Origin of the sequence: Halomonas sp. AOP27-A1-41 (assembly GCF_052378605.1) — a bacterium.
In the GTDB taxonomy this organism is placed as follows: domain Bacteria; phylum Pseudomonadota; class Gammaproteobacteria; order Pseudomonadales; family Halomonadaceae; genus Vreelandella; species Vreelandella citrativorans.
Window position 1 is genome coordinate 114571 of sequence record NZ_JBQSXT010000003.1, and the last position, 96804, is coordinate 211374.

Genomic DNA, 96804 nt, shown 5'->3' on the forward strand with positions numbered 1-96804 from the left:
GCGCGTTTTGTGCCTACAGAAGAAAAAATCCGCTGGATTGACGCCCTCTCCACCACGGGCCTCAAGCGCATCGAGGCGACATCATTTACCTCCCCTAAAGCGATTCCCAACCTGCGCGATGCCGCCGACGTTGTTACCAGCCTTCAGCGCCGGGCAGGCGTAGATATCACCGTGCTGGTGCCCAACGTAAAAGGTGCCGAACGCGCGCTTGCCTGCAACGTCGATGAGATCAATCTGGTAATGTCGGCAAGCGACAGCCACGGCCTGGCCAACCTGCGCATGACGCCCGAGCAATCCCTTGAACAATTTTCGGCTATCCTGGACGTGACACAGGGCAGCGGCGTGTTTATCAACGCCTCACTCTCCACCACCTTTGGTTGCCCCTTTGAAGGCGAAGTGCCCGAAGCGCGGGTGCTGGAACTGGTTGAAAAGCTGATAGCGCTGGGCATCCAAGGGGTAACGCTGTGCGACACCACCGGCATGGCCAACCCGGCCCAGGTCAAACGCCTGTGTGAAGCGGTACTTGAGCGCTGGCCTGAAACGCCGTTTACCCTGCATTTTCACAACACTCGCGGCATGGGCCTGGCCAATGCCCTAGCAGCCTGGCAGGCAGGGATTACCCGCTTCGACTCAGCACTCGGCGGCCTGGGCGGCTGCCCCTTTGCCCCCGGCGCCACCGGCAACGTATGCACCGAAGATTTAGTGCATATGTTCGAAGCCATGGGCGTGAACACCGGTGTTGACCTGGACGCCCTGCTTAACGTCGCCGCTACTCTCCCCGAGCTTATCGGCCATGAGGTACCGGGGCAGGTGGTGAAAGCGGGTAAATCGACGCGGCGTTATGCGATGCCAGCATCAGCTCTTCAACAATGAACGGCACTAGTCTCAGGCTACATTGAGATCTTTAGCTAAAAGAGCTATATAACTATTACCCGACACAACTTTGCCATATAAACGTCACACAACAGCAACACCTTCAACGCAAGCTGACCAACAATAACCAACAGCTGGTGATGTGTGTTATGAATCAATCGCGAATCCGCTTGGATCGCGTCACCAAGCGGTGGGGTGCGACCGCTGCGGTCGATGAGATTTCCTTCGACGTAACGCCCGGCCAGTTTGTCATTCTGCTGGGCCCTTCAGGTTGTGGGAAATCCACCACACTGCGCATGATTGCAGGCCTGGAAGAGGCAAGCGACGGGCAGATCCATATTGGTGAGCGTGACGTTACGCGCCTGCCGCCGGGCGACCGTGGCTTAAGCATGGTGTTTCAATCCTATGCGCTGTTCCCGCATCTAAGCGTTGCCGACAATATCGTGTTTGGCCTGCGCAGCCGCAAAGTGCCTAAAGCTGAACAGCGCGAGCGGCTGGCCAAGGTGGCTGAGCTTGTCGACCTTACCGATTACCTGAACCGGAAACCTGCCCAACTCTCTGGCGGCCAGCGCCAGCGGGTGGCGCTGGCCCGTTCGGTTATCTCGGAACACCCGATCTGCTTGATGGATGAGCCACTCTCCAATCTGGATGCGCGGCTGCGCAGCGATATGCGCCGGGAAATCAAGGCGCTACAAAGCCGCCTGAATATGACGGTGATTTACGTGACCCACGATCAGGTCGAGGCCATGAGCATGGGGGACCGCGTGATTCTGATGCAGCACGGCCGCATCGTTCAGGACGGGTCGCCTGACGCGCTTTATAACCAGCCTGCCAGCGCCTTTGCCGCTAGCTTTATAGGGAGTCCTGCCATGAACTTGCTGCCACTTGTTAAAGGCGACCAAGGCGCTGTTATCGACGGCGAGCCAACCACCACGGTAGCACCGCTGGAAGCCGTTGGCGGTCAGCTAGGTATTCGCCCGGAAGATATTGAGCTGCGTCCGGCGTCGGAGCCAGGCGTGCTGGCCACCGTACTTAGCGAGGAGTATTTAGGCGCCGACACGATTGTCCATGTGGCGGTGGGCGGGCACAGCCTACGCGTACGCATCAATGGCAAACCCGCTCTGACTGACGGCGCTTGTCGGCTCTATTGGGCGCCAGAAAACGCCCACTTGTTTGCGAATAACGGTTTACGTCTGGATAGCGTTTTGCCAAGTGCATTACCAGGCTCGCCTCGCGTCGTTTCTCGTCCACCGGCGGTGGGCTCTTTCCAACACTGATATTCGTGGAGTCTTTTTATGCGTTTGCGTATCCCCTTCGCTACCACCGCGCTTGTGGCTGGCATGTTAAGCGCCACCCAAGTCAACGCGAACACCGTTGACCTGACCATGTACTACCCGGTTTCAGTGGGCGGCGCGCTGACTAACGTCATTGACGACTTAGTGGCCGAGTTTGAGAGCGAGCATCCCGACATTTCAGTAGAAGCCATCTACGCCGGCAACTACGACGACACCCGCGTGCGCACCATGTCGGCAATTGAGTCAGGCGATACACCGCAGCTATCGGTGATGTTCTCGATTGATCTTTACGAACTGGTTGAGCAGGACGCCATCGTGGCGTTCGATGATCTGGTCGAAACCGATGAAGAGCGCAACTGGCTTGACGGTTTCTACCCCGGTTTGATGGAAAACGGCCAGTTGGATGGCAACACCTACGGCATACCTTTCCAGCGCTCCACCATTGTGCTGTTCTGGAACAAGGACGCCTTTGAAGCGGCCGGTTTAGACCCTGAAACCCCGCCAGAAAACTGGCAGGAAATGGCCGAGATGGCGGCAACGATTCGCGAAGCCTCCAACGGGGAGCAGTGGGGCGTGATGGTGCCGTCTACCGGCTACCCGTACTGGATGTTCCAGGCGTTCGCATTTCAGAACGGCCACCGCTTGATGAGCGAAGACGGCACCGAGGTCTATTTTAATGATCCCGCCGCCGTTGAAGCGCTTGAGTACTGGGTGTCACTAGCAACCGAACATGACGCCATGCCGGATGGCACCATCGAATGGGGCACGCTGCGCCAGAACTTCCTTGAGCAATCGACCGCCATGATGTGGCATACCACCGGCAATCTAACCGCCGTGCGCAATGAAGCCGATTTTGATTTTGGCGTCGCCATGCTGCCCATGAACACCCAGCGCGGCAGCCCCACCGGCGGCGGCAACTTCTACGTCTTTAAAGATGCCTCTGAAGAGGAGCAGCGCGCTGCGATGACGTTTATCCGCTGGATGACCGCACCCGAGCGCGCCGCCGACTGGTCAATTGAAACAGGCTACATGGGCGTTAGCCCCGCCGCTTACGAGACTGACGCGCTGCGCGAATACGTGGAGAGTTTCCCGCCCGCTGCCGTTGCCCGCGACCAGCTGGAATATGGTACTGCCGAGCTTTCCACCTATCAGGGTGGCCGCATTCGTCGCACGCTGGATAACGCCGTTCAGGCAGCATTAACCGGCCAGATGGAACCGGAAGCCGCGCTTAACCAGGCCCAGCAGGAAGCGGACGCCATACTGCGGCGTTACGCACGTTAAGCCCTTTCTTACCCATTCGCCGGGGTTCGCCCCGGCGTTTCCTATAAGTGGCCGTTACCCATGGCATTAACCGCCCACCACAAAATGCAGATGTATGGCGCACTGCTGTTACTGCCCGCCGCCGTGCTGTTAGCCACTTTTGCGTACCTGCCCACGATTACGACTGTGATTCAAAGCCTGTTTCTGCCCGGCTTTCGCGGTGCCCCGCCGGAATTTGTCGGGCTTGAGAATTATCGTTTTTTGTTCGATGACGCCAAGTTCTGGAAGGTGGCGCGCAATAACTTGATCTACGCGTTGGGCACAATCCCCGCCTCCATCGCCTTGGCGTTGGGTATGGCGTTGTTCGTCAACGGCAAACTACCGGGGCGCGGCCTTGTGCGTATGGCCTACTTCACACCAACTATTTTGCCCATGATTGCCGCAGCCAATATCTGGATGTTTTTCTACGCCCCGCAAATTGGCCTGTTTAACAAGCTGCTCGGGGCGTTGGGGTTTTCCGGAGTGAATTGGCTGGGCGACCCAAGCGTCGCGCTGGGCTCGGTGATGGTGATGTCGGTCTGGAAAGAAGCCGGCTTTTTTATGATTTTTTATCTCGCGGCGCTTCAAGGCATTCCGCCCGAGCTAAAAGAAGCCTCCGATCTTGAAGGCACCAGCCGCTGGAGCTTCTTCTGGCGAGTGACGTTTCCGCTATTAATGCCCACCACGCTGTTTGTGCTGATCAACGCATTAATCAATGCGGTACGCGTGGTTGATCACCTGTTTATTCTGACCAAGGGCGGCCCCAATAACGCGACCAACCTGTTGCTGTATTACGTCTACGAAAATGCCTTCTCGTTTTTTGATCGCACCACAGCGGCCACCATCACAGTGGTGATTCTGCTGGTACTTGCGGTGGTCGCCACGCTGAAGTTCACGATTCTGGACCGCAGGACGCACTACCAATGAGTTCAACGACAATACACTCAAGCGCCAAAAAGCCTGCGCCTCGATCTCGCCAACTATCACTGCCATCGCTTGAAACTCTGGCGGCGTGGCTATTGGCGGTGATTTGGATTTTTCCGCTGTTGTACGCTTTTTGGGCGGCCTTCCACCCCAGCGAATTTATGGTGCGTTTTGATCTATTCGCCCCCCTGACGCTGGATAATTTCGTTAACGCCTGGGCGCAGGCGCCCTTCGCCCGCTATTACTTCAACACCTTTGCCCTGGTTACCGGCGTGGTATTGGGCCAATTTGTGGTGTGCACGCTGGCAGCCTTTGCCTTTGCACGGTTTCCCATTCCGGGTAAAAACCTGCTGTTTATGCTGGTGCTGATTCAGCTGTTTGTCTTTCCCGAAGTGCTGATCGTGGAGAACTACCGTATCGCCAGCGAGCTGGGGTTAATCAATACCATCACCGGTATTGGCCTGCCTTATGTGGCCAGCGCCTTTGGCATTTTTCTATTACGCCAGACGTTTAAGACCATTCCCCGCGAGCTTGAAGATGCCGCGCGCATTGAGGGCTGCAACTGGCTGGAAATTCTCTGGAAGGTCTACGTACCGTTGGCCAAGCCTACCTACCTGGCCTATGGACTGGTTTCCATTAGCCACCACTGGAACAACTTTTTATGGCCACTGGTGGTCACCAACTCGGTGGAAAGCCGCACGTTAACCGTTGGCTTGGGCGTATTCTCTGCCCCGGAAACGGGCGTTAACTGGGCAACGGTCAGCGCGGCCACGTTAATCAGCATCGCGCCGCTGTTAGTCGCGTTTCTGCTTTTTCAGCGCCAGTTTGTGCAGTCTTTCCTACGGGCTGGCATCCGTTAGGCTTAGTACGAGAACCCTAACCAACGGGCAAGAGGCTTTTCGTGCGACAATCCCCGCTCGGCAAAAAGGAGAGCGAGGATGCACGGCGAACCCAACCCGGCGGCCCTCAAGGTGTTGCAGGAAGTCTTTGGCTACGACAGCTTTCGCGGCCCGCAGCAGGCGATTATTGATCATGTGGTTGCCGGTGGCGATGCACTGGTATTGATGCCCACCGGCGGTGGCAAATCACTGTGCTACCAGATTCCTGCGCTGTTGCGCGACGGCACCGCCATTGTGATTTCTCCACTCATCGCGTTAATGCAGGATCAGGTGGCGGCACTGGTTCAGAACGGCGTACGCGCTGCGTATCTCAACTCCAGCCTTGATTACCATGAGGCGGTCGAGGTGGAGAATCACCTGCGCTCAGGCGAGCTGGATCTTCTGTATGTTGCGCCCGAGCGGCTCGCCATGCCGCGTATGCAGGCGCTTCTTGAGCAGGCCCGGATTGCCCTGTTTGCGATTGACGAGGCCCACTGCGTTTCCCAATGGGGCCATGACTTCCGCCCTGAGTATCGCCAGCTCTCTCAGCTTCATCAGCGCTTTCCCCAGGTGCCGCGCATTGCACTGACGGCCACCGCCGATGTACCCACGCGAGGCGATATCGTTGAGCATCTGCAGCTTCAAGATGCGGCGCTTTATAACAGCGGCTTTGACCGCCCCAACATCCGCTACCATATCGCTGAAAATCAGGGCAACGCCCGTGAGCAGTTGCTGCGCTTTATCCGCGAAAATCATAATGGCGAAGCCGGGATTGTGTACTGCCTATCTCGGCGCAAGGTAGATGACACCGCCGCCTGGCTTGAGCGCCAGGGGCTAACCGCGCTGCCCTATCACGCTGGACTTCCCGCCGAGCAGCGCCAGCATCACCAGACGCGTTTTCTGCGCGAAGATGGTGTGGTGGTAGTGGCCACCATCGCCTTTGGTATGGGCATCGACAAGCCGGACGTGCGCTTTGTCGCCCACCTCAACCTGCCCAAGAGCATTGAAGCTTACTATCAGGAAACCGGCCGCGCCGGGCGTGATGGCCTCCACGCCGATGCGTGGATGGCTTACGGCTTGCAGGATGTGATTACGCTGCGTCAGATGCAGCAGGACTCCAGCGCAGATGATCACCAAAAGCGCATCGAGCAGCAAAAGCTCGATGCCATGCTGGGGCTTTGCGAGATCATCAGTTGCCGCCGCCAGGCGCTTTTGCACTACTTCGGCGATCATTTGGATGCGCCCTGCGGTAACTGCGACAACTGCCTGACGCCGCCTGAGACCTGGGACGCCACGGTGGCCGCGCAAAAAGCGTTGTCGTGTGTCTACCGCACCGAGCAGCGCTTCGGCGTCACCTACTTGGTGGACGTGTTGCTGGGTAAAAGCAACGAACGCATCACCCGCTTTGGTCACGACAAGATCAGCACCTTTGGCATCGGCAAGGATCTCTCGGCCAACGAATGGAAGGCGCTGTTTCGCCAATTGATCGCCAGCGGCTTTCTAAGCGTGGACATGGAAGGTCATGGAGGGATTCGCTTAACGGCAGACGCCAAGCCGGTGCTACGCGGCGAGCAACCGCTAACCCTGCGCAAGCCCAGTAAAACCAGGACCGCCCGGCGCGGCAGCAAGAGCAATTCGGCAGCACCCGGCCACGGCCCTTTGTGGGAAGCCCTGCGCCAGCACCGCAAAGCGCTTGCCGAAGCCCAGGGGGTGCCTGCCTACGTTATCTTCCACGACGCCACGCTTGCCGAAATGACCGAACAGAAGCCGCATAGTTTGCAGGCACTCGGCGCTATCTCTGGCATTGGCGCCCGCAAGCTTGAGGATTACGGCGAAGGCTTTCTAGCGGTGATTCAAACCCACGCGGATGCCACGCTTTAAGTACAGAGGCCGTTACCGGCAGTGTTCTCCACGGGCGATAGCGGCTTGGTCAAACACGCCGGTATCCAGCACCCAGCCGGTGACTAGCGCGGCGGGCGTAACATCAAAAGAAGGATTCCACACCGGCGCATTCTCCGGCGCCCAGACGACCTCCCCGAATGCCCCGGTGGCTCCACGTATTTCTGCGGCGTCGCGCTGCTCGATCGGAATGTCATCGCCAGTGGCGCAAGCTTTGTCTACCGTGGTGTAGGGCGCCACTACGTAGAACGGCACCTTATGGTAGTTGGCGACCACTGCCAGCATGTAAGTGCCCACTTTATTGGCGAAGTCGCCGTTGGCGCAGATGCGGTCGGCACCGACCATCACTTTATCCACTTTGCCGGCGGCCATCAGGCTTGCCGCCATGCTGTCGGCAATCAGTTGATACGCAATATCCAGGTCGGCCATTTCCCAGGCGGTTAATCGGCCGCCCTGAAGCAGCGGGCGGGTTTCGTTAACGTACACATGCAGCGCTACGCCGCGCTTTTTGGCGACCGCCAGCGCGCCAATCGCCGTGCCGACACCGGCCGTCGCCAGGGCGCCGGTATTGCAGTGAGTAAGCACTCGCTCGCCGTCATTCAGTAAGTCCGCGCCGCGCTCGGCCATCTGCAAACACAGCTCGCGGTCCTCTTCAAACAGCATGGCGGCGCGCTCAGCAAGCGCAGCCGGCCCTTGAGCAAAGCAGGCCTCCATGGCATCCAGGCAGTACATCAAATTAACTGCCGTGGGGCGCGTAGCCCGTAAGTGATCACTTACCAGCTGCCATTCGCTCTCCTGCCCTGGATGTTGCGCGGCATACTGCGCCAGCACAAAGGCCGCACTCAGGCCGATTAATGGCGCGCCGCGAATCGCCAGGCTTTTTACCGCCACCTGCCAATCTTCTGGGCTTGCACAGCGTACCCACGTTTCGGCCTGCGGCAGGCGAGTCTGATCCAAGTACTCAAGCGAGTCGGCGTACACCCGTAAACTGCGTGACTGAAGATGAGGCATCAGGGGCTCCTTGAGTACTGCGATAAAGAACGTATGGAAAGAACGAATACGGCGCATGGCTTATCAGCCGCGGAGCATATCATATAGAATGAAAGCCTTTGAAAGCGACGCGATACTGACCCTACGATGACATTACAAGACGAACTGCTAGCAGCGATCTCTTGGGCGGCCCAACAAGGCTGGACGCCCGCCACGGGCGGTAATTTTTCTGCCCGAGTGCCGCAAGGTTATCTGGTCACCGCCTCGGGCCGTGATAAAACGCACATTCAAGCCGATGACTTATTGCTTTGCGACCTTGAAGGGCGCGTACTTGAAGGCAGTGGCAAACCTAGCGCCGAAAGCGACCTTCACGCGGCACTTTATCGGATGGATGAACAGATTGGCTGCGTACTGCACACCCACACCGTGGCAAGCACCGTTCTTTCGCGTCGTTTTCCTGAAGGCATTGCGCTAAGCGGCTTTGAAATGCAAAAGGCGCTACAGGGTAATAGCACGCATGACGCCACCATTCACTTGCCGGTGGTCCCCAACTCCCAGGATATGAGCGAGCTGGCCGACCATGTACGGGCAGGTTGGCCGATGCCCTGGGGCTTTCTGGTGGCGGGCCACGGTATTTATGCCGTGGGCAGCAGCATTGCCGAGTGTCGCCGCCATTTGGAAGCCATTGAGTTTTTACTTGCCTGTGTCCTTGAAGAGAGCCGGTGGTCCAAATGATCAATCATCCAGATGTTAATAAGCCAAGTCTTGATAACACCAGCATTCGCGCCGTGGTCACCGATATCGAAGGCACCACCACCGATATCAGCTTTGTGCATAAGGTGCTGTTCCCCTACGCTCATGATCAGTTGCCCGAGTATGTGTACACCCACTCGGCCCAACCTGATGTGGAAGAGCAGATAGACGCGGTACGCAATGAGCTCAATGAACCGGACGCCTCGCTGGATAAAGTCGTTGAAACCCTGCTCTACTGGATCGAAACTGATCAAAAAGTTACGCCGCTCAAAGCGCTTCAGGGCATGATGTGGGCTGATGGCTACCAGCGTGGCGCCTTTAAAGGGCATCTGTATAGCGATGTCGCCCCACGCCTTCGCCAATGGGCAGAGGCCGGAAAGCAGCTTTATGTTTACTCATCAGGCTCCGTGCAGGCGCAAAAGCTGCTGTTTGGCTACAGCACAGAGGGCGATTTAACCCCGCTGTTTAGCGGCTATTTCGACACCCATATTGGCCACAAACGCGAAGCCTTGGCGTATCAGCGTATCGTCAGCAAGCTACAGCTTCCCGCCGACGAAATCCTGTTTCTATCCGATGTGGTAGGAGAATTGGATGCCGCCAAGCAGGCGGGCATGCAGACGCTGCAACTGGTGCGTGAAGGCACCCAGGCAGGCACACAGCACGCTTGCGTGACAAGCTTCGATGAGATCGATCTGTAACGGTTCAAGCTTTTAACTAGCGGAGAGCGCCTTAATGTCACAACTTAAAGTATTTGCCGATCAAGACCCGAACAACGCGCTGGTCGATATTACCGACGGCGAGCAGATCAAGACTGAGCTCAACCGTGTAGGCGTGCTGTTTGAACGCTGGGCAACGCCGGGCGAAATTGCCGACGACGCCACTCAGGACGATATTCTGGCGCTCTACCAGGATGATATCGAGCGGCTAAAAGCCCAGGGCGGCTACCAGACGGTGGATGTGCTGCACATGGTGCCTACGCATCCTGAAAAGGATGCCATGCGCCAGAAGTTTTTAAATGAACATCGCCACTTTGAGGACGAAGTGCGCTTTTTCGTCAAAGGCCAAGGGCTTTTCTGCCTGCATATCGACGACAAGGTGTATCAGGTGCTGTGCACCCGCAACGACCTGATCAGCGTACCCGCCAACACGCCCCACTGGTTCGATATGGGCCCCGCGCCTGAATTTACCGCGCTGCGTTTCTTCGACAACGTAGAAGGCTGGGTGCCCCACTGGACCGAGAGCGATATCGCTGGCAAGTTTGACCGGATTGATCAGCTGTAAATATCGGCAGTAACTAAAAGGACGCGGGTTCAATTCCCGCGTCCTTTTTTGCGCTGGCCTCAGGCTTTTCGTGCTTGCCATATACCCTGCCTCAGCGATTGACTTTCCAACCTCCGTTACCGATGATCTTGCGCCCTTCACAGCGTATGCCTACCAAGGAGAAACGTCTTGCAAGCGAGCGTGCTTGATATCCAGGGGATTCATAAATCCTTTGGGAACAATCAGGTCTTGCGTGGCATTGATATGCGTATCAATGCTGGCGAAGTCGTCGTATTGATGGGCGCCAATGGGGCGGGCAAGTCAACTCTGGTCAAGGTGCTTAGCGGCTACCACGCGGCCGACCACGGCCAGATGCAGCTTGCCGGTATGCCCTACTGCCCGCGCGATGCGCGTGAGGCGATCCACCACGGCGTGGTGACCGTACATCAATCCATCGATGACGGCGTTATCCCCGACCTGGACGTCGCCAACAACCTGATGCTGGATAGATTAGCCTCCGGCGCGCACGGCTTATGGATCAGCGCCAAGAAGCTTCGTCAGCAGGCAAGCGAAGTTGCCGATGCCATGGGGCTGGATATCGATCTGAACGCCCGCGTTGCCGATCTTTCGGTGGCCGACCGGCAGATGATCAGCATTGCCAGGGCCATGGCCCACGCCCCCAGGCTTTTGATTCTGGATGAACCGACCTCATCGCTCTCTGCCTCTGAGGCCGAGCGCTTGTTTACGGTGATCGACCGTTTGCGCGCCCAGGGCGTGGCGATTGTATATATTTCGCACCGCATGTCGGATATCAGGCGCTTGGCAAATCGCATCATCTGCTTGCGCGATGGCCAGATCTCCGGCGTATTTGATCAAGCGCCGCTGGATCTCACCGCCGCCGTGCATGCCATGTTGGGCCAGGCGATCAATAATGCTGATATCGAACCGGCCACACCGGGCGCGCCTATCCTGACGCTGCAAAATGTCGAACTGACTCAAGGCGCAGCGCCGGTCAGTTTGAGCGTGGGTGATGGCGAAGTCGTCGCGTTTACCGGCCTGCTGGGCAGTGGAATGTCGGCGCTTGTCGAAACCCTGTTTGGGCTGCGTCCTTTAACGAGCGGCACCATGCAGGTCGATGGGCAACCCTATGCGCCCGCCAATGTACGTGAAGCGCTTGCCCGGGGTGTGTTCATGTCGGTAAAAGACAGAGCGACCAACGGCGTGATTGGGGATTTTAATATCGCCGACAATATGACGCTGCCGTTTTTAAAAGCCTTTACCCGTGGGGCGTTTCTGAGCGCCCGTCAGCAGCGTGCCAGTACCGAGCAGATGATTGCCCAGTTGGGGATTGTCTGCCAATCCCACGCGGATTCGATTGGCACGCTTTCCGGAGGCAACCAGCAAAAGGTCATGATCGGGCGCTGGCTTCAATCGCCCAGTCGCGTGTTACTGCTGGATGAGCCCTTTCAAGGCGTGGATATCGGGGCACGGCAGGATATAGGCCGCCATATCCGGGCAACCGCCAAAGGGCGCGCCACCCTGGTGTTTGTCTCTGAACTAGACGAGGCGATTGAAATCGCTGACCGAATTATTGTGTTACATGAAGGAGCCATTGCTGGTGAGCAATCCAACCGAGATATCGACCTCAACGTCCTCGTCGCCCAGGCCTCCGGAAAAGCCTAACGCCAGCGCCACGAAAGCTCGCTGCCTGGAACTAGCCATTCGCTACGGTTTCTTGCTGTTGCTGGTGGCGCTGGTGGTTTACTTCAGCTTGGCAGCCTCTGGCTTTGCGAACCCGCGCTCGGCGGTATTTGTGCTTCAGTCTGTGGCAATTACCGGCATTCTGGCGTTGGGCGTGACCACTACGCTGGTGGTAGGCGGGTTTGACCTATCCATTGGTGCCGTGGCCACCACCTCGTTGATGCTGGCGGCATACTGCATGGTGGTGCTTGAACAGCCCGCCTATGTGGCCGTGGCAGTCTGCCTGTTGATGGGTGCGTTCATCGGGCTTATTAACGGCCTGCTGATCGTCAAGTTCCGCATTCCTGACCTGTTGGCCACCCTGGGCATGATGTTTTTGCTGATTGGCCTTCAGCGCATTCCTACCCAGGGCAACTCTATCGCCACCGGTATGTCGCTGGCCGATGGCTCCACTGCGGAAGGCACGTTCTCGGCGGCGTTTCTGTGGCTGGGCAGGCACCGCTTTGACCTGATTCTGGAGCGTTTGATTCCGGTGCCGGTAGTGGTGTTCGTATTGATCGCGGTCGCTATCTGGCTGTTTTTAGGCTTCACCCGTCACGGCAGGCTGATGTATGCCATTGGCTCCAACGAGCGTGCGACCGCCTTGGTGGGGGCGCCGGTAGAGCGCTACAAGATCGCGGCGTATATGATTTCTGGTGTTACTGCCTCGATTGGCGGTATTTTGCTGGCCGCCCGTTTAGGTCGGGGCGATATTGCCAGCGGCAATAACCTGTTGCTGGATAGCGTGGCCGCGGCGCTAATTGGCTTTGCCGTACTAGGTGCTACACGCCCCAACGCATTTGGCACTGCCATGGGCGCACTTTTTGTGGGGATACTGCTTCAAGGCATGACGATGATGAATGCACCCTACTACACCCAGGATTTTGTTAAAGGCGCGGTACTGGTGGTGGCGCTCATGTTCACCTTTTACCTCTCCTCACGGCGTGCCCAATCAGGCCGTCATTAATTAATAAATGCATCAACGCTAAAAACGTTAACAATCGGGACACCGCTATGCTTAAACACCTTGCACTTAAACACCGTATACTCAAACGTTTTGCGGTCAGTGTTACCGCCGCCATGGCGCTACTGGGAACGAGCCTGGCAACAGCTGAGGAGCGCCCGGCACCCTTTGATGCGCCGGAAGATGTCACCATCGCGCTTATCCGCTATATCTCCACGGGCGATTTTTTCCAGGCCTATCTGTCGGGTGTAGAGGCGCAAGCCGCTGCGCTGGGCGTGGACCTGCGCGTGCTGGATAGCCGCCAGGATGCGGCCCTGCAGGCAGATATGGTGGACCAGGCCATCGCGCTCGGCGTCGACGGCATCATCATTCAACACGGGCTGCCGGAGTCCATGAAAGACGCTGCCCAGCGCGCTGTAGAGGCGGGTATTGATGTTGTGGCATTCGATGTGGAAGTGGACAACCCCGCCATCCCGCAAGTCGAGCAGTCCGATTATCTGCTGGGCGAGTTGGTGCTTAACCAGGCGCTACAGGATAACGGTGACCGCTTTACCGCAGGCTATGTTTACGTGCCAGGTATCGCGCCGCTTGATCGCCGCAACGCCGCTTGGGAAGATTTTAAAGAAGCTCACCCAGGTGTGACCGAAGCCGCCGTATTCGGCACCCTGGATAACCCGATCGCCAACTCGGTTGCCAATCAGGCCCGCGCGGTGATTCAGGCCAATCCGATGATTGATGTGTTCTTCGCGCCCTATAATGAGTTTGCAGCGGGCGTGAAAATAGCCGTGGATGAAATGGGTCTGGGTGAGGATATCGCTATTTATTCAGCCGATATCTCCACCTCCGACATTGCCGCCATGCGTGAACCCGGCTCGCCCTGGGCCGCAACGGTTGCCACCAACCCAACCGTGGTGGGTGAAGTCTCGGTACGTACGCTGGCACTTTTGATGGCCGGTGAAGCGCCCGGCCAGCAGGTTATCGTGCCGCCCACACTGATCACCCAGGACTTCCTGAACGATAACGCTATCACCAACATGGAAACGCTGGGCGAGAATATGCCGCAGTTCTCCCATGCCGAAGTAGCGCTTGCCGACTGGCTGCCCCTGCCCGAGCGTTAATCCTACCCAGTGCTAAACCAGCCATTCAAAAGCTGTGCAACGCTGGAACTGATAGCGGGCTTTTTTATGGTTACACGGAGGCGGGTTCAATCAGAACCCGCCTACCTTCCAAGCGTATATGTTCAGCTTGAAACAATCTTGCCAGCCAATCCTTCCAGCTGCATCGTCTCCTTGGGCTGGAAATGGATGACCGAACGGATCGATTTCCCTGCGTGCAACAAGTCGAAGGCGGTGTTGATCTGATCGTGCGCCATATTGTGGGTAATGTAGGGGTCGACATCGAAGTCGCCGCGTAACCATTCATCGACCATCCCCGGCAGCTGGCTGCGCCCTAGCACACCGCCAAAGGCCGAACCTCGCCATACACGCCCGGTCACCAGTTGAAAGGGCCGCGTAGAAATTTCTTCGCCCGCACCCGCCACTCCGATCACCGTACACTCGCCCCATCCTTTGTGGCAGCACTCCAAGGCTGCGCGCATCACGTTGACATTGCCAATGCATTCAAAGGAGTAATCTGCGCCGCCATTGGTCATTTCGACGATGACTTCCTGGATGGGCTGCCTGAAGTCGGCGGGATTAACGCACTCCGTGACACCCATGTCCCGTGCCAGCGGGAACTTGTTGGGATTGGTATCGATACCGATAATACGCCCAGCGCCGACCATTTTGGCGCCTTGAATTACCGCCATGCCCACCGCGCCTAAGCCAAAAACCACGACGGTCGCGCCAGGTGTAACCTTGGCAGTATTACGCACCGCCCCCATCCCGGTCGGCACCGCGCAGCCCATAACACTTGCCTTGGCAAGGGGCGCCTCTTTAGCAATTTTTGCGACCGCAATTTCAGGCAGTACCGTGTATTCGCTGAAAGTGCTGGTCCCCATATAGTGATGGATCATCTTCCCTTTGTAAGAGAACCGCGAGGTGCCGTCGGGCATCACGCCGCGCCCTTGTGTCTCGCGAATCGTCTGGCAAAGATTGGTTTTACCCGACTTGATATAGGGGCAGTTGGGGTCTTCGGGCGTGTAGAGAGGAATCACATGATCCCCGGGCTTAACCGATGTAACACCACGGCCCACTTCCTCGACGACCCCTACGCCTTCGTGACCGAGCACGGCGGGGAATAGCCCTTCGGGGTCGCGCCCTGAAAGCGTGAACATATCCGTATGGCAGAGGCTGGTGGTAACAATGCGGACCAGCACTTCACCGTCTTTGGGACCTTCCAGGTCGATTTCTTCAATTTCCAGTGGGCGGTTCGGCTCCCATGCAATCGCGGCGCGCGTTTTCATTTTCTCTCCTTTTACTTGAGCTAAAATGATACGTTATAACGTTTTGTTAAATTACCCCAGCGAGTACTCCGGTCAAATCAAGACAGAGTTCACGGCAATCAGGCCTCGAAAGAGTAATATCTATGAAAAATGACGAAGCCAATAACATCCCAGGGATCACAGCAGCCGAAAACAGCGACCGTGTACATCTCATCATTTATCCGGGGTTTAAAATCATGGAGGCCATCGGACCGCTCAGCGTATTCACCTACGCCAACAAACGCTTGGCCGAGCGAGGCGATCCGCGACGTTACAAGGTGACGCTGGCCGCCCCACAGCCCGGAGTGATTGCGTCGGAGACGATGGTGCCACTTCAAGCACAGAGCGGGCTGCCTGAAAATGGCCCGCTTTCAACCGTAATGGTGGCAGGCGCTGCCGATATCGAAAAAGCACTCACCAGCCAACCCGCACTTATCGATTGGTGTCGCCGTCGGGCAGATGATGTTCAGCGCTTCGCCGCGCTATGTACCGGGTCATTTTTTCTCGCTGAAGCGGGGCTTCTTAACCGCCGTCGTGCGGCAACGCACTGGCACTACGCGGCCCTGCTACAGCAGCGTTTTCCCGCGTTGCAGGTAGATGCCGATGCGATTTTTGTGCAGGACGGTCGTTTCTGGACTTCCGCCGGGGTGACGGCCGCGATTGATCTGACACTGGCATTTGTCGAGCAGGATTTTGGACGCGATCTGGCGCTGGGCGTAGCGCGCGATCTGGTGGTTTATCTCAAACGCCCGGGTGGCCAGTCGCAATTTAGCGCCGCCCTCACCAGCCAAATGACGGGTTCGCCCAGTATGCGCGAGTTACAGAGTTGGCTGATCACTCATCTTGATAAACCTTTAAAGCTTGCAGATATGGCCGCCAAGGCGGGTATGAGCCCCCGCCATTTCAGCCGCACGTTTCTTGACGAGTTTGGAATGACGCCATCGGCCTGGCTTGAAAACGCCCGTTGTGAACGCGCCAAGTCGCTGCTGCTCGACACAGCGCTGCCCATGAAAAGCATTGCCTGGCGCGCGGGATTTAGCTCCGACGAACAGATGCGCAAGGTGTTTTCTCGTCGTTACGCACTGACGCCTACCGCCTATCGGGCACGCTTTCAAACCGCCCGCACGCCCCTATCGCTTCATTGATTACGATCATCACATCACCACTGCCCTCCATCCCTACCCATGATAAAGCGCCTGATAGCGTCGGCCTTTGGCGTGCAATATCGGGTAACGTCACAGCGGTCATTAGGCACTCTCTTTAGAGGTTTGAAAAAAGCGGTACATCTCAGCCACGCTCTCCGGCGACACGTTCTGCGTGATGAAAACAAATCGGGAAACTCGATCACTCACGCTGCCTGCGGGCAGCTCTGCAGGCGGGTGAAAAATATGTTGTACACCGTGTAACGCCAGCGGTGTATCCCTGTCGGTAAGATGCACTACCGCTTTGATACGCAACATTTTATCGCCCATCAGCGACATCAAGATATCCAGCCAGCTCTCTAACGTGTCGGGGTGGATTGGCTCTTCAACGCTAAAGCAAAAGGCATTGATACTGTCGCCGTGCGATGTGCTGTCGGGCTGGGCCGCGTTCAACAATGAATGCTTACTTAGCGAAAAAGCAGCGCCGGCGTGTTGATCGGCGGGCTGGATTGTATAACTGCCCGCCTTTAGCCACTGGTCAACCTGGTAGCCCGCCTGTTCACTGCGATAAAGCCCTGCGCCGACCAAGAGACTAGCGGAAAGCTCGCCGTTAATTACCTGCCACTGCTCGGCCGTGGGGTTAATTCTCGCGAGCTGGTTGGCCAGGGCAGATACCACGTTTTGCTCGGCCAAGTCGGTCTTGGTGAGTAACAGCTTATCGGCGATGGCTACTTGCTGCTGCGACTCGCTATGGGCGGTAAGCGTTGCGGCGCCATTGATTGCATCAACGCAGCACACCACGCTATCAAGCTTAAAACGATGCGCTAGCCAGTGGTCGGTCATCAGCAGTTGCAGTATGGAAGTGGGCACTGCCAGGCCCGTGGTTTCGATCACCACGCGCGAGGGCAAAGGCTTATCTTGTGCCTGAATATCTTCTAACGCTTGCTGAAGCGTACGACTAAGATCGCCGCGCAGCGTACAGCATAGGCAGCCGCTGCTCATTTCGATAACGGCTTGCTCATCGCTATGGGTGATGAGCAGGTGGTCCAGCCCAATATCACCAAACTCATTGATAACCACCAATGTATTACGCATTGACGATTGGTGTACCCAACGATTGAGCAGCGTGGTTTTGCCGCTTCCCAAAAAACCGGTCAGCACGTTAATGGGAATGAGCGAGGGTGTCGTCATAACGGGTTACTCCCACCTTGCTTTGCGGTAATGATTTTCCTGGCTTTCCTGACGCTCTTTCGCCTCAATACATAGCCGCGCAGTGGGTCGGAACAGCAAGCGGGCAATACCAATAGGCTCGCCAGTCTCGTCACAATAGCCATAGTCGCCGTTATCGATCCGTCGTAAAGCCGCATCGATATTGTTCACCAGGCGGCTTTCCCGGTCGGCCTGGCGTAGTGACAGGCGCAGCTCCTCTTCAAACGAGGCCTGATCGGCTTCATCGCTGTCACGTTCGTGAGAAGCGATTACCTCTTTCATTTCCGTTAAATGCGCTTGAATTTCATAGCGCTCATCCAGCAAGCGCTGACGAAAAAAAGCCAGCTGCTCGTCGTTCATATAGTCGCAGGCAGACATGGCCAATATCTTGGCCTTCTGCGCTTTATCCGGCGACTCACGCTGTGTTAATGCCGTGGTAATTGGCTTATTCATACATATACCTTGCACTATAAATTACGTTATAACATACGAAATAAAGACGAAAAATTTAACGTTAATAGCGGCCTGACTCACTAGCTAAACGCAACACTGTGTCAGTAATCGTTTTAAACGAGTGGAAAACCGCTACTGCCTAAAACTCATTATGGATAGCCTTATAACCCTGCACCAAATCATTGTTGGTGCGAGCGACATCCTCGGAAAACGCACTCGCTTCGCTGGGCACTTGGCTTAAGCGCGTCAAATTGGTATCGGGGCCAATTCGCTCAGTAGAAGGAACATAAAAGTTCGCTGGCAGTTGGCAACCATCCACCACCGCGTTGTAGCGCACGACGCAGCCATCGCCAATCTGGCAATTGAAAAGTACGCTGTTAAAGCCGATGAACACGCCGCTACCCACCGTGCAAGGCCCATGCACAATAGCGCGATGGGCAATCGAGGTACGCTTACCTATCGTTACGCTGGCCCCCGATTTGGAGTGGATCACAACGCCATCTTGAATATTGGAGTGCGCACCGATCACCATCGGATCAATATTTCCATGCGCATCCCTTTCATCGGCTCTGATCACGGCGTAGGGCCCGATGAATACGTTCTCTTCCACGATGACCAACCCACATATGATGGCCGTGGGATCGATAAAGGCACTGGGGTGAATCGTTGGCAGGTCACCACGTGGATTTTTCCTAATCATTGGTCGCTTATCCTTATTTATCATAAAGCAGGGGAAGTGTTGAGGCAGACCAGATGGGGCTTACGGACTACAGCAAGGGAACTCAAATATACTGAAACCAATCTCAGCCAAAACGCTTTATTGCTATAGTATAACATAACAAATAAATATAACGAATGCTCTCAATCGTAACGTTACCGGGGCAGGGATATTTACTGGGCAGGCTGAGCAATCAGCAATTTGAACGTCTCGTCGTACGCCTTCCTTATACCCCCCTAGCGTTAGAGGGTTGTCCAACGCTAGGGGGCAGCTCATCGGGCGATTGCGGCTTTTTTATAGCACGTCTTTTATAGAAGGCTGTTTATAGAACATCCTGACGGTTATACGCTTGGGCCAGTTCAATAAGCGCAGGTATCTCACAAACCGCGTCAGGGTTCATTATAAGCGCCTGGCCCATCAACACATTGCGGGCTTCTAGCCGGGCGCGCAGGGCAGTGTCTTCGATCTCTTCGAAATCCGCATTATGGGCCAGTGACAGCACCCGGCGGTGCATTTCGATACCGCAGTAGGCCAACGCATCCAGGCGAATTTCCTCCAACAGCGCATCGCAGGCGTCGTCCGCGCTGTTGCCTTGGTCTTCAAACAGCGCCCTGGGGAACAGAATGCCGGTGCGCTCGGTTTGCCATAAGTGGCGGAACTCGGCATCAAAGCTTGTGAAGCACGCCTCGATGACGTCGAGAATCCACGTCTGGTACGCCTCCAGTTCGTCATCCTGGCGGTGGGCAGGCTGACTAAAGTACGCCATCAGGAAGTTGGCTACGGCCATTCCCAAATCAAACGCCATCGGCCCGTACTGGGAAAACTCAGGGTCGATCACGCGCACATCGGTGTCGGTCGCCATGATCGAGCCCGAGTGCAAGTCACCGTGGAGCATGGTTTCGGTGTTAGCGGTGAACTTCATCAATAGCCGCTGAACCCTGGCTTTTAAGCGCGCGTTGCGGCGCAGCTCGTCCACCACTGGCGAAAGTTCCGGCGTGTGGTGGTTCATCTCGGCGCCGTAATAGGGGTCGGTGAACACCAATGATTCGGTAATCGCAGGAATCGCCACGTTACCCGAAAACAGCCCCACATCCTGCTTCTTCTCTGGGCTTGGCAGAGAAAGCTCCGAGCCGCGAAACGCCGTGCGCGCGCAGAACTGGCCGATGATTTCCCCCAAGCGAGCCACGCGCTCACCTTTAATCAGTTTGCGACGCAAAATCGTGTGCGGGTAAAGATACTCCATCACAAACAGGGCCTGGGGCTTATCGAAATAAAACACTTCAGGCGCAATGTTGGGGGCACGCTTGGCCTGGCGCACCAGGGCGTAATACTCAAAATGGGCGCGGTAAAGCGGCAGCGGCCAGCTTTCGCCCACCATACGAACATAGGGCAGCGCCTGCTTAACCACCACACTGCCCGTGGTACCCGTCACGATAAACACCAGGTTCAGGTTGCCATCGCCCACCTCACGAATTTCCCAGCTCGCGGGGTCACCACCAACACGGCTGGCGACTTCGTGTACATCACCCAGCCGCGTTGCCAGCGTATCGACGGATAGCGCTTCATAACGTAAGGCCGCTTCTGATTGACCGTTTTCCACAGCGTGCTCCTCAAGCCAATTTTTGGGGTATTTGCCATTACCTGAGGGCCAATGTCAAATAGATACCCGCGGCTGCGGCTACCTCGCCGACCACTTACTACCTGCTCATATCAAACTGTTCATATCAAACTGCTCATATCAAAAACCTAACGCCCTGCGCAGCAAGAGGGCTGCGTAATCGGTCAGGGAGCGCCACGTCGGTAATCACCGCGTCATAATCGGCTAGTTGTCCCGCCGCACAGCGCAGCGGTAAATCAAACTTGGTGCTATCCAACACCAGAACGCGCAAAGCCGCATTGGCCAACAGCGCTTCACGCGCCATGACCTCATCGTCGTTGTAGTCGAAAAGATTGCCGTGGGCATCCATGCCACCTACCGAGACAATGCCTACATCCGCTCGGTAGCGTTGAAAAAAGCGCCACGCGTCGCCGCCAATCACGTCCTGGTCTCGGCGGCGCACCCGGCCGCCCGCCACCACCAGCTCACACTCCAGGGCGGATAGCCTGATAAGCGCGTGAAGATTATTGGTCATGATATGCAGGCCCTGTTTGTCGTGCAGCGCGTCGGCCAGCTGTTCAACGGTGGTGCCGGTGCCTAGAAACAGCGACTGATGAGGCTGAATCAATGAAGCGGCCTGGCGGGCAATAAGGCGTTTTCCAGCTTCATTGACGATCTGGCGCTGGTCGTAACCGATATTTTCGCGGTCGGGAAACGGCAGTACCTCTCCGTGGCGCCGCAGCACCATGCCCTTTTCGGCAAGAAAGCGAATATCGCCGCGCAGCGTTTGTACGGACACCCCAAACTGATCAGCCAGCGCCTCTAGCGAATGGCGCCCCTCCTGGCGCACCCGCTCAAGCAGCGCTCGGCGACGCTCGTTTAAGCCTTTCATTCTGCTCTCATCTCCCCTCTTTTTTATTAACGAAAGACTTTCCGATGCTTACGAAAGCTCTCCTCCTTCAAACGAAAGGGTAGTGTCACGATGTTGTAAGGTGATGACAGTAGTGTGAGCAGAGTCAACTCACTGGAGACTTTCTGATGCTTAAGCGCTCACTCTGCACCGCCATTGCTCTTACCACCACGATGGCAAGTTTGGCTCTTTCGGCAAACGCCGTTGCCGACGACAAGCTCGTGCTCTACACCAGCCAGCCCAACAGCGACGCCCAGCAAACGGTCGATGCCTTCCAGGCAGCCTATCCGGATATCGAGGTGGAGTGGGTACGCGACGGCACCACGCGATTGATGACCCGCCTGCGCTCCGAGCTTTCCGCCGGGGTCAGTAACCCGGATGTGCTGCTGATCGCCGACAGCATGACCATGGAGTCGTTAAAGCAGGAAGACCAGCTTCAGGCGTATTTGAGCCCTAATCGTGAAGCCTTTGATGCCGAGCTTTTTGACCCCGAAGGCTTCTACTACGGCACCAAACTGATCACCACCGGTATCGTGTATAACACCGGCGCTGACGAGCAGCCGCAAAGCTGGCAGGACCTGCTCAAGCCTGAATATGAAGGCTTAGTGACCATGCCAAGCCCGCTTTACTCAGGTGCTGCACTGATTCATATGGCGGCGATTAGTGAAAATCCTGACCTGGGTGAAAGCTATTACGATGCCTTGCATGACAACCGCACTGAGGCCCAAGGCGGTAACGGCGGGGTATTCAACGCAGTGGCAGCGGGCACCAAGCCTTACGGCATCGTGGTGGATTTCCTGCCCATCCGCGAAGCGGCCAAAGGCTCGCCGGTCGAGTTTGTCTTCCCTGAAGAGGGTGTGAGCGCGGTCACTGAACCCGTCGCCATTATGGCCGGTGCCAAGAACGTCGACGCGGCGCAGAAGTTTGTCGACTTCGTACTCTCGGAAGAGGGCCAGCAGTTGGTCAGCGAGCAGGGGTATCTGCCTGCCCACCCGGGTGTTACGCCGCCGGAAGGCTTCCCCGCCCGCGACACCATCGAGCTGATGCCTGTTGATATCGCCCAAGCGCTTGAGCAGGAAGAAGCCCTGAAGCAGCGTTTTAGCGACCTGTTCGGCGGCTGATCATGTCACCGAGTCTTACTCAAGGCAGCCAGCACCGCTGGCTGCTTACCCTTTTGACGCTTACCGTGGTCCTGCTGAGCCTGGCGCCTAGCCTGCGCCTGTTGGTTGAAGCGTTAAGCGACCTGACCCAAGGGGGCAACGCGCCGCTATGGCGTGTGCTCCAATCAGCGAGTACCTGGCGAGCGCTGTGGCACAGCCTGTATACCTCGGGGCTGGGCATGCTGATTGCCCTTGCGCTGGGCAGCCTGTTTGCGTTCGTGATTACCCTCACCGACATTCGCGGCAAGGCGTGGCTGGTGTTCTGTTTTATGTTGCCGATGATGATTCCGCCCCAGGTCACGGCACTTAGCTGGTTACAGCTATTTGGCCCGGCAAGCCCGCTATTAAAAAGCATCGGCATGGCGCCGCCGTTGGGCAGCCCGCAGCCGCTCTACTCGGCGGAAGGCATCGCCCTGCTGTTAGGTATTCAAAGCGCCCCGCTGGTGTTTCTGGCGCTGCGCACCTCGCTACTTTCTCTACCCCGCGAACTAGTCGAAGCCGCCCGCATTAGCGGCGCCCGGCAGAATCAGGTATGGCGGCATATTGTTCTGCCCGTGACGAGAAGCGGCCTGGTGGCCGGTGCCGCCATGGCGTTTATCTCAAGCCTGGGTAACTTTGGCATCCCGGCCATGCTGGGCATTCCAGCAAGCTACTACGTACTGCCGACGCTGATTTATCAGCGCATGGCCAGTTTTGGCACCGGCGTACTGGCTGAGATGGCCGCCCTTTCGCTGCTGATCGGCGTGCTGGCGCTGGCGGGTGTGGCGCTTCAGCAACACTGGATGGGCCGCAGCCGTTTCGGGCTGGTGGGGCATAGCGGGCGCGCCCATGATTTCTCACTCGGCCGCTTTCGCTCGCTGGTCACGACGCTACTGGTCAGCGTGTTGCTGGTCATTCTTGTCGCGCCTCTGGTGGCGCTGGTAGTCAGCTCGCTGGTGCCGGCCATGGGCGTACCGCTCAACGCCGATACCGCCACGTTGAACGCCTACCATGAAGTGATTGGCCGCCAGGGCGCCACGTGGCGTGCCATGCGCAATAGCTTCTGGCTTGCCGGTGGCGCAGCCGTGGTGCTCATGCTGTGCAGCCTGCCGCTGGCCTATCACCTTCAGCGGCTTCCAGCGCGCCTGCAAAATCTGACGCTGAGTATTATCGAGCTGCCTTACGCCCTGCCCGGCGTGGTACTCGCAATTGCCTGCATTCTGCTGTTCGTGCGCCCACTGCCCATTATCAACGTCGCACTTTACGGCACGTTGGGGCTGATCTTCGTGGCCTATCTGGCACGTTTTCTGGTGGTGTGCCTCAAACCGGTCAGCGCAAGCCTGGCACAGCTTGACCCTTCCCTTGAAGAAGCCGCCCAGCTCGCCGGTGCCGGCCCGTGGCGCCGCCTTTCCACTATCGTGATGCCGCTGATTGCACCTGCGCTGTTTGCCGGTGGGCTTTTGGTGTTTCTGCTGGCTGTCAACGAGCTGACCGTCTCGGCACTGCTATGGAGCGCCGGTAACGAAACCCTGGGCGTGCTGATTTTCAACCTTGATGAAGGCGGCGAAAGCGTTCTGGCCTCAGCGGTGTCCGTACTGGTCGTGCTGATGGTCGCTTCACTCATGCTGTCGCTTAGCCTTCTGGCCCCGCGTTTACCCAAAGGAGTCGTGCCATGGCAGGGCTAACCCTTAAGCAAGTCACCAAGCAGTTTGGCGAACACAAAGCCGTGGATGGGCTTTCATTAACGGTTGAGCCGGGTGAATTCGTCGCCCTGCTCGGCCCCAGCGGCTGTGGCAAAACCACCATGCTGCGTATGCTGGCCGGGTTCGAGCAGGTAAGCGGCGGTGAAATCCATCTGGGCGATACGCTTCTGGCGAGCGAGCAGCACCACGTGTTCCCCGAGCAGCGCAACATGGCCATGGTGTTTCAATCCTACGCGTTGTGGCCGCATATGAGCGTCGCCGATAACGTCGGCTACCCACTCAAACTACGCGGCGTGCGCGGGGCGGATTATCAGCACCGCGTTGAGCAAGCGCTTGCCCTGGTGGCGCTTGAGCCCTACGCCCAGCGCACGCCGCAGGATTTAAGCGGCGGCCAGCGCCAGCGCGTGGCACTCGCCCGCTGCCTGGTCACTAACCCGTCAGTAGTGCTTCTGGATGAGCCATTAGCGAACCTCGACCGCCACCTGCGCGCCTCCATGGAGCACAGCTTTGCAGATTTTCACCGCCGCACCGAAGCCACTATGGTCTACGTCACCCATGACCAAAGCGAAGCCATGGCGCTGGCCGACCGTATCGCGGTGATGCAAGCGGGCAAGCTGGTGCAGTGGGCCACGCCCGAAACGCTCTACCGCGAGCCGCGCACGTCCTGGGTGGCAAGCTTTATCGGCCAGGGCAGCCAGTTAATGATAAGCACCGGCGCACCAGGCAGGCGTCTTAGTGGCCATGAGCTGATGAAGGGGCTGGCGTCTCCCGCTTCCCAGCGTCATCAGGCAGTGCTGGTGCGCCCGGAGCATATTCAGGTGCATCCCGAGGCGCCCAGCCAGCAGGACTTAACCGCTCGCGTTGAACGCCAGACCTTTCGTGGCGAGCGCTATGAGCTTCATCTGCGCATGGCCGGTGGCGAAACGCTGCTCGCCTATCATTCCCACGCCCTGAAATTGGGCCAGCAGGTAGCGCTAATGCTCCTAGAAGGCTGGTGCCTGGAGCCCGACCAATGAACGCCAGCATCAATATATTGAGCGGCCTGGGCGATAAAGGCCCAGCGGCTATTGTGATGGAAGCCAACGGCAAGCGGCTTCTGTTGGATGCCGGCGGCGCGCTGCACCCAGGCGAGCCAATTACCTGGGCGCGCGGGCTTGATGTCGATGCGGTGATTATCAGTCACGACCATATCGATCATATTGGCGGCGTCAGTGAGCTGCCCGCTACGCTGCCGCTTTACTGCACGCCGCTGGTGGCTCAGGCGCTTCCCGATGGGCGCGCCTGGCAGCCGCTGCCTGAACGCGGCTCCTGCCAAATTGCCGGTATTACGGTGACTACCGGGCAGGCGGGCCATTCGTTGGGCGGGGTTTGGATTCACCTGGATGTCGAAGGCGGCATTTTCTACAGCGGCGACGCCTGCTTTGAGTCCCGGCTGTTTCCGTTTGATACGCCGCCACCGGCGCGCATTGCGCTACTGGACGCTTCTTATGGCACCTACGATCAACCCCAGCAGGCATGTGTGGACGCTATCAGCGAACACTTGAGCCGCCCGCTGGTTTTCCCGGTGCCTGAATCAGGCCGAGCGCTTGAGATGGCACTTTGGCTAGCCGAAGAAGCGGACGCTCGCGGGCTTTCGCTTGCTATTGATCCGATTATTCGCGCCAATCTACAAACCCTGCTGGCGCTCCCCGCAACACTTCGCCGCTCCCATGCGGATAAAAGAATAGAAGCGCTTCTGGCGCGCTCCGATGCCTCCCTGCCAAGCCTCAAGCTGATCAGTGACCGCGATGATACGGCGGCCATGTGGCCAGGTTTTCACCTGCTGCACACCGGTTACCTGACACCTTCGCGCTGCGCCGAGCTGGCCGCTGGCGACATCCTCTGGCGGCGCTGGAATGTGCATCTGCGCGCCTCACACCTGGTTGTGCTTGCCGATCAGCTAAACGCCGAACGTGTGGTGCCACTGTTTACCCCTTTATCCGAACCCGCTCTTAGCGCCTGGCGCACGTTACTCGGTGCGCGCCTCACCACACAAAAAACCCTGTTCTTGAATACTTACGCCTTGAATACTCACACCTTAAATAACCGGAGCCCTGCATGACCCAAGCAGTGATTGTCGATGTTGACGGTACGTTAGCTGAATTTCACCCCACGAAAGTACACGAATGGGTGTTAGGCCCCGCCAAGCAGTGGGACCCCTTCTTTGCATTTATGGCCGAAGCGCCAGTGATCGAACCGGTCGCCCGGCTGGTGAAATTATTAAAAGCCCAAGGCCAGCAGATCATCATTTGCAGCGGCCGCCCGGACACTCATCGCGAGCATACCCACGAATGGCTGACCCGCAACGCCATACCGTTTGACGCCATGTACCTGCGCCCGGATGGCCATGACCACGTGGATGACGAAGCGGTCAAGGAAGCCCTGCTCAGCACCATGCGCGAAGACGGTTTCGAGCCCTGGCTGGTGCTGGACGACCGCGATGCAGTCGTCGCCCAGTGGCGCGCCCTGGGCCTTACCTGCCTGCAATGCGCCCCGGGTGATTTTTAACCAAACGCCGCCCGAACGATATTTTCCTAACGCCCGTTACTTGTTGAGCTTCTTGTAACGCTGTTCAGCCCTCTTGATGGTGGCGATTTTTTCGGGTCGCTTCATGGATTTCCAATGGCGAATCTCCTCAACACTCCGCCCGCAGCCGGTGCACATGCCGCCCTTCAACTGACAGGCGGATATGCAGGGGCTATCGATTTTCTTGGCCATCAGTGCCTCACACTTCGCGCGCGCAGACGACGCTGCCAGTCACCGCCATGGGTGCGCTGGCACGCCTGTTCACTATCGAAGTCAATGTGCGGTGTGATGCTATCCAGCGCCACACCCGCCTCAGCCAAAGCGCTGGCCGTGAAATCATGCAGGCGCTGTTTGGCTTCGCCCTTTAGCGCTGAGGCTAAATGGGCATCGGTATCAAATACCCAGATAACCACCAGGCTTTCGGGGAAGTGTTGGTAGTCCACGCAGTGAGTTAACCAGACGAACCCAACCACCTCGGCCTTGGCCTGCTCACAGACTTCAGTCAGCGAAGCAACAAGCTGGCGCTCCAGCTTGCCGCGTTCCCGTTTAGCAATCATTCAACCACCTGACGTAACAAATAAAAGAATATAACTATGTTATAATATCTTAAGAAAGCAGAGGCGCGTTTGGCCGCCGCTGCCATGCCAGCAGCACCATAGGCAGTAACGAGACAGGAATCAGCAGCGCATTGAGCATCGCCCAGCCCAGGGTGTTAACCAACGGCCCCGCCAGCAGCGCCGTTAACGCAGCCATACCGAACACCAGAAACTCATTGGCCGCTTGAGTGCGCGCCTTATCTGCCGGTTGATAGCTTTGCGTCAATAACCCGGTAGCGGGCAGGAAGGTGAAATTCCAACCAAGCCCCAGCAGGATCAACGCAACATTAAAGCCCGCTAGCCCGGCATCAAACTGTGCAGCAATTGCGCTTGCCACCAGCAGTAAGCAGCCAGCGCTAATCATGCGTGGGGCACCAAAGCGCGCCGTCAAATGGCCGGTAAAAAATGAGGGCAAGAACATGGCAACCACATGCCACTGAATAGTGGTGGCGACATGGTTAAAGTTGTGCCCGGCCCCTTCCATCGCCAGCGGTGTGGCGGTCATGGCCAGATTCATCACTCCGTAGCCAATGGCCGCCGCACTAACGGCCAGTAGAAAACCGGGCTGGCGCAGGATAGCGAGCAAGGGCTTTTTCTCCCCCTCTACTGCCTGCACAAAAGCGACCGGCAACCGCGTGCAAAGCAATATGCCCAGTGCCAATACATAGAGCACGCCCAGCCCAACGAAGCTACCTAAAAACGGCGTCTCGCTCAGCTCACGACTAAAGCGGGCAAGCCACGGGCCTGCAAATGCCGCTACCACTCCACCGCCCATCACTAAACCAAGCGCTTTATCGCGCAGTGCCGTGGGGGATGCTTCAAGGGCTGCAAAGCGGTAGAGCTGCCCAAAGCCAATGCCGATACCAATTAGCCAGGTCGCCAGCAGGAACAGTCCAAAGCTTTGCTGGCGTAGCGCTGCAATGGCCACGGCTGTACCTATCAAGCCGATAAGATTGCCCAGCACAAACCCGCGTTTACGCCCCAGCCGCCCCATGATCAGCGAGGCGGGAATGGTGGCGCACATCAGCCCCAGCCATTGGCTGGCCACCGGCACAGTGGCCCAGTTAGCCGTCGGTGCCAGCGAGGCGCCAATGAGAGGCGATACGGCAATCAGCAGGATATTGCCACTGACCAACAGCGCTTGGCACAGCGATAACAGCGTAACGGTTATTGGCATGGCGATGGCTCCAAAAGAGTAGGCACACGAGAAGGCGTGAGGGTAGACGTAAGGGCAGACTTAGCCGCCGCGCCAAAGCGCTGACGATACACAGAAGGGGAAACACCGTAGTAACGTTGAAACTGGCGGCGCAGCTGCTCGGCGCCGCCCAAACGCCAACGCTTAGCTAACCGCTCAAGCGATACCGTTTGATGCCCATCCAGCAGCGCCAAACGCGCCTGCTCCAGGCGTAGCTGGGTCAAGTAAGTAACCGGCGTCGTGGTTAAGTGGCGCTTGAATAGGCGGGTAAGATGACGTGGTGATACGGCCATTAAGGCCGCCATACTTTCCAGCGAATGTGCCCCGCCAGGGTCGGCATGCAGATGATCCAGCAAGCGACGCAACGGGCCAGCATCTTGCTGGCAGCGTAGAAGTTCGCTGAACTGCGACTGCCCACCGGGGCGATGCAGAAACATCACCAGTTCTCGTGCTACCTGCCCGGCAAGGGCAGCGCCGTGGTCGGCTTCTACCAGCGAAAGCGCCAGATCGATACCGGCCGTTATCCCGGCGCTGGTGTAGCGATCACCGCTTTGGATATACAGCGCATCAGGCTCAACATTAAGCGCGGGGTACTCCTCGGCAAGCTGGTCGGCGTGGCGCCAATGGGTAGTGGCGCGCTGGCCATCTAAAAGCCCGGCAGCAGCAAGCAAGAAAGCCCCTGAGCAGATAGAGCCTAACCGGCGCACGTGAGGCGCCAGCTCACGTAAAAGAGCCAGCACGTGCGGGTCTTGGCGTAACGCCATCACACCGCTGCCGCCTGCAATGAGTAACGTATCCAAAGGCAGTAGCTGGGGAAGTTCGGCATAGGTGTGGCTGGCGTACACCGCCAGGCCGCCATTGGTCATTACCGGCCCAGGCGCATCGGCGACTAGGGTTAAGCGGTACAAGGGCTCCGGGCTTAGCGCATTGGCACTGGCAAACACCTGCCAGGGGCCACTGACATCCAACAGCTGACAATCGGGGTAAGCCAATAAGGCAATATGGCGCGTCACGTTCTCTCTCCAGATCGTTAATAGGGAGAGTTTCCGCCGAGCGCGACGTGTCGGCAAGGACCATCACCCCACCAATACGGACATTACCTACCCCGGCTGGCTGATCGGCGCTTCCATACGGCGCACGCTGGCCACAAAGTCGCTGAATCGCTCGCCTTGAATCAGCACATGGTCGCATAGCGCCTGCTCAGCCAGTGCGGCATCGCCTTGGGTAATGGCATCGACAATGGCTTGGTGCTCGCTCAAGGAATTATGCATGCGCTGGCGAACCTGCAATTGCAGGCGACGATAGGGCTTTAAGCGCTGTTTTAGCTGACGAGCTTCGCTGGCTAGAAACGTATTGTGGCTCGCTGCATAGATGCAGTCATGAAACGCTTCATTTTCGTAGTAGTACTCGTCCGTATCGCCCGCGTGTGCCGCTGCTTCACAGCGCTGATGGGCCGCCTGAAGCTCTGCCAGCTCCGGGTCACTAATGCGTCGGGCCGCTAGGCGCCCGCACATGCCCTCAAGCTCGGCCATGACTTCAAACATCTCGATTAACTGGTCGATGCCGACCTTGGCCACAAACGTGCCTTTTTTCGGTGATACGGTGACCAAACCGCTAGCCACCAGCTGCTGGAAGGCTTCACGCACGGGCGTGCGAGAAACATTAAACGTTCGCCCTAGCTCGTCCGGGTCGAGCCGTTCTCCTGGCACCCGCCGCCCATTAATAATGTCATCTTCCAACGAGTCCTTAAGCCGTTGAGCGTTGGAACGTTTGCTCTCAGCCATCTGTTTCCCACCCCTTTTATTTATAAGAGCGACCGACCGCCTTACTGTCTTCAGGGCCGGAACGTGACGCTTAACTCTTCCACCACTAGCGAAATATATATCATACGTCTTGATATACATTCGATCAGCTTTCCAACACTCCTACATTAAAACAAGCTCACGGAGATAACGTAAGCAGTAGCACCTCAGCCTGCTGCTGAAGCGTAACTGGGCGGTTGGCTATCCTTATCCATGTTATCGGCTCCTTTTATCGTACGCTTAACGAAGAACTCCTCTCCTGCCTGTGGGTCTTAAATGGGCTCGCTCAAGAAGCGCTGCTGATAGTGAAACATCCAGGCGCGCAGCGTGTTAGCGTAGCCTTTTACTCAAACGCGATAGTGCGTTATTAGAAGATGATGAATTGTCAGTGCTAACATAACCTTCATTTTGCATAAGGAGCTTGCTGCTTTGATTACTCACAATGAAACGGGTGCTTTCTCGGCAGCCGAACTCTATCGCGTTATTAACGATGCCTCCGCTCAGGAAGAAGCCGCTGAACTGGAGTGGCCAGCGGCCAATGTTAGTTTAGATGAAGCCAACCAAACGTTGATTTGGGAGCTTCACGATTACGGTAATTTAACCTTAACGCTTTCGCGCAGTGACAATGAGTGGATTGCCATGACCGCCATTGCCCCGCTGGACAGCGTATCGAATCCGGCTGAGCTTAACGACGTGTTACTGCGCCAGGGCCTTGCGCTTCCGCTTGCCTCTATCGGTATCGTATCCATCGATAATCGAGATTTTTACGTGGCTTACGGGCAGCTGTTTGGCGATTCAAAGCTGGTGTCTATTTGTGCTGAATTACATGCCACGGCCAGCGCTGCCATGGAAGTCGCCGACTTAATTCACGATCACTTTTCTTAATACGCGTTTAGGAGCAACTTTATGTTAAGCAAAATCATGACGGCGTTACGTGGTAAAGCGAATGAGACCGGCCAGGCCGTCGTTGACTCTCAAGCGCTGCGTATTTTGGACCAGGAAATCCGTGATTCTGAAAATCACCTGAAACAGTCCAAAACCGAACTTGCGCGCTTAATGGGTCAACGCCAGCTGAACAGTAACAAGGCAGATACCCTGGAAAGCAAAATTGCCGAGCTTGAGCAGAGCGCTGAAGCCGCGCTGGATAAAGGCGAAGAAGCGTTAGCGGTCGAAGTTGCCGAGCGTATGGTCAGCATGCAGGATGAGCTGGACGCCGAGCGCAGCATCGTCAGCGAGTACGACGCCAGCATTGAAAGCCTGCGCGGAGCCATTCGCAATACGGATAACCAGCTGCGCCAGCTAAAACAGCAGGTGAGCGTGGTAAAAGCGACAGAGTCTGCACAGAAGGCTCAGTCTGCCGTAGCAGCGCGCCACTCCGGGCAAAATAGCGCTATGGGTAGTGCGATGGAGTCTCTTGACCGGATCCGTGAGCGCCAGCAGCTTAACTCAGCCCAGATGCAGGCGGCCGACCAAATGGCTGCCGAAGAGAGCGGTTCATCACTGGATGCACGCCTGAAAGCGGCGGGTATTGGCGCCAATGAGCGCAAAGCCGAAGACGTGCTGGCACGTCTGAAAGCCAAGAAAAATACTCCACAAGCGTAAACGTGGCACAGCGCCCGCCCACCGGCGGGCCTGCACGTCACTGGGCCATATTGATTCTGCACCAACGATTCGCGCTATCGGCTTGCCCTTTGGAGGCTTCTCGAATGTTCAAGACACTTAAGGCCCTGTTCGGCACTTCCAATGAGGCGGCGAACCCTGCGGCAGAAAACGCATCCACCTTCACTGCTGGCCTGCCGACCGGGATGTCACAAGAAGATTTTGCGGGGCTGCGTCTGGATGGGCGCGTCAACATTCAGTTGGCTGAGTTAAGCGCCTATTCCGATGCACTCTTTGGGTGGGACAGCGCGCCCTATCATCATGTTGCGGCCGTAGGGCATATCGACCTTGGCCAGGGCGCCCACTTGGTACGCTTTTATCTGGATAACGATACGTGGCTGCAAGCCAACGTCGAAAACCAGCGCGTGATTGAGTACAAGCTGTTTGATTTTTATCGTGTGACGCATTTGTCGGATATCGAGTTCGATGCGCTGATCAACGCAAGCGATAAAAAGGCAGGCCAGCTGGGTGCACAAACGATTGCTGTCGAGGCGACCGATGCTTCCGAGCGCACCTGCCAGTTTCAGCGTGTGTGGGGCGATGAAGCGAGCCTTTGGTCGCCGCCCGTCGTGCTTGAAGAGCAGGTAATGACCACCGAAAGCGTCATGACGCGCAGCGTTACCCACCATGCCATGCTGTACGAGCGCCCTATTGAAGACTCCGAGCGCATGGAGTACGTATTGCTGAATGCGGAAGATGACGGTGAGGGTGGGTTTATGCTGGTACAAAATCTCGGTGTTGATGTTACATCGGTCGATATTGATGCTATTTAAACGCGGCAAGCCCTAACACACGCCACCATCACAACGTTGACTCTCAACCAAGGAAGATTCTATACATGCAGTATTTACAAGGCTTACCCCACTTTTTGGGCTATCTGATCGGCGCACTCGTGCTTCTCGTTGCGTTTATGTACTGTTATAGCCGTATCACGCCCCACCACGAGTGGACGTTAATTCGCGAAGGTAATGCAGCGGCGGCCACGGCCTATGCAGGTTCTATCGTCGGTTTTACACTGCCGCTCTATAGCGCTATGGCCAACTCCATCAGTTTCATCGATTTCATCTTGTGGGGCATCATCGCGTTTGGTGTTCAACTGGCGGCTTTCTTTGGTCTGAAGATGGTGTTGAAGAATCAGGGAGAAAGCCTGTCACTGCATATCACTGAAGGTCATATGGCTTACGGTATTCTGGCGGGTAGTGTCTCCATTGCAGTTGGCCTGATTAATGCCGCCTCGATGACGTGGTAAGGAGTTTAACGATGGCACATAACGATCAGACCCCACACCTGCCGCGACGCAAACGCAGCGCCCGCCTCTCGCTTGCGATGATGGGCGCCAGCGCATTCGGGCTAACGGCGTGTGGCCAGCCAGAGCAAACGACCGATGTAAGCTTTGACAGCCCACGCAGCTACCAGAGTGTTGATGAGTGCGTGGCCGCCGATGTATATACCCGCAGCGCCTGTGAAGATGCCTACGAGGCGTCCATTAAAGAAGTCCCCCGCTTCAATACGCTTGAAGAGTGTGAGGCTGAACACGGTGAAGGAGCCTGCACGGCCCCCACCGAACAGCAGTCGCAGGCGGCCACCGGCAGCAGTGGCGGTGGCTGGTTTATGCCGGCCATGATGGGTTACATGGTGGGTAACATGATGTCGCGCACCAGCCACGGTGCGACCAACCGGGGAGTGTACCAAGAACCGGTTTACCGCAATCGTCAGAACCAGGGCAACTGGAATACCGCCACTAACCAGGCCAGCCAGCGTGTCAATCAGCGCCACCAGGCCCTGCGTACCACGGCGACTCAGAACCGCCAGGCCACACAGCGTCGCGGCTTCGGTTCTCGCTCATCCGCTCGAGGCGGCTGGGGCTCGTGATGTACCTCGGGAATCTCCATGCTTAGAGTTGATGTTGCAGAACGCGCCAACTGGAAAACCCTGGCCCACGAGCTGGGGTTTCATTTTCATACCATCGGCGGCGAACCCTACTGGAAAGAGAGCGCCTACTACCAGTTCTCGCTGGATCAAATAGAGCGGGATATTGAGGCGCCTACCGAAGAGCTGCATGAAATGTGCATGGAGCTTGTTGACCGTGTCTGTCACTCCAATGCGCTGATGCAACGCCTGGCGCTGCCGGAGTTCATGTGGGACACCATTCACGACTCCTGGGTGTCTGGCCAGCCACACCTTTATGGGCGGATGGATTTTGCCTATTCAGGCCAGGGCCACGCCAAGCTGCTTGAGCTTAACTACGATACGCCCACCTCGCTTTATGAAGCGGGCTTTTTCCAGTGGGTATGGCTTGAGCAGGCAATTCAACAGGGCATCATCCCGCGCCACGCTGACCAATATAATTCCATTCAGGAGCGGCTGATTAATGCAATGGCGCATATTGGCGACCGGCTGAGCAGCGCCGAGATGTACTTTTCATGTATCAAGGATAACGACGAAGAGCGCGCAACCGTACACTACCTGCAGGATGTAGCCGTTCAGGCCGGTTTAAAAGCGCCCTTCATTTATACCGAAGATATTGGCTACCAGCGCGACGGCGACTACTTTATTGACCTGGATAATCAGCCCATTCAGGCACTGTTTAAACTCTACCCTTGGGAAGAGTTGGCCGACGATGCGTTTGGCGAAAAGATTCCCCAGCTGCACACCCACTGGTTTGAACCACCGTGGAAGGCGATCCTCTCTAACAAGGGCATTCTGCCCCTGCTGTGGGAGCACTTTAAGGGCCACCCTAATTTGCTACCTGCCTATTTTGAAGAGCGCTCGCCTTCACCGCTGCCGCCCGGCTGGGTACGCAAGCCGTTCTTTTCACGCGAAGGCAGCAATATTGAACTGTTAACGCCAGAGGGGCAGCGTGAGGCAGTGGATGGCCCCTATACGGACAGCCCCTGGATTCGCCAGGCCTACCACCCCATGCCGCGCTTTGGCGAACATCACGCGTTAATCGGCAGTTGGGTGGTGGGTGATCGTGCTTGCGGGATCGGCGTGCGGGAAGACGTAGGGCGAATTACCAAGGATTCATCCTGCTTTGTGCCCCACGCCATTGTTTAACGGTCAGGAGAACGCGTCTGCTTACTCCGCCAACCATAAGCAGCTAACGGTATCGCCGGGCGTTACCTGATGATGGGGAGGAATAACCGCCAAGGCATCGGCCTCAATACACGACGACAATACGCCGGAATTCTGGTCAGCAAAGGCCTGGGCCGTTATACCGGAAGGTGAAAAATTAAGCGTTACGCGCATATAGTGCTGGCGCGGTCCGGTCGAGGTCTCAAAATTCGCCGTTGCGGTTAACGTTGGCAATGCCTTCAGTGCTGGACAAGCCAACAACGCCCCCATGAGCGGGCGCAAAAATAGCCAGGCCCCCACAAATCCCGAAACTGGATTGCCCGGCAAACCCACAAACCTTGCCTCACTGCCGTCAGCGCGAGGCAAGCGGCCTAGCGCCAAGGGCTTGCCTGGGCGTATGGCCAAGCGCCATAAATCCAGCTCGCCCAAGGCATCAAGCGCGGCCTTAACGTGGTCTTCTTCCCCAACACTGACACCGCCAGTGCTTACCACGACATCGGCGTCAGCGGCGGCCTGGGTTAATAGCGCCACCGTTTGAGCGTAGTTATCTGGCACGCTAACGATCTGCACCACGTCAGCACCAAAGCGCTCAAGCAGGCGCTTTAACATGGGCCGGTTGGAGTTATAAATTTGCCCCGGCGCCAGCGGCGTGCCGGGGTCGACGATCTCATCGCCGGTCGAGAGCAGGGCAACTTTAGGGCGGCGGCGTACGCTCACCTGGGTGATGCCCTGCCCCGCTAAATGCCCCAACGCGGCCGCTTCCAGACGCAGTCCTTTGTTGAGCAAACAGTCTCCCAAACGCACATCCCGCCCTTGGCGGCGCACATTATCGTCAGGCGGAATATTGTCCGGTATCAAGGCCTTGCCTGCCTCAACGCTAACGCGCTCCTGCATGACGACGCAGTCCGCGCCTGCTGGCAATTCGCCACCGGTAAAGATGCGTGCACAGCTACCGGGTGCCAGCGGCGCTACCTGTGTTCCCGCCGCAATGCGCTGGCTGATGGGCAGCCACCGACCCGCATCGCTTGCGCGCAACGCATAGCCATCCATCGCACTGTTATCAAAGGGCGGGACGTTAAGCGCTGCCATCACGTCGTCAGCCAGCACCCGCCCGCCAGCGGCGCCCAAGGCGGCTTCTTCCGCACTGACGGGACTCACGCCAGCCAGCAGCGCTTCAAGCGCGGCACTTACTGGCTGCAAATCAGCCATGCTGGCCTCGCTCGGGAATCACCAGGTTGGCAAAATTGCACGGTTTGTGGCGGCTATCGAGCTGCTCTTTCAAAATGCCTTCCCAGCCCGTACGGCATGCACCGGTTGAGCCGGGCAGACAGAAGATGACCGTGGCATTCGCCAAGCCACCCAGGCAGCGGCTTTGAATGGTGGAGCTGCCAATTTCCTCACCGCTTAACTGGCGAAAACGCTCGCCAAATCCTTCGATATGCTTATCCAGCAGTACCGAAATAGCTTCCGGTGTGGAATCACGCCCGGTAAAGCCGGTGCCGCCGGTGGTAATAACCACCTGCACCCCGGCGTCGGCAATCCACTGGGCCACGATAGCGCGAATCTGGTAGATATCGTCAGCCACGATACGCTTATCGGCGAGCCGATGGCCGGCGGCGGTCAAACTCTCGACCAACTGCTGACCAGAGCGATCATTCTCTTCGGTGCGCGTATCTGAAATCGTCAGTATGGCTATGTTGAGGGCAACCATCGGCTCCATAACGCTACTCCTGACCGCTTTTCTTGGCTTGACGAGCGTCCAACGCCGCCAACTGTTCAGGCGTTGCAGTGCCCTGATAGTGCGTTTTCCACTCGCTGTAGGGCATTTTGTAGACATACTCGCGCGCGGCTTCGTAATCAAGCCGCTCGCCTCGCTCTTCGGCTGCGCTCACCAGCCATTTGGAAAGGCAGTTACGGCAAAAGTCCGCCAGGATCATCAGGTCGATATTCTGTACGTCCTTGTTATCGTCCAGGTGGCTCAGCAAACGCCGAAAGGCAGCAGCCTCAAGCTCAGTGCGAGTAGCCTGATCAAACTCGTTAAAATCTGACATTAGCGTTTCCCTCATAAAAAGTGACTGTCGTGCAGCATACCAAAAGGCACCGCTTATAGGCGCTGTTCCACCCGATAACGTAGCCAGGCGAACCCACTGTTTGATATGGGTCATAGTGCTTACCATCAAGCATCTAACGCATAGACAAGCGCATAGACAAGCAAGGCCCTTGGCCGCCATCATAGCGACAAGGGATCTACACTTGGAAATGGCAAGGCTGATCGGCCAGAGGAGACATGCCAATGATCACGACCCACGCATTAACCGGCATGGTGCTCGCTGGTGGCGAAGGCCGCCGCATGGGCGGGCGCGATAAGGGGCTGGAACCCTTTGCTGGGCTACCTCTGTTTGCCCACACAGCGGCCAGGCTTGAAGGGCAGGTTGCTGAACTGCTGATTAGCGCTAACCGTAACCTTGACGCCTACCGCCTGTTTGGGCGTGTGATCAGTGATACGGAATCAGGCTTCCAAGGCCCTTTAATGGGCATTTATAGCGGGCTGCGCGCAGCAAACACGCCGTGGCTATTGATAGTTCCTTGCGATACGCCGCTTCTCCCGGACAACCTGGTCGCACGCATGCTGGCAGGCATACAAAGCGCCGATATCGCCGTGGCGTTTGATGGTCAGTATCTGCATTCTACGGTGGCCTTGATACGCACCGCACTGGCGGATGATCTTCAGGCGGCCCTGAAAAGCGGCGAGCGTAAAATTCAGCGCTGGTACGCACGTCATAATATGCGCCGTGTGGATATGTCCGACTGTCCCGACGCCTTCGCCAATCTCAATACCGCCGAAGAGAAAAGCCGCTTGGAAGCGCAATGCCTATCCGCCAGGAACGTACCATGACGCTCTCCTGCTTTGAACTTGGCGACCAGATGCTGAGCGTGGAAGAAGCCCGCCAGGCGCTGACAACGCTTATTGAAAGACCGCTTGCCCATGAAGTCATTGACCTGCATCGTGCCCATGGCCGCCGCTTGGCGCACGATATTATGGCACCGATCAACGTACCGCCCAGTACCAACGCCGCGATGGATGGTATTGCCCTTGCCTGGCCAGATACACAGCCATCCCAATGGTCGCTTATCGGTCACTCTTTGGCAGGGCATGGTTTTCAGGGCGCCGTGCCGCCAGGCGCTTGCGTGCGGATTACCACGGGTGCCCCGCTACCGGAGGGCACCGATACGGTCATTATGCAGGAGCAGTTAACAACGCACGGCGAGCACCTTCATATCGCAAACCCTGAGCGCGTTAAGCGTGGCCAGAACGTACGCCTGGCCGGGGAAGATATTCTCAAGGGCAGCCTGGCGCTTCCAAAAGGAACGCGTTTGGATGCCGCTAGTATGGGGCTACTGGCATCGCTCGGCGTGGCACAGGTTTGTGTGGTCCGGCCACCGAGGGTGGCGCTGTTTTCCACCGGCGATGAAGTGACAGCGCCTGGCGCGCCGCTGGAGAATGCCCGCATTTATGATGCCAATCGGTTTACCTTGATGGGTTTATTAACCGAACAGGGCGCTGAGGTGATTGATCTGGGGATTCTTCCCGATGATCAGCAGGCGATACGTAAGGCGTTATCCCACGCCGCCCAAGTGAGCGACCTGGTGCTCACCAGCGGCGGTGTATCAGCAGGGCAAGCTGACTTTACACGGCCTGCCCTTGAACAACTGGGCCAACTAACGTTTTGGCGCGTTGCGTTACGCCCAGGGCGGCCGCTGGCCTGCGGCTGGCTGGGAGAGTCGCGTACGCCCTTTGTGGGCTTGCCCGGCAACCCTGTCGCTGTCATGGTAACCTTTTCACAGTTTGTCGTGCCGTTGCTCCATCACTTGCAGGCATTCGCCATGACTCCGCCACCCAGGCTTTACGCTGTCGCAGATGAAGTGCTTAACAGCCGCTACCAGCGTACTGATTTTTTGCGCGGCATTTACCATAGCGATACGCAAGGTGTGCTCCACGTACGCACGACCGGTGCTCAAGGGTCCGGCATGTTAAGTTCGATGGTCGCGGCTAACTGTCTGATCGAACTACCCGAAGACCAGGACGGTGCACAAGCTGGCGAGGTAGTCTGCATTCAACCACTTGTGAGATGGCCATGACTAAGCAACTAATTGATGACTTTGGTCGCCGAGTTAGCTACGTCCGCATCTCGGTGACCGACCGCTGCGACTTTCGCTGTGTGTACTGCATGAGCGAGGAAATGACGTTTCTTCCGCGTGCCCAAGTGCTCACCCTTGAAGAGATCAGCATGGTCGCCCAGGCCTTTAGCGAACTGGGTGTTGAAAAAATTCGCCTGACCGGTGGTGAGCCCCTGGTACGCCGGGACATAGAACAGCTGGTCGATGACATTGGCCAGTTGCCCGGGCTTAGCGACTTCACCATGACCACCAATGGCGCCAGCCTGCGTAAACATGCCCAACGGCTTTACGCAGGTGGCCTGCGCCGTCTCAATATCAGCCTGGATTCACTGGACCCGGAGCGCTTTAAAAAGCTCACCCGCACCGGCGATTTAACACGCGTTATTGACGGCATCCATGCGGCAAAAGAGGCCGGATTTACCCGCATCAAGTTAAATGCGGTTATTTTAAAAGGTCGTAATGATGATGAGGTGCTGGACCTTGTCGACTTTGCGCGTGACGAAGGGCTGGATATCAGCTTTATTGAAGAGATGCCGCTGGGCGATGTGTCCGACCACTCACGCGCAGAAACCTTCTACTCAAGCGATGATGTACAGGCCCTGATTGAAAAGCGCTATACGCTAACCCCAACCACCGAAACCACGCCAGGCCCGTCGCGCTACTTTAAGATGGCCGACAGTGACAGCCGGGTTGGCTTTATATCGCCACACAGCCACAACTTCTGCGACACCTGTAATCGCGTGCGGGTCACGGTAGAAGGCCGTTTATTGCTCTGTTTGGGTAACGAACACTCGGTCGACTTGCGCGCCGTGCTGCGCCGCTATCCCGGTGATATGCCGCGCCTAAAAGAGGCGATTGTGAATGCGCTACCGCTCAAACCCGAGCGGCACCATTTCACCACCGACGGCGATATTCAGGTTGTTCGCTTTATGAATATGACAGGGGGTTAACTCGTGGCAGCGTTGGCAAAAGTGCCGGTTCATATCATCACCGGCTTTTTGGGAAGTGGTAAAACCACCCTCATTCACCGTCTGATTGAACAAAAGCCTGCGCATGAAACGTGGGCCATTTTAGTGAATGAGTTCGGTCAAATTGGTATCGACCAGGCGATGTTTGAGCAACGCGACGATATCGTTATTAAAGGTTTGCCTGGCGGCTGTTTGTGCTGCCAGCTCGCCTTTGTGATGCAGGCAGCGCTTGTTAACCTGCTGGCACGCAGTAAGCCAGACCGCGTGATTATTGAACCCTCTGGACTTGGCCACCCCGCCGGTTTGCTGGACCTGCTGCGCGGCGAGGCCTTTAACGCTGTCGTTGATGTGCGCGATATTATTGCCACGCTGGACCCACGCCGTCTGGATGACCCGCGTGCGCTCAATCATGAAACGTTTCAGGACCAGTTGGCGATTGCCGATGCGGTAGCCATCACTTTATGGGACCAGGCCACCGATCAACAGCAGCAGGCAGCGCAGCAGTTTGCCAATGCCTTATGGCCGCCGCGTAAATGGATCGAGCCGGTTACCAATGGCGAACTACCACTTGAACGATTAACACACAGTGGCCAAAGCCCTGCCCACGACCAGGCCGTTCCGGAAGCGCACCGCACGTTAACCGCGCCCCCTGGTTTGGAGGGTGGATTTTTTGATTTTCCGCCAGCCAAAGGCGCACCACAGCAGGAAACCGGTGTGGCGCTGGGCTATGTAAGCTTGGGGTTGCGCTGGCACCCTGACGAGCACTTTGACCTGGACAGCCTGGCGCAATGTTTAGGTGAATTACCCCGTGATGCCCGTATTAAAGGCGTGTTTCATACGACCAGCGGCTGGCAGCAGCTTAACCGCGCTGATGGTGCGCTAAACGTAGAAAGTAGCGCCTGGCGGCAAGACTCGCGGCTGGAAATCATTATCCCTGAAGCGCTGGCGAGTACGGTGCCAGATATCACGGCACTTGCGTCAATGCTCTCCCCCGCGCCATTTCATCAAAACGGCTGATATCAAGAAACATCAAGCTCCGCTTCCAACGCGTCGATGGTGACCGGACGCCCAAACAGATAACCTTGATAGGCGTGGCAGCCATGGGCGAATAACCACGCCTGCTGCGCCTGCGTTTCGACTCCTTCGGCGATCACCTCCAGGCTCAGGCTTTTTGCCAGCGCAATGGTACTCTCGACAATCGCCGCATTCGCGCTACTGGTCAGCACCTGGCGCACAAAACTCTGGTCTATTTTCAGTTGGTCCAAGGGTAGCTGAGCCAGGTAGGCAAGGGATGAATAACCGGTCCCAAAATCATCCAGTGAGAGACGAACGCCCAGCGCCTTTAGGAACAACATTTTATCGCGGGAGCTGTCGCGGGAATCCACAAACAGCGACTCTGTCACTTCAAGCTTTAAGCAGTCAAGCGGTGCCTGGGTACGTTCAAAGATAGCCGTGATACGCGGTATAAACTCAGCATCGTGAAACTGCAGAGGGCTGATATTTACCGACATCGTCAAGTGGCAGAACCGGTCATGCTGTGCCCAGCTCGCCAACTGGTAGCAGGCCTTCTCCAGCACCCATGCACCCACTTCAATAATCAGCCCGGTACTCTCTAACAGCGGTATAAAGTCCCCGGGTGATATAAGACCCCGCTCGGGATGCTGCCAGCGCAAAAGTGCCTCGACCCCGGTCGTCTTTCCATTTACTTCCACCTGGGGCTGGTAATAAAGCTGCCACTGGTCAAGCGCCTGTGCCTGCCGTAAGTCTCGTTCCAGATGCGTTGAGGCTAACAGCGCTGCCTGCATATCGGGGTCAAAAAAAGCACAGCGTGTCACGGCCTCTCGCCTTGGCTTGAAATAGCGCCATATCCGCCTGCTGAAGATACTCATTTTGCTCGTTGGTCGAATAGTCCAGGAGGGTGATACCGATACTGGCCGTCACGCTGACCGAGTGCTCAATGAGTGAACTGGTACGGCGTATGGCAACCATCAACTTATGGGCGATGAGCTCAGCCAACTGAGCCGCTTTAGCCGCATCGGTATCCAGCGACTGAATGAGTATCGCGAACTCATCACCGCCTAAACGTGCCAAGGTATCGCTTTCCCGCAGCTGTTGATGAAGCAGACGCGCAACGCCCTGAAGCAAACGGTCACCGATAGGGTGCCCAAACACATCGTTAACCTGTTTGAAATGATCGATACCGATCAGCAGAAGCGCACCATAAGAGCGATGTCGGTGCACCTCTTTAAGCGCTGCGCCCAAGCGGTCCATAAAGAGACGGCGATTCGCCAGCCCCGTCACCGAATCATAAAACGCCAGTTGGTGGATCTCCTGTTCAGCGGCTTTGCGCTCGCTAATATCGGCAACGGTGGCCACGTAATGGGTTAGCTGCTGGTCAGCATTGCGAATTGAGCTAATAACGACCCACTCGGGAAAGATATCGCCGTTCTTGCGCTGGTTCCAAACTTCGCCTTCCCAACGGCCATGCTGTTTGACACTGCGCCATAAACGACGATAGAAACCAGAGTCGTGACGGTTCGAATTAAACATCTTTGCGTCACGGCCAATCACTTCGGCTTCGCTATAGCCGGTAATCTGAGTAAACATCGGATTGGCTTTCAGTATTTTCCCTTCGGCATCCGCGATGATGATGCCCAGGTGCGCCTGAAAAGCGGCGGCCGCGATATTAAGCTCCGCTTCACTCCGTTTGGCTTCGGTAATATCACGCGCGACTAGCAACGTGCCTGAAAAGTGGCCATCAGGATGTACTAAGGGGCTTACTACGGCCTGAAAAAAGTATTCCCCCCTAGGCACCCTCAACTGATATTCAAGCGTCACTGCTTGGCGATGCTGCCTTACCTGCTCAAAGACAGTATCAAGGCGCTTGGATAAACCAGCGGGTATTACCTCGTTATAATGTTTACCTAACAGACTATCTTTGCCTTTCAGCAACATTCCTTCATCCAGGGCATGCGTATAGGTGATTTGATTGTTTTGGTCGAAAACGATGATCAAGTCCTGGATAGAGTTAATAAGCGTCCTGAGCCGAGCTTCTCCTGTCTGGGCTTGGGTACGCGCCTGATCAAGCTCTTTAAGGCGATGTTGTAATAACTGAGCTAACCTTATCCGCTTAAGGTAATGACGAACTCCCCATGCACCCAACAACGTAATAACGATAAAGATACCAATGGTAATCCCGGCGCGCTGACGCCACCCCGCTAACACCTCGTCCAAATTCATACCGACGACCACCCATATCGGATAGTTTCCAACGCGCTGTATCCAAAAAATTCGCTCACGTTGATCCAGAGAAGACCACAGCACGTCCGACCACGGGGTCTGGCCGTTGTCCAGGACGCGTTGTATGGTCGCGCCCTCCACTTGCCCCCCGGTTTGCGTGCGCTCGTCACCAGGATTGCGGGCGATTAATGTAAGCGTGGCATCTACCAGGGCGATGCTTTCACCCTGACGAATCTGCATTTGGTTAACCATGTCGGCAAATGCTTGTGATGCCACACGTGCTGATGCCATGCCCGCAAAGGCACCTGATGAATCTGTCAGACGTAACGCGTGTATCAGAGAGTAGGTTTGTTCCTCGCTGGACCAGTAAAGCGGCGTAACGATATCCTCCATGGGATAGTCAGGGTCGTTCAAGACTTTATAAAAATCCTGGTGACTAAAATCCGCTCCCTGATAGTGGTTATCTCCACTACTGGCGATCATGATTCCCTGGCTATCCAACAGACCCACTCGTTGGACCGGGGGGGCATAGCGATGACGATCGCTTAACATTCGGGACATTTGCGTGGCGCTGACCACATCAGGCATGTTCTGAAGGTCAGCGACACTGACCAGCACGTGGTACGTTTGAGAGAAGATGCTTTCTACCCACTCACCAATCAGGCTGGCACGCGCATCGCTCTGCGCCTCAGCAGAGGCTATCTCCTGCTCACGCTGCTCCTTTAAAAACCAGCCGAATAGGCTAAATAGCAGTAGCAAAGCAATAACGTATAGAGCGTAGACATTGCGACGCTGGTGGCGAAAGGCATCATCGGCAGGCTTTTCGCCCTCTGTGTTCTGGTCCTTTCTCATCAATATATCTACAACGGGCATAGCGCATCGACCTTGGCCAGAAAACAAAAGAGCACGTATACATTGATAGGATGATGTACCGCGTAAACGTCGTCAGCACTACCCTTTATCCTGCCAACCGTTAGATAGAATAACGGCAAACGATTTATTCATTCCATCAATTTAGAATGCTTTAGTAGCGCGATTTATCATATTACAGACATAAAATGCTTTTCATTGGCGCATAGAGGCAGCAGATAAAAATATTATGCTTAACTCTCACTGCTATTCTCACGATGACCTGGCTTTATTATCGCTGTGCGCCCAGGGAAAACGGCATTTCCAGGCTTTGTACGAAAATTGCTTCAATCAACCAACGGCAAGTTAATGTTGGCAGCGGTGGTGTAATGAATATGCGTAGCATCAGCCAATCTGCAATAATGTGCCATCGGTTACTTAACCTTTCGCTGTTTAGATCAAGGAGAGAATGACATGCGTCTGCTACTCGCCCTGCTACTGCCGTGGCTTCAGTTCTTTACCATCGGCCGTCCGTTTGCCGGGCTTATCTGCCTGGTACTCCAGCTTACTATCATTGGCTGGGTGCCCGCGGCGATCTGGTCTGTCTATGCGCTGAGCCAATATCAAACCGATAAAAAGATTCGTAATGCTTCCGGCAGCTAGTCCTCCTGCCCAGCACCTTAACTATCCCGCCCAGTAAGGCGGGATAGTGCTTTATAACGCCCATATAAGTGCTCCCCTTCTGACAACGCCAACCCTCGATAGTCCCACCAAAACGAAAAAATGAAACGTCCTGTTCCATAACACGGTAACGACAGCGCCTCATTTTTTTGCCAATATGAGAAAGAGTCTCATATAAAACTTTTTCTCATAAAAGGAATACCCATGAAGCCCAAGGTTCTCGTCACAACACTGCTTGTCACAGCGGTTAGCTCTGTTGCTCATGCCCAGGAACGTATTGCCACCTTTGATTTAGGCAGCCTGGATACACTGGATGCACTGGGTGTTAGTGACCAAATCGTGGGGATTCCCAAACAGATTCTTCCCGACTACCTGTCAACCTATAACGACGACGCGTATACCGACCTTGGCGGCTTACGCTCTCCTGACCTTGAAGCCGTTGCCGCAAGCGAGCCCATCCTTATCCTTTACACTGGCCGTCAAGGCGAGTGGGAAGCGGAGTTCGAAGAGATCGCCCCGGTGCTCAATACCAGCCTACAGGGCGATGATTACCTGGTAGCCTTTGACGACAACGTGCGCCAGCTTGCCAGCCATGCCGGTGTTGAAGAGCGCGCTGAAGAAGCACTAAAAGAGCTGCATGCCGATATTGAAAACCACCGCCAAGCGCTGGATGAAGCGTTGCGCGTACTGGTGGTTACCTCTAATGACGGCAACCTGGGGTTGAACACCCATCCGGTCGTCCATGACGTACTGGGTATCAACACATTAGAAATGCCGGATAGCGTTACCAGCATAACGCGCGGTAGCCGCACCTTTACACCGCTGACGATGGATGCCATTGGTGAGATCCAACCCGACGTATTGCTGGTGGTTGACCGCAGCGCCGCCATTGGTAACGAGGCCGCTGATTCCGATGCGTTAACGCAAGCGCTAGCAGATGCGGGCACACCGGATACACGCCTGGTCGTACTGACCCCGGCCCTTTGGTACTTATCCGGCGGCGGCCTGCAGAGCCTGAAACTGCAAGTTGATGAGGTCGTTGAAGCGCTATAAGCGTCTACCACGATGCATGACCAAGCCCCCGTGTCGCTAGACCGGGGGCTTTTCATTAGGTATCAATGCTTAACGTATAAAATGGAGCTCACCAGTCACCCGGGCGGCGTATGTCCATTTAGTTTGGCGACCAACGTGCCCATTTATTGTGATGAGTCGTTTTGACGTATAACGAAGCACTGCCCGCCGCAGGCGCCTCCAATAGTGCCTGTCCCAAACGGCTTACCGAACTGGTAAATGCCGATTGGGTCGATTAAGCAGCACGCTCGACAAGGTTTTACTTGGCCTCTAGCTGCGCATTCACAATCGGCGTAAGATAGGTGGGCTGCTATGCAGCAATGTTCTCAGGGCGGGGTGAAAGTCCCCACCGGCGGTGATGGTACCTTTCCTAACGAAAGCGGCCTAAGCCCGCGAGCGCTCTCACTGGTCTGCCCGTGAGAGGTCAGCAGATTCGGTGAGAAACCGAAGCCGACGGTGATAGTCCGGATGAAAGAGAACGGCATCCATTCAACGGCGTTATTCCACGATGAAAGCCCCCTGGAGGCGTACGTTATGCCTATGGCGGATGCCGAATGCCCTGATTCTGGTACCACTTATCCAAGAGAATGACCATGAATCAGACCTTTCCTTTAACACTCTCCTCACATACCACGTCCCAGCGCATTGCGTTTATCCAGGGCCATTGGCACAACGATATCGTCGGCCAGGCCTACCAGGCATTTATTGAGGAAGTGGAGCGCAACGGTTTATCTGCGGACCAGGTAGATACGTTTACCGTTTCAGGCGCCTATGAAATTCCGCTGCAAGCCAAGGTACTGGCCGAAAGCGGCCGCTATGGCGCGATTGTCGGTGCTGGCTTCGTGGTAGATGGCGGCATCTATCGCCACGACTTCGTCGCCCACGCGGTCATCGACGGCATGATGCGCGTCCAGCTCGACACCCAAGTGCCGGTCATTTCGGTGGTGCTCACGCCGCACCATTTCCATGAGCACAGCACCCATCACGACTTCTACTTCCAGCACTTCCTGGCCAAAGGTAAGGAAGCCGCCAGTGCGTGCCTGAACACCATGGAAAATCTGCACCGCGCACGCAAACTTAGCGACGCGTAAGCATTCTCCTGGCCCGGCGAATGCCGGGCCAAGCGCTCACCAGCGAACATGATTCTCCTGCTTTCTCCTGCTCTACTCACGCCTCATTCACATCCAGCAGATAGCTATAAAACGCCGTGTTGCGCTGCCAGCCAAGCGTTTCATACAGGTGCTGCGCGCGCTTGTTCTCCACCTGCGTCATCAATACCAGCTTTGTAACACCGTGGTCTTGGGCCAAATCGGCGGCGGCGCTCATTAGCGCCCTACCTACGCCTTGGCGGCGATACTCAGGCAGTACGTAAAGATCGTTCAACGTCCATCGTGCATTCATGCCTACCGTCGATAAGCCGGGAAAAAGTTGCACGAAGCCGCTGATTTTCCCCGATGCGTCTTCACTGACCAGAATGAACGAGTCGCCCAACCCAAAGCGCTGGTTTAAAAAGTAGCGCGCGCCCTTTAAGTCGCTTTGTTGCTGATAAAACTGGCGATAGTCATCCAGCAGCACGCTAAGCGCGTCCAAGTCATCAAGTACGGCAGCCCGAACATTATTCACAGTGGCGCTCCTTAAAAAGAGGTGGGAATAGGCAAGTCTCTCGTTATAGTGGCTCTTGGTGAAGAACCAGTTTATTAAATAGCGAGGGAACCAGTGAAGCAGCGAACGCCGTCGAGTGAATGGCTTATTGATGCCTTGGCGCTACAGATTGGCACCCAAGAAACAACCACGCTGGTACATCAGCTTTACAGCGCGTTGCGCCGTTGGATTCAACACGGCGAACTGGCCGCCGGGAGTCATTTGCCCTCTTCGCGGCACCTGGCGCGCGGCTTGGGTATCAGCCGTAATACCGTGCTGGCAGCAATGGACCGCCTGCTAGCCGAGGGGCTGGTGGTCTCTCGGCGGGGCGCGGGCATGTATGTGGCCAACTTGCCTACGCTACCGACTCATCCCAAGCCACCTTTGGAAACGGCGTTTAGCTACTCAACACGCGGGCAGGCGCTGATTGACCGTTGCGGTACGCTAAGCCAACACTATCAAGCGTTTGCGCCGGGCGTGCCGGGGCTGGATCTGTTCCCCCACGCTCAGTGGCAGCGCCTTTTAAGGCGCCACTATCGCCAGGCCGATACGGCATGGCCTTCCTATCAAACGCATGGCGGCTTGCCCGCGCTTAAAGAGGCATTGGGTGATTACCTGACGCTTTCCCGCGCAGTGCGCTGTCGCCCTGAGCAGATTGTGATCACGCAAGGCGCGCAGCAAGCGTTCGAGCTGGTGGCCCAGCTGCTGACCGATAGCGGCGACACAGTGTGGATGGAAGAACCCGGCTACGGCGGCGCGCAAACCTGCTTTTTGGCAGCGGGACTGAACATTGTCCCTGTGCCGGTCGATGAAGACGGGCTGAACCCGGTGTGTTGTCCGGCTAATACGCCTTCGCCGCGTTTGATCTACGTGACGCCCTCCCACCAATACCCGAGCGGCGTTACCATGCCGGTTCCACGACGCTTGGCCTTACTCGAACACGCCGCCAGGCACGGCGCTTGGGTCATTGAGGATGACTACGACAGCGAGTTTCGCTACGACACGCCGCCCACGCCGTCGCTTCAGGGCTTGTCGGAACAGGCATCCGTCATCTATATCGGCACGTTCAGCAAGGTGCTCTATCCAGGGCTTAGGCTGGGTTATATCGTGCTGCCCGAGGCGTTGGCCGATACGTTTCGGTTGGCTCACGCTCGCCTGCACCGCGAAGGCAACTATCCCATTCAGTCAGCGCTTGCTGAGTTCATTGCCAAAGGTGACTTTTCACGCCATATCGCCCGAATGCGCATGGGCTATCGTCAGCGCCAGGCTTGCCTGCGCCGTGCACTGGCCCCGGCTATTGACGCCGGTTTAAAGCTCTCCTCAGGCCATGCGGGGATGCATCTGGTCGCCGAGTTGGATACTTTAAATCAAGAAGCGCGCCTGGTTGAACTGGCCCAACAGGCACACATTACGCTCTCCCCTCTCTCCCGGTACTATCTGGGGCAACCACAGCGTGCAGGGCTTGTGTTGGGCTATGCAGGCGCGACGGAGGATGAGCTACTACGTGCGGGCCGCTGGCTCAGCCACGCATGGCTAAATCTGACATCGTTATAAATCCTGACATTTTTATAACTAAAACAGGGGAATCACTATGGCGAACGCATTTATCGCCCCCGATGGGCACGCCCGCTGCTACTGGTGCGGCGGTGCACCGGAGTTTCTGCCCTACCACGATAACGAGTGGGGCTTTCCCGTTGATAACGATCAGCGCCTGTTTGAAAAGCTCTGCCTGGAGAGCTTTCAGTCCGGCTTGAGCTGGCGGACGATTCTCAACAAGCGCGAGAACTTTCGTGCGGCCTTTCATCACTTCGATTTTCATCAGGTCGCGCGTTTTGATGAGCGTGATGTGCAGCGATTACTGCAAGACGCGGGCATTATCCGCCATCGTGGGAAAATTGAGGCAGCGATCAATAACGCGCAACGGGCACAGGAATTAGTCGTACAGGAAGGTTCGCTGGCGGCGTTCTTCTGGCGCTTCGAGCCAGCGCACAATGCGTTAAAAGCGCCGCAAACCCAGACCGTCTCGCCTGAATCCATCGCGCTCTCCAAAGCGCTGAAGAAACGCAGCTGGAAATTTATTGGCCCCACTACGGCCTTTGCGTTGATGCAGGCGATGGGGCTGCTCAATGACCATTCGCTGACCTGCGTAACACGTGAACGCGTAGAGCAGGCGCGCTTGCAGTTTCAGCGGCCCGTTTAGGGCTTCTACATACGTTAGGGCGCCAACAATCGCCTGGCGGACGGCGTCAGAAACGGCCATGCTTAGAGCAGTTCAACGGCCTGCGTATTCTCGGTACGCCTTCTTGTAGTAGTGTATCGACTGACACGCTTATCTATACACCAAACAGCAGCAGAACATAACGTTCTCAACGGGGTTTAATGTGGCTCAACCGCTCTCTTCGCAAGCAGACTCTCACGCATCGCGATGCAAAGCATGGAGCGTACATGCTCTCACCGCTAGCGGCGTACTACTGGGCGTCATGGCGCTATTCGCTTTGATCGACGACAATCCGGTGGCTTGTCTGCTCTGGCTGGGGGCGGCGATGATGGTAGATGGCTTCGACGGCACGTTGGCGCGCAAGTATGAAGTGAAAACCATCCTGCCGCACTTCGATGGCTCAACACTGGATATGGTCATTGATTATCTTACCTGGGCGTTTATTCCCGCCCTGTTTATCTACTACTTTATCGATTTGCCGACCGGTTTTTCACTGCTGGCGGTGTTTATTATCCTGCTCTCGTCGATGTTCTGTTTCTGCAACACCAATATGAAAAGCCAGGATAACTATTTTGTTGGTTTTCCGGCCGCCTGGAATATCGCTGCGGCCTATTTCTACATTCTCGACTTCCCGCCTTGGCTTACCTTTGCCGCCATCATCGTACTGGCCATTCTCACCGTGACTCGTATGAAGTTCCTGCACCCCTTCCGGGTGCGCAAATTTATGCCACTTAATATCGCCGTTACATTGTTGTGGTGCCTCTGCGCAACGCTTCTTATCCTCCCAAGCTCTGAGCATGCTGTTTGGGCACTATGGGGATGGGGCGTCGCCTCGGTCTACTTTTTTGGCATGTGCTTATGGCGGACAGCCCAGGAGTGGTTCGTCTGAACCCGACATTGGTTAACAAGGAGGTAGCACGATGTCACTAACGCCGACTCAGGAGAAGAAATTCAGAGCCCTGGCGGCAGACATCGAAGGGATTGATGTCGAGGTCTACAAACGCTTTGAGCGCGATCCCTTGGCGCCGATCATCGGCTTGGGCAAGCCGAACCTGCGCATCGGCTTTTTTGGCCGCGACCCAGGTCGTGACGAGGTACGTCACGGCGAGCCGTTTATCGGTGCTGGTGGCCAGTTGGTCAGAAAAGCGCTTTATGAGCAGCTCTACGGCGAGACGATGCCAGACTTTGCAGCATCAAAAGCCGTGGGCGAGCACTTTTTCTGGATCAATACCGTGCCCTACAAGCCCCTAGGCAACAAGGCGTGGTCGATGAAGGTTAAGCGTCACTTTCACGGTTTAATGAACGAAGTGCTGATATCGCGCTGGGAAGGACGAACGCTGATTACGCTGGGCCGAGAAGCGTTCCTGTGGTTCGGTATCGGCCGCTCAAAAGAGGAGCGTGCGCGCCTGGAAGCCTTCTGGAAGCAAGAGGACCGCTTTGAAAGTAGCATCGAGGTGACGTTAGAGGGTGATCATGGAAAAGAGCAAACCTTTAATCTTTATCCGCTGCCGCACCCCTCCCCGCTCAACCAAACCTGGTATGCCCGTTTTCCGGGCCTCTTGAAACAGCGTCTGGAACAGCTAGACGTGCGCCAAGACAACCTCACCCTGTGACAGCGTAGGAACGCCCGTCTCAACGGCCGATGTAAAATAACTTACAAAGAAGAGCACCGCCATGAAACCCAAGATCAGCCTGATTACTCTCGGCGTGCATGACCTAAAGCGCGCCATACAGTTTTACCGGGATGGCCTGGAGTTGCCAGAACATGAGACAGACAGCGACGAGGTGGCCTTTTTCAAGATGGAAGGTGCCTGGCTATCGCTGTTTTCGAGAGCATCATTGGCTAGCGATATCGGCATTACCGATGACTCAAAAGATGGTTTCAGCGGTATCACGCTGGCCCACAACGTCGCCAGCCAAGAGGCCGTTGAACAAGTGCTTCAACAAGCGATTGCCGCAGGCGCCGAGCTAATCAAACCAGCAGAAGAAGTGTTCTGGGGCGGTTACTCCGGTTATTTTCGCGACCCGGAAGGCCACTACTGGGAAGTCGCCTACAATCCCTTTATGGATCTGACGTGAGTTACTAGCCAAGAGGTTCATCCCCGCGCCTGCGGGGAGTGGATAAAAGATAAATTCAACATTATTGTCCTTATCTTGAGTTTTCGCACGGGCAAACTCGTGTGCCATTTCAAAGCAATCGCGAGCGAATCGATGGGCGAGTTGGTTGAACAATTTTGCCGTGTTGGACCAGCATTCGCTCCGAGGGCGGTGATGCTACAGCGGCTGCAGCATTGAGTGCGTCCACAATCACAAAACTCGCCTCGTCACCGATTGCGAATCCCGGTAGCGCACGACCAATCGCCCTTGCGGAGTCCACCGAGATCATGTCAAGAGCGACACCCAGTTGTTCGTCGGTATAAAGACCGGAGCGGTAGCCGATCAGCATCGCGCGTTCAAGCAAATCACCATTGCCGTAAGGCCACCATGCATCGCGAATATTATCATTGCCCGCGAATACATGAACGCCTTCCGCGCGTAGTACATCGATCGGTGGGAACGGATGATCTCCCGGCGCATTGGTTAGTATAGAAACGCCCGCTTCGGCGAGGATCGCCGACACACGACGTGCCTCATCACGGCTCACATCGCCAAGTGCGTAAGCATGGCTAATGGTGACGAGGCCCGACATACCGGCTGCTGCCGCTCGCGCGGCAATACGCTCAATCTGCTTGATACCGCCTGCTCCGTGCTCATGCAAGTGGATGTCGATTTTCGCACCGTGGCGCTCGGCCGTGCCAAACACCACATCAAGATGCGCATCTGCATCACCGTCAAACTCGGTAGGATCAAGCCCGCCTACCACTGTCGCGCCTTCACGCATGGCGGCATCGAGCAGATCCGCTGTACCGGGACTAGACACAATGCCAGCCTGCGGAAAAGCAACGAGTTCTACGTCGACCCGGCCCTTCCACATCTCGCAGGCAGCAACGACGGCATTCAGATTATCGAGTCCGAGCACTGGGTCGATATCAACGTGACTGCGCATTGCTACCGTGCCAAAAGAGTGAGCCTGCGCGAGCAGTGCCTCGGCGCGTTCAACAACCGGCAATGCGCTGGATAGAAGGCGCTTTTCAACGTCAAGCCGCTCACGAAGGGAGCCAACCGGACGATGAGGAAACCAACCGTCGCCAACAAAGCTCTTATCGAGATGAATATGGCCCTCCACAAAAACGGGAAGGACAGTCAGTCCATCAAGATCGATTTTTTTGGCGTCGGTTGAGACAGTATCGATAGGAACGAAGCACCCATCGCGCGTGGCGAGATCACTTTTGTTGCCATCAGGGGTCAAAGCGTTGGCGTAAATGAATTCATTCATATCAGTGTGTTTCCAATTCTGGTTTTGGAGTCATACGACTAAGCTCTGCTCAGGAGGAACTGCTCGTGCCTCCGATAGAATCAGGACAGTGCCATTTTCCTCGAAGAGGTAAATCAACGATCCAATCGATAAAATGCCAAGTGGCTAGGCATTTTTCGCCGAACACCCAGCCCAATTACGATAAAGGTCAGACTGCTCCGCGTCGTCAGGAGGCAGATGCTGGATAGAGGCCCATTGTTGATCACCAAGCGGCTGCGACAGCTCGGCTGATCACTTTGCCATCCGTGACCAGCACGGCACCGAATGGACGCCCTCCATTGGCAACATTCTTGTGGGCAAGATTGATCGCCTCGTCCAGATACGCCTTGTCATTCATTTCGCACCCGCCTGTTCTAGCAAACTAGCGATGTCAGCATACCCGCGTTGTCGCGCATGTTGCAGCGGCGTGATCCCTTCCCTATCAGCCAGGTTCACGTCCGCGTTGGCGTCGACCAGCAGCCCCACAATCTCTCCGTATCGCGGTCCGCCATCGCCGAGGATGATAGCCTCCAGCAACGCCGTCCAGCCGAGGTTGTTGACATGATCAATATCCGTGCCGGCCTCTATTAGGGTTCGAACAGTCTCCACATGCCCCCGTTCCGCCGCAGGAATCAGCGCCGTACCGCCATAGCGGTTGACACTCGCCAAATCAGCGCCATGGGATAGCGTCATCTGCAGTATTTCCAGATGTCCGCGCGCGCCCGCATAGAGGTAGGGGCTATCTTCGATGTCGTCTTTAGCGTTCACATCAGCCCCGGCGCTAATAAGTAGACGAGCGGTCTCAACTCGGTTCGCATGGGTTGCAGCGAGTAATGCTGTCCGCCCACGACTATCCCTCGCGTCGAGCTGTATATCGCTGGCGATCATTTCTCGAACACCAGCGATATCATCGTTTTCAGCAGCGGAGATCAGCAAAGGGTTAGCCTGAGCGACAGGGACTCCGCCAAAAGCAACGGAATCAATCATGGTTATACATCCTACGAGGAGAGTGAAGGCGAAAGTGGCCTGTAAGCGGCTGCGCATAAAAGTCCCTTCTTGCTGATAAAAATCATAGACAAAAATATAGTGGACAAAAAAGTCATTTGGAAATTAAATATCTGAATGAAAACCAGTGATAAATCGAATAAGCCGTTCAACTCCGACCTGTTGCGCAGTTTCGTGGCGGTGGTCGACACGCGCAGCTTTACAGCCGCAGCACGGCAATTGAACTCAACTCAATCAACGGTCAGCCAGAAGATAATGAGGCTGGAAGAGGTGGCAGGCGGGCTTTTGATTGATCGCGGACGCAATAGCATCACACCCACCGAGGCGGGCGAGCGACTGCTGGGTTATGCACGTCGTATCCTGGCACTGAACGCGGAAGCTGCCGCCGTCGTGTCTGGAGTAGCGCGTCATATCACCCTTCGGCTCGGTCTGCCCGAGGATTTCGCTTCGGGCCGGGTGACACAAGTACTTGCGGCGCTTGTCCGGCAGCATCCGAACTTGAAGCTGGAAGTTACCAGTGGTCTGAGCCGCAATCTATACGGTGCCTATAATCGAGGGGAGCTGGATCTAGTTCTGGTCAAACAGCATCGCGGCGAGGCCCGCGGAGTAATGCATTGGCCCGAGCCGCTGTCCTGGTATCAAAGCAAAAATCATGCGCTGGCCGATTGCGACCCGCTGCCGCTTGTTGCCTTTCCTTCGGATGGATTGTATCGCGCCCAAATGATTACTGCCCTCGATAACGTCAGGCGCGGATGGCATCTTGTTTACACGAGTTCCAGCCTCGCCGGCCTGCTGAGCGCGGTCAATGCCGGTCTCGGGATTAGTCTTCTTCCAAGGCGCGTGGTCAATTCTGGCATGCAAGAAGTTCCGACCTTGCCTGCTGTTGACGCCATGGAAATCGCAATCCACCAAGCGGACCAAGACAGTCCTTTCGTATCCGAGATCATTCAGATACTTGCGGATGAGGTTGAGCGATAGGCCTCTTAGGGATGGTGGTGCCATCGGTCGTCGACAATATAGAAGACTCATTCATCTGAACTGACCCCAAAAACTTGGACAGTAAAACACTAAGCGGATAAGGCCTGAGTTCGGTACTGCACCGGGCTCAGGCCTTTTAGTTTGGACTTAATGCGCTCGTAGTACCCTTTGGCGACGAACTCTGCCACCGCTAGCTGCGGTAATGTGGCCGACGCTCCGGTCGAGACGTACTTCATGTATAGCGCTTGATCACGATAGCGCCCCGGCGCTAACCAGCCGACCCGCAAGCCTGGCCCCACCGTTTTGGAAAAACCGCTGCACAGCAGTACGCGCCCGTCGTCATCAAAGGATTTAATAGTGCACGGTCTGGGCTAGGTGAAGGCCAGATCGCCGTAGATATCATCTTCAATAATCGCAACATCAAAGCGCTGGGCAAGCTGAAACAGCGCCCGCTTACGCGCCTCGGGCATCGTATAACCCAATGGATTATTGAACGTAGGCGTCACCTGTATGGCACGAATCGGCCACTGTTCAAGGGCTAGCTCCAACGCCTCCAGGCTGATACCGGTTTGCGGGTCGGTGGGTATTTCCAAGGCCTTTAACCCGCTGGCCTTGAGAATCTGCATGGTGCCGTAGAAGCTCGGTGAATCCTCCGCCACCACATCGCCGGGCTTAGTGAGCGTGCGCAGCGCAATGGCAAGCGCTTCCTGGCAGCCCGTGGTGATCAGAAGGTCATCGGGGTGAAGCAGACAGTTTGAAGCCACGGCAAGCTTGGCCACCTGCTGGCGAAGCTCGGGGCTACCGCTTAACTTGTCGTAATTAAATCCATTAACATCACTGCTGCGATGCAGGCCAGCGAGAATTTTCGACAGTGGTTTTGCGTTTCATAATCAAGGTTGGGCACGCTGGCGGCCCAACAGAAGTCGATTATCGTCACTCTGTGTAGCAATCAACTCCAGCACCTGATCCCATTGAGAGATATCCAACGGCCTCTGAGCGGGGCGAGACACCGACTGCCCAGGCACAAAAGTAGGGCCGTAAATCCTTTTGGAAGCACACATTATGAGAAGGAGAACGATATGAAAACCGCTGAATATTACCTGCTGGACGTATTTACCGATCAGCCTTTCTCGGGCAATCAGCTGGCGGTATTTTTAAACACCGACGGGCTGGCAACAGCTACCATGCAGGCAGTCGCCAATGAGCTTAATCTTGCCGAAACGGTCTTCTTAAGTGCGCCTATTGAGCCAAACCACTACCCGATGCGGATCTTTACGCCCACCCAGGAACTACCGTTTGCCGGCCACCCGACCGTCGGCACTGCGCAGCTTCTAGCCGAGCTTGGCTTAGTAAGCCGCACGCAAACGCTGGTGCTTCATCCACCCGTGGGAGAGCTAACCATTCGCTACTCGGGTGAGAACGCAGTGTTTACGACCGCAAGACCCGCCAGCATAACGCCAAGTACACTGGACCAGACAACGGCGGCGGCATTACTCGGCTTACAATCCCATCAGGTCGTCAGCACGCCGGTTATCTCATCCTGCGGGCTGGCTTTTCATCTGATCGAGCTGAGTGACTTGGCAGCCCTAAAAAACATACACATTTCAGCAAACATATGGGCAGAGGCCGTTGCCCCGAGCGGTGCGGAGCAAATATATCTCTACACAGGAGAAAATTCTGACCGCTCAGAAACAACGCTACGCAGCCGTATGTTTTCCAGAGAACATGGCCTTTGCGAAGACCCCGCAACCGGCAGTGCCGCAGCGGCATTAACCGGGTATTTGGCAACCCCGAACGAAACGGCGCACTGGACAATTCATCAAGGCGTTGAAATGGGCCGCGCCAGCGTTATTGAAACCACCCTGCATAACGGCCTGGTTCAAGTAGGCGGCAGTGCTGTGCTGGTGGGCAAGGGAGAGCTTTACTTGAGAGACTAACAAGCGGCTTGAAAGCCAACTAATCGCGCACTGATTGATCCAGGCATCATCATCCTGCCCAGCCGCTTTTCGGCCAACGGGCAATAACAGCGTGCGGCATAAGTTTGCCACATCAGTACCGCTCAACGGCCAGCGTCGCGAGTAGCACAGCGGCCAGGACGGTGTGGCTTCAATAGCAGCACCAACGCCACGCAGCACAGCAGCGCTACGATGAGATCAAACGTTAGCGCGGTGATTTGTTGACCGGCTACTATCCCCAGTAGGCCGATACCGACGACGGGCAGCGAGATCGCCAAATACGCAACAACGAAAAAAGACGATACCGTTGCCGCTTTGTGCTGAGGGGAACTGGCCGCCGATATCGCGCCCATGCCCGCCCGGAAGGTAATGCCCTGACCAATGCCCGCAACGATGGCGCCCAGTATGAAGCCCAGCAGTTGCTCGAAAGCAATCCCCCACGCAATGATGAGCACACCGACAAGCAGCACAGCGCACCCAATCGGCAATCTTCCAGGCTCCGGCAGCCGCCCCTGACCCATTTGCCCAACGGTCGAGGCGATAAACGGCAGCCCTGCCACACATCCTATCAACGCATGATTGGTGTAGCCCATTTGCTGGCCCAGGAAGGCGGGGGTTGCCGCAGTATAAAAACCGAACACCATAAAACCAGCAAACGCTGCGATAGCCGCGGGTATAAAAACGCTGCGCACCTCGGGAGGGATTTTAGGTGTTTGAACGCGAAGTTTGATATTCGCTGGGCGCGTAACCGTTTCAGGCGCTCGCCAGATACACACCACCGCTACCAGCGCTAACGCGAAGTGAATAGCAAACGGCAGCACCAACGGTGCCGCAAACAGCACGGCCAGCGCCCCCGCAAGTATCGGCCCGACACCTAACCCGACCATATTGGCGGCGGTAGCAACCAACGTGCTGGAGCGCCCCCAGGAACGGGGTGCCAGCTCCATGACAGCCACCGTGGCAGTACCCGTAAAGATACCCGCTGAAAGCCCCGAAAGTACGCGGCCGGTAAGCAACATGCCTAACCCATCGGCTTGCCAAAATACGATATCGCTTACCGCTGACAGGAAAAGCCCGGCAAGCAGCAGCGGCTTGCGCCCTAGCTGATCAGACCATTGCCCGGTAATCAATAACGCTGAAATGACCCCCACCGCATACGCCGCAAAGATGACGGTAATCATCAGATCCGAAAAACCAAATTCATGCTGATAGATCGGATAAAGCGGCGTGGGCAGCGTGGTGCCCACCATGGTGATCATGAAAGCGAGCGCCGCCCCTAAAAATACGCCTGCGCGCCGCGTATCCGGCGCTTGAGAAGTGCTCATAAATGTCCTTATCGAAAATACAGAGATCCATCTTCTCAGAAGGCGAGTCGAGAATGGGAACTCACATAGCCAACGAACGTTAATGGATGTGTTATGTCGCGGCCAACTGCTCTTGGGCAAGTTTTGCAAAGTGTGTGCGTGAGGGCTTTAGCCCTTTCACCGAGGGCCACGCCAACCATGCATCGGGCACCATAAAGCCCGGCAGCGCCTCGCGCACCCAACGGGCCAGAGCCTGATCTTCGCTGCTTTGCGCATGCCAATCAATAAAGGCAACGGGGCGCTCACCCCACTCGGGGTGTGGCACAGCAACCACCAGCGCTTGGGCAACGCCGGGGTGATCCACCAACCGCTGTTCGATGCTTTCCGGCTGAATGTTCTCACCGCCGGAGATAAAGCCGTTATCTAGCCGCCCTTCAACCACCAGTTCCCCCGTAGAGTTGAAATACCCCTTGTCCCGGGTGGCAAACCAGCCCTCGTCATTTAGGGCTGGGTCCAGCGCACCGTTACTTAAATAGCCGCTAAACAGGGTATCGCCCCGCACCTGTATTTCATTGTCGATGATCCGAACATCGCGCCCCGGAAGAGGCTTGCCGACAACACCTGGTGCCGTAGGAGTCCCCGTACAGACCTGGCTTGCCATTTCAGATAGCCCATAGCTAACTTTTGGCGCCAGCCCCAGCGAGGTCATGTGCTCAACCAAGGGAGCGGGGATCGCCGCTCCGCCCAGCAGCAGTTCGCGCAGCTGTGTCCTGGCGGGGTCAAAACCTGCTTGTAACAAGCGCCAGAGCTGAGTGGGTACCAGTGAAAGATGTGTAATAGGCTGTTGTTCCAGGCGTGCAGCCAGCGGCGCACTCCCATCATCCAGAATGACCCGGCCACCTGCGAGAAATACGCGAAAGGGGATCGCGTAGCCACCAATATGAAACAGCGGTAGCGACAAAAGCCAGCCGCTTTGTTGGTCAACAGGAATTAAGGCCGCCGAACCATTGGCCGAGGCCAGATGATTCCCCAGCCGGTGTAGTACCGCTTTAGGCATACCGCTGGAACCCGAGGTAAAAATCGTGTTACAGCGCTGATCGGTATTCAGCTGCACCGCTTGTTCGATAATTAGCTCTTCGGAAAAATCGAGGGTGATCGGCACTAGAGCAGATGACGTTACCTGCGCGTCACCCCGCTCGCCTTCCGTATAACAAATGCGGCTGGCCTGCAGGCGCTGGGCAAGCGCGTGCTGCTGGGTGCCTGGAAAGGCCGGGTTAAGCGGGCAGAAAACCACCCCGACACGCAGACAAGCCCAGGCCAATAATAACGAGACCAATGCGCCTTTGGCCGGGGCCATTAATTTGTCCCCAGGCTGAACCCCCTTTTGCGCCAGCTGTCGCGCCAACGCGGCGATACGCCTATCGAGCATTCGATAAGTAATCGTCGCTGAGCCACTGTGTAGCGCAATATGCTGCGGGGTTTCGGTGGCCCAATAGTTAATGGGGCAAGGTTGCATCACGCGGCACGCTCCTGGTTATTCCTGCATATCTTGATAGAGACACGTCGCTTGATAGAGGCACGTCAAGCGTCCAACAACGACCTCGCCTGCCGTGGTGGTTACCCGTTCAGCCAGCCAGTTTCCGGTATCCAGCCCTGGCGGTTCTGTAGGCGCCCATTGGCGGGCCAGCCGAGCCAGCAGGCCGAGACCAAGGTCAGACTCAAAACTTGAGGAAATAACCACCCGCAGATTATCTTCCCGTGCCCGTTGTACAAGTGCCTCGCAGGCGCTTAGCGCGCCTATCAACGTAGGCTTAATCACCAGGGCAGCAATATGAGGATGGGAATACCATGGCGCGTTACGTGACAACGTTTCATCCAGCGCAATCTTCACACCCGCTGCATCGGCCACGGCAATGGCGTCAGCAAAGGTGGGGCAGGGCTCTTCCAGATAGTCGATCTGTTCACGCGGTAGCTGTCGACAAAATCGCGTGGCCTCCTCACGCGTCCATCCGCCGTTGGCATCCAGAATCAGTTGGGTAGCGGGCAGCTTTTCAGACAGCCTGGCGACCAGCGCTAGCTCGTCGCTCATTGCGTAACGCGCTACCTTGAGTTTGAGGCGCGAAGGTGGCGGCTGCCCGCCCTTGCGTATGTTGTCTAACGCGCTATCCAGCATCGCGATCAGCGATACGGGCTCGCCTTGTAATAGTGGGTAAGGCGCTAACGCGGCGGGACAATGTGGGGGCCAAACGTGCTGTGCACAGTCGAACCCGAACTGTACCGAGGGGAGCGTGGGCACTGCTTCTTCACCGCGCTTCAAGGCGGTTAGGCAGGCCCTGCTTTCGGTCTCGGCATCGGTTAAGGTTTCTGCTGAAAAACCAGGCAGTGGCGCAATGTCACCCCACTGCCCGTTAATCGACACCAGCAGCCCTTCTCGCTGCGTGATCCGCTGGCCGTTAAACAGCAGCGGCTGGCGAAGTGGCAGCGCGTAGCGGTAAAGCGCTAATGGCATTAAGGGTTACGCGGATAACGTGAGAAATCCGGGGGCCGCTTCTCATTAAACGCGTTACGCCCCTCCTGGCCTTCATCGGTCATGTAATAGAGCATAGTGGCGTTACCCGCTAGCTCCTGCAGCCCGGCCTGGCCATCGCAGTCGGCATTCAGTGCCGCTTTCAAACAGCGTAACGCCATGGGGCTGTGCTGCAGCATCTCCCGACACCAGCGCACGCTCTCTTTTTCAAGCTCATCCAGCGGCACCACGTGGTTGACCAGGCCCATCTCCAGCGCTTGCGCAGCGCTGTACTGGCGGCACAAAAACCAGATTTCGCGGGCTTTTTTCTGGCCCACGATGCGCGCCATATACGAGGCACCGTAGCCGCCGTCGAAAGAGCCTACCTTGGGGCCGGTCTGGCCAAAAACCGCGTTATCCGCCGCAATGGTCAGGTCGCACATAAGATGCAACACATGCCCACCGCCAATCGCGTAGCCTGCCACCATGGCGACAACCGGCTTGGGGCAGGTCCGAATATCACGCTGAAAATCCAGCACGTTCAGGTGATGAGTGCCCTGCTCATCCTGGTAGCCGCCATAGTCACCGCGAATGCGCTGATCACCGCCGGAGCAGAATGCTTTATCGCCTGCGCCGGTGAGCAAAATCGCGCCGACGCGACTATCGTGACGTGCGCGACCAAGCGCCTGAATCATTTCGCTAACCGTCAAGGGGCGAAAGGCGTTACGCACCTCTGGGCGGTTGATGGTAATGCGTGCAATGCCCTCTTTAGAGACATGATACCGAATATCCTGGTAGTCGCCGGAGTGGTCCTGCCACTCAACCGGTTGATAGAGTTCCGCTTCTGTAAGTCCGTGGATCATTCAAAGTTCCCTGATTCATTATGTATTGGCGTCTTTCGGGCTTAGCGCAACATACCTGCCACGACCAGCCCTAGTGCCAGAAGGCTTAACAGCGCCGCAGCGCCATACATCAGCTTTTTATTGGTGGTATCGCGGCCCAAAATAAGGTCAAACATTCCGTGGCGCAGGCGATGGGCGGCATGAAAAAGCGGCAAACAGACCGCCGCACCAACAAATAGAAAGCCTGGCACGCTGAATAGCAGTGCCGATGCACGCTCATGGCTGAGTGCGTTGGCAGGTAGCCAGCCCAAGGGAAGCAGCACGGCAAAAAACAGGATGGCAGAGGGCAGTAGCACAGCAAAACAGACGCCACCTGCACTGAATAGCCCCCACCACAGCGACTCATCGTAGGCTTGGCGGTGGGGAGGCTGGTTCGTGCGCTGACTGTCCGTGCCTGGCATATTCATGGTTGGTTTAGTCATACAGACGTCCTCCCAAACAGCCAGATGAACAGCAGCAGTACGGCCAGAACGCCCGCCCACTGCCCCGCCACAATCGCCTTATCCGGCAGTTGGTAGTTACCGATGCGCAGCGGCATAACGCGAGGAAACAGCACAAAAAAGGTCGCCGCGTGAAACAGGCTAGCAGCTAGCGCCAAAAGGTTGAGCAGCAAAACGATGGGAGATCCCATAAAGGCGATCCATCGTTGCCAGCTCTCTGGGCCCTGGAGCAGCGCGACCATGCCCGCCAGTAGGCAGAGCAGGAAAAAAACCAGCGGTATCACCGTCGCTTCACGCAGCATATAGAGTTTAAAAAAGCGAAGTTTCAGCCACCAGTTACGTTTTAACGGCACAAAGCGTTGAGATGTCGACTTATCCATACCCTTTCTCCTAGCCCTTAAACAACGCAATTAGCGTGTGTTTAGCGGACGCCACTTTGCTCTGATTGATAGCCGCCGCTGGGTCAACATGTTTGGGACACACCTTTGAGCAAAAGCCCACAAAGGTGCAGCTCCACACGCCTTCATGGCGGTTCAATTCGTCCATTCGCTGCGTGCTGCCATGGTCCCGGCTGTCCAGGTTATAGCGATGCCCCAGCGCAATGGCTCCTGGGCCAATAAACTCAGGATTAAGCCCAAACTGCGGGCAAGCGGAGTAACAAAGCCCACAGTTGATACAGTTAGCGAACTGCTTGTAACGGGCAAGCTGCCGGGGCGACTGGCGATAGGTTTCTGGCGCCTTCGGATCAAAGGGCTTTACCGGGTTGTCGTCTATCAGATAGGGCTTAACGGCGGCCAGGTGATCGAGGAATATCTCCATATCAACCACCAGGTCGCGCTGTATGGGAAAGTGCGCCAACGGTTCAATGCGGATCTCATCGTCGAAGTCGCGCAGGAAGGTCTTACAGCCAAGCTTGGGGACGCCATTCACCATAACGCCACAGGAGCCACAGATCGCCATGCGACACGACCAGCGGTAGCTCAGAGTGCTGTCGAGCTGCTCTTTGATGTGATTCAACGCATCCAGCAATGAGGTGCTGTCGTCGACTGGCAGCTCATACTCCTGCCAATAGGGCTCGGTAGAATTGTCGGGTAAATAGCGTTTGACGCTGATGCGCCGGGTGGATACCTGCTGAGTACTCATGCCTTGCCTCCCTTGGACGCATCCCCATAGGTACGTTCTGCGGGCGCGGAAAAACGCACGTCTACCTCCTGCCATGCCAACCGCGCGTGTGCATCGCCTTGATAAAACACCTGGCTGTGCTTGAGGTAGTTAATGTCATCGCGCGTTTGCATACCGTCATCCAAGCGCTGGTGAGCGCCACGGGACTCACGCCGCTCCAGTGCACCAAGGCAAGATGCCTCGGCAATATCCAGCCCGTAGCCAAGCTCAATGCACTCAAGCAACTCTGTGTTGAATATTTTGCTGGTGTCGTTGACACGAATCTTCTGATAGCGCGCCCGCAGTTCACGAATCGTCTCCAACGACTGCCGCATACCCTCTTCGGTACGATAAATACCGCAGCCACTCTCCATGGCCTGCACCATGGCATGCTTAAGCGTCACCCACGTCTCGCCGCTGCCCTCGCCATCACAAAGATGCGCTAGTTTTGCCTGCTGATGGGCAGCCTGGGTTTCCAGAAGGTGCATGTCTGCCCACTCGGTTTGCGCCGCGCGCTGGCTTGCCTGCTCCCCCGCTAAACGACCAAACACCAGTAGCTCAGTGAGCGAGTTGGAGCCTAAGCGATTAGCACCATGCAGCCCAACAGAGGCGCATTCACCCGCCGCATAAAGCCCGGCAACCGACGTTTCACAGTAGGGATTGGTTTCAATACCGCCCATGGTGTAGTGCACCGCCGGGCGGATAGGGATCGGCTCTTTGACCGGGTCAACGTTAATGTAGGATTTAGCCAGCTCGCAGATAAAGGGCAGGCGCTCAAGAAGGTAGGCTTCGCCCAAGTGGCGCAGGTCAAGATAGACCACATCGCTATCGCCAAAGGTGCCAGTGCGGCCCGCCTGCTGCTCCTGCCAAAAGGCCTGTGAGAGCTTATCGCGAGGGCCCAGCTCCATGTACTTGTTTTCCGGCTTGCCCAGTGGGGTTTCCGGGCCCAGCCCGTAATCCTGAAGGTAGCGGTAGCCATCCTTATTGAGCAAAATACCGCCTTCTCCACGACACGCTTCGGTAATTAAAATGCCGGAGCCGGGAAGGCCCGTGGGGTGATACTGAACAAACTCCATGTCCCTAAGCGCCACACCGTGGCGATAGGCCATCGCCATCCCGTCGCCAGTCACGATCCCTGCGTTGGTATTAAAGCGAAACAGGCGCCCGGCACCTCCTGTTGCCAATATCACGGCTTTGGCGCGCAGCAGAATAAGCTCGCCGGTGGCCACTTGAAGGGCAATTACGCCGATGACAGCCCCTTCGTGCACGGCAAGATCAAGGACGAAATACTCATCGAAGCGCTCAATTTGGGAATATTTGAGCGAGGTTTGAAACAGGGTATGCAGCATGTGAAAGCCGGTTTTATCGGCGGCAAACCAGGTACGTGCGGTTTTCATGCCGCCAAAGCGGCGTACCTGCACATTACCATCCTCCTTGCGGCTCCAGGGGCAGCCCCAGCGCTCCATCTGCACCAGTTCCTGGTAGGCATGATGCACAAAATAGTCCACCACGCCTTGCTCAACCAGCCAGTCGCCACCCGACACAGTGTCGTCAAAATGCGCCTGATGCGTATCCTCCTCGCTGGTTACCGCCGCCGCACCGCCCTCAGCGGCAACGGTATGGGAGCGCATAGGATAGACCTTGGAAATCAGAGCGATGCTTTGAGAAATGCCCTGTGCCTTGGCGCTTTCTGCCGCGGCGATAGCGGCACGCAAGCCTGCGCCGCCTCCACCCACAATCACGATATCGAAATCTCGATGCTGCATGATGCTCCCTTTCTGTAGCCAGGCCAAAGGCGGTAGTGGCGACACGCTTCGATGCGGTGTCTTTTGGTTGAACTTATCACACTCCAGGTACGTGCTATCCCCACATGCCAGGCTCTATTGACGCATATCAAGAAATACACCTTTAAGACAGGCGATGCTTTAACAAGAGTAGTTAAGTTTAATTTCTCATTTATTAATTTTAATAAAGAATTCCAACTACAATTTTTAACTATTAGTCGCTATCGCCATTCTCTGCAACGTATGTAACCGCAAGCAGATGAAAATCAACCGCGATAGCAGTGAAGAGATTCGGCTGCTTTCGCAGCCAATAAGAGGGGGGCAGCTTGATATGAACAGTAGCGTGCAATCGGCATTTGACTGGAAGTTGTTGGCGCCGCTTGTAGTGGCCATTATCGTTGCGTTGATACCCACGCCTGAGGGGGTTGCCCCTCACGCTTGGTACTTCTTCGCTATTTTTCTGGGCTGTGTGGTTGGGCTGATTTTTGAACCCTTGCCAGGCGCGGTCATTGGGTTAATCGGCGTGACTCTGGTGGCGCTGCTCTCCCGCTGGGTGCTGTTTTCACCCGAACAGCTAGCGACCGAAGGCTTTAATGCTGCCAACCAGGCCTTTTCATGGGCAGTTTCGGGCTTCACCAACTCGACTGTATGGCTGATTTTTGGCGCGTTTATGTTCGCGCTGGGGTATGAAAAAACCGGGCTAGGCAGGCGCATATCACTTTGGCTGGTCAAGGCCATGGGCAAGCGCACATTAACGTTGGGCTACGCGGTAATGATCGCCGATGCGGTGCTGGCGCCTTTTACACCTTCCAACACGGCGCGTAGCGGGGGCACCATTTATCCGGTCATTCGCAATCTGCCGCCGCTTTACGACTCCCAGCCCAATGGCCCCAGCATGAAGCGCATGGGCAGTTTTCTGATGTGGACAGCGATCACCTCTACCTGTGTGACCAGCTCGCTGTTTCTAACCGCGCTTGCCCCCAACCTGTTGGCCATTGCTCTGACAGAAAGCGCTACCGGTATCCATATTAACTGGGGGCAGTGGTTTATCGCCGTAGCGCCCGCTGGCATTCTGCTGCTGTTGCTGGTCCCACTGCTCTGTTACTGGCTCTGCGCGCCAGAAGTGAAAGCCGGTGAAGAAGTGTCCAACTGGGCGCGGGATGAGCTGAACAAACTGGGGGCGCTTACTCGCCACGAGATACTGCTGGTCGTCATGGTCGTCTCTGCGCTACTACTGTGGATTTTTGCGGGCGATGTTGTGTCCGCCTCCCTGGTAGGCCTGGTGGTGATTTGCTGCATGCTGCTGACCGGTATCGTGAGCTGGAACGATATCCTCGACAATCGAGCCGCCTGGAATACCTTTGTGTGGTTTGCAACGCTGGTGGCGCTGGCAGGCGGGCTAAGCCAGGTCGGATTCGTCAACTGGTTTGGTGGCGTAGTGGGTGAACAAATCAGCCACTTTAATCCCGTCATGGCGATGGTGGCGCTCACGGTGATCTTCTATCTCCTGCACTACCTATTTGCCAGCGTCACGGCCCACGTTACCGCCCTGTTGCCGGTGATGCTGGCGGCGGCTTCCGGTATTGCAGGGTTGGATATGCAGATGTTTATCCTGCTGCTGCTCCCCACGCTGGGCTTTATGGGCATTATTACCCCCTACGGCACCGGCCCAAGCCCGGTTTACTATGGCAGTGGCTATCTGCCAAGCGCCCTTTATTGGCGGCTTGGGGCTATTTTTGGTCTGCTGTTCTTAGTGGCCTGGCTGGCTATCGGCTTGCCGTGGCTGCTGTTGATTAACTGAATCCAGGTGAGCGAGCCGTTTAGCCGAGGCGTTGATACCATCGGCTAATCGGTTCGGCGATGCTTTTTGCTTGCTCTGTATGCAGGTTGTGCCCGCCTTCAAGCGCTATAGGGTGCACGCGAGGGGCTATGTTAGCCAAGCGGGCGGCAAGTGTGTGAAATTTAGTATCCTGCCGACCTGAAAAGTAACCAATGGGAAGTGACGTTTCAGCCAGCCACGGCCACTGAGAAGACTGCCTGCCGAGCGACGTGCTTCGCAGCATTGTCGCCACGGACGGGCCATGATTGGCCAACCGCCGTTCAATCTGCCGCGCTCGCTGCGCATGTGTAAGGTCAGCAAAGACGGGCTGCCGATACCAGTCGGTAAGCACGCGTTCAAGAGGTTCCAGCGCAAAGCGTTGTGCCCAGCGTGCATCATGGGCCATACGCTCATCGCGCTCGCTTTCGGGCAAGCCTGGATGAGCGCTCTCCAGCCAAAGCGCCTCAAGCCCCGCAGGTTGGCGGCGGGCGTGATCAAGAGCCAAACGCCCACCCAGCGAGTAGCCCAGCAAGCAGTAGCGGTGAATATCCTGCGCGGCCAACGTATCGGTTAGCCAGTGGTGAAAAGCGGAGAAAGAGTCGACCGCCACTTGGTCATTTTGGCCATGGCCCGGTAAATCCAACGCCAGGCACGGCACATCTTTCAACGCGGCGATGACCTCCGCCCAATCGTGGCGATCACCTAACAAGCCGTGCAGCATAACCAGCGTTGGGCGTGGCTGGGCTTGCGCTTCATATTCAGCCTTCATGGTTATCGCGCCTACCTAGCGTTGCCGCCAGTGCCACAAGATCGTCTGCAACCTGCTGATGTGGCACGTTAAGCTCAATCAGTGTAACGCCCCTTTCCAGGGCTCGGGCATAGGCCGCATCGAAGCTCTCCAGCGAGCCAGGTGCGGCGTAGGCAAGCCCAAACATTTGCGCCGCGTACTCAAAACTCAAACCGTGTGGCTGACGGAAATAACGCTCAAGTAGCGCACCTTCCTTGGGCACTGGCAGCATATGAAAGATGCTGCCGCCATCATTATTGAGGATGATCACCACCAGCGGCTGAACGGCCTGCTTCAGCAGCGCCAGGCTATTAAGGTCATGCAGCGCACTGATATCGCCCACAATCAGCGTGGTGGGCTGGTCGCTGGTAGCGCTGGCGCCGTAGGCCGTGGCGATCAGCCCATCGATACCGGAAGCTCCGCGGTTGGTGAACACCCGCAAAGGTGCTGTGCGGTACGCGCCCAGCATGTTCATCAGCCTTGCGGGCATACTGTTACCCACAAACAGCTGCCCGGTTGCCTGCTGCAACACCCGATGACAAATGCCCAACTCTGAAAAGGTATTACAGCGTTGATTCACGATATTGCTGATGCGCTGTTGGCACTGGTTAAGCCGGTGCCAAGGGGTGCGCTCAGCACCTGTCCCAGTCTCACGCTCATGTTTATTTTCAGGTTCAAGCGCGGCCACCACGGCCTCGGGCGGGCAAATGAAACGGCGCTTAACGCTGTAATCAGGGTCGAGCCGCTGGGGGCGCGAGTCCACCAGCCAAACATCCTGCCAGGAATGACGAGCAATAAACTGCGTCAGGCGCTTGGAGATAAGACGCCCGCCAAATTGCAGCAACACATCGGCCCGCTCCAACTCCTCGACAAAATGAGGATCGTGCAGCGCCAGGTCAAAATGGATCACGTTTTGGCGGTCAAAACGTACCTGGCTTTGTAGATCCGCCAACAGTGGCCAGCCTAATCGACGTGATAACGTCACCACCTGCTGCGCTTGGTGCGGGTCATCTATACATCCCGCCACGATAACGCCTCGCTGACACGAAAAATCTGCCCACTCAGTAGAAAATACGGGCGCTTGCGTACTGGATACCCACTGGCTCCACGGCACTGAAGAGGCCAGCCAGCTTCCGAGAGGCGCCAGATAATCCGTGGCATCCTCTCTCTGGTGGCCGGGGTAAAGAGGCTCGCGGTAGCGGCAGTTAAAATGCACAGGGCCTAGCGTACGCTGCTGTTGATCAATGGACTGATCAATAGTGCTGAGTAGAAACGCGGCGCTCAGTTCAGGGCCAGGGGGCGGAAGGTCGTGATGCATCACGGTATGACGAGCAAAGATGTCGCGCTGGTCGATGGCCTGGTTACTGCCGTTATCCAGTAATTCAATAGGGCGGTCGGCTGAGAGCACTACCAGCGGCACACCCATTAGCTTGGCTTCTACGACGGCAGGATACAGATTGGCAACCGCCGTGCCCGAGGTGGTGATAACCGCTACCGGGCGGCCACTTCCGCGCGCAAGGCCCAGTGCCATAAAGGCCAGGCCACGCTCGTCAAAATGGCAGTGGCAGCGAAGCCCGGCATGCTCGCTGGCCGCCATGGTGAGCGGCGACGAGCGTGAGCCCGGCGCCAGCACAACGTCGCGCATGCCCAAGCGGTAAAGCTCCTCAAGCAGCAGTGCGGCCCACACATGGTTAAAGGTAGCGTGCTGAAGCGGAAAGCCGCGCGGCATGGCATTCGCGGTCATTGGTATTACCCCATGTTGAGCAGCGACATAATGTCGGCAATTTTGTTGTCCAGCTCACGCCACTCTGCATCAGGCTGAGAGCCCGCGACAATGCCCGCACCGGCATAAAGGCGAATTTCATTAGCGCCGATATGAGCACACCGGATAGCCACCGCAAGCTCCGTACTGGCCAGGCTCACCCGGCCAAACACACCCGCATACCAGCCCCGCTGGTGGCGTTCATGCTGGCGGATAAACGCCAGCGCCGATGCGCGGGGAACACCACCTACCGCTGGAGTAGGCGGCAAACTGGCAAGCAGCGTCTGGTCCGTTACCGTGTGATGTAGCTCAGCATGAATAAGGCGGCGGATATGCTGCACAGAGCGCAGCTTGAGAACATGGGCCTCCCCGGCTTGAACAACGCGAGACAAAGGCTCAAGCCGGGCAAGAATATCCTCATAAACGCACTGGTTCTCCAGGCTGTTTTTGGTATCTGCCAACAGTGCCTCGGCAAGGTATTGATCCTTTCGTGCATCAGCTCCACGATGGGTGGTACCTGCTAGCGCCTCGGTTACCAGCTGCGTACCCTCTCGCTGATAAAGGCGCTCCGGTGGGCAACCGATAAAGGCGGTCTCTGAATCCCACTGAATGCCTAATTGAAAGCACGCCGTCGCCTCTGCCTGCCAGCGGTCCAGCAGTGCCCAGGGCGATGGCGTTTTCGATGCATCGTCCGCGATAACCAAACGCGTCTCTCGTGATAACACCACTTTGGGCGTGTGGCACAGCTGATCAGCGTGGGTCACCTGGGACACCCACGCTGACCACGCCTGCTGGGCAGGGGCGTCATAACGTAAATAGGCATGCGGACGCAGAGGGGGTAGCGGTTGTTCTTGCTGGAGACTGGCTAGAAAGGCGCGTGCTTCGGCTATTTCAAGGTCGCCGCAGCGGTCGTCAAAGCGCAAATTGAGCGTCAGTAGCGCCCCCTGTTGTGAGCGCTTAAGTTCAACACGCGGCAATATGAAACAGCAGTTTTTGAATTTTTCCCAACCGGGCGACGTAGCATCAAACGCCATTCCGCCGAAATAGTCCGGCTGCTCATCAGGCAAGGTTGCGAGTTTGGCAAGGTCGGCCTGTAGCGTCTCAAGCGAATCGGCCGCGCTGACCATGCCTAGCGTCGCGTACTCAGGTGCGCCAGCGTCTCGCGCTTTCCAGTAGCCGCGCGGAAAAACCGTTTGCGCGTCCAACCACCCCATCAGGCTATCAACGCGGCAAGGCACGCTCAGGCGTATAACCCCCTGGATGGACGGCACAGACAACGCATCAAGCCGGTCCATAAGTTCAGCGACGCTGCCGCCTGTTACCCAGCGCATGTGTTCAGACAATCAGTGGCCCCGCGTCTCAGATAAATCGGGTGCGGCGCGTAATGCCCAGCCTCTGCTTGATATAGGGTAAGACCCAACGGTCCCCCCCAAAATGGCCAGCGTTCGCGCCCGCTACCAGTAAGAAAAAGGTTAACGCAATCATCCACGGGTTGGTGGAGACCGTACCCGCCATTAGAAACGACATATTCATTACAATAGCGAAGAAGCCTGCAAAGGAGGTCAGCACCCCCACGATCAAGCCCAACCCCACGAGTATCTCCCCAAGCGGAATCACCACATTAAACATACCCGCATAGGGCAGCGCAAAATGCTCCAAAAAAGCAACGTAGTTGGGATACACCATGCTCCCTTCCCGCATTACAGGGTTCGCCACCGCGTTACTCAGGAACCCTTGCGCATCAAAACCGCCCGTCAGTTTGCCGATCCCCAAACTGAGCCAAGTAATCCCAAGATAAAGCCGGAAGGCTAGCCAAACAAGCGCTGCATATTTGCTTTGTCTAAATAAGTCGCCGATCATCGAATTAACTCCTGTTAAGAGGGATTAACAATAGTTTGCGATAAGACACTGCTGCTTCTTTTGACGCAGGTCTAATTTTTAGCACTTAATAATACATAGCTACGCACGCCCTTTTAGTCATTTAACGTCATCACGACCAGGACACCAAAGCAATGGATCAACCCGACAAGCACCGCCCGTTCCAGGTTTGGTTATTAGCGGCCCGGCCTCGTACGCTGCCTTTGGCATGTGCCTCTATCCTGCTTGGCTCAGGCCTTGCGGCGCACGCACAAGGGTTTAATCCGAGCGTGCTACTCCTTGCCCTGCTAACGGCGATTGCCCTGCAAGTGCTTTCAAACCTGGCCAATGATTACGGCGATGCGGCAACGGGGGCGGATGATCACCAGCGCATAGGCCCGGTTCGCGCGGTCTCTTCAGGGTTACTAAGCCCACGCGCCATGCGCGGTGGAATGGTGGTGATGGCGGTCGTTGCCGCCCTGTGTGGGCTGTTGCTACTGCTGACGGCTTTTGGCAATCAGTGGGCGTCCATTCTCATCTTTATTCTACTGGGTGCTGCCGCGCTGCTGGCCGCGGTCACGTATACCGTAGGGCTGGGCGGCACGCCGTATGGCTACCGGGGGCTGGGAGATATTGCGGTCTTTATCTTCTTCGGCTTGTTAGGGGTGCTCGGCACGTACTACTTGCATGCACAACAACTGGACGGGCTTACACTACTGCCCGCCGCCGCTTGCGGGTTACTGGCAACCGCTGTATTGAACGTGAATAACGTGCGCGATATCGAAAGCGACACGCGCAACGGCAAGATCACTTTGGCGGTGCGCTTGGGCCGCGCTAACGCCATTACCTACCACTGGATATTGCTGGCAATGGCGCTACTGCTCACCGTGATTTATCTGGTCGCACTGCCCGCCCCCTGGCTTAGCTGGAGCTGCCTACTGGTTGCCAAACCGTTAACAGACGCTGCCAGAACGCTACACCACTCCACCGACGGTGAAACGCTTACCGGCATGCTGAAAAAAACCGCGCTATCGACGCTGATTTACAGTGTACTGCTCTCACTCGGCCTGGCGCTCTATTAAGAGAGGCCAGGCCGCCGCTCCTGTGCTTAAAGCACGACCTCATAACCTTCAAATTTGGGCGGCCCCAGGTAGATACCTTCCGGTGACTTGGCGCCCGCATGGGCCTTGCGAAACGCCTCTGACTGGGTCCAGGCGCGGAAAGCCGCTTCCGACTCCCATACGCTGTGGGAAATAAACACGGTGTGCTCTTCCTGGCTTGCGCCCTGCAACATGTTGAACTGTTTGAATCCGGGCACGTCGCTCAAGTGCGAATCACGCTTACGCCACACCTCCAGAAAATCCTCTTCGCGGCCTGGGGCAATCTGAAAACGGTTCATTGCGATATACATGACAACTCTCCTGCTGGGTTGGTCCTACCAAGTTAGTTACGCGGCGACAACTTGATGGTAACGTCACCGTTAAGTAACGAACAGCTTAGGCTTTAGAAGAAAGCTGCTTGAGCCTGCTGGTCGTGCCCACGCCCTATTATCTGCTGCCACCAGCAGATGCCAACAAGCCTGAAGTGCTGGGCTGCCTGGTCGGCAGCCAGGGTCGCTCAACGGGCAGGAGATCATAAGCCCCAACCCCATCGGGAAAAAACATCCCGTTTAGAATTTTCATCACCCATTTCCCAACTTGCGCTAATGACTAATAACAATCTGATTTTAGTACGTATAAACTCTAGCCCTTAAACAGTATTAATGCTGGCGGCTATCAATAGCCCTGTTATCAATGACGCTGTTATCCACAAGGAATTCTGCATGCTCCGCCCTGTTGGTAATTTTAACGCTGCGCTTTCATCTTCACTGCTAACACTGCGCAGCTGGGCAGGATTAGCGTGTGTGTTGTTGCTCTCTGGCTGTGCGACCTTTGCCCCCAACCCACCACAAGACCAGAGCAATATTTGCGAAATTTTCCGCGAACAGCCCACTTGGTACGACTACGCACGCGACTCTCAGGAGAAGTGGGGAACGCCCATTGCGACACAAATGGCGTTTATTCAGCAGGAGTCTTCCTTTAAAAGCCACATTCGTCCTGACCGCAAGTATTACTTGGGCTTTATCCCCGGCCCCCGCCCCTCTTCGGCAAAAGGGTATGCCCAAGCGCAGGACCCGGTATGGGGAGAGTACCAGGAGCAGGCAGGTAGCTTGTTTGCGCGGCGCACCAGCATGAAGCACGCCACCGACTTCATCGGCTGGTACAACCACCGATCCCAGCAGCAAGCAGGCATTTCATTAACCAATCCTGAGCATCTCTATTACGCCTACCACGAGGGCGCAGGCGGGTATCGACGTGGCACGTACCAGAGCAAGCCTCAGGTAATCAACGCAGCACGGCAGATCGTCGCTCGCACAAACCGTTATCAATCCCAGCTCAATGCCTGTGAAGCCGAATTTCAATGCCGCCGTTTTTATCAGGTCTGGCCCTTTTGCCGTAGCTAAGTAGCTTTATTATGTCCCTACTCATCGGTTCGTTCTTTGTTTTTGTAGTTTTTTTCACCTCGATGTTATCGGGTATCTTCGGCATGGCGGGCGGGCTGGTACTGATGTGGTTTCTGCTGCTCGCGTTCCCGGCGGCCAGCGCCATGGCCGTGCATGGGGCCATCCAGCTTACCGCTAACGGGTCGCGGGCATGGTTATCACGACGCTTTATTGTCTGGCGAACGGTCGCGTTTATGACGCTAGGCGTAATAAGCGCCGCTGGGCTACTGGTGTTGCTTGGCTATAGCGCCAATGCCGCCACGGTGTCACTGTTAATTGGCTTGATGCCCCTTCTGGTATGGATGCCCAAACGCTGGTTCCACCTCAACGCCAACCGAACGAGCCACGCGCTGCTTTGCGGCATGGCATCGGGTGGATTAACCATTGCCGCCGGAGTGTCCGGGCCGCTGATCGATATTTTCTTTGTACGCTCTCGAATGGATCGTCGTGAAGTGGTGGCCACTAAAGCAATGATTCAGGTGGTCGCGCATAGTATTAAAATTCTCTTCTACTTGAGTGCTGCGCTGGCGCTAGGTGCTGGGGATTGGGGTATGGTACTGCTGGCTGCACCGTTGGCTATCCTGGGCACTCAAGTAGGCACGCATGTGTTACATCGCCTTACCGATGCCAACTTCCGTACATGGACACGCTGGATTGTGACCGGTATTGGCATTTTCTATTTTGTCCAAGGGGTGTACTTGTTAAGCCTGTAAACGCGGTCGATTCTAAGCGGGTACGATAAGGCACATACCATTTATTGACACCTTCATTAACTGGCGCTATCGTCTCGATAGATGAAAATGAGAAACACTCTCTTTCTCTTATCGACGACTTGTTGACGAAGTACAGGCAAATGACATGACCAGTGAGCAGCGACAGCTTCGCCAGACTCTTGGGTTCTTACGAACCTCGTTCGAGGCGATTCAGCACTCAATTGCAGGCCGGCTGGACGACCCGCTGCCCTGCTGGCTGGATACTGGAATGCTTTCGATGCTGGCCGGAGAACTTAACCGCTGCTGCAAAGAGGCCAAACCGCTATTTGCCCCTCAAGTAGTTGAGCAAATTTTTCTCGCCGCCCAACAGTGCGAGCTACTGCTGAAACAGTGCCCCGGTGTACTCAATAGCGCTATCTGCCACCGGCAGTTAGCCGCGATTATGCTGCCGCTCAACAATGCCCTTCAGCTAATCGTCATACCTCCTAAACGGCGCTGGCCTTGGCAGCGAGATTGAGTTCATCGCGCTCAGGTACATCGTTACTTAGGCACGTCACTAGCCCGGTACGCTGTTAATCAACGGCGCCATCAATGAGTCATCCAAGCCCCATCTTTATCAAGGTGGGGTTTTGTTTTATGCCTGGCGACCTCATAACAAATCACAAGGAAGAGTGGTTGGCGCTTACTAGTAAACTGGTCTATTGTGTCATCACTTTAAAGCAGTGTACGTAACAGGAGTTAGCTGAATGGCATTTGAAGCACTTTTTACCCCGACCCAACTTGGTAGTCTGTCGATTCCTAACCGCGTCATCATGGCACCGCTCACACGCGCACGCACACCGGATAGCGTGCCTGGCAAACGGCAGCAAGCCTACTATGGGCAACGGGCTGGTTCAGGCCTGATTATTAGTGAAGCAACCAATATCTCTCCCACTGCCCGTGGCTACGTCTACACCCCAGGCATTTGGACCGATGAGCAGGAAGCGGGCTGGAAGGAAGTCGTCAACACGGTGCATGCCAAAGGCGGTCGAATTGCGCTGCAACTTTGGCACGTTGGGCGTGTTTCCCACGAGATGGTGCAACCCAATGGCGAACAGCCGGTCGCGCCCAGTGCGCTTAAAGGTGAAGGCGCCCAGTGTTTTGTTGAGTTTGAAGACGGTAGCGCAGGCCAGCACCCCACCAGCACACCGCGCGCGCTGGAAACCGACGAGATCCCCGGCATTGTGGATGACTACCGCCAGGCGGCAGTGCGTGCCAAGCGTGCGGGTTTCGACATGGTTGAAGTGCACGCGGCCAACGCCTATTTGCTGAATCAGTTCCTGGCCACCGGCACTAACCAGCGTACCGACCAATACGGTGGCTCGCTGGAAAACCGTGCGCGCTTCCCGCTGGAAGTGGTCGATGCCGTTGTTGACGTATTTGGCGCTGACCGGGTTGGCATTCGCATGACGCCGTTTATCGAGCTGTTTGGATTAACCGACGATGAGCCTGAAGCGATGGCGTTCTATATGGCGGATCAGCTTTCCAAGCGTGGCCTTGCCTATTTGCATCTTAACGAGCCTAACTGGGCCGGTGGCGACATTCAGTTCCCTGACGGTTTTCGCGAGCAGATGCGCGAGCGCTTTAGCGGCAGCCTGATCTACTGCGGTAACTATAACGCCGAACGTGCCGAGGCCCTGCTCGGTTCAGGCAACGCGGAAGCCGCCGCCTTTGGCCGTCCGTATATCGCCAACCCCGACCTGGCAGAGCGTTTTTATAAGAACGCACCATTGAATGAGCCTGATCACGCCACCTTCTACGGTGGCGACGAGAAAGGCTATACCGATTACCCGTTTATGGATAACGGTTATGATCGTATTGGTTAATACGCCGACGTAAATGCGTGTTCATAACAGCAAAAAGCACCACTTGTGTGGTGCTTTTTGCATATATATTCATGTTAGAACGCTGTTACTATAAAAGCTCTGATTACCAGGTCACGTCTTTTAAACGCGGATGTATTGGATATCCACCACCAGCCGGTAACGGAAGCGACCTACGCCTCCATTATCGGCTGATGAGTTCACGCTCAATGCCTTAGCCGTTGATGATGGTGCTGTTTACACCACGCCTTGGCTACGCAGGTAGTCGTCATAGCTGCCGCTGAAGTCGACAATGCCGTCAGGCTGCATATCGATAATGCGTGTGGCGAGTGACGACACAAACTCACGGTCGTGGCTGACAAACACCAGCGTACCGGGATAGTTTTCCAGCGCGAGGTTTAGCGCCTCAATGGATTCCATATCCAGGTGGTTGGTCGGCTCATCCATCAGCAGTACGTTAGGATTAGTCAAGGTTAACTTGCCAAACAGCATGCGTCCCTGTTCACCGCCGGAAATGACCTTGATGGACTTTCCAATATCGTCGCTTGAGAACAGCATGCGCCCCAGCGCACCGCGTACGACTTGCTCGCCCCCCTGGGTCCACTGCCCCATCCACTCGAAGAGCGTCATATCGACGGCAAAGTCATCGGCATGATCCTGAGCAAAGACGCCAACTTCGGCCGCATCGGTCCACTTCACTTCGCCTTTATCGGGGCGAAGGTCGCCCGCCAGAGTTTTCAGCAGGGTCGTTTTGCCGATACCGTTGGGGCCGATGATCGCAATACGCTCACCCGCTTCGACGGACATGGAGAAGCGCTCAAACAGCGGCGCACCGCCATCGTAGCCTTTGGTGATCGCATCCACGTTGACCGCATTACGGTGAATCTTCTTGTTCTGGTCAAAGCGGATAAACGGACTTACCCGGCTGGAAGGCTTGATGTCTTCGAGCTTGATTTTATCGATCTGGCGCGCCCGCGAGGTCGCCTGTTTGGCTTTCGAGGCGTTCGCCGAAAAGCGGCTAACAAACTGCTGAAGCTCGGCAATTTGGGCTTTTTTCTTGGCGTTATCCGAGTGCTGACGCTCACGCGCGGCAGTTGCTGCCGTCATGTAGTCGTCATAGTTACCCGGGAACAGGGTAATCTCACCATAATCCAGGTCCGCCATATGCGTACATACGCTGTTCAGGAAGTGGCGGTCGTGAGAGATGATAATCATGGTGCTGTTACGCGCCGTCAGAATATCTTCCAGCCACCGGATCGTGTTGATATCCAGGTGGTTGGTAGGCTCGTCGAGCAGCAATACATCAGGGTCTGAAAAGAGCGCTTGGGCAAGCAGCACGCGCAGCTTCCAACCGGGAGCCACTTCACTCATAGGGCCGGTATGCTGCTCAATGGGAATCCCCAGGCCCAGAAGCAATTCACCGGCACGGGATTCGGCAGTGTAGCCATCCAGCTCAGCGAAACGCACTTCCAGGTCGGCCACGGCCATACCGTCTTCTTCGCTCATTTCCGGCAGGCTGTAGATGCGTTCGCGTTCCGCTGCAACCTTCCAAAGCTCGGTATTGCCCATGATCACAGTGTCGATGACCCGCTCATTCTCATAGGCGAACTGGTCCTGGCGCAGCTTGCCCAGCCGCGTGCTGTTATCCAGCATGACCTGGCCGGAGGTTGGCTCAAGCTCGCCACCCAGAATCTTCATAAAGGTCGACTTGCCGCAACCGTTAGCGCCAATCAGCCCGTAGCGATTGCCGTTGTTGAATTTGACGGAGACGTTCTCGAACAGAGGCTTGGCCCCGAACTGCATGGTGATATTGGCGGTTGCGATCAAGATGGTGACCCTGGTTAGCGGAGTAATTGCGCGTACAAAGGCTCGCGATTCTACGCGCTCTTGGACAACGTTACACCCTTCGCCTAACGCAGTGTGCTATCGGGGGCGGGCAGCTCCAGCAGAAAGCGTTGCCCATCAATCGCTTGGCATAGCCGAGAGTGCAAAATATCGACAATACCGGAATGTTCACCGACCAGCCTTGTGGTCGCAACATTAAGCGTAGGGTGACGCTGTTGAGCGGCCTGGCAAATCTCGGCAATATCACCCTCTTCCCCTGCATGCCTGCCCGGCGAGAGAAACAGCATCGCCAGAACGACCGGCCCATCGTGAAAATCGGGGTTATCCAGCAGGTTTTGCAACAGCGGCTCGTTAAAGCGATACGCCTCACCTTCACGCCGTTCCATGGACGCTGCGGCCACGCAAGCAACCTCATCCGCTAACAGCACGCTCAACTGCCCGGCCAGCCGATTGCGCACGGCCGTAACTTCAGGAATAGGGCTGCCATGGTCGACAAGCGCAACCCGGGGGCGCGTACCGTTAAGATGCTCGCGTACGTTGTCAGCCAACAGCCTGGCCAGCCGCAGGTCGTTATCACCCTGCTCGTCCACCAACGGCTGGGCAACTCGTACACTCACGTTAGGAAAGCGCGCTTGCAGGGTCGCCATACGTTCGGGTAGATAGTCGGTCAAGGCCTTGCTTGGCCCAAAAAAGAACGGCAAAACGATGATCTCGGTAGCCCCTTGCTCCGCGCTGCGCTCAGCGGCAGGCCCAAGGGTAAGTGCGGGAGTGCCCTCTAGTTCATCAGCCGGGATTTTATGGGAGTGGAGCAGTGACGCGGCGCACACCGCCTCGCCTGTTTGTTGGCTGAGCAAGACCGCTATACGGCGTAAATTGCGGGTGGCGGCCGGGCGTAATGAGCCATTATCGACCAGAAAAATAGCGCGCATGAGTGCTCCAGGGGAGAGTGCCTGGTCATGTTACCATGGCATTTTAAACCACGTGACGGGGCCCATGTTGATCGATACTACTGCCATCAACCAGCAGCGCCACTGCTTCGATGCAGATGCGGAAATCTGGATTTTCGGGTACGGATCGCTGATCTGGAAAGCGGATTTTCCCTTCCTGGAAAAACGCAGTGCTTATATTACCGGTTGGGAACGCCGCTTCTGGCAAGGTTCCCATGATCATCGTGGCACGCTGGAAGCGCCTGGTCGCGTGGTCACTCTCACACCTGTCCCAGGGGCTATTTGCCACGGCATGGCCTACCGCATTACTCCCGAGACGTTAGCGCCGTTGGATCACCGCGAGAAAAATGGCTACTTGCGCGAGTTAACGCCCCTGTTTTTTACGGACAGTGACTCAAGCACTAACGAGGGTGATCAAGCGCAAACGCAAGGGCTGGTGTATCTGGCAACCGACGATAACCCCGCCTTTCTAGGCCCAGCGCCGCTTGATGATATGGCCCGCCAGATTGCTCACGCGTCTGGCCCTAGCGGCCCCAACCGTGACTACCTGGTTAATCTGGCTCAGGCACTGCGGCATTTAAACGTCGATGATGCACATATTTTCGCGTTGGAGCAGCAGTTAAACCGCCTTTAGTTCCACTATCAATCGTACGGACACTACCAATAGCGCGGATAGCGGCGATGGCGTGCCAGGTTATTAACCAAAATTGCGATCGCCAGCATCACCACACAGCCCATGCCGATGGGCAGCAGCGGGTACCACCAGCCCAGGTTATGCACACTGGCACCACCACCTACCGCAATAAGCGCCGCAGCAGCGCCGGGCGGATGCACCGTATGGGTTAATTGCATAATCAGAATGGAAAGCGATACCGAAAGCGCCATGGAAAGAGGCGTTGCCCCCAAAAGCTGGTAACAGCCCACCCCAATACACGCTGACAGGACACTGCCAAACAGCACATGGCTGGGCTGCGCAAACGGACTTTCCGGTGCGGCATAGATCAGTACCGACGTTGCCCCAAACGAACCCACAATCAGCAACTGCTGGGAAAGCCATGCCGAGCTTAACCAGCAAATCACCGCCATACCGGTAAATGCGCCCAACCATGACCATACAGCATCCTGCCAACCTACCCGATTGCGCTGAATACGTTCGCCCCGCATTTTGCCAAGATACGTTTTCATCTCGCTCTCATTGCACTAAAGAAGTGCGAAATGATGGCAAATTGCACCAAATAGGCAAATGATAAATGGTCATAGCGTTATGAATGCGTTTCAAAACATTATCGGGCGGACTGATTAACGCCATCAATACAGATACTTAGCAAGCTTACTTGCATCATCGTTATGATGACGCTAATCACATAATGAGCCAAGAAAGAATAAATAGCGCCAGTAAAATCCGTACAATGGCGCCAAACAACGATCCGCGTAACAACGCTCGCACACCACCCCACAATAGATAAAGCCCTATGATTAACACCAGAAGGCTAAAAAATGACGCGTTGATCCCCAGCGAACGACTGAGCCCATCGACAAACTCTTCAAGGGCACCGAAGAAGTTGGTAAAAATAGCCAATAGGAACTCAACCACTGTACGAATTACATCGCCGATGGTTTCCCCCACCCTGTCAAAAAAACCATTTGCCTGCATGCAATATCCCCAACCATAACCATCGTGTTGATTGGCATTGTCAGCTAAAACCCAGCAACGGGCAAAATAATGCGCTCGTTTACAAGGAGAGTATTGCTCCTAAAGGGGGAAGCTGCCCTGTTACCATTTTATCCACTGTAGTCTCTGATAAGCTGCTAATTCATTTTTCTAACGGCTACTATCAATGCTCAACCAGCGCGCTCTGAACTATCTTAACGAGGTAATTCGCAGAGGTTCGCTGCGCCGTGCAGCAGCTTACTTGGATGTCGATGCGTCGGCGCTTAGCCGGCAAATAAAGGCGTTGGAAGAGGAGCTGGGCGTCAAGCTGTGCGAGCGCCACGGCGGAGGCATGCATCCCACCCAAGCCGGACAACTGTTGGTACACCATTTTCATACCCAGCGGGCTCAGGAAGAGGCTGTTTTATCACAGTTAATGGAACTGCAAGGGTTGACGCGCGGAGATGTACGTATCGCCGTAGGTGAGGGGTTTATCGCTGACTTGATCGCCAAGCCTCTGGGCGACTTTATGTCGACGTTTAATGGCATTAATGTCGAGATCCGGATGGCCGGTGTCAATGAGGCAATATCACTGCTTAAGGATCGCGAAGTAGAACTTGCGCTACTCTACGCCCCCCCGGTTGACCCAGCACTCTACTGCCATGTGGAAACCTGTCAGCCGCTGGATCTAATTGTGCCTCCTGGCCATCCACTTTGCACGTTGCACCGCCCTATCAACTTGAACGATTTACTCCCTTGGCCGCTAGGCCTTATGGATAACCCTTTTGGGATGCGCCAAATGGTCAACATGGTGGCCCACCATGAGCGCGTTCACCTTGAGGCACGTCTCCATACAAATTCGGTAGCCGTACTCAAGAACTTTGTACGCTCAGGCATTGGTGTCACCTTCATGCCCGAACTCACTATTATTGATGAGATTGAGCGTAACGAAATTACTAGTCTGCCCATGAAATATTCATTGATGAATGATGCGCGTGCACAGATTGTCAGCCTCCTAGGCCAAGAACTCACTGTTGCCGGGCATGCCTGCGTGAAACACCTTAATAAAGGCATGCGTTTTTTTTCCAGTAATGCGCCCCGCCTGTTGCGTTAAAGACAACGCTTTAAGTATTGAATAGTCAACGCATCAATGCTTAGTCTTCTTACGTCAATCATAAAAACACTCTAGCAAGATACATCCTGATAACTGCCTTTTATATTATAAACAAGGAGATCTTAATGTTAACGTCTCACTTTATGCCCAAATTACTTACGGGCGCATGTATGCTTGGTTCTGCACTGCTGATTGGAAACGCGTATGCCGCCACGAGCATTAACTTGAGCTATAACGGTGCTCCGGATCCTGAGAAAAATGCGGTTCACGTATTTGCCACCAACCTAAAAGAGCTTGTCGAAGAGAAAACCAACGACACGATCAAACTGCAACTTTTCCCGAACAGTATGCTGGGCGGAGAAGAGGAACGCATGGAGCAGACAATGAATACGCCCATGCTCAATATCGCATCGTTTGCGGGCGTCTCCCCTCTGGTCGATGAGATATTTGTGAGCGCCATTCCGTTTCTGTTTGAAGATTTCGATGCGGCCCGGACATTTTTCGATGAAGGTGATTACTGGCTAGCCTTAAGCGACACTCTTCAAGACCGAGCGGGTATAGACATGCTCGCCGTTGTAGAAGAGGGCGGATTTCTGGCGTTTACCAACAGTGAACGGCCAATCAGCCATCCGGATGATTTCAAAGGTCTACGTTTCAGAGCAATGGACCCAAGCCAAGTCGCCCTCTATGAGTCCTTTGGCGCATCGGGCACGCCCATCCCTTGGACAGAAACTTACATGGCGCTGCGCACTGGTGTTGCCAACGGCCAGATGAATCCGCCGATGTATATCGCGCTTGCTAGTCTCTATGAAGTGCAGGACTACCTGACGCTTGCCAATATTCAATACTCCGACCAATTCCTGGTGGGCAATAGTGCGATGATCGCTGGCTGGGACGATGAGTTACGCTCGGCGTTTATGGAAGCGGTGAACGAAGCCAACAAGAATGCCCGCGAAGCCAATGAGTCCCAAGTAGACTCGCGTATCGCCTACCTTGAGGAGCAAGGCATGGAGGTGATTCGCCCCTCAGAAGAGGATCTGGAAGCATTTCGTACCGTGGGTCAGCCCGCCTACCTGGCGTGGCTGGCGGAGCGTGGCATTGGTCAAAGCTGGATAGATATGGCGCTTGAAGATGCCGGCATGAGTGAGCTCAACGATTAACCAGCTGCTTGACGCGTAATTATCGGGGCCGATTAATGTCGGCCCTTCCCTTTCGTGTTGTCGGGAATATCATCATGTTGACCACGCTTCGCCACCACATGCTGGCCATTAGCCGCCCGGTCACGCTTACCCTAGCTGGGTTGCTACTATCAGTGAATGTGCTCGCCATTCTATACGGCGTCTTTACCCGCTATATCGCAGGCGGCGCTCCCATCTGGACCGACGAGCTGTCACGCTTTTTGATTATTGCTACCGTAATGATCGCCGCTGGCGCCGTATGGTCTGAAGGTGGACATATGCGGGTTGGTCTGCTGGAACGACTCTTGCCGGCGCCGTTGGCACGTCTTTTAAACCTGTACCAATGGCTGCTTACACTATTTCTAGCCGTCGGTGGCACTTGGGTCAGCTACCGCTACGCGCTATCGGTTAATATGTTTACTACATCGGGTCTAGGTATCAGCCGCTCAGTACCCCTGCTTTCCTTGCCATTGGGGTTTGCCCTGCTGGCTTGGCATATCCTGCTCTATGGTCCCGCCCCGCTTAAAACCGTGGAGGACAGGGCATGATTATTACCATGCTGGGCGTTTTTTTAGTCCATGTGCTACTCGGTTTACCACTATTTATTTCGCTGCTGGTTACAGCGCTGGTTGGCTTTATGTTTGTCGACCCCTCCATGATTCCACGTATGATGCCGCAGCAGTTTTTTGGTGGCATCAACGTTTTTTCCTTGATGGCGATTCCGCTATTCATCTTGGCAGGTAATCTGATGAATGCTAGCGGCCTGACAGAACGCCTGATGGGCCTTGCGCGGCTATTGGTCGGCCATCTACGCGGAGGTATGGGGCATGTCAACGTGGTATCTAGCGTTTTCTTCGCTGGCGTTAACGGCTCCGCCGTGGCAGACACTTCTGCGCTTGGCTCGCTGCTGGTGCCGGCCATGGAGAAAGAAGGCTATTCACGGGCGTTTGCAGCCGGTTTGACAGCAGGTAGCTCGTTAATCGGTCCGATTATACCACCCAGCATCTTCATGATTCTGTATGCATCGCTAACCAACACCTCAGTAGGGGATCTGTTTCTAGCCGGTATTATACCGGGCCTTCTGCTAGGCATTGCCTTCATGAGCATGAATGCTTGGTACGCTTGGCGTCACAGACTGCCTAAAAGTGGTAATTTGCCGTCGCTGTATCAGTTGCTGATTGCCTTTATTGCCGCCCTTCCAGCGCTAGTGGCGCCATTTATTATCGTAGCAGGCATTGTTCTAGGATTTGTGACGCCTACCGAGTCCGGAGCACTTACAGCGCTTTATGTCGGACTATGCGGTGTGGTATTGGGTAATTTGCACCTGCGCCACTGCTGGCAGGCAGTAGCAGATACTGCGCGTCTTACAAGCGCCATTTTTCTGATCATGGCCGCCTCAGCAACCATCAGTTGGTTACTTTCCTACGCTCAAGTGCCCGCGCAGTTTGTCTCTCTGCTTACGCCCTATATCGACAATGCTGTCATGATATTACTCCTGCTTAGTGTGATTACCTTCCTGACGGGCATGTTCATGGAAGAGGTATCAGCTCTGATGCTGCTAACTCCTATCTTTGCACCGGTCGCCATGATGGCAGGTATCGATCCGGTGCACCTAGGCGTAATTATTACACTGAATATCACAATCGCCTTAATCACTCCGCCCTTGGGTGCCTGTGTTTTCGTAGCCGCCGCGGTCAGCCGACTGGAAATTGTCTCATTATTCAGAACAATCTGGCCCTTTGTACTAACGGCTATCGCCGTGCTGTTGCTAATTATTTTTTTCCCTGCGCTAGCACTGTGGCTACCCACCTCTTTTGGATAAGACAATGTCTGCATATTTGCTCTCTGATAAGGCCTTGTCGCCGATTCCAAGCCATCCTGCTCCTCACTGGGAGCAGGTGAGCCGCCTGCCAATTGCCGATAATGGAGAACGCCTGCTTCCCATGAGCCTGGCCTCGCCATCGGTTCGCGTCTTCCCCGCCTATGCCCGGCTGGGTATACCCGGCGCCGTGAACGAATGCTTTGTACGTGAAGGTGTCTACCGCGCGCTGGTAGCTGCTGCTCGTAGCCTGCCCAAGGATATCGGGCTGATTGTGCTAGACGGCTGGCGCCCTTGGCGGGTTCAACAGTATCTATTCGAAACGCTACAGGAGGCGATTCGCCATCGTGAACCTACGCTGAGCGATAGCGAGCTTTTATGCCGCACCCGCGAGTTTGTCTCAATACCTAGCCGGGATAGCAGTGCTCCCAGCCCTCACTTAACCGGAGGGGCGGTTGACATCACACTCTGCGGCTTGGATGGTGTGCCGTTAGATATGGGCACACTGTTTGATGAGACGCTGCCAGCTTCACATACGGATCATTTTGAACAACTGGGAAGCCTTAATGAATCGCAGCGTCAAGCCCGGGGCCATAGGCGCTTGCTCTACCACACTATGGCCGCCCAAGGGTTTACTAACTTACCTAGTGAGTGGTGGCATTACGACTTAGGCGATCAGCTCTGGGGACATTATTCAGGCCAAAGCAGCGCTCACTACGGTCCGGCCGAGCTTGATACCATAGAGAATCGCTGGCGTCGTCAGTTAGGCTAATCTATTGGCATCAAGCAAATAGCCATTAAGCCTTCAAGAAGCCAAGCGAAACAGGCTACATTAGGACTGAATCTATTGTGTCCGCCCACTAAAGGAGTCTTCGCAATGCCCAGCGTTTTAATTACCGGTGCAACATCCGGCTTTGGTAAGGCCGCCGCCATGCGTTTTGCAAAAGCAGGCTGGTCATTGATTTTGACTGGCCGCCGGGAAGAGCGCTTGAAAGCGCTTGAGAGCGAGCTTTCACAGCAGGTGCCGGTATTAACCCTGACACTTGATGTACGCGATAGCGACGCGGTCACCAACGCTATCAGCAATTTACCTGAGCGCTTTTTGCCGCTCACCTGCTTGATCAATAATGCAGGCTTGGCACTGGCGCCCGAGCCTGCGCAGCAGGTCGACCTCAACGACTGGCATACCATGATTGATACCAACATCACCGGGCTGGTCAACGTCACTCACGCCGCGATGCCACTGCTACTGGCGCATGGTAAAGGTGCCAGCATCTTGAATCTTGGTTCTGTGGCAGGCCAGTGGCCTTACCCTGGCGGCCATGTATACGGCGCCTCCAAAGCGTTTGTTCAACAGTTTAGCTACAACTTGCGCTGCGATTTATTAGGCACTGGCGTACGGGTTACCGACCTTGCCCCGGGCCTGGCGGAAACCGAATTCACCCTGGTACGCACGAAAGGCAATCAGGAAGCCTCCGATGCACTGTATCGCGGTACTACGCCGCTTCAGGCCGAAGACATTGCCGAGCAGCTCTACTATCTCGCCACACTGCCCGCGCATATTAATATTAATCGCTTGGAAATCATGCCCGTGCGCCAGGCATGGTCGCCGCTTAATGTTGACCGCGACCCTGAATAACGTCTCAACCCGTTAACACGCGTCTGCTTTTTATGCTGCTGCACGGGTGATACAACGCTTCTCCTTCACCAGTATTCACTCGTACAGCAGCCCTTTATTAGGCTTCTCTGCCTGTCCTTTTTTGCTGGCTAACCCGCTATTCTCACGCGCTTTTCTCCAAGCCTTCACCTTATGTCTACCCCTGCCACGCTTGACCTAAATATTTTAAACCTCTATTTGTTATATATAACAAGGCGCCTAATAAATTTCTCTACGCCGTCAAGCGTGCCCTGCCAAGGGACCGCCCATCCAGAGGTCGATGTGCATGAATGTGAACATGACGTTTCTTCAAGGGCTACTCTCCAATATCAGTACGCGTACACGTCTCTTGGGTAACGCGTCTAACACCGCACAAAGCAGTGGTGCGCACTTGCAAGCTCTCTCATCAGCCTGTGCAACGCTGATGGAGCGTGGCGGTGAAGCCTCCCAGATAATGACCGCCCAGCGTGCGCTCACTCATTATCAGCAGTTGGCGCCTGAAGAGAGACTGGCGTTCTTTTCGCTGCTGGCCAGCGACTATTCCGCTGAGCCTAGCGCCATCCATAGCGCCTACAAAGCGTACTGTGCGTCGGAGGATAACGCCGCGCTGGAACAACTGTTTAACGCTTGTGAACCGCGTCGTCAGGATTTATTGCGCCGTTTGAACCTTTGCCCAGGCGGCACCTTCGAGCTGGTCAAGATGCGTGCCGACTTGCTCAAGCAATTGCGCCATACGCCAGAGCTTGCCGCGCTCAACAGCGACTTCTCGCATCTGTTTAATTCCTGGTTTAACCGGGGGTTTCTGGTGCTGGAAAGCATCGACTGGAATACGCCCGCCGCCGTGTTGGAAAAGCTCATTCAATACGAGGCGGTGCATGCCATCAGCGACTGGCGCGACCTGCGCCGCCGCCTTGATCCAGATGATCGCCGCTGTTACGCCTTTTTCCACCCGGCCACCGGCGACGAGCCGCTTATTTTTGTGGAAGTGGCGCTTTGTAAAGGTATCCCCGACAACGTTCAGCGTATTTTGGAACATGGCGAAGAAGTGCCGCTGGAGGTAGCCGACACTGCGGTGTTCTACAGCATCAGCAACTGTCAGGCAGGACTTAAAGGGGTGTCGTTCGGCAACTTTTTGATCAAGCAAGTCGTACAGGAGCTTAGCCGCGAGCTGCCGCAGTTGAAGAACTTTGTCACGCTTTCGCCGGTACCCGGTTTCGCCGACTGGCTCGCCGAGCAGCGTGCCTCGCAGTCACTGGTACTGCCAGAGACGCTAGGCACCTTTTTACAGGACCATGAAGCAACCGAGCTGCCCGCCGCCGCGCATAAAGAGTTCATGCGCCTGGCCGCCTATTACTTAACCGAGGCCAAGCACCGTAGTGGCCAACCGCTCAATCCGGTCGCGCGTTTTCATTTAGGCAATGGTGCCAGCCTTCATCGGCTGAATTGGCTGGGTGACACCTCATCCAAAGGTCTGCAACAGGCCCACGGCCTGATGGTTAACTACCTCTATCAGTTGGAGCGTATTGAGCAAAACCACGAAGCCTATACTCGCAACCATAGCGTGGTATGTGCCAATGACATTCGCCGTTTAGCCAATCAGGCAGGCCAGTATTTCAACAGTGAAGCGAACGCCTAACAGCGAGCGCTTTGGATAATAAAAAGGACCCTTTCATGAACCACAATCTTTATCTCAAGTTCTATCCGCATTTTGAACGTCAGCCCAATAAGGTGCTGATGGATACGCTCAACGGCAAGCGCTACCGGTACAGCGATGTTCTCGCTACCAGTCGAAGAATGGCCAGTACCCTGATTGAGCTGGGCGTTTCACCGGGCGACCGAGTGGCCGTACAGGTCGACAAAAGCCCTGAGATCGTGATGCTGTATCTTGCCTGCCTTCAGGTCGGCGCGGTGTATTTGCCACTGAATACCGCCTATACCGACAGCGAAATCGCCTACTTTCTGGAAGATGCCGAGCCACACGTTTATGTTTGCCGCCCAGAGGTGCTGCAACATGCCCGCGCTATCGCCAGCGGCGTTGCCCATGTAGAAAGCCTGGGCACCAACGCCGACGGCAGCCTGATGGAGAAGGTCGACAAGGCCTCCGAAACCGAGCAGGTGTGTGAGGTATCGGCCGACGACCTGGCGGCCATCCTGTACACCTCGGGTACCACCGGGCGCTCCAAGGGCGCCATGCTAAGCCACCAGAATCTGGCCTCCAACAGCCAGGCGTTGAGCGAGGCGTGGCACTATTCCGAGCACGATCACCTGATTCATGCCCTACCGATTTTCCATACCCATGGGCTTTTTGTAGCGTGCAACATTACGCTAATTAACGGCGCGTCAATGACGTTCCTACCCAAGTTGGACGTGGATGAGCTGCTTGACCTGATGCCCCATGCCAGCGTGCTAATGGGCGTACCCACTTTCTATACCCGCCTGCTCGCTTCGCCGCGTTTAAACCGCGATGTCGTTGCCAATATGCGCCTGTTTATTTCGGGCTCGGCGCCGCTGCTGGCGGAAACCCATGAAGCGTTTGAAGCACGTACCGGCCACGCCATTCTTGAGCGTTACGGCATGACCGAAACCAACATGAACACCTCCAACCCCTACAATGGCAAGCGTCGGCCCGGCACCGTGGGCAAGCCCTTGCCAGGCGTAGAAGTACGGATTGCCGACCGTGAAAGTGGCGCCGCACTTGCCCAAGGGGAAACCGGCATGGTTGAGCTACGCGGGCCTAACATTTTTCAGGGCTATTGGCGCATGCCCGAAAAGACCAAGGCGGAGTTTCGTGATGACGGCTTTTTCATTACCGGCGATTTAGGCCTGATGGATGACCAAGGCTACCTGAATATCGTGGGCCGCGATAAGGACCTGGTGATCTCCGGCGGCTACAACGTCTACCCGAAAGAGATTGAGCAGTTGATTGATGACCTGCCCGGCGTAATGGAGTCGGCCGTTATTGGTGTGCCTCATAGCGACCTGGGCGAAGGGGTCGTCGCCGTGGTGGTCCCCAGTGCTTCAGACGCCGTTAGCGAAGCACTGGTACTGGCCGCGCTGAAGGACCAGGTAGCACGCTACAAACAGCCCAAGCGGGTTTTCTTTGCCGATGCGCTCCCTCGCAACGTTATGGGCAAAGTGCAGAAGAATCAGTTGCGTGACACCTACGCTGACACCTTTAAAAAGGAGCACACCGCCGCTAACGCTTGATGCTGGATCCCGCGCCGCAGGGGAAGGGCTAAGCCCTGACTGCGGTTAAAGATAGCTCCATACAACAACGATAAAACAGGAAGATTGCCATGGTGATTTACGGAGTTGCCCTGCTCGCAGGGTGTATGTTGGTTGGCCTATGGGCAGGTGATGTGCTGGGCATGCTGCTGGGCGTCAATTCCAACGTAGGCGGCGTCGGCATTGCCATGCTGATGCTGATTTTTCTGGGCGGCTACCTGATGGACAAGGGAAAAATGCCCAGCGGTACCGAAAGCGGCATCACCTTCTGGAACGGCATGTATATCCCCATTGTGGTGGCCATGGCGGCGAGTCAAGATGTTGCCGCTGCCTTTGATGGTGGGATGATCGCGCTCCTGGCAAGCCTGGTGGCCGTTGCCGCAAGCTTTGCATTGGTGCCCTTCCTCACTCGTCTCGGTCATCCGAAATCCTCATCCACGACAGCGGTTGCGTCTGCTTCAAGCGCCAGTAAGGCCAGTAAGTCTCGGGTCAAAACCTCTTCATCTTCTCCGGCGTCTGCGCGCACGCGCACGGCCCGCTAACCTGAGGCTATCGTTATGATTGAATCGTTCGTCACTCAGCTCGAAAAACAGCACCTAATCGCCGCCTTTGCGCTGGTAGGCGGTGCAATGTATATCTCTTATCTGGTCAGCGACAAGCTGACCAAGGGCCGCGTTCACGGCTCAGCCATTGCGATTATGGTGGGCCTCGCGCTCGCTTATTTTGGCGGCGTTCATACCGGCGGTAGCCGTGGGCTTGCCGATATCAGCCTGTTTGCAGGGCTTGGGCTAATGGGTGGCGGGATGCTGCGCGACCTGGCCATCATCGCCACAGCTTACGGGGTGCGCTTTCAGGAAATTCGTGCAGCGGGAATCAGCGGTATCATCGCGCTGTTTTTGGGCGTCATTGTGTCCTTCGTGGCGGGTGTGGCCGTGGCTTACGCATTTGGCTATCGGGACCCGGTCTCGCTCACCACCATTGGTGCCGGTACCGTCACCTACATTGTTGGCCCCATTGCCGGCGCCTCCATTGGCGCCTCTTCCGACATTATTGCGCTTTCGATTGCAGCAGGCCTTTTCAAATCGATTCTGGTGATGGTGCTGACCCCCATCGCTGCCCGCCATATCGGTCTGGACAACCCGCGCTCTGCGATGATCTTCGGTGGCTTGATGGGCACCACTAGTGGCGTGGCGGCAGGCCTTGCTGCCACCGACCCGAAACTGGTGCCTTATGGTGCCATGACGGCCACTTTCTATACCGGGCTGGGCGCACTGCTTGCCCCTTCAGTGCTGTACCTTGCTGTGCGCGCCGTTTTTTAAAGGCGTATCTAGCTGGCGATGGGCAACCGTTTGCGGCTGAAGGCCGTTAGCCCGACCAATAGTGCCGTGGTGGTAAAAATCGCCACGGCGCTCATCGCCATTCCCACTCCCGGTGAGCCCTGCTCGAATTGTCCAAATACGAATGTCGATACGGTGCTCATGCCTGCCGGCGCCACCATCAGTGATGCCACCAGCTCTCTAGAAGCGATGGCAAACACCAGCAGCATGGATACCAGAAGACTCGGCGCCAGCGCCGGCAGCAAGATACGCCGAAACGTCGTGACAAACCCGGCACCACACACTCTGGCAGCCGCTTCCAGGCTCTCCCCCATCTGCCGGAAAGTCGCACTGGCATAGCGCACAGGGTAAGGAAGCAGCAGACACGCATACGCCAGCAGCAGCATCGCCCCGGTGTTGTACACCTGAATGGGCCAATGGCTCTGGTTCCACGCCAGAATCAAACCTACTGCGACAACGACCCCAGGCAGGGTGTTGGGCAGCAACGACAGTAAATCGAGCAGCCCTTTGCCACGTACTTGAGCGCGCACCACCATATAGCCAACCAGGGCTCCCAATACGCCTGTGAGCAAAGCGGCGCCAACGGCCAGGCTCAAACTTGTCCCCAATGCCTGCATGGCACCGCCACGATTGGCAAACAGCGCCTCGAAGTGGCGTAGCGACAGGTTATCCAGCGTAAGTCCGCCCGACAGCGTTCCCGTCAGCGCTGTCGCCAATACGGCCAGCAGGGGAACGGCAACCGAGATAAACGCCACGGCTGTAAAAAGCACTAAGGTCGGCCACTTCCATTTTCCAAGCTCGGCGCGCTCCCCCGTCGCTGGCTTGCCGGTCTGGCTGATAAACGAACGCCGCGTTACCAGCCAGTGCTGGACGTAGAAGGCGGCCATCGCCAGCATCACAAGCAACAGTGACAGCACGGCGGCACCGGGGATATCGATTGGCCAGTCGGAAAAGCGCTGATGAATCCCGGTCACTAAAACGTGATAGCCCGCCTGAGCGCCCAGCGTGGCTGGCGTGCCGAACTCCTCAATCGTGAGTGCAAAAACCAGCAGTAGGCTGGCCGCAATACCGGGCGTCGAGAGTGGCAGAGTGACGCGCCAAAGCGCCTGCCATTTGCCCGCGCCACAAACGCGGGCAGCCGACGCGTAACGCCCGCCCACGCTCATCATGGTGCGCGAAACGGCAAAATAGACCACGGGAAAGACGTTCAGCACCATCACGAACACAATGCCGTAGAAAGAGAACAGAAAATGGCTCGCGTCGATACCCATTAACTGCTGCGCATAGCCGCGCGGCTGAAGCGTCAACATCCAGGAAAGCGCTGCGATATACGGCGGAATCATAAACGGAATCAGAAAAATCAGATCCCAAATAGCGCCGCCCGGCACACGGGTAAGCGCCCGCAGCGCGCCAAGCGGTATGGCCAACACGGCACAGACCAAGACCACGGCAAGGCCCAGACGCAGCGTATTGCCCAGCAGTTTAAGCAGTGCAGGGTCGACAAGCGTTGGCACGAACAGTGTAAAAGCACCAGAGAGATCACCGCGCGACCATAGCGGAAAGATGGCCTGCAAAACGATATACAGTAGCGGCAAGCCCACTAATAAAAGCAGTATCAGCACCGTGAGCAACAGCACGATACCTGCCCCGTCCAAACGAGGCAGGTTGAGGGCTTTGATCGATTTCATCACCCGCCCGTCAGCTCACGAAAGCGTTCCAGAATGACGTCACGCTGCTCGTTCATTGCTTCGCTATCGATATCAATCAGCGTCAGTTCATTCAGCGTCGGGCGCTGTGCTTCGATATCACTACGTGCTGGCATCAGGTAGCTTTCAGCAACCCGCTGCTGGCCTTGATCAGAGAGCACGTAATCGATGAACTGCTCGGCCTCATGTTGCATAGCGCTGGATTCGAGAATCATCATCGGGCGCGGCGCGATAACCGTACCACTTTCGGGGAAAATGACCTCAATCGCCTCGCCGCTTTCCTGTTGGGTAAGCGCAATATAGTCGACGGCGCCAAACACAACAGACTTGGCGCCCTGCAATACGGGGTTCAGCGCGCGAGCATTAGGCCCGGGCACCACCATACCGTTGTCCATCAGTGCTTCCAGCAGCGACCACGTTGCGTCTTCTCCCGTCGCTGTCAAAAGGCCGGCCACCAGCTCAAAAGCGGCCCCCGACTGAGCGGGATCAGGCATAGTTACCTGGTCGGCGTAAACCGGGTCAGCCAGATCAGACCAGTCGCTGGGTGGCGGCGTATCACTATTTTGGTTCCAGACCAGCGACAGCGCCGAAACGCCCTGGGCGACGTAGTCATCCGCCTGCAGGAAATCAGGCACAGTGGCCGCATTAGAAGATCGATAAGCGTGCAAGAGACCATCTTCCGAAAGCGACGTAGCGCTATCCCAAGAAGCAGAAATGACGACATCTGCCAACGGATTGGCACGCTCGGCTTCCAACCGGGCCATTACCTGGCCTGTCGTACTTTGAAACACATTCACATCGATATTGGTTTGCTCGGTAAAATCGGCCGCCAGACGTTCAATCAGCGAGTTCGGCCCTGCCGAGTAGACCGTCAACGCCTGAGCATGAGCTTGACTACCCAGACTAAAAATTGCGGCGCCCGTAAGCGACACCAGCCCAGAGCGGGAAAGCAATCGAGAAAGCATGCGACATTCCTTATAGTGGGATAAATGTGTTAGCAAAGCTCCGCAGCATGCAGAGGGGAACAGGAAAGCGCCTCGCCAGTGGGTAGCCAGGCGCGTAGTGATGTGACGTCTACCGTCAGGCCAACGGATTCCGGTGGCACCAGCGTGCCATGTACGCGCAGTTTTATATGGGTATGTTGATTAAGCGACAGCGTTAGTGCGGTGTGGTCGCCCTGAAACAGCCGACCTTTTACCTTGGCAATCACATCAGCCTGAGTTGGCGACGTCAGTGTAAGTGCCCGGCGAGGTAGCAGAAGGCGTGCCAGGCCGGTGTAATCACGGTGAGCCATGACGCGTAACGTTTGGCCAGCAACATGAAAGCCATCTGCATCGAAGTGTCCATCAAGCACCGCACCGGCATCGATAAACGCGGCAATCGAGGGGGTAGCGGGCGCTTGATAAAGCGCTTCCGGGGAGGCCACCTGTTGCAAATGCCCCGCTTGCAACACTGCCACCTCATCAGCCAGGGCAAAGGCTTCGTGCTGATCGTGGGTGACAAACACGGCCGTCAGAGCAAGCTCTTCAATCAGGGCTCGGATTTCCAGCGCCAGATTGTCGCGAAGCCCTTTATCCAGATTGGAGAGCGGCTCATCCATTAGCAAAAGCCTGGGCTTGGCCACGATGGCGCGTGCCAGAGCAACGCGCTGCTGCTGCCCGCCGGAGAGCGACCCCGGCTGGCGGTCGGCATAGTCGCCAAGGCCGACCAGCGACAGCGCCCAGGCTACCTGCTCTTTGCGCGCCTTGAGGTTAACGTCTTGCATTTCCAAAGGAAACGCTACGTTTTGCGCCACGCTCATATGCGGCCAGAGCGCATAATCCTGAAAGACCATACCGAGCTTTCGATCGTTGGGGCTCAAATGACGCTGAGGCTGAGCCACAAGCTGCCCATTCAGGGAAATATGCCCGCTATCGATGCCGGTTAGCCCAGCGATACAGCGCAGTAATGTCGTTTTACCACAGCCGGAGGGGCCTAGCAGGGCCAGCACTTTGCCGCTCGATAGGTGAAGGTCGATACCATCCAGCGCTTTTTTATCACCAAACGATTTATGCAAACCTTCAATAGCAAGCGCAGGAATGGGCATAGGATTAGCACCGTCATCAAAGGAAATTATCCTAACCAAAAATGATGACAGTCGTTTGACAGCGGCAATGACCGTTAAAGCGGCACCAATGCCCCTTTTGCCTCACGACAAAGGTGCTGCGTTAACTCGGTTAGCAGGCGGCCTCCACTGCGCCAATAGTGCCAATAAAGGGGCACATCAATAGCACGCCCCGGCATCAGCTCCACCAGCGTGCCTTTAATCAATTCATCTCGCACTTGAAGCTCTGGCACCATCCCCCAGCCAAGCCCGCTTTCCATTAACCGTACAAAGCCTTCGGAAGAGGGGCATAGGTGGTAATCAAACCCTCCCGTTACGCCAAGTTCCGCCAAAAATCGATGCTGTAACTGATCATCGGTTCCAAACACAATTGCCGGTGCGCGGGCCAACGCCTGGGCATTGATGCCTTCTGCCAAGTAGCGGTGGACAAAGGCCGGGCTTGCCACGGCAAGATAAGGCATGGCACCTAACGCTACGCTGTTGGCACCCGCAACCGGGCGTTCGGCGGCACAGACACACCCCGCTACTTCACCAGCACGCATGCGCTTTAGTCCTACCTCTTGGTCCTCCACTACCAGTTCCAGCAATACGTTCTGGTTGGTACAGAAATCCCCCACCGCTGATGCCCACCACGTCGCCAGGCTATCGGCGTTAATCGCCAGGCGCAGGCGTTCCGGTACGGCCTCGCTTAATACCGGCACCTGACCCTTTAAGTCGCGTTCAAGTAAGCGCACCTGCTGCACATGGTTAAGCAGTTGGCGTCCTACCTCGGTGGGCGCAGGCGGTGTGGCACGCACCAGAACGGGCTGACCAATACGCGCTTCAAGCAGCTTGATCCGCTGGGAGATAGCTGACTGCGATAACCCCAGCACCTGCGCGCCTCGCTCAAAACCACCCTGCTCTATGACGGCGGCCAACGCCGCCAATAATTTGTAATCCAGCAATCACTTTTCCTAATGAGACATCAGCATTATTCGTTTTTCTTATACAGGTAATCTCCGCACACTGACCAGCGATATTCACTGCAGTATTCATAACGCACTTCATAACAGGAAAGAGAGCATGTGGCAGAGTTACAGCAATGGCCTGCTGGTTGGGATGGGGTTAATCATGGCGATTGGCGCTCAAAATGCGTTTGTGCTTTCGCAAAGCCTGCGCCGCGAACATCATATTCCGGTCGCTCTGCTGTGCATTGTTTGCGATGCCGTGCTGGTGACCGCAGGCGTGTTTGGTTTGGCGAACCTGCTGGCTCAGAATCCCCTTCTATTGGCCATTGCTCGCTGGGGTGGCACTGCGTTTCTGCTTTGGTACGCAAGTCAGGCACTACGCCGTGCCTGGCGCCCTAACGGACTTGAGGCAGGCGGTACGCCCCCACGCTCTCTTGCTGCGGTCATACTGGCGACACTCGCGGTAACGCTGCTCAACCCGCATGTTTATATTGATACCGTATTGCTGATCGGCTCACTCGGTGCTCAGCAATCTATTCCCGGCGCCTATGCCATGGGGGCTGCCAGTGGCTCAGCACTCTGGTTTACGGCCCTGG

At 56.1% G+C, this 96804-nt stretch carries 98 protein-coding genes, 1 pseudogene and 1 riboswitch (1 of these 100 only partly in view); of the genes and pseudogenes, 56 read left to right on the forward strand and 43 right to left on the reverse strand.

The window, feature by feature from the left end; translation table 11 throughout:
* The 6 genes from ACT3TC_RS03710 to recQ form a co-directional block, all read left to right on the forward strand.
* Positions 1-873 carry the 3' portion of a hydroxymethylglutaryl-CoA lyase gene (locus tag ACT3TC_RS03710; RefSeq protein WP_444639165.1) on the forward strand. 75 nt of this gene lie to the left of the window's left edge, so only the last 873 of its 948 coding nucleotides appear in the window; its start codon lies beyond the left edge, outside the window; its stop codon occupies positions 871-873.
* A gap of 149 nt (positions 874-1022) precedes the next feature.
* On the forward strand, positions 1023-2150 hold the full coding sequence (locus ACT3TC_RS03715; protein WP_444639166.1) for an ABC transporter ATP-binding protein: 1128 nt from the start codon (positions 1023-1025) through the stop codon (positions 2148-2150).
* A gap of 18 nt (positions 2151-2168) precedes the next feature.
* Positions 2169-3449, forward strand: a complete 1281-nt coding sequence (locus ACT3TC_RS03720; RefSeq protein ID WP_444639167.1) for an ABC transporter substrate-binding protein — start codon at positions 2169-2171, stop codon at positions 3447-3449.
* 60 nt (positions 3450-3509) lie between these two features.
* Positions 3510-4394, forward strand: a complete 885-nt coding sequence (locus ACT3TC_RS03725; protein WP_441677532.1) for a carbohydrate ABC transporter permease — start codon at positions 3510-3512, stop codon at positions 4392-4394.
* A complete protein-coding gene (locus ACT3TC_RS03730) occupies positions 4391-5251 on the forward strand; it encodes a carbohydrate ABC transporter permease (protein ID WP_444639168.1) in 861 nt (286 codons plus the stop codon). Before ACT3TC_RS03725 ends, ACT3TC_RS03730 begins: the two co-directional genes overlap by 4 nt.
* A gap of 78 nt (positions 5252-5329) precedes the next feature.
* Positions 5330-7150, forward strand: a complete 1821-nt coding sequence (gene recQ / locus ACT3TC_RS03735; RefSeq protein WP_444639169.1) for a DNA helicase RecQ — start codon at positions 5330-5332, stop codon at positions 7148-7150.
* 12 nt (positions 7151-7162) lie between these two features.
* Here recQ and mtnA read toward each other — a convergent pair whose 3' ends face one another.
* A complete protein-coding gene (gene mtnA / locus ACT3TC_RS03740; protein WP_444639170.1) occupies positions 7163-8179 on the reverse strand; it encodes an S-methyl-5-thioribose-1-phosphate isomerase in 1017 nt (338 codons plus the stop codon).
* A 126-nt stretch (positions 8180-8305) separates the two neighbouring features.
* Between mtnA and mtnB the strand changes: the two genes are divergently transcribed.
* The 6 genes from mtnB (at position 8306) to ACT3TC_RS03770 (ending at position 13993) form a co-directional block, all read left to right on the forward strand.
* Positions 8306-8893 (forward strand): methylthioribulose 1-phosphate dehydratase, encoded by a 588-nt coding sequence (gene mtnB, locus ACT3TC_RS03745; RefSeq protein ID WP_193054260.1) that lies wholly within the window; start codon positions 8306-8308, stop codon positions 8891-8893.
* Complete coding sequence (gene mtnC, locus ACT3TC_RS03750; protein ID WP_193054259.1) at positions 8890-9609, forward strand: acireductone synthase; 720 nt, start codon at positions 8890-8892, stop codon at positions 9607-9609. The genes mtnB and mtnC overlap by 4 nt, the downstream gene beginning before the upstream one ends.
* A gap of 34 nt (positions 9610-9643) precedes the next feature.
* On the forward strand, positions 9644-10192 hold the full coding sequence (locus ACT3TC_RS03755; protein ID WP_444491157.1) for a 1,2-dihydroxy-3-keto-5-methylthiopentene dioxygenase: 549 nt from the start codon (positions 9644-9646) through the stop codon (positions 10190-10192).
* A gap of 168 nt (positions 10193-10360) precedes the next feature.
* A complete protein-coding gene (locus ACT3TC_RS03760) occupies positions 10361-11854 on the forward strand; it encodes a sugar ABC transporter ATP-binding protein (RefSeq protein WP_444639171.1) in 1494 nt (497 codons plus the stop codon).
* Complete coding sequence (locus ACT3TC_RS03765) at positions 11790-12878, forward strand: ABC transporter permease (protein ID WP_444639172.1); 1089 nt, start codon at positions 11790-11792, stop codon at positions 12876-12878. Before ACT3TC_RS03760 ends, ACT3TC_RS03765 begins: the two co-directional genes overlap by 65 nt.
* Before the next feature lie 47 nt (positions 12879-12925).
* A complete protein-coding gene (locus ACT3TC_RS03770; RefSeq protein ID WP_444639173.1) occupies positions 12926-13993 on the forward strand; it encodes a substrate-binding domain-containing protein in 1068 nt (355 codons plus the stop codon).
* A 122-nt stretch (positions 13994-14115) separates the two neighbouring features.
* Here ACT3TC_RS03770 and ACT3TC_RS03775 read toward each other — a convergent pair whose 3' ends face one another.
* Entirely contained in the window at positions 14116-15279 is a 1164-nt protein-coding gene (locus ACT3TC_RS03775) for an S-(hydroxymethyl)glutathione dehydrogenase/class III alcohol dehydrogenase (protein WP_193054256.1), read from the reverse strand.
* A gap of 122 nt (positions 15280-15401) precedes the next feature.
* Here ACT3TC_RS03775 and ACT3TC_RS03780 point away from each other — a divergent pair, with 122 nt between their 5' ends.
* The gene (locus ACT3TC_RS03780) at positions 15402-16442 is read left to right on the forward strand and encodes a GlxA family transcriptional regulator (protein ID WP_193054255.1); all 1041 of its coding nucleotides are present in this window, start codon (positions 15402-15404) and stop codon (positions 16440-16442) included.
* 102 nt (positions 16443-16544) lie between these two features.
* Here the strand turns inward: ACT3TC_RS03780 and ACT3TC_RS03785 are convergent, their stop codons facing one another.
* From ACT3TC_RS03785 to ACT3TC_RS03805, 5 genes are all read right to left on the reverse strand, one after another.
* Entirely contained in the window at positions 16545-17630 is a 1086-nt protein-coding gene (locus ACT3TC_RS03785; protein ID WP_444639174.1) for a CobW family GTP-binding protein, read from the reverse strand.
* Between the two features lie 6 nt (positions 17631-17636).
* Positions 17637-18101: an RNA polymerase-binding protein DksA gene (gene dksA, locus ACT3TC_RS03790; protein ID WP_444639175.1), complete on the reverse strand. Its 465-nt coding sequence runs from the start codon at positions 18099-18101 to the stop codon at positions 17637-17639.
* 139 nt (positions 18102-18240) lie between these two features.
* On the reverse strand, positions 18241-18801 hold the full coding sequence (locus ACT3TC_RS03795) for a gamma carbonic anhydrase family protein (protein WP_444639176.1): 561 nt from the start codon (positions 18799-18801) through the stop codon (positions 18241-18243).
* Positions 18802-19141: 340 nt separating this feature from the next.
* Positions 19142-20419, reverse strand: a complete 1278-nt coding sequence (mtnK, locus tag ACT3TC_RS03800; protein ID WP_444639177.1) for an S-methyl-5-thioribose kinase — start codon at positions 20417-20419, stop codon at positions 19142-19144.
* A gap of 133 nt (positions 20420-20552) precedes the next feature.
* Positions 20553-21308, reverse strand: a complete 756-nt coding sequence (locus tag ACT3TC_RS03805; RefSeq protein ID WP_444622613.1) for a DeoR/GlpR family DNA-binding transcription regulator — start codon at positions 21306-21308, stop codon at positions 20553-20555.
* Positions 21309-21454: 146 nt separating this feature from the next.
* Here ACT3TC_RS03805 and ACT3TC_RS03810 point away from each other — a divergent pair, with 146 nt between their 5' ends.
* From ACT3TC_RS03810 to ACT3TC_RS03830, 5 genes are read left to right on the forward strand one after another with little or no spacing between them, the layout of a single operon-like run.
* A complete protein-coding gene (locus ACT3TC_RS03810) occupies positions 21455-22447 on the forward strand; it encodes an ABC transporter substrate-binding protein (RefSeq protein WP_193054249.1) in 993 nt (330 codons plus the stop codon).
* A 2-nt stretch (positions 22448-22449) separates the two neighbouring features.
* Positions 22450-24150: an ABC transporter permease gene (locus ACT3TC_RS03815; protein ID WP_444639179.1), complete on the forward strand. Its 1701-nt coding sequence runs from the start codon at positions 22450-22452 to the stop codon at positions 24148-24150.
* On the forward strand, positions 24138-25184 hold the full coding sequence (locus ACT3TC_RS03820; RefSeq protein WP_444639180.1) for an ABC transporter ATP-binding protein: 1047 nt from the start codon (positions 24138-24140) through the stop codon (positions 25182-25184). Before ACT3TC_RS03815 ends, ACT3TC_RS03820 begins: the two co-directional genes overlap by 13 nt.
* Positions 25181-26269 (forward strand): MBL fold metallo-hydrolase, encoded by a 1089-nt coding sequence (locus ACT3TC_RS03825; RefSeq protein WP_444639181.1) that lies wholly within the window; start codon positions 25181-25183, stop codon positions 26267-26269. Before ACT3TC_RS03820 ends, ACT3TC_RS03825 begins: the two co-directional genes overlap by 4 nt.
* Complete coding sequence (locus ACT3TC_RS03830) at positions 26266-26715, forward strand: phosphatase domain-containing protein (protein ID WP_193054245.1); 450 nt, start codon at positions 26266-26268, stop codon at positions 26713-26715. The genes ACT3TC_RS03825 and ACT3TC_RS03830 overlap by 4 nt, the downstream gene beginning before the upstream one ends.
* Positions 26716-26751: 36 nt before the next feature.
* Here the strand turns inward: ACT3TC_RS03830 and ACT3TC_RS03835 are convergent, their stop codons facing one another.
* The 5 genes from ACT3TC_RS03835 to ACT3TC_RS03855 form a co-directional block, all read right to left on the reverse strand.
* On the reverse strand, positions 26752-26925 hold the full coding sequence (locus ACT3TC_RS03835) for a DUF1289 domain-containing protein (RefSeq protein WP_444639182.1): 174 nt from the start codon (positions 26923-26925) through the stop codon (positions 26752-26754).
* The gene (locus ACT3TC_RS03840) at positions 26925-27290 is read right to left on the reverse strand and encodes a hypothetical protein (RefSeq protein WP_444627059.1); all 366 of its coding nucleotides are present in this window, start codon (positions 27288-27290) and stop codon (positions 26925-26927) included. Before ACT3TC_RS03840 ends, ACT3TC_RS03835 begins: the two co-directional genes overlap by 1 nt.
* 49 nt (positions 27291-27339) lie before the next feature.
* On the reverse strand, positions 27340-28506 hold the full coding sequence (locus tag ACT3TC_RS03845) for an MFS transporter (protein ID WP_444639183.1): 1167 nt from the start codon (positions 28504-28506) through the stop codon (positions 27340-27342).
* Complete coding sequence (locus tag ACT3TC_RS03850; RefSeq protein ID WP_444639184.1) at positions 28497-29537, reverse strand: GlxA family transcriptional regulator; 1041 nt, start codon at positions 29535-29537, stop codon at positions 28497-28499. Before ACT3TC_RS03850 ends, ACT3TC_RS03845 begins: the two co-directional genes overlap by 10 nt.
* Positions 29538-29624: 87 nt before the next feature.
* Positions 29625-30308 carry a GntR family transcriptional regulator gene (locus tag ACT3TC_RS03855; protein WP_444639185.1) on the reverse strand — a complete coding sequence of 228 codons (684 nt, stop codon included), beginning with the start codon at positions 30306-30308 and terminating at the stop codon, positions 29625-29627.
* Between the two features lie 447 nt (positions 30309-30755).
* Here ACT3TC_RS03855 and ACT3TC_RS03860 point away from each other — a divergent pair, with 447 nt between their 5' ends.
* From ACT3TC_RS03860 to ACT3TC_RS03885, 6 genes are all read left to right on the forward strand, one after another.
* Positions 30756-31211: a DUF2170 family protein gene (locus tag ACT3TC_RS03860; RefSeq protein ID WP_444639186.1), complete on the forward strand. Its 456-nt coding sequence runs from the start codon at positions 30756-30758 to the stop codon at positions 31209-31211.
* A 21-nt stretch (positions 31212-31232) separates the two neighbouring features.
* On the forward strand, positions 31233-31928 hold the full coding sequence (locus tag ACT3TC_RS03865) for a PspA/IM30 family protein (protein ID WP_444621547.1): 696 nt from the start codon (positions 31233-31235) through the stop codon (positions 31926-31928).
* A gap of 104 nt (positions 31929-32032) precedes the next feature.
* Positions 32033-32758, forward strand: a complete 726-nt coding sequence (locus tag ACT3TC_RS03870) for a DUF2491 family protein (protein WP_444639188.1) — start codon at positions 32033-32035, stop codon at positions 32756-32758.
* Positions 32759-32823: 65 nt separating this feature from the next.
* Positions 32824-33234, forward strand: a complete 411-nt coding sequence (locus ACT3TC_RS03875; protein ID WP_172117914.1) for a DUF350 domain-containing protein — start codon at positions 32824-32826, stop codon at positions 33232-33234.
* An 11-nt stretch (positions 33235-33245) separates the two neighbouring features.
* A complete protein-coding gene (locus tag ACT3TC_RS03880; protein ID WP_172117913.1) occupies positions 33246-33857 on the forward strand; it encodes a DUF1190 domain-containing protein in 612 nt (203 codons plus the stop codon).
* An 18-nt stretch (positions 33858-33875) separates the two neighbouring features.
* Entirely contained in the window at positions 33876-35042 is a 1167-nt protein-coding gene (locus ACT3TC_RS03885) for a glutathionylspermidine synthase family protein (protein ID WP_193054237.1), read from the forward strand.
* Between the two features lie 21 nt (positions 35043-35063).
* Here the strand turns inward: ACT3TC_RS03885 and ACT3TC_RS03890 are convergent, their stop codons facing one another.
* The 3 genes from ACT3TC_RS03890 to ACT3TC_RS03900 are packed head-to-tail and all read right to left on the reverse strand — an operon-like array spanning position 35064 to position 37111.
* Entirely contained in the window at positions 35064-36269 is a 1206-nt protein-coding gene (locus tag ACT3TC_RS03890) for a molybdopterin molybdotransferase MoeA (protein WP_444639189.1), read from the reverse strand.
* Positions 36262-36780 (reverse strand): molybdenum cofactor biosynthesis protein B, encoded by a 519-nt coding sequence (gene moaB / locus ACT3TC_RS03895; protein WP_172117910.1) that lies wholly within the window; start codon positions 36778-36780, stop codon positions 36262-36264. Before moaB ends, ACT3TC_RS03890 begins: the two co-directional genes overlap by 8 nt.
* Positions 36781-36784: 4 nt before the next feature.
* The gene (locus tag ACT3TC_RS03900) at positions 36785-37111 is read right to left on the reverse strand and encodes a DUF1244 domain-containing protein (RefSeq protein WP_172117909.1); all 327 of its coding nucleotides are present in this window, start codon (positions 37109-37111) and stop codon (positions 36785-36787) included.
* A gap of 242 nt (positions 37112-37353) precedes the next feature.
* Between ACT3TC_RS03900 and mobA the strand changes: the two genes are divergently transcribed.
* From mobA to ACT3TC_RS03920, 4 genes are read left to right on the forward strand one after another with little or no spacing between them, the layout of a single operon-like run.
* Positions 37354-37956, forward strand: coding sequence for a molybdenum cofactor guanylyltransferase MobA (mobA, locus tag ACT3TC_RS03905; protein WP_444639190.1), 603 nt, complete (start codon positions 37354-37356; stop codon positions 37954-37956).
* Entirely contained in the window at positions 37953-39200 is a 1248-nt protein-coding gene (gene moeA, locus ACT3TC_RS03910) for a molybdopterin molybdotransferase MoeA (protein ID WP_444639238.1), read from the forward strand. The genes mobA and moeA overlap by 4 nt, the downstream gene beginning before the upstream one ends.
* A complete protein-coding gene (moaA, locus tag ACT3TC_RS03915) occupies positions 39197-40189 on the forward strand; it encodes a GTP 3',8-cyclase MoaA (RefSeq protein WP_444639191.1) in 993 nt (330 codons plus the stop codon). The genes moeA and moaA overlap by 4 nt, the downstream gene beginning before the upstream one ends.
* Before the next feature lie 3 nt (positions 40190-40192).
* Positions 40193-41224, forward strand: coding sequence for a CobW family GTP-binding protein (locus tag ACT3TC_RS03920; protein WP_444639192.1), 1032 nt, complete (start codon positions 40193-40195; stop codon positions 41222-41224).
* Positions 41225-41226: 2 nt separating this feature from the next.
* On the opposite strand, the gene ACT3TC_RS03925 is transcribed toward ACT3TC_RS03920, so the two are convergent.
* Together ACT3TC_RS03925 and ACT3TC_RS03930 are read right to left on the reverse strand one after the other, a co-directional pair.
* Complete coding sequence (locus ACT3TC_RS03925) at positions 41227-42042, reverse strand: putative bifunctional diguanylate cyclase/phosphodiesterase (protein ID WP_444639193.1); 816 nt, start codon at positions 42040-42042, stop codon at positions 41227-41229.
* Positions 42020-44299, reverse strand: a complete 2280-nt coding sequence (locus ACT3TC_RS03930) for a diguanylate cyclase domain-containing protein (RefSeq protein ID WP_444639194.1) — start codon at positions 44297-44299, stop codon at positions 42020-42022. Before ACT3TC_RS03930 ends, ACT3TC_RS03925 begins: the two co-directional genes overlap by 23 nt.
* Before the next feature lie 471 nt (positions 44300-44770).
* Here ACT3TC_RS03930 and ACT3TC_RS03935 point away from each other — a divergent pair, with 471 nt between their 5' ends.
* From ACT3TC_RS03935 to ACT3TC_RS03945, 3 genes are all read left to right on the forward strand, one after another.
* Positions 44771-44959, forward strand: a complete 189-nt coding sequence (locus tag ACT3TC_RS03935; protein ID WP_444639196.1) for a YqaE/Pmp3 family membrane protein — start codon at positions 44771-44773, stop codon at positions 44957-44959.
* A gap of 222 nt (positions 44960-45181) precedes the next feature.
* Entirely contained in the window at positions 45182-46030 is an 849-nt protein-coding gene (locus ACT3TC_RS03940; RefSeq protein WP_444639198.1) for an ABC transporter substrate-binding protein, read from the forward strand.
* A 336-nt stretch (positions 46031-46366) separates the two neighbouring features.
* A riboswitch (FMN riboswitch) is annotated at positions 46367-46532 on the forward strand.
* A gap of 109 nt (positions 46533-46641) precedes the next feature.
* The gene (locus ACT3TC_RS03945) at positions 46642-47139 is read left to right on the forward strand and encodes a 6,7-dimethyl-8-ribityllumazine synthase (RefSeq protein WP_087110995.1); all 498 of its coding nucleotides are present in this window, start codon (positions 46642-46644) and stop codon (positions 47137-47139) included.
* Positions 47140-47215: 76 nt separating this feature from the next.
* Here ACT3TC_RS03945 and ACT3TC_RS03950 read toward each other — a convergent pair whose 3' ends face one another.
* Complete coding sequence (locus tag ACT3TC_RS03950) at positions 47216-47671, reverse strand: GNAT family N-acetyltransferase (RefSeq protein ID WP_444639199.1); 456 nt, start codon at positions 47669-47671, stop codon at positions 47216-47218.
* Positions 47672-47764: 93 nt separating this feature from the next.
* Here ACT3TC_RS03950 and pdxR point away from each other — a divergent pair, with 93 nt between their 5' ends.
* The 5 genes from pdxR (at position 47765) to ACT3TC_RS03975 (ending at position 51986) form a co-directional block, all read left to right on the forward strand.
* The gene (gene pdxR, locus ACT3TC_RS03955) at positions 47765-49243 is read left to right on the forward strand and encodes a MocR-like pyridoxine biosynthesis transcription factor PdxR (RefSeq protein WP_444639200.1); all 1479 of its coding nucleotides are present in this window, start codon (positions 47765-47767) and stop codon (positions 49241-49243) included.
* Between the two features lie 37 nt (positions 49244-49280).
* Positions 49281-49889 carry a DNA-3-methyladenine glycosylase I gene (locus ACT3TC_RS03960; protein ID WP_444639201.1) on the forward strand — a complete coding sequence of 203 codons (609 nt, stop codon included), beginning with the start codon at positions 49281-49283 and terminating at the stop codon, positions 49887-49889.
* A 181-nt stretch (positions 49890-50070) separates the two neighbouring features.
* Positions 50071-50796 (forward strand): phosphatidylcholine synthase, encoded by a 726-nt coding sequence (gene pcsA / locus ACT3TC_RS03965; RefSeq protein WP_444639202.1) that lies wholly within the window; start codon positions 50071-50073, stop codon positions 50794-50796.
* A 31-nt stretch (positions 50797-50827) separates the two neighbouring features.
* Positions 50828-51520, forward strand: a complete 693-nt coding sequence (locus ACT3TC_RS03970; protein WP_444639203.1) for a uracil-DNA glycosylase family protein — start codon at positions 50828-50830, stop codon at positions 51518-51520.
* Between the two features lie 61 nt (positions 51521-51581).
* Entirely contained in the window at positions 51582-51986 is a 405-nt protein-coding gene (locus ACT3TC_RS03975; RefSeq protein ID WP_444639204.1) for a VOC family protein, read from the forward strand.
* A 109-nt stretch (positions 51987-52095) separates the two neighbouring features.
* On the opposite strand, the gene ACT3TC_RS03980 is transcribed toward ACT3TC_RS03975, so the two are convergent.
* From ACT3TC_RS03980 to ACT3TC_RS03990, 3 genes are all read right to left on the reverse strand, one after another.
* Positions 52096-53283, reverse strand: a complete 1188-nt coding sequence (locus ACT3TC_RS03980; protein WP_444639206.1) for an amidohydrolase — start codon at positions 53281-53283, stop codon at positions 52096-52098.
* A 241-nt stretch (positions 53284-53524) separates the two neighbouring features.
* Positions 53525-53659: a hypothetical protein gene (locus ACT3TC_RS03985; RefSeq protein WP_264298659.1), complete on the reverse strand. Its 135-nt coding sequence runs from the start codon at positions 53657-53659 to the stop codon at positions 53525-53527.
* Positions 53656-54288 carry an ankyrin repeat domain-containing protein gene (locus ACT3TC_RS03990; protein WP_444627078.1) on the reverse strand — a complete coding sequence of 211 codons (633 nt, stop codon included), beginning with the start codon at positions 54286-54288 and terminating at the stop codon, positions 53656-53658. The genes ACT3TC_RS03985 and ACT3TC_RS03990 overlap by 4 nt, the downstream gene beginning before the upstream one ends.
* 135 nt (positions 54289-54423) lie before the next feature.
* Between ACT3TC_RS03990 and ACT3TC_RS03995 the strand changes: the two genes are divergently transcribed.
* Entirely contained in the window at positions 54424-55284 is an 861-nt protein-coding gene (locus ACT3TC_RS03995) for a LysR family transcriptional regulator (RefSeq protein ID WP_087110977.1), read from the forward strand.
* 89 nt (positions 55285-55373) lie between these two features.
* On the opposite strand, the pseudogene ACT3TC_RS04000 reads toward ACT3TC_RS03995, so the two are convergent.
* A pseudogene (locus ACT3TC_RS04000) lies at positions 55374-56297 on the reverse strand (aminotransferase-like domain-containing protein); the annotation flags it as partial.
* A 66-nt stretch (positions 56298-56363) separates the two neighbouring features.
* Between ACT3TC_RS04000 and ACT3TC_RS04005 the strand changes: the two are divergent.
* On the forward strand, positions 56364-57221 hold the full coding sequence (locus tag ACT3TC_RS04005; protein ID WP_444639207.1) for a PhzF family phenazine biosynthesis protein: 858 nt from the start codon (positions 56364-56366) through the stop codon (positions 57219-57221).
* A gap of 122 nt (positions 57222-57343) precedes the next feature.
* On the opposite strand, the gene ACT3TC_RS04010 is transcribed toward ACT3TC_RS04005, so the two are convergent.
* The 8 genes from ACT3TC_RS04010 to frdA form a co-directional block, all read right to left on the reverse strand.
* Positions 57344-58564 carry an MFS transporter gene (locus ACT3TC_RS04010; protein ID WP_444639208.1) on the reverse strand — a complete coding sequence of 407 codons (1221 nt, stop codon included), beginning with the start codon at positions 58562-58564 and terminating at the stop codon, positions 57344-57346.
* 91 nt (positions 58565-58655) lie between these two features.
* Positions 58656-60059: an o-succinylbenzoate--CoA ligase gene (menE, locus tag ACT3TC_RS04015; protein ID WP_444639239.1), complete on the reverse strand. Its 1404-nt coding sequence runs from the start codon at positions 60057-60059 to the stop codon at positions 58656-58658.
* An 18-nt stretch (positions 60060-60077) separates the two neighbouring features.
* Positions 60078-61052 (reverse strand): o-succinylbenzoate synthase, encoded by a 975-nt coding sequence (gene menC, locus ACT3TC_RS04020; RefSeq protein ID WP_444639209.1) that lies wholly within the window; start codon positions 61050-61052, stop codon positions 60078-60080.
* Positions 61052-61912, reverse strand: coding sequence for a 1,4-dihydroxy-2-naphthoyl-CoA synthase (gene menB / locus ACT3TC_RS04025; protein ID WP_193054219.1), 861 nt, complete (start codon positions 61910-61912; stop codon positions 61052-61054). Before menB ends, menC begins: the two co-directional genes overlap by 1 nt.
* A 41-nt stretch (positions 61913-61953) precedes the next feature.
* Positions 61954-62373, reverse strand: a complete 420-nt coding sequence (gene frdD / locus ACT3TC_RS04030; protein WP_444639210.1) for a fumarate reductase subunit FrdD — start codon at positions 62371-62373, stop codon at positions 61954-61956.
* Positions 62370-62771, reverse strand: coding sequence for a fumarate reductase subunit C (locus tag ACT3TC_RS04035; protein ID WP_444630890.1), 402 nt, complete (start codon positions 62769-62771; stop codon positions 62370-62372). Before ACT3TC_RS04035 ends, frdD begins: the two co-directional genes overlap by 4 nt.
* A gap of 10 nt (positions 62772-62781) precedes the next feature.
* Positions 62782-63534 carry a succinate dehydrogenase/fumarate reductase iron-sulfur subunit gene (locus ACT3TC_RS04040; RefSeq protein WP_193054216.1) on the reverse strand — a complete coding sequence of 251 codons (753 nt, stop codon included), beginning with the start codon at positions 63532-63534 and terminating at the stop codon, positions 62782-62784.
* The gene (gene frdA, locus ACT3TC_RS04045; RefSeq protein ID WP_444639211.1) at positions 63531-65318 is read right to left on the reverse strand and encodes a fumarate reductase (quinol) flavoprotein subunit; all 1788 of its coding nucleotides are present in this window, start codon (positions 65316-65318) and stop codon (positions 63531-63533) included. The genes ACT3TC_RS04040 and frdA overlap by 4 nt, the downstream gene beginning before the upstream one ends.
* Before the next feature lie 277 nt (positions 65319-65595).
* Here frdA and ACT3TC_RS04050 point away from each other — a divergent pair, with 277 nt between their 5' ends.
* Positions 65596-67137 carry an anion permease gene (locus tag ACT3TC_RS04050; protein WP_444639212.1) on the forward strand — a complete coding sequence of 514 codons (1542 nt, stop codon included), beginning with the start codon at positions 65596-65598 and terminating at the stop codon, positions 67135-67137.
* A 19-nt stretch (positions 67138-67156) separates the two neighbouring features.
* On the opposite strand, the gene menH is transcribed toward ACT3TC_RS04050, so the two are convergent.
* Genes menH through ACT3TC_RS04070 form a run of 4 tightly spaced genes read right to left on the reverse strand, consistent with a single transcriptional unit; the run spans position 67157 to position 71564 of the window.
* Entirely contained in the window at positions 67157-67924 is a 768-nt protein-coding gene (gene menH, locus ACT3TC_RS04055; protein ID WP_444639213.1) for a 2-succinyl-6-hydroxy-2,4-cyclohexadiene-1-carboxylate synthase, read from the reverse strand.
* Positions 67914-69686 carry a 2-succinyl-5-enolpyruvyl-6-hydroxy-3-cyclohexene-1-carboxylic-acid synthase gene (gene menD / locus ACT3TC_RS04060; RefSeq protein WP_444639214.1) on the reverse strand — a complete coding sequence of 591 codons (1773 nt, stop codon included), beginning with the start codon at positions 69684-69686 and terminating at the stop codon, positions 67914-67916. Before menD ends, menH begins: the two co-directional genes overlap by 11 nt.
* Before the next feature lie 5 nt (positions 69687-69691).
* Entirely contained in the window at positions 69692-71047 is a 1356-nt protein-coding gene (locus ACT3TC_RS04065) for an isochorismate synthase (RefSeq protein ID WP_444639215.1), read from the reverse strand.
* Between the two features lie 16 nt (positions 71048-71063).
* A complete protein-coding gene (locus ACT3TC_RS04070; RefSeq protein WP_172117882.1) occupies positions 71064-71564 on the reverse strand; it encodes a DoxX family protein in 501 nt (166 codons plus the stop codon).
* Positions 71565-71716: 152 nt separating this feature from the next.
* Here ACT3TC_RS04070 and ACT3TC_RS04075 point away from each other — a divergent pair, with 152 nt between their 5' ends.
* Positions 71717-72643, forward strand: coding sequence for a 1,4-dihydroxy-2-naphthoate polyprenyltransferase (locus tag ACT3TC_RS04075; protein ID WP_444639216.1), 927 nt, complete (start codon positions 71717-71719; stop codon positions 72641-72643).
* Between the two features lie 26 nt (positions 72644-72669).
* On the opposite strand, the gene ACT3TC_RS04080 is transcribed toward ACT3TC_RS04075, so the two are convergent.
* Positions 72670-72972 (reverse strand): antibiotic biosynthesis monooxygenase family protein, encoded by a 303-nt coding sequence (locus ACT3TC_RS04080; protein WP_172117880.1) that lies wholly within the window; start codon positions 72970-72972, stop codon positions 72670-72672.
* Between the two features lie 411 nt (positions 72973-73383).
* Between ACT3TC_RS04080 and ACT3TC_RS04085 the strand changes: the two genes are divergently transcribed.
* The 4 genes from ACT3TC_RS04085 to ACT3TC_RS04100 all read left to right on the forward strand — a co-directional run bounded on the left by ACT3TC_RS04085 (position 73384) and on the right by ACT3TC_RS04100 (position 76681).
* Positions 73384-74064, forward strand: a complete 681-nt coding sequence (locus tag ACT3TC_RS04085; protein ID WP_444639217.1) for a transglycosylase SLT domain-containing protein — start codon at positions 73384-73386, stop codon at positions 74062-74064.
* An 11-nt stretch (positions 74065-74075) separates the two neighbouring features.
* The gene (locus ACT3TC_RS04090) at positions 74076-74816 is read left to right on the forward strand and encodes a TSUP family transporter (RefSeq protein WP_444639218.1); all 741 of its coding nucleotides are present in this window, start codon (positions 74076-74078) and stop codon (positions 74814-74816) included.
* Positions 74817-74961: 145 nt separating this feature from the next.
* Positions 74962-75333 carry a hypothetical protein gene (locus tag ACT3TC_RS04095; RefSeq protein ID WP_172117878.1) on the forward strand — a complete coding sequence of 124 codons (372 nt, stop codon included), beginning with the start codon at positions 74962-74964 and terminating at the stop codon, positions 75331-75333.
* 229 nt (positions 75334-75562) lie between these two features.
* Positions 75563-76681: an alkene reductase gene (locus ACT3TC_RS04100; RefSeq protein WP_444639219.1), complete on the forward strand. Its 1119-nt coding sequence runs from the start codon at positions 75563-75565 to the stop codon at positions 76679-76681.
* Positions 76682-76915: 234 nt separating this feature from the next.
* On the opposite strand, the gene ACT3TC_RS04105 is transcribed toward ACT3TC_RS04100, so the two are convergent.
* Positions 76916-78505, reverse strand: a complete 1590-nt coding sequence (locus ACT3TC_RS04105) for an ABC-F family ATPase (protein WP_444639220.1) — start codon at positions 78503-78505, stop codon at positions 76916-76918.
* An 83-nt stretch (positions 78506-78588) separates the two neighbouring features.
* Positions 78589-79452, reverse strand: a complete 864-nt coding sequence (locus tag ACT3TC_RS04110; RefSeq protein ID WP_444639222.1) for a sirohydrochlorin chelatase — start codon at positions 79450-79452, stop codon at positions 78589-78591.
* A gap of 64 nt (positions 79453-79516) precedes the next feature.
* On the opposite strand from ACT3TC_RS04110, the gene ACT3TC_RS04115 reads away from it, so the two are divergent.
* Positions 79517-80104: a gamma-glutamylcyclotransferase gene (locus ACT3TC_RS04115; protein WP_444639224.1), complete on the forward strand. Its 588-nt coding sequence runs from the start codon at positions 79517-79519 to the stop codon at positions 80102-80104.
* Between the two features lie 23 nt (positions 80105-80127).
* Here ACT3TC_RS04115 and ACT3TC_RS04120 read toward each other — a convergent pair whose 3' ends face one another.
* Both ACT3TC_RS04120 and ACT3TC_RS04125 read right to left on the reverse strand, forming a co-directional pair.
* A complete protein-coding gene (locus ACT3TC_RS04120) occupies positions 80128-80655 on the reverse strand; it encodes an HPP family protein (protein ID WP_441677372.1) in 528 nt (175 codons plus the stop codon).
* Positions 80656-80830: 175 nt separating this feature from the next.
* Positions 80831-81124: a hypothetical protein gene (locus ACT3TC_RS04125; protein WP_087110915.1), complete on the reverse strand. Its 294-nt coding sequence runs from the start codon at positions 81122-81124 to the stop codon at positions 80831-80833.
* 184 nt (positions 81125-81308) lie between these two features.
* Between ACT3TC_RS04125 and ACT3TC_RS04130 the strand changes: the two genes are divergently transcribed.
* The 10 genes from ACT3TC_RS04130 to madM all read left to right on the forward strand — a co-directional run bounded on the left by ACT3TC_RS04130 (position 81309) and on the right by madM (position 91433).
* Complete coding sequence (locus tag ACT3TC_RS04130; protein WP_444639226.1) at positions 81309-82235, forward strand: LysR family transcriptional regulator; 927 nt, start codon at positions 81309-81311, stop codon at positions 82233-82235.
* A gap of 125 nt (positions 82236-82360) precedes the next feature.
* The gene (gene dctP, locus ACT3TC_RS04135) at positions 82361-83395 is read left to right on the forward strand and encodes a TRAP transporter substrate-binding protein DctP (protein WP_444639227.1); all 1035 of its coding nucleotides are present in this window, start codon (positions 82361-82363) and stop codon (positions 83393-83395) included.
* Between the two features lie 74 nt (positions 83396-83469).
* Complete coding sequence (locus ACT3TC_RS04140) at positions 83470-83961, forward strand: TRAP transporter small permease (RefSeq protein WP_444639228.1); 492 nt, start codon at positions 83470-83472, stop codon at positions 83959-83961.
* The gene (locus ACT3TC_RS04145) at positions 83958-85235 is read left to right on the forward strand and encodes a TRAP transporter large permease (protein ID WP_444639229.1); all 1278 of its coding nucleotides are present in this window, start codon (positions 83958-83960) and stop codon (positions 85233-85235) included. The genes ACT3TC_RS04140 and ACT3TC_RS04145 overlap by 4 nt, the downstream gene beginning before the upstream one ends.
* A 4-nt stretch (positions 85236-85239) precedes the next feature.
* Entirely contained in the window at positions 85240-86004 is a 765-nt protein-coding gene (locus tag ACT3TC_RS04150; RefSeq protein WP_441677362.1) for a M15 family metallopeptidase, read from the forward strand.
* A 105-nt stretch (positions 86005-86109) separates the two neighbouring features.
* Positions 86110-86871, forward strand: coding sequence for an SDR family NAD(P)-dependent oxidoreductase (locus tag ACT3TC_RS04155; RefSeq protein WP_444621583.1), 762 nt, complete (start codon positions 86110-86112; stop codon positions 86869-86871).
* Between the two features lie 316 nt (positions 86872-87187).
* Complete coding sequence (locus tag ACT3TC_RS04160; RefSeq protein ID WP_444621584.1) at positions 87188-88525, forward strand: malonyl-CoA decarboxylase; 1338 nt, start codon at positions 87188-87190, stop codon at positions 88523-88525.
* 35 nt (positions 88526-88560) lie between these two features.
* Positions 88561-90096: a malonate--CoA ligase gene (locus ACT3TC_RS04165; RefSeq protein WP_444621585.1), complete on the forward strand. Its 1536-nt coding sequence runs from the start codon at positions 88561-88563 to the stop codon at positions 90094-90096.
* An 89-nt stretch (positions 90097-90185) separates the two neighbouring features.
* Entirely contained in the window at positions 90186-90656 is a 471-nt protein-coding gene (madL, locus tag ACT3TC_RS04170; protein ID WP_087110906.1) for a malonate transporter subunit MadL, read from the forward strand.
* Positions 90657-90671: 15 nt separating this feature from the next.
* The gene (madM, locus tag ACT3TC_RS04175; RefSeq protein ID WP_172117866.1) at positions 90672-91433 is read left to right on the forward strand and encodes a malonate transporter subunit MadM; all 762 of its coding nucleotides are present in this window, start codon (positions 90672-90674) and stop codon (positions 91431-91433) included.
* 8 nt (positions 91434-91441) lie between these two features.
* Here madM and ACT3TC_RS04180 read toward each other — a convergent pair whose 3' ends face one another.
* The 4 genes from ACT3TC_RS04180 to ACT3TC_RS04195 form a co-directional block, all read right to left on the reverse strand.
* On the reverse strand, positions 91442-93139 hold the full coding sequence (locus tag ACT3TC_RS04180) for an ABC transporter permease (RefSeq protein WP_444621586.1): 1698 nt from the start codon (positions 93137-93139) through the stop codon (positions 91442-91444).
* The gene (locus tag ACT3TC_RS04185; RefSeq protein ID WP_444621587.1) at positions 93139-94122 is read right to left on the reverse strand and encodes an ABC transporter substrate-binding protein; all 984 of its coding nucleotides are present in this window, start codon (positions 94120-94122) and stop codon (positions 93139-93141) included. The genes ACT3TC_RS04180 and ACT3TC_RS04185 overlap by 1 nt, the downstream gene beginning before the upstream one ends.
* A gap of 29 nt (positions 94123-94151) precedes the next feature.
* Entirely contained in the window at positions 94152-95243 is a 1092-nt protein-coding gene (locus tag ACT3TC_RS04190; protein WP_444639231.1) for an ABC transporter ATP-binding protein, read from the reverse strand.
* Positions 95244-95317: 74 nt separating this feature from the next.
* Positions 95318-96205 (reverse strand): LysR family transcriptional regulator ArgP, encoded by an 888-nt coding sequence (locus ACT3TC_RS04195; protein WP_444639232.1) that lies wholly within the window; start codon positions 96203-96205, stop codon positions 95318-95320.
* Positions 96206-96323: 118 nt separating this feature from the next.
* On the opposite strand from ACT3TC_RS04195, the gene ACT3TC_RS04200 reads away from it, so the two are divergent.
* Positions 96324-96804, forward strand: a 481-nt coding sequence (locus ACT3TC_RS04200; RefSeq protein WP_444639234.1) for a LysE/ArgO family amino acid transporter, incomplete at its 3' end; no start/stop codon positions are given.

Excerpts from the sequence above, each read along its gene's own strand:
- ACT3TC_RS03715 (WP_444639166.1), top strand. The coding sequence starts at position 1,023 with ATGAATCAATCGCGAATCCGCTTGGATCGCGTCACCAAGCGGTGGGGT.
- ACT3TC_RS03720 (WP_444639167.1), top strand. The coding sequence starts at position 2,169 with ATGCGTTTGCGTATCCCCTTCGCTACCACCGCGCTTGTGGCTGGCATG.
- ACT3TC_RS03725 (WP_441677532.1), top strand. The coding sequence starts at position 3,510 with ATGGCATTAACCGCCCACCACAAAATGCAGATGTATGGCGCACTGCTG.
- ACT3TC_RS03730 (WP_444639168.1), top strand. The coding sequence starts at position 4,391 with ATGAGTTCAACGACAATACACTCAAGCGCCAAAAAGCCTGCGCCTCGA.
- recQ (WP_444639169.1), top strand. The coding sequence starts at position 5,330 with ATGCACGGCGAACCCAACCCGGCGGCCCTCAAGGTGTTGCAGGAAGTC.
- mtnA (WP_444639170.1), bottom strand. The coding sequence starts at position 8,179 with ATGCCTCATCTTCAGTCACGCAGTTTACGGGTGTACGCCGACTCGCTT.
- mtnB (WP_193054260.1), top strand. The coding sequence starts at position 8,306 with ATGACATTACAAGACGAACTGCTAGCAGCGATCTCTTGGGCGGCCCAA.
- mtnC (WP_193054259.1), top strand. The coding sequence starts at position 8,890 with ATGATCAATCATCCAGATGTTAATAAGCCAAGTCTTGATAACACCAGC.
- ACT3TC_RS03755 (WP_444491157.1), top strand. The coding sequence starts at position 9,644 with ATGTCACAACTTAAAGTATTTGCCGATCAAGACCCGAACAACGCGCTG.
- ACT3TC_RS03770 (WP_444639173.1), top strand. The coding sequence starts at position 12,926 with ATGCTTAAACACCTTGCACTTAAACACCGTATACTCAAACGTTTTGCG.
- ACT3TC_RS03775 (WP_193054256.1), bottom strand. The coding sequence starts at position 15,279 with ATGAAAACGCGCGCCGCGATTGCATGGGAGCCGAACCGCCCACTGGAA.
- ACT3TC_RS03780 (WP_193054255.1), top strand. The coding sequence starts at position 15,402 with ATGAAAAATGACGAAGCCAATAACATCCCAGGGATCACAGCAGCCGAA.
- ACT3TC_RS03785 (WP_444639174.1), bottom strand. The coding sequence starts at position 17,630 with ATGACGACACCCTCGCTCATTCCCATTAACGTGCTGACCGGTTTTTTG.
- dksA (WP_444639175.1), bottom strand. The coding sequence starts at position 18,101 with ATGAATAAGCCAATTACCACGGCATTAACACAGCGTGAGTCGCCGGAT.
- ACT3TC_RS03795 (WP_444639176.1), bottom strand. The coding sequence starts at position 18,801 with ATGATTAGGAAAAATCCACGTGGTGACCTGCCAACGATTCACCCCAGT.
- ACT3TC_RS03805 (WP_444622613.1), bottom strand. The coding sequence starts at position 21,308 with ATGAAAGGCTTAAACGAGCGTCGCCGAGCGCTGCTTGAGCGGGTGCGC.
- ACT3TC_RS03810 (WP_193054249.1), top strand. The coding sequence starts at position 21,455 with ATGCTTAAGCGCTCACTCTGCACCGCCATTGCTCTTACCACCACGATG.
- ACT3TC_RS03815 (WP_444639179.1), top strand. The coding sequence starts at position 22,450 with ATGTCACCGAGTCTTACTCAAGGCAGCCAGCACCGCTGGCTGCTTACC.
- ACT3TC_RS03820 (WP_444639180.1), top strand. The coding sequence starts at position 24,138 with ATGGCAGGGCTAACCCTTAAGCAAGTCACCAAGCAGTTTGGCGAACAC.
- ACT3TC_RS03825 (WP_444639181.1), top strand. The coding sequence starts at position 25,181 with ATGAACGCCAGCATCAATATATTGAGCGGCCTGGGCGATAAAGGCCCA.
- ACT3TC_RS03830 (WP_193054245.1), top strand. The coding sequence starts at position 26,266 with ATGACCCAAGCAGTGATTGTCGATGTTGACGGTACGTTAGCTGAATTT.
- ACT3TC_RS03835 (WP_444639182.1), bottom strand. The coding sequence starts at position 26,925 with ATGGCCAAGAAAATCGATAGCCCCTGCATATCCGCCTGTCAGTTGAAG.
- ACT3TC_RS03840 (WP_444627059.1), bottom strand. The coding sequence starts at position 27,290 with ATGATTGCTAAACGGGAACGCGGCAAGCTGGAGCGCCAGCTTGTTGCT.
- ACT3TC_RS03845 (WP_444639183.1), bottom strand. The coding sequence starts at position 28,506 with ATGCCAATAACCGTTACGCTGTTATCGCTGTGCCAAGCGCTGTTGGTC.
- ACT3TC_RS03855 (WP_444639185.1), bottom strand. The coding sequence starts at position 30,308 with ATGGCTGAGAGCAAACGTTCCAACGCTCAACGGCTTAAGGACTCGTTG.
- ACT3TC_RS03865 (WP_444621547.1), top strand. The coding sequence starts at position 31,233 with ATGTTAAGCAAAATCATGACGGCGTTACGTGGTAAAGCGAATGAGACC.
- ACT3TC_RS03870 (WP_444639188.1), top strand. The coding sequence starts at position 32,033 with ATGTTCAAGACACTTAAGGCCCTGTTCGGCACTTCCAATGAGGCGGCG.
- ACT3TC_RS03875 (WP_172117914.1), top strand. The coding sequence starts at position 32,824 with ATGCAGTATTTACAAGGCTTACCCCACTTTTTGGGCTATCTGATCGGC.
- ACT3TC_RS03880 (WP_172117913.1), top strand. The coding sequence starts at position 33,246 with ATGGCACATAACGATCAGACCCCACACCTGCCGCGACGCAAACGCAGC.
- ACT3TC_RS03885 (WP_193054237.1), top strand. The coding sequence starts at position 33,876 with ATGCTTAGAGTTGATGTTGCAGAACGCGCCAACTGGAAAACCCTGGCC.
- ACT3TC_RS03890 (WP_444639189.1), bottom strand. The coding sequence starts at position 36,269 with ATGGCTGATTTGCAGCCAGTAAGTGCCGCGCTTGAAGCGCTGCTGGCT.
- moaB (WP_172117910.1), bottom strand. The coding sequence starts at position 36,780 with ATGGAGCCGATGGTTGCCCTCAACATAGCCATACTGACGATTTCAGAT.
- ACT3TC_RS03900 (WP_172117909.1), bottom strand. The coding sequence starts at position 37,111 with ATGTCAGATTTTAACGAGTTTGATCAGGCTACTCGCACTGAGCTTGAG.
- mobA (WP_444639190.1), top strand. The coding sequence starts at position 37,354 with ATGATCACGACCCACGCATTAACCGGCATGGTGCTCGCTGGTGGCGAA.
- moeA (WP_444639238.1), top strand. The coding sequence starts at position 37,953 with ATGACGCTCTCCTGCTTTGAACTTGGCGACCAGATGCTGAGCGTGGAA.
- moaA (WP_444639191.1), top strand. The coding sequence starts at position 39,197 with ATGACTAAGCAACTAATTGATGACTTTGGTCGCCGAGTTAGCTACGTC.
- ACT3TC_RS03930 (WP_444639194.1), bottom strand. The coding sequence starts at position 44,299 with ATGAGAAAGGACCAGAACACAGAGGGCGAAAAGCCTGCCGATGATGCC.
- ACT3TC_RS03935 (WP_444639196.1), top strand. The coding sequence starts at position 44,771 with ATGCGTCTGCTACTCGCCCTGCTACTGCCGTGGCTTCAGTTCTTTACC.
- ACT3TC_RS03940 (WP_444639198.1), top strand. The coding sequence starts at position 45,182 with ATGAAGCCCAAGGTTCTCGTCACAACACTGCTTGTCACAGCGGTTAGC.
- ACT3TC_RS03945 (WP_087110995.1), top strand. The coding sequence starts at position 46,642 with ATGAATCAGACCTTTCCTTTAACACTCTCCTCACATACCACGTCCCAG.
- ACT3TC_RS03960 (WP_444639201.1), top strand. The coding sequence starts at position 49,281 with ATGGCGAACGCATTTATCGCCCCCGATGGGCACGCCCGCTGCTACTGG.
- ACT3TC_RS03970 (WP_444639203.1), top strand. The coding sequence starts at position 50,828 with ATGTCACTAACGCCGACTCAGGAGAAGAAATTCAGAGCCCTGGCGGCA.
- ACT3TC_RS03975 (WP_444639204.1), top strand. The coding sequence starts at position 51,582 with ATGAAACCCAAGATCAGCCTGATTACTCTCGGCGTGCATGACCTAAAG.
- ACT3TC_RS03980 (WP_444639206.1), bottom strand. The coding sequence starts at position 53,283 with ATGAATGAATTCATTTACGCCAACGCTTTGACCCCTGATGGCAACAAA.
- ACT3TC_RS03985 (WP_264298659.1), bottom strand. The coding sequence starts at position 53,659 with ATGAATGACAAGGCGTATCTGGACGAGGCGATCAATCTTGCCCACAAG.
- ACT3TC_RS03990 (WP_444627078.1), bottom strand. The coding sequence starts at position 54,288 with ATGATTGATTCCGTTGCTTTTGGCGGAGTCCCTGTCGCTCAGGCTAAC.
- ACT3TC_RS03995 (WP_087110977.1), top strand. The coding sequence starts at position 54,424 with ATGAAAACCAGTGATAAATCGAATAAGCCGTTCAACTCCGACCTGTTG.
- ACT3TC_RS04005 (WP_444639207.1), top strand. The coding sequence starts at position 56,364 with ATGAAAACCGCTGAATATTACCTGCTGGACGTATTTACCGATCAGCCT.
- ACT3TC_RS04010 (WP_444639208.1), bottom strand. The coding sequence starts at position 58,564 with ATGAGCACTTCTCAAGCGCCGGATACGCGGCGCGCAGGCGTATTTTTA.
- menE (WP_444639239.1), bottom strand. The coding sequence starts at position 60,059 with ATGCAACCTTGCCCCATTAACTATTGGGCCACCGAAACCCCGCAGCAT.
- menC (WP_444639209.1), bottom strand. The coding sequence starts at position 61,052 with ATGCCATTAGCGCTTTACCGCTACGCGCTGCCACTTCGCCAGCCGCTG.
- menB (WP_193054219.1), bottom strand. The coding sequence starts at position 61,912 with ATGATCCACGGACTTACAGAAGCGGAACTCTATCAACCGGTTGAGTGG.
- frdD (WP_444639210.1), bottom strand. The coding sequence starts at position 62,373 with ATGACTAAACCAACCATGAATATGCCAGGCACGGACAGTCAGCGCACG.
- ACT3TC_RS04035 (WP_444630890.1), bottom strand. The coding sequence starts at position 62,771 with ATGGATAAGTCGACATCTCAACGCTTTGTGCCGTTAAAACGTAACTGG.
- ACT3TC_RS04040 (WP_193054216.1), bottom strand. The coding sequence starts at position 63,534 with ATGAGTACTCAGCAGGTATCCACCCGGCGCATCAGCGTCAAACGCTAT.
- frdA (WP_444639211.1), bottom strand. The coding sequence starts at position 65,318 with ATGCAGCATCGAGATTTCGATATCGTGATTGTGGGTGGAGGCGGCGCA.
- ACT3TC_RS04050 (WP_444639212.1), top strand. The coding sequence starts at position 65,596 with ATGAAAATCAACCGCGATAGCAGTGAAGAGATTCGGCTGCTTTCGCAG.
- menH (WP_444639213.1), bottom strand. The coding sequence starts at position 67,924 with ATGAAGGCTGAATATGAAGCGCAAGCCCAGCCACGCCCAACGCTGGTT.
- menD (WP_444639214.1), bottom strand. The coding sequence starts at position 69,686 with ATGACCGCGAATGCCATGCCGCGCGGCTTTCCGCTTCAGCACGCTACC.
- ACT3TC_RS04070 (WP_172117882.1), bottom strand. The coding sequence starts at position 71,564 with ATGATCGGCGACTTATTTAGACAAAGCAAATATGCAGCGCTTGTTTGG.
- ACT3TC_RS04075 (WP_444639216.1), top strand. The coding sequence starts at position 71,717 with ATGGATCAACCCGACAAGCACCGCCCGTTCCAGGTTTGGTTATTAGCG.
- ACT3TC_RS04080 (WP_172117880.1), bottom strand. The coding sequence starts at position 72,972 with ATGTATATCGCAATGAACCGTTTTCAGATTGCCCCAGGCCGCGAAGAG.
- ACT3TC_RS04085 (WP_444639217.1), top strand. The coding sequence starts at position 73,384 with ATGCTCCGCCCTGTTGGTAATTTTAACGCTGCGCTTTCATCTTCACTG.
- ACT3TC_RS04090 (WP_444639218.1), top strand. The coding sequence starts at position 74,076 with ATGTCCCTACTCATCGGTTCGTTCTTTGTTTTTGTAGTTTTTTTCACC.
- ACT3TC_RS04095 (WP_172117878.1), top strand. The coding sequence starts at position 74,962 with ATGACCAGTGAGCAGCGACAGCTTCGCCAGACTCTTGGGTTCTTACGA.
- ACT3TC_RS04100 (WP_444639219.1), top strand. The coding sequence starts at position 75,563 with ATGGCATTTGAAGCACTTTTTACCCCGACCCAACTTGGTAGTCTGTCG.
- ACT3TC_RS04110 (WP_444639222.1), bottom strand. The coding sequence starts at position 79,452 with ATGCGCGCTATTTTTCTGGTCGATAATGGCTCATTACGCCCGGCCGCC.
- ACT3TC_RS04115 (WP_444639224.1), top strand. The coding sequence starts at position 79,517 with ATGTTGATCGATACTACTGCCATCAACCAGCAGCGCCACTGCTTCGAT.
- ACT3TC_RS04120 (WP_441677372.1), bottom strand. The coding sequence starts at position 80,655 with ATGAAAACGTATCTTGGCAAAATGCGGGGCGAACGTATTCAGCGCAAT.
- ACT3TC_RS04125 (WP_087110915.1), bottom strand. The coding sequence starts at position 81,124 with ATGCAGGCAAATGGTTTTTTTGACAGGGTGGGGGAAACCATCGGCGAT.
- ACT3TC_RS04130 (WP_444639226.1), top strand. The coding sequence starts at position 81,309 with ATGCTCAACCAGCGCGCTCTGAACTATCTTAACGAGGTAATTCGCAGA.
- dctP (WP_444639227.1), top strand. The coding sequence starts at position 82,361 with ATGTTAACGTCTCACTTTATGCCCAAATTACTTACGGGCGCATGTATG.
- ACT3TC_RS04140 (WP_444639228.1), top strand. The coding sequence starts at position 83,470 with ATGTTGACCACGCTTCGCCACCACATGCTGGCCATTAGCCGCCCGGTC.
- ACT3TC_RS04145 (WP_444639229.1), top strand. The coding sequence starts at position 83,958 with ATGATTATTACCATGCTGGGCGTTTTTTTAGTCCATGTGCTACTCGGT.
- ACT3TC_RS04150 (WP_441677362.1), top strand. The coding sequence starts at position 85,240 with ATGTCTGCATATTTGCTCTCTGATAAGGCCTTGTCGCCGATTCCAAGC.
- ACT3TC_RS04155 (WP_444621583.1), top strand. The coding sequence starts at position 86,110 with ATGCCCAGCGTTTTAATTACCGGTGCAACATCCGGCTTTGGTAAGGCC.
- ACT3TC_RS04160 (WP_444621584.1), top strand. The coding sequence starts at position 87,188 with ATGACGTTTCTTCAAGGGCTACTCTCCAATATCAGTACGCGTACACGT.
- ACT3TC_RS04165 (WP_444621585.1), top strand. The coding sequence starts at position 88,561 with ATGAACCACAATCTTTATCTCAAGTTCTATCCGCATTTTGAACGTCAG.
- madL (WP_087110906.1), top strand. The coding sequence starts at position 90,186 with ATGGTGATTTACGGAGTTGCCCTGCTCGCAGGGTGTATGTTGGTTGGC.
- madM (WP_172117866.1), top strand. The coding sequence starts at position 90,672 with ATGATTGAATCGTTCGTCACTCAGCTCGAAAAACAGCACCTAATCGCC.
- ACT3TC_RS04180 (WP_444621586.1), bottom strand. The coding sequence starts at position 93,139 with ATGAAATCGATCAAAGCCCTCAACCTGCCTCGTTTGGACGGGGCAGGT.
- ACT3TC_RS04185 (WP_444621587.1), bottom strand. The coding sequence starts at position 94,122 with ATGCTTTCTCGATTGCTTTCCCGCTCTGGGCTGGTGTCGCTTACGGGC.
- ACT3TC_RS04190 (WP_444639231.1), bottom strand. The coding sequence starts at position 95,243 with ATGCCCATTCCTGCGCTTGCTATTGAAGGTTTGCATAAATCGTTTGGT.